Origin of the sequence: Alistipes communis, assembly GCF_006542665.1 — a bacterium.
Taxonomy (GTDB): Bacteria; Bacteroidota; Bacteroidia; order Bacteroidales; family Rikenellaceae; genus Alistipes; species Alistipes communis.
Window position 1 is genome coordinate 1,441,093 of the sequence record NZ_AP019735.1, and the last position, 115,343, is coordinate 1,556,435.

Genomic DNA, 115,343 nt, shown 5'->3' on the forward strand with positions numbered 1-115,343 from the left:
GATGGTCTTCATGCCGAAGTTCCACCCCACGATCGTGCCGCCGATGAGCAGCAGCACGCCGTTGACGATGAGCGTCAACATGCCGATGGGCAGTCCCGTGATATGGTAGAACAGCAGCGACAGACCGGCTGCACCGCCTCCCAGCGTGTTGGCGGGCATGATGCAGGCCAGCCACCCGAACGAGTAGATGAACATGCCGAAAATCATCCAGACATATTCGAGGACGGTTCCGACGACCGCCTGACGGTTTACCCTGGGTCTTTTCATGACAGCGAACGATTAACGCTGCGAAGATACGAAAAATTCGCCCTGATGCGCGTTTTTTTCGACGAGTCTTTTTTCGAGCATCCGCCACAGCGCATCGCCGCGCAGGTTGCCCCACGGCCGCCGGCAGCGGATGCGGGGCGGCGTCTGGCCCGCGATGCGTTCGACGGCGATGTCGGGCCGCAGGCGGCGCAGGATTTCGGCCGTCAGGTCGACGTATTCGGCGGCCGTCCAGCGGCGGAACCGCGCGGGCTCCGCGTCGTAGAGGTCGGTCATGCGCGTCCCCTCGACGAACTGCAACTGGTGGAACTTGACCGTGGCGAGCGGCAGCGCGTTGATGATGCGCGTGCGGTCGAGCAGCTCCGCGTCGCTCTCGTCGGGCAGGCCGAGGATGAAGTGCGCGCCCACGGCGACGCCGCGTGCGGCCGTCGCCTCGACGGCGCGTCGTGCCGCGGCGAAGTCGTGGCCCCGGTCGATCGTGCGCAGCGTGGCGTCGGAGGTCGATTCGATGCCGTACTCGACGCAGACGTAGGTGCGGCGGGCGAGGTCGGCCAGATAGTCCAGCTTGGCCGCATCCACGCAGTCGGGACGGGTGCCCACGACGATCCCCGCGACGCCGGGGCAGGCGAGCGCCTCCCCGAAGAGCCGTTGGAGCCGTTCGAGCGGCGCATAGGTATTGCTGTACGACTGGAAGTAGACCAGGAATCCCGTTCCGGCCGGAAACCCGCGCCGGTGGAAGGCGATCGCGTCGTCGACCTGCTGCCGGACGGTGCGGCGCGGGTCGCAGTAGGCGGGCGTGAAGGCCTCGTTCGAGCAGAACGAACAGCCGCCGTGTCCTACCGTGCCGTCGCGGTTGGGGCAGGTGAAACCTCCGTCGACCGGAAGTTTCTGTATCGGCCGGCCGAAGGTGCGGCGGCAGTAGGCCGCATAGCTGTGATAGGGTCGTGCGTCGCCCCAGGGGTACATGTCAGGGTCGAAAATCGGTTTTTTGTTTTATCGTTCGGTGCGGTTATACGAGGACCGCTCCCCGTTTCGACGGCCGTCGTGTTTCCCGACATTGCCTCTTCGACGGTCCGAACTCTGTGGCGGGTGTCGAGGGGCAATGCCGGGATACGATCAGAAGTTCCAGTCGCGTGTGTCGTAGGTGTCCTTCGGAGCGTTGGGAACGTTCATGAAGAATTTGTGTCCGGTCTTCGCTTCGAGATCGGAGACGCGCATGAAGATGCCTTTCGAGTCGAATTGAGCGGGTTTCGTCACGGCGTTCTTCGAGTAGGACTTGTGCTCGATAAACAGGGCGATGCATTGCAACTCGTCGCGCGTACAGTTCACCACCCATTTCTTTCCGGCGCTCTTCTTGGCTTTGAGCAGCACGGTGAAATAGTGGGTCGGGATCGTCGTACCGGAGACCTTCTTGTTGGTGTTGGCCCAATAGCAGCCCACCACCTGATAGCAGGTATCGGCCAATCCGCGCCACTGCTCGTCCACCCAGTCTTCGGCGGTGTTCCACTGACCGCCGCCGCCGTTGAAATAGTCGTTTTGGCCGAGTTGGGGGCCGATGTTCGAGAAGTACATCACCTGGCTGTTGGCCTCGCGGCTTACCAGCCGCTCGGCGGATCCGAGCATGTGCCCGCGCGTGTAACCGTCCCATTTCCCGACCTGTTCATAGGGCAGGTCGGGATCGTCCTTGTAGGAATTTTTGCGCTCGACGTTCTTCTTCGCATAGGCGTCGTGCAACGGCGCGGCGACCCACACGGGGCAGAGCTTCGATTTGCTGTAACAGGCGGTGAAGTTGCGGGCTCTGGCCCCCTTTTCCATCGCGCATTCATGGTCGACGTAGAGGTAGTCGCCGTTCGACACTTCGTTCGGCAGTTCCGCCCAGCCTTTGTGGCGGGTATTGTTGTCGGGCGGCGTGACGGCGCCTGCCTCGGTGGTGAACCCGACGGCCGTGCTGCGCCAGGTCTTCGACGGCGTGACGACGTAGGCCGCGACCTCGTAGGAGGTGTTTTCGCTCAGACCGGTGAAGGTGTAGCGCAGCGAGGTCGCTGCCGTACCGCACGACTGCCTGGTCTCGGCGCTCTGCCCCGCCTTTTTCAGCAGGAAACCCGCGTCGGTGACCGTCGCTTCGCCTTCGCAGGTGTAAGTGACGGCGGCCGTGGCCGAGGTGGCGGTGCGCTCCGAGACGGTCAGCGTGCCGAAGACGATCTTCCCGTCGGGTGTCGGTTCGGGCTCCTCGCCCTTTTCGAGCGTGGTGAACGAAATCGTTTCGCTGCGGAAGGTATGGCCTCCGGCAACTACATAGCAGTAGAGTTCGTAGTCGGTTTCGGGCGCGAGGTCTCGCAGCGTGCAGGCCGGTTCGGTCGACCGTTCGCAGACGACCGTCACGGGCGCACCCCCCCCCCGCAGGCGTACAGACGAAGCCGTTCTCCTTGACTAGGAATCCTCCCAGATAGAGATAGCTGGCCGAGAAGTCGGCCGAGGTGGCCGCCGGAGTGGCCTTTACGTTCGAAAACCGGCACTCTTCGCGCGGATCGGAGGGCGAAGGTTCGCCGCCCGGCGTGTCGCTGTCGCTGCAAGACACTGCCAGAAGCAGGATCGGGAGCGTGAAAGTCAGGTAAAAGCGTTTCATCGTATAAGTTGTTTCACTCTTTGTTTTTCGAATCGATCCAGATCGTCACCGGCCCGTCGTTGACCAGTTCGACGGCCATGTCGGCGCCGAACTCGCCCGTGCGGACGGGGCGGCCGCTCGCGGCTGCGAGCGCCGCGACGAACCGCTCGTACATCGGTCGTGCGAAGGCTTCGCCCGCGGCGCGGAAATAGGAGGGGCGGTTGCCCTTGCGCGTCGAGGCGTGAAGCGTGAACTGGCTCACGACGAGCAGCTCGCCCGCGGTCTGCCGCACGTCGAGGTTCATCACCCCCGCTTCGTCGTCGAAGACGCGCAGGCGCGAGGCTTTGCCCGCCAGATAGTCGATGTCCTCCTGCGTATCGGCCTCCTCGATGCCGACGAGCAGCAGCAGTCCCGCTCCGATCGACGAATGGAGTGTGCCGTCGATCGTGACCGAGGCGCGGCGGACGCGTTGGATCAGCAGGCGCATGGTTCGGAGGCGTTACGGGCGAAGAAGGCCCAGAGGTTGTCGCCGGCGGGGACGGGGGCCGTGATGCGCACCGGCTCCCGACGGACGGGATGCGTGAATTCGATCGCCCGCGAGTGGAGCGAGATGCCGCCGTCGGGGTTCGAGCGGCGGGCGCCGTATTTCAAGTCGCCCTTGATCGGGCAGCCGATCTTCGAGAGCTGGGCGCGGATCTGGTGGTGGCGGCCCGTAAGCAGTTCGACCTCGACGAGCGTGTAGTTGGTCGAGGCGCCGAGCGTGCGGTAGCGCAGCCGCGCCTCCTTCGCTTCGGGTTTCGGGGCGTCGCAGGCGCGCGAGCGGTTGGTGCGGCCGTCGCGCAGCACCCAGTGGCGCAGTTCCCCTTCGAGCGGGTCGGGCCGCTGTTCCGTGACGGCCCAGTAGGTTTTGCGGATTTCGCCCGAACGGATCATTTCATTGAGCCGCACCAGCGCCTTCGAGGTCTTGGCGAAGAGCACTGCGCCGCTCACGGGACGGTCGATGCGGTGCACGACGCCGAGAAACACCTCGCCGGGTTTCGCGTCGCGGCGTTTGATGTAGGCCTTGATCTGGTCTTCGAGGGCGCTTTGGCCCGAAGGATCGGGTTGTACGAGGTCGCCGCAGCGCTTGTTGACCACCAGCAGGTGGTTGTCTTCGTAGAGAATATCGTCGGAAGAGAACATCTCAGAGCTTGAAGGTGAAGGGGAGGAGTTTCTCGGCCGTATCGACCGCGCTGGCCGTACCGCCGCCCGACATGACGATGCGCATGGGCCGCCCCTGCCGGCGTTCGACGTCGACCATGACCTGCCGGCACTGGCCGCAGGGATAGCATTCGCGCGGCGACGGGTCGGAGGCGATGGCGAGCGTCTCGATCGGATCGTCGGGAAAGTTGGTCTGGACGTAGAAGAGCAGCGAGCGTTCGGCGCACAGCCCCGCGGGGAAGACTTCGCTCTCGAAATTTCCGGCGTGGAGCACCTTGCCGCTGGCAAGGCGTGCAGCCGCACCCACACGGAATTTCGAGTAGGGTGCATGGGAGCGGCGCGTGGCGCGCTCGGCCTCGGCCACAAGCGTCCGGTCGGCTTCCGGCAGCTCGGCCGTCGAGGCGTAATGCTCGTAATCGTAAGAGAGTTTCGTCTTCATAGGCACCTCCTCTTGAAATCAGGTGGAAAAGTTTGTAAAGATAATACTATTTTTTCGAACAATTCGACGTCTATTCCGATATTTTTCGGAAGAATGTCGCGTTTTTCATGCGGAATCGTGCGAATCCGTCAGTGCGGAGGCGTCGTTTCGGGTCGTTTCAGAAGAGCAGTCTCCCGTATGAAATGCGGCGGGATGCGTCTTTTTCATCGGTCGGAGATTTGAAAACGGCCCGACGAGTCGTCTCGCCGGGCCGGAACTGAAAAGTCGTTTTCGGGGGAAGTTGTGCCCGGAATTATTCGAGCACGAATTTGGCCTGTATGCTGTATTTGAGCTTGATCGTCTTGAAGTCCAGTCCGGCTGCTTCGCCCGCCGCCTCGGCTGCGTCGTTGGCTACCGCAGCCTTCATGCTGCGGGCCATGAAGACGTTGCCGTAGTAGGGCACGACGTCGTTGTTCGAATCGTAGATGTAGAAGCATTTGCCCGCCTTCTGCCCGATGGCGCCGGCCAGCGTTTGGGCGTTGGCCTGCGCGCTCTTCATGGCGGCGATGCGCACTTCGTTCTTATACTGATCCAGTTGCGAGTGGGTCACCTTCTCCATCGAAACGTTCGAAATGCCCAGATCGTTGAGCGATCCGAAAACCTGCGCCACCTGTTCCGGTGTGTTCAGTTTGAGCTGGAACTGTTTCCATGCCAAGGCGTTGCCCTTTTTGAAGTATTCGCTCGACATGTCTACTACGCGAAGCTGCTTCTGCGTGTCGACGCCCAGTTTTTTCAGCGCGTCGAGCATGGCGCGCTCCTGCGTCTGGATCGAGATCTTACCCTTCGAATCCTTCTCGTTGATCGTGACCGAGAGGTAGAATTCGTCGGGAGTGATCTCCTTTTCGGCCTGGCCCCAGACCTGAATATAACTGGCGTCGAATTTCGAAGCCTGTTCCTGCGCCGCCGCGGGGAGTACCGACAGCATGACCGCAGCCATTAAAATGAGTTTTTTCATAGCGTATTTCCGTTTTAAGGTAACTCCTTTGCAAATAAAACGCCGCCTTGTGCGGAATCTTGCATGAAGCGGCGAAAAATTTAATGTTGCTGGCGGACGGAGGCTGCCGCTCTTCGGCCGCAGCCGAAGAGCGAATCTTTCGAAATTGTATTTTGGCAGGCTTCCGGTCTGCGGGATCGCACTGCGAAAACAACCCAATTCTCACTTCGGAAAGCATTCCGCACCTCCGATTGGACGTTTCCTGCGGGGAGCAGGTTTACCACCTTTTGTCACTAAAAGGTGGTGCCAAAAGCGTCCGCCAGGCGAAAAGCTGCGGGAAACTCACAGCGCCTCGCTAAAACGGGCGCCTGTCGCGGGTTTGCAAGCAAACCGGCCCCGTTTTTTAACGCTCGTCGCTGCTCGTTTCTTTTTCCGCACTTTTCGCAATGCGGAGACTGTTGTGCGCTTCGCGCAACAATGATTTTGATTTCTTTTACTCAGTTTTAGCAGGTCTCCGGTCTGCGGGATCGCACTGCGAAAATAGCGGAAGCAGAGACGGCAGCAGCGCGAGTGCCCGGAGCGGGAGTGCAAAACAGCGGAGTCTTTTGTGCCCGCTCAGCGAGCGCGGGTGTCGTCACCCGCTACTTTTCGCTGTGCTTGATCTTTTGGTGCTTTTGGATCAAGCCAAAAGCACAAGAAAAGAATCTGTGAGAAGAAAACTTTTCGAGCGATCCTTTGCAATGCGGAAGTTATTGTGCGCTTCGCGCAACGATGATTATTTGCTGGTGTCCTGTTTTTAGCAGGCCTCCGGTCTGCCCGAATGCACGGCTTTCGCTACCGCCGCACGAGCTTCACCACGTTCTCCACGTGGTGCGTGTGGGGGAACATGTCGACGGGCTGTACCGCTTCGACGCGGTAGGCGCCGTCCATGAGCGCCAGGTCGCGCGCCTGCGTGGCGGGATTGCAGCTCACGTAGACGATCCGCTCGGGGGCGGCGCGCAGGATGACGTCGATCACGGGCTGGTCGACCCCCGCGCGCGGCGGATCGAGGATGATGACGTCGGGGCGGCCGTTGGCGGCCACGAACGCGTCGTCGAGCACCGCCTTCATGTCGCCGGCGTAGAAGCGCGTGTTGCCGATGCCGTTGAGCGCCGAATTGACCTTCGCGTCGTCGATCGCTTCGGGGACGTACTCCACGCCCACGACCTTGGCGCAGCGTGCGGCGCAGAAGTTGGCGATGGTGCCCGTACCGGTGTAGAGGTCGTAGAGCGTCTCGCCGCCGGTGAGCGCCGCGAAGTCGCGCGCCACCTTGTAGAGTTCGTAGGCCTGCGCCGAATTGGTCTGGTAGAACGATTTGGGACCCACCTTGAAACGCAGCCCCTCCATCTGTTCGAGGATATGGTCCTTGCCGCGGTAGAGTACGGGCGTGAGGTCTGCCAGCGAGTCGTTCCACTTGGTGTTGACCACGTAGAAGAGCGACGTGATCTGAGGAAAACGTTCCGCGACGTGGCTCATCAGCGCTTCGATGCGGGGAGTGTCCTCCTCGCCGAATACGACGATGGCCATGACCTCGCCCGTCGAGGCGGTGCGGACGATGAGGTTGCGCATCAGCCCCGCGTGCTCGCGGATGTTGTGGAACGAATAGCCGTGTTCGAGCGCGAAGCGCTTGATCTCGTTGCGCAGCGCGTTCGACGGCTCGGGCTGCAACCAGCACTTTTCGATGTCGAGCACCTTGTCGAAGAGGTTGGGGATATGGAATCCCAGCGCGGGGCCGGCGTCGATGTCGCCTCCGGCGGCAATCTCCTCGTAGGTCATCCAGCGGCGCGGTGCGAAGGTGAATTCCAGCTTGTTGCGGTAGAACTGCGTCTCGGCCGAGGCGAGGCAGGGACGGATCTCAGGCAACTCGATCTTGCCGATGCGGGCGAGCTGGTCGCGCACCTGCTCGGTCTTGAAGCGGAGCTGTTCGGCGTAGGGAAGGTTCTGCCATTTGCATCCTCCGCAGACGCCGAAATGGGCGCAGAAAGGCTCGACCCGCAGCGGCGAGCGGTGCACGTAGCGTACGACCGTCCCCTCCATGAAGCGGCGGCGACGGTTGCGGATCTGCACGTCGACCAAGTCGCCCGGCACGGTCATCGGGACGAAGACCACCTGATCCTGCCAGCGTCCCATCGCCTTGCCTTCGGCGGCGAGCGTCGTAATTTCCAACCCTTCGATGAGGGGATAATTCTGTTTCCTGCGAGCCATAGCTTTTCCCTTTACGCCCGCAAAAATACAATAAAATCCGTGATTATCCGCTTCGAAGTCCCGACGGTCGAAGATTCCCGTTGCTGCGCAGCGGCGCAAACGCTTCCGACTGCCGCCTCGGCGACCGTGAAACGGGGTTCGGAAGGGTGTCGGCTACTCCTGTTTCGTGCGATCGGCCTTGCGACGGCGTGCCCGTTCGCGCCAGCCGCCCGCCCAGAAGCCCAGCAGGAAGGGAACCCCGACGAGCGCCGCGACCAGCAGGACGATCCAGAACACCACCTTGCCTACGAGCGCCGGCAGTGCGGCCAGCGTTTTGGCGATCGCGTCGTCGGCGGCCTGCTGCGCCTGCGCGACGAGCGCTTCGCGTTCGGCCGAAACGTAGTGTTGCAGCGCCATGCGCTGGCGGTCGATGTCGGCGAAGGCGTTGTCGACGCCGGCGTTGAAAGTCGCCATGGCTTCGGCGAGCGCTGCGTTGAGTTCGGCGGCCACCTCGCGCGAGACGCCCGGCAGATCCTCGGCTACGGCCGTCAGACGGTTGAAGTCGCGTTCGAGCGAATCGAGCTGCATGGCCAGCCGGTCGCGCAGGCTGTCCTGGCGGATGCGGAGCGAAAGGAGGTCGCCCGTCCAGTCGATCGCGTTGGTCGTCTGCTGCGTCACGCCGCCGATGCGGTCGCCCATGTCGGCCATCACTTCGGCGATGGTTCCCACCGGATAGAGCGCTTCGATGCCGTGGGCACGCAGGAAATCGACCCACGGCAGCATCGTGCGGTCGGGTTGCACCTCGTCGCCGGGTGCCGGCAGGGGTTGTGCGGCGACGAACTGCCGCATCAGCTCGTAGCGCTCGGGTGTCAGCAGGTCGGAGGCCAGGTGTCGGGCCTTGCGGTGGAGGCGCGATGCGGTGCGCCGCGCCAGCGGCGAACCTGCACCGAAAAGCAGCGAGTCGGGCCGTGCGGCGAAGAGCGAATCCATGTTGCGGTAGAGCATCCACGTGTCGAGCAGGGCCAGTTCGGGCGCCTGCTGCATGGCGGCGTCGACGGCGGCGCGTGTCGTGCGCAGTTTCCACCGGATCGTGCGGCGTTGGAGCTCGGCGTCGTCGCTGCCGGCGGCGATCGAGTCGGCGGCGGCCGTCACCTCGTCGGAGGCTTCGTAATAGAAACCACGCGTGAGGAGCCGCATGCGTGTCTCCTCTTTCGAGAGCGGTTCGCCGCCCGTATCGACCGAGAATTTCAGCAGCGAGCATCCTGTCAGCAGCGTCAGCGCCGCGAGGATCGCGGCGGCTTCAAACGGGCGGATTCGTATTCCGTTCATCATGTCGTGTACAGTTTTATGCCGTGAAGGACGACCGCAGTCGGCGCCTCCTTTGACAAAGATACGAATAAGCGAGGGCAATGTCAAATTTATTTGCACATTGCCGAGCGGGAGTATCTTCGGCGCAGCCAAAGAACGAATAAGCGAGGGCAATGTCAAATTTATTTGCGCATTGCCGAGCGGGAGTATCTTCGGCGCAGCCAAAGAACGAATAAGCCGAGGGCAATGTCAAATTTATTTGCGCATTGCCGAGCGGGAGTATCTTCGGCGGAGCCGAAACGGCGTCTCTCCGTCGGTTCGCGCAACTTCCGCGCCGGAATCGCCGCGACCGGACGCATGAGCGGGACACCCGTTTTTCGCAGGTTTTTGCCCTTCCCGCTTGCGGGTCTTGATTAAGATTCCTACCTTTGAATTAAAATTTACGGGTTATGGCATATTTTCAGGTCGAAGGCGGGCACCGCCTTCACGGCGAGATCACCCCGCAGGGGGCCAAGAACGAAGCGTTGCAGATCCTCTGCGCCACGCTGCTGACGCCCCGGCGGGTCGTCGTGCACAACGTGCCCCGGATTCTGGACGTCATGCAGCTCATCGATCTGCTGCGGGCGATGGGGGTCGAGGTGGAGCAGCTGGCGGACGACACCTATGCGTTCTGCGCCCGCGAGATCGACCTCGACTACCTGCTGACCGAGGATTACCGCCGCCGCTGCGCACGGCTGCGCGGCTCGGTCATGCTCATCGGGCCGCTGCTGGCGCGCTTCGGCGTGGGGTACGTCCCCAAGCCGGGCGGCGACAAAATCGGGCGGCGGCGGCTGGACACCCATTTCATCGGTTTCCAGAAACTGGGAGCCAAGTTCGATTTCGACGCCGCCGAGGAGTTCTTCTCGGTCGACGGCAAAGAGTTGTGCGGTTGCTACATGCTGCTTGACGAGGCGTCGGTGACGGGTACGGCCAACATCGTCATGGCCGCCGTCATGGCCAGGGGGACGACGACGATCTACAACGCTGCCTGCGAGCCCTACGTGCAGCAGTTGTGCCGGATGCTCAACCGCATGGGCGCACGCATATCGGGTATCGCTTCGAACCTGCTTACGATCGAAGGGGTCGAGGCGCTCGACGGAACGGAACACACGCTGCTGCCCGATATGATCGAGGTGGGGTCGTTCATCGGCATGGCGGCCATGACGCAGTCGGAGTTGCGCATCAAGGACGTTTCGTACGCCGATCTGGGGATCATCCCTGCGCAGTTCGCCCGCATGGGCATCCGCTTCGAGCAGCAGGGCGACGATATCTATATCCCGCAGCAGGACCATTACGGCATCGAGTCGTTCATCGACGGTTCGATCATGACCATCGCCGACGCGCCGTGGCCTGGGTTGACGCCCGACCTGCTGTCGATCTTTCTGGTGGTGGCCACGCAGGCCAAGGGCTCGGTGCTCATCCACCAGAAGATGTTCGAGAGTCGCCTGTTCTTCGTCGACAAGCTCATCGACATGGGGGCGCAGGTGATCCTGTGCGACCCGCACCGTGCGACGGTCATCGGCCACGACCACCGCATCCGCCTGCGCGCCACGCGCATGACGTCGCCCGATATCCGCGCCGGCGTGGCGCTGTTGATCGCCGCGATGAGCGCCGAGGGACGCAGTACGATCCAGAACATCGACCAGATCGACCGCGGCTATTGCAATATCGACGGCCGGCTCAACGCGCTGGGCGCCCGCATCACCCGCTGCGAGGAGTGCGGGTAGTATCCCGATGGTTGGGATGTCTTCGGAAAGCCCTGCTTTTTGTCGGTGGGGCCAAACATAAATGAGTCTGCTGCGATCGTCGGGGAAGGAATATAGGCGTCCTCGCAGACGATCGGACGGACGAGAACCGAACTACCTTGCGGAAAAAAGCCCCTCCCTTTGACAAAGGGAGGGGACAGAGGGGAGGGAATGTAAATACTTAAACATAAGTCTGCTGCGACCGGGCGAAAAGCATAGAGATGTCTTCAAAGGCGGTACGGCGGACGAGAACCAATTTAACGACTTATGTTTCTGGAAAATGCCAGTCAGAAGGGGTGGATCGAGGTGATCTGCGGGTCGATGTTCTCGGGCAAGACCGAGGAGCTGATCCGCCGCCTGCGCCGCGCCCAGTTCGCCAACCTGCGGGTGGAGATTTTCAAACCCTGCGTCGATACGCGCTACTCCGACGAGGAGGTGGTGTCGCACGACGCCCACGCCATCCGGTCGACGCCGGTCGAATCGGCTCAGAATATCCTGCTGCTGACCTCCGACGTCGACGTGGTGGGGATCGACGAAGCGCAGTTCTTCGACGAGGGGATCGTCGACGTGTGCCGGGCGTTGGCCGACAGCGGCGTGCGGGTGATCGCCGCGGGGCTGGATATGGACTATACGGGCAAACCGTTCGGTCCGATGCCGGCGCTCATGGCCACGGCGGAGTACGTCACGAAGGTGCACGCGATCTGCGTGCGGTGCGGCAATCTGGCGCACCATTCGCACCGCCTGACGGCCGACGAGAAGCAGGTGATGCTGGGCGCGCAGGATTCCTACGAACCGATCTGCCGCCACTGCTTCGCCCGGCTTCGCGCAGGGAAGGAGTGACCGTTTCGGTGACGAGCGGGCGGCCGTCGCATTCCCTGCGACGACCGCCCGCTCTTTCGTGGGTGTATTACAGCGCTTTGAGCGCGGCGATGAAGCCGGGGAACGCCGTCCAGAGATTTTCGGTTTTGAGCCACAGCTCGCGCGCCTGCGCCTGGGGCGTGGGCCGCTCGCTTTCGATGTCGCGCAGGTAGGCGTCGTCGGCCGGATGGCTGTCGGCGGTGAACTCCTTATAATAAGGTGCGAAGTGGTTGCGCAGCCGGATCGCCTCGCCGGCGGGCAGCGACCCGTGGCGCCGATACTCCGACCAGAGCGTCAGCAGCGGCTTTTCGGGGTATTTGTCCGAGACGTCGTTGATGACCTCGTCGAAGGCGTCGTAGTCGGCCAGCGCCACGTAGTCGAAGGCCAGCAGCCATGTCGCCTCCTCGTGGTCTTCGGGGTCGAGGTCGAGCAGGAATTCCAGCATGGCGGCCGAGAGTTCGAAGTCGTCGATCAGGAAGTGGTCGACGGCCGAACGGTAGAGGAGGTGCAGCGCCGCCTGCGTATTGGGATGCTCCCATTCGAGGATCACCTCCTCGTTGTCGGGAATCAGATCGGCGAGGTGCTGGAAGGCGTGGAAACGGAGGTTGCAGGCTTCGTCCACCGCACCGCGCCGCTGCGCTTCGTCCGACAGGCGGAGGGTGCGGGAGAAATCGTAGTCGCCCCGTCCTTCGATCCGGAATGTCTGGTCGGGGGTGGGGTTAAGGATTGCTTCGGCCATTGCGGCGGAGTTTTAACAGAATGAAACAAAGGACGACTGCGGTCGCGGCTCCTGCCAGAGCGTAGGCTGCCGGACGGTTCTCCATGCCGAAGAACTGGCCCGAAACGAAGACGAACGACGCGCAGATGAAGGTCATGAACACGGCAGGCAGCAATGCGACGAAATAGTTGCGCTTCGCGGCGAAGAGCCATACGACGACGGCCCACAGCACGATCGTGGCGAGCGTCTGGTTGGTCCATGCGAAATAACGCCACACGACGGTGAAATCGACCCGCGTGATGAGGTAGCCGGCGACAAAGAGCGGCAGGGCGATGGCGAAACGCTTCCACTGCGTGCGCTGTTCGATGCGGAAGATGTCGGCGACGATCAGCCGTGCCGAACGGAAGGCCGTGTCGCCCGATGTGATCGGGGCCGCAACGACGCCCAACAGCGCCAGAATACCGCCCGCGATGCCCAGCGTGGTGTTCGAGATGATGTTGACGGCCCATGCCGCACTGTTGCCGTTTGCGGCCAGTGCCTCGGCCAGCGCATGCGCCCCGCCGAAAAAGGCCGTGGCGACGGCGGCCCATATGAGGGCGATGATGCTTTCGGAGATCATCGCGCCGAAGAAGACCGAGCGGCACTCGCGCTCGTTACGCACGCAGCGGGCCATCAGCGGCGACTGCGTGGCGTGAAAGCCCGAAATGGCTCCGCACGCGATGGTGATGAAGAGCGTCGGGACGATCGGCACGGAGTGCGGGTCGAGCTGTGCGTTGGCCAGCGTCGTCAGTTCGGGGATCCGGTAGGGGCCGAAGAGCAGCACGCCCAGCAGTGCGAGCGCCATGAGGATGAGGGCCACGCCGAAGATCGGATAAATCTTGCCGATGATCTTGTCGATGGGCAGCAGTGTGGCGACGAAGTAGTAGGCCAAAATCAGCCAGACCCACACCGTGTGCGGCACCGAAGGCACCATGCCGCTGAGGATGTCGGCGGGACTGAGCAGGAAGACCGCACCGACGAGTACGAGCAGCACGACCGAGAAGAGGCGCATGAATTGCCGCATTCCGGTGCCCAGGTAACGTCCTGCCACTTCGGGGATGCTCAGGCCGTCGTTGCGCACGAGCATGACGCCCGACAGGAAGTCGTGCATCGCACCCATGAAGATGCCGCCCAGCGTGATCCACAGAAAAGCCACGGGACCGAACGCCGCTCCCAGAATCGCGCCGAAGATCGGACCCGTACCGGCGATGTTGAGCAACTGGATCAGAAAGACCCGCCAGCGCGGCATGGGCACGTAGTCTACGCCGTCGAAGAGCGTTTCGCTCGGTACGCTGCGGGCCGGATCGATCGCTGCGACCCGTTCCAGATAGCGGCCGTAGGTGAAATAGGCGATGACGAGCGCCGTGAGGCAGACGAGGAAAGTTAGCATCGGCGATAAAATTTTCTTGCGAAAATAGCGAAAAAATAATAAAAAGTACTATCTTTGCACCCGAATTCAGAAATGAATCGCCGAAATAGCTCAGCGGTAGAGCACTTCACTCGTAATGAAGGGGTCCCGAGTTCAAATCTCGGTTTCGGCTCTGAAAACCAGCATTTTACAGAGATGTGATTGCTGGCTTTTTTGTTTCCGTACGGTGAAAAATAGGGCTGAAAGGGGCTTTTCAAGGCTGTAATTTCCCATAAACTTCCCATTGAACTTCCCATAGAAAAGTCTGGCCACCCTCTGCATCAATTTGATGCAACACAATGACATTCAAAGCGATACTACGCAAAGACGTAATTTATAAAAACAACACCTCCCCTCTCTGCATTCAATTTCTCCACGACGGTCGTAAGAAAACCATCGGTTTAGGTATATCCGTAGCCTGTGCATACTGGAATGCAGAGGCTCAAAAAGTAACGGATGACTGCCCCGACAGGGACAATATCCAGTTTCAGATAACAGCTAAAATCAAGGAGTACAGCAAGAAAATCCAGCGGTTGGAAGCGTTGGATATTCCCGTGAACTTCGAAACGTTGTTCGATGCAAAACCCGCTCGTTCAGTCAGAATTACAATCGAGGACGGTTTCAAAACAGAAATCGAACGGTTGGAATCGCTCGGCAAGATCAACTCGGCCACCAAGCACAAATACGCCCTGCAAGTGCTGGACGGCTACAAACCAACCACTATGGCGTTAGAGGCTATCGACCTCGACTATCTGAAAGGGCTGGAATTGTACCTGCGTCAGCGTGGGAACAAGGACAACAGCATCGCTACACGGTTCGCCATCTTCAAGGCCATCTATAACAAGGCGGTCAAGGAGGGCAAAGTGATGGTGAAGCAAAATCCGTTCACACTGTTTCAAGTGGGTAGCTTATGGGCCAAAACACGCAAACGGGCTATCGACAAGGACGACATCCAACGGTTAATCGACCTCGAAATTGCGGATGGCCATACGACGGAATATCGACGCCTTGCCAAAGATTTATTCCTCTTTTCCTATTTCACAGCGGGCATGAACTTTGGCGATATTGCACGATTGCGTTATAAAGACATCGTAAAAGGTCGTGTGAACTACTCCCGCCATAAGACGCAGAAACTACTGTCTTTTCAACTCGTTCCTATGGCGTTGCAGATTCTCGAAAAGTACGGTGCGGCAGGACACGGAGAAGATTATATCTTCCCTATCCTCAATCGCCATGAACACACCACCCCGCAACAGATTTTCAATCGCCTGCACAAGGTTCTACGGAAAGTCAATCGAGAACTGAAAGTGTTGGGAGAAATGATTGGATTGGAGATGCCCTTAACGACCTACGTTGCCCGTCATACCTACGCCACGGTCTTAAAGCGGTCAGGTGTGAGCGTAGCCTTGATTTCCGAATCGCTGGGACACTCTGATCTATCCACTACACAGATTTACTTGGATTCGTTCGAAAACAGCCAGATCGACGCAGCCATGGCTCATCTGTTATAGACAGGAAAGAGGACAGACATCGACAAGGGGTCTATATTAAACCCCTATGCCAATGTTTGTCCTCGTTGGTTGTGGATATGTGATTGTACAAGGACAGACTTTGTACGGTGGTATGATTTATAGACCGCTGTACGAAGTTTGTCCTCCCAATCTGTTTCTACGATTGGGTATTATTGGGTAGATAGCGGGGACAGACTTGGGAAAAGGGGTCTATAATTAACCCCTTTTCCCAAGTCTGTCCCTATTTGCATATCACCCATTTCCCCGAGCGGGTTGCACCGACGTGGCGGATAACACCTGCTTTCGTCAGTTTCTGCAAATGATACTTGACACCATCTGGCGTTATGCCTACGGCCTTGGCCAGCGCACGGCGTGAAATTTTGGGATTCTTTCGAATCTCATCCACGATCCTTTCTCGGGTGGTTTTTGGGGTAGCTTCTTGGGCAGTCAATGTCTCGGCAACTACCCCTAAAATAAATTCGATAAAGGGCGTGCATCCCTCCTTGCCGCCGCTTACAGCTATCGCCCTGTAATAGTCCTGCTGGTATTTATAGACGATATTCTCGATGGGCAGGTTTTTGAAGATGGGACGCCAGCGCGAGAGAATCAGTGTCTGCCACAGACGTCCCGTGCGGCCGTTGCCGTCAGCAAAGGGGTGGATGAATTCGAACTCGTAATGAAATACGCAGCTGGCAATCAAAGGGTGCTCCTCGGTGGTACGCAGCCACTCGAAAAGGTCATCGACAAGGTACGGGACACGCTCGGCATCGGGTGCATAATGAATTATCTGGTTGCCTGCGGCCACACCAGCACCACCCCTGCGGAACCGTCCTGCATCGTCGATCAAGCCTGCCTCCATCGTGGCATGCGTCTTTAACAGATCATCGACTTTATGGGGATCGAGTACATCGAGCAGTTCATAGGCTTTGAGTGCGTTGCGCACCTCCTGCACCTCGTTGATAGGAGCCACGACGGGTTTCCCCTCCAATACTGCCGTAACCTGCTCGGTCGTGAGCGTGTTGCCCTCGATGGCCAATGTCCCCCGAATGGTCTGAATACGGTTCACGCGGTGCAAACGCAGATTCTCCTGCGCATAATAGCCACCGATGGCCTCGCTGATCTGGGCGACCAGATGGGTAATCTTCGGCGTGATGGTATAAGGCGGCTGGTATGACATGGGCTGTTTCCTTTGTGACAAAGATAGCGATTATTTCATTATATGGGTAGATTTGGGTAATAAATCCCGTATATCCTCCCCGCGAACAGATACATGAATCAAAGCCCCCGCCCCTTGTCGAATGTAAAACTTAAAAATATGGACAGATAAACAAGGGCAAAACGCATCGCGGATTTGCATGTGTTTTACGGGCAGAACGAGGTGGTCGGGGAACTCATCCGTGCAGGCAAAATCGACGAGGAATACATGTATCCCTTTGTCGATACGGACGACGAGGTTTTCGAGTGGTGGCTGGTATCGCCTTACCTGGCACGGGAACTCAAAGAGCAGGGCGAGGTCATAATCGACGCACTCGGTTGCCATTGGTGGGGACGTACCACCAGCGGACAGGCTATCTACATGGACGGCGTGATACAGAAGATTGCAGGAGAGTAAAACTCGGCTTGCATATCGACATAGTAAATTCATAAATTACAGAGATCAGGGGCTTTGCAATTCCGAGAAGATTTTGCAACCTCTGATTTCTGTTTTCTCGGTAGCGTAATGCTGGAATATCATGCAATAACAGATTGCAAACAATGGATTTCACGCCACCGAGACAGCGTAAAACAAAGATTCAGCACAATGTAATATTGTATGTCGATGCAGAGACATCGGGAAGTGCGGATCGTCTTGGAGACGATTTTCCCAAACTGCAACAAAGAAAATTCAGAATCCAGTCATAAAAACCTTGCAGAATAACTTTGTTTTCGGGAACTTTGTAACTACAATACCCCAAGAGTGTTGCGTATTGAAAAACATTTCCTAACTTTGTGGCATCGTCCCCAAACGGACGAAGACATATTAGTTTAGTGAAAGTGTTTCGCTAATCCTTACCGAGGAATCTGGAAAATTCAATTGTGCAGGGATAACGCAACGCTCATCACCGCATATAGGCATATATCATTCTCGATATATTCTATTCGGTGTGGGGTATTGTTTATTTGCACATAGGTATTCCAGAACCTTTCGGTAGATAAACGAACAACTCCACACTTTCTTTTTACCCATAACCAACCGCAGCAGGAGTTGATACGGTAACAAATACAATCACCTATGGGCTACTATTTTGTGTTGGAAATTAGTAATAATGGTAAAGTCTTACTTCTTGAAAATTTGGCAGACAAAAAGCAAATAGAGGCTGAACTTATTGCTTTTGATACACTTGTTCAAAATTCAAAAGTAAAATCTCAAATTTTACAAATCCTGCCATCTTGTTTTATTTTATCACCTTTTACCAATGGTAAAGACCCATATGTATTTGATGGGAAACGAATACTATTCGATATTTCAGCAGTAATGCAATCTTTTACACAAGATTCCAATATTAGTCAAAATAGTATTATAGAACTTAGTAATTGGCAAGATATTAAGTGAAGATTAGAAATCAATAATCTAATATTGCAATGAAAAAACTACTATCTCTATTGGTGTGTGGCTTATTGCTATTCGGTTGTAGCGATAAGTACGACGACAGCGCATTGCGCAATGATTTGAATGACCTCGAAAATCGCGTAGAGAAATTAGAGGAACTCTGCAAGCAGATGAATACGAATATTTCATCGTTGCAGACCATCATAACAGCATTACAGAATAACGATTATATAACGAGTGTGTTACGCCAATAACTAATGATGGTGAAATTATTGGTTATACGATAACTTTTGCAAAAAGCAATTCTATTATTACGATTTATAATGGTACTGATGGCAAAGACGGCGTAGATGGCTCTAACGGTGAAGATGGGAAAGATGGCGTAACACCTACCATCGGTGTAAAACAAGACACGGATGGCGTTTATTATTGGACGCTTAATGGCAACTGGCTGACAGATGACAAAGGAAACAAAATTAAAGCAGAGGGCACGGACGGTAAAGATGGTGCAGACGGTTCGGGTGGAGAAGATGGAACGAATGGCAAAGACGGCGTTACTCCTAAACTTGAAATCCGAGAGAGCTATTGGTGGATTTCCTATGACAACGGAACGAATTGGACGCAATTAGGCAAAGCCACAGGAGAGGACGGCATTAACGGTAATTCAATATTCAAAAGTGTAACACAAGATGATAATAATGTCTATTTCACATTGGAGAACGATTCTGTCATCACGATTCCTAAAAGTGATAACTCAAAGTTTGCAATTGCATTCGATACAACGGATATAGCCATTCTCAATGGGGGGCGAGAGCAAAACAATTTCCTACACGATTGAAGGTGCAACTGAAAATACGGTTGTTAAGGCCATTGCGCAGGATGGCTGGAAAGTCAAGGTAGATGCTACCTCCACGGATAAGGGAACGATCACAATTACCGCTCCTGACCCGATTGTTGAGAGCGAAATTCTTGTTTTTGTCAACGACGGTTCCTATCGTACTGTCATGGCATCTTTGAATTGTTCACAAAAAATGGTTATTATTATTGCAGACAACTCTTTCAATGTTAGTCCTGATGGAGGTACACAAGAGGTAAAATTAACAACCAATTTAAATTATACAGTCGAAATACCTGAAAATGCAAAAAGTTGGTTGTCAATATCTCCATTTACTCGTGTTATGCGAGAGGATACGATTACTTTTTATATTACAGCCAACGAGGGAACTCAACGCTATGCAACGGTGGTATTGAAAGATGAGCAGGATAATACATTGCAAACAATTATTTTTCGGCAATTGGGAACGTGTACCGAAGTTCATGTCGAGACGAAAGGCGAACTGGAAAATGTGCTGGCAGACTATGATTATGCCAATATCAAATCGTTGAAAATTACAGGCGTGCTGAACGATATCGATTTTCTGTTTATGCATCGAATGATGCCACATCTAAGAAATTTAGATATTTCGGAGGTGAATATTTCAAATCTACCAGCACAGTCATTTTACAAATCGTCAAATATTCAGACCATCATTCTTCCTACTACATTGACTGCAATTGGGGCGAATACATTTAATCAAAGTCGCTTGCAGGCCATTATAATTCCCCCAAATGTAGAAACCATAGAAACCTCTGCGTTCCAAAATTGTCGATCATTAACTAATATTTCCTTTGAGGATAATTCAAATCTAAAATCAATAGGAGATTTCTCATTTAGTGGATGTACTTCATTAGTCTCTATCGAGATTCCTACATCTGTTGAAATAATTGGTAATAGCGCATTTAAAAATTGCATATCTCTCGTAGATAATACATTTACGCAAGAAAGTTGTTTACATCGCATTCAAGACCATGCTTATGAAGGATGTGTCGCTCTATCTACAATAACAATTCCTGCAAGTGTGCAAGCGATCGGATTAGCGGCATTTAAAAAGTGTGCTAATTTGAAGGAAACAGCCGTTGATTGAGTAGGAGAGAGAAATTAAGTGTAAAATTCTGGTTAATAATGTATTAAAAATTAGAGTTCGGGAAATAGCAGTACAAGAGAATGCATCAAAAAGCAGAATTTACAGCTATTTATGTTTCTAAATCGTTACCTGTTCAATTTTCAGAATATGTTTGTAATATACTGTAATACATGTATTTGCACTCTATTTCACTGCAATAAATAACTTTAATTTACGTTTTACAAGTCCCCCGAAACAAAGTTATTATGACACGCAGTACATTTAAGGTTCTGTTCTACCTCAAACGTCAGAGCGAGAAAGACGGTATGGTTCCCATCATGGGGCGTATTACCGTCAATGGAACGATTGCGCAGTTCAGCTGCAAATTGTCCATTGCTCCGCGACTTTGGGATGTTAAGGCCAACAAAGCCTCTGGGAAAAGTACGGTTGCCCAGCGTATCAACGAGAAACTGGACAAAATCCGTGCGCTCATCATCAAACAATACGACAAGATCACTGCGGCTGATAATTTCGTATCGGCCGAGAAGGTCAAAAATGCTTATCTGGGCTTCGGTGACGAATACCGCACATTGTTGAGTGTCGCAGAGGAGTTTCTCGACGAATACGGTAAGCGGGTCGGCAAAGACCGCACGCTGGGCTCTTACGAACAGCAATGTATCAACCACAAGCGGATCATCTGGTTCCTGCGCGACAAATATTCCCTGTCGGATATCCCGCTACGGGAGATCGAGCCATCGTTTATCGAGGATTTCCACTATTATCTGACCGTTACGCGCTCTTTGGCGTCGGGGACAGTCATCGGAGCTATTACCAAACTGAAACAACTGATCCTTTATTCCATCCGTAAACGCTATATCTCCTGCAATCCTTTCATGGGATTTCGTTGTACGGCACAATATCGGGATCGAGGGTTTCTGACCGAGGAGGAATTACAAACCTTCATGCACGCCGAACTGCGGCGTTACAAGCAACGGCAGGTGCGGGATATCTTCGTGTTCTGCTGTTTCACCGGGTTGTCTTATTCAGATGTGAAGAAACTGACCTTCGATCATATTAAAACCTCGTTCGACGGGGACAGCTGGATCGTCGCGCACCGTCAGAAAACCGGAACGCCGTTTCATATCAAACTGCTACCTATTGCCAAACAACTGATCGAAAACTACCGTCCCATATCGAAAAATAACCTCGTCTTTCCCGTGCCATCGGTCTGCGACAACATGAACCGCACGCTGCAACGTATCGCTCGGGATTGCGGGTTGAAAAAGCATATCACGATGCACATGAGCCGCCACACGTTCGCTACGACCGTCACGCTCTCGCAGGGCGTACCGTTAGAGACCGTATCGCAAATGTTGGGACACACCAATATTCTTACTACCCAAATCTACGCGAAGATCACCAATGAAAAGATAAGCCGCGACATGTCGGCGCTCACCGAACGCCTCGGCGACAAATACCGGCTGGCGGAGTAACAGCCCTTCTGCCCCTATACGCCCTTCGGGATTTACGGAGGATCCCGAAGGGCGTACAGAGGTAGTGGGCTTGTGGGCCGTCGGTTCTCTTTCATCGGCTCCCCTACTGACGGACATGACGGCGGTACCGTCGCCCACCCGTCGGCCGCTTCGCGCCCGCGCCTTTTTACAAAAGGCATAGCCTATTAGGGCATTTTCTTTCCGCATTGCTCCGCAACGCTGAAAATGCCCCAATAGGCCAAAGGGGCCGCGGCCCCTCTGGACCCCCCCCCTTGCGGCGGCAACTCCGCGCTCCGGACAGCGGATGCTCGTTCCCCAGCCCGATGGTCGGGACAACTCCGAATCCTCGTCCGCTTCGCTCCGATGCCGCCGAGAACAGATTATCCAAACCACCTAAAACTATACCGCTATGGGCTATGTCGTATTGCATATCGAAAAGGCGGCCGGAACGGACGCCGCCATGTCGGGACACGTCGAGCGGAGAATAACACCCGCCAACGTCATAACGACACTTACCTACCTCAATGAAGAATTGATAGAGTTCCCCAAAGGAGTTGCCAACCGCACGGAAGCGATCCAACACCGGCTGGACAATGCCGGGCTGGAGCGCAAGATCGGAAAGAACCAAGTGCGGGCGTTGCGCGTCGTAATGTCCGGAAGCCCCGAAGATATGAAGCGTATCCGGCAGGCCGGGCAGTTGGATGCTTGGGCCAAGGATTCCTGCGGCTGGCTGCAAAAGACCTTCGGAAAGGAAAACGTCGTGTCGGCAGTCCTGCATCTGGACGAGAAAACACCCCATATCCACGCGACTGTTGTACCCATTGTCCGGGGCGAACGACGGAAAGCCAAGCTGGAGCGGGAGAAGAACGCCCGAAGCGGAAAGAGGACCTACCGTACCAAGAAAGACCATCCCCGTCTATGTGCCGACGATGTGATGACACGGGACAAGCTTAAAGCCTACCAGACCACCTACGCCGAAGCAATGGCAAAATACGGACTGAAACGCGGTATCGAAGGTTCGGAGGCAAAACATATATCCACCCAGCAGTATTACCGCGAGGTGTTCGTCCGTAAAAATGAAATGGCCGAACAGATCGAGAATCTGAAAGAACAGCAAAAGACGCTCACAGTAGATATTGCTGCACTCCAAGCACAGCAACGAGCCGCGCAGACAGACTGCAACGCCATCGACGAACAGCGGAGGAAGAAGAAAGAAGAGTTGGCAAAGGCCGAAACGGAGTTGGCGCAAACGCGGCGGGAGATTAAGACCGACAAACTGAAAGGCGTGGCGGTAGATGCCACGACGAAAGCCGTCGAAAGGATCGGGGCGTTGTTCCACGACCCTAAGCCCGCAAGATATGAAAAGCAGATCGCAGATTTGCAAGGGGTAATTGCTGACAAGGACAAGTGCATCGGGCAACTGCAACAAGAGATTAAGACCATGCAGGCCGGACACGATAAAGAGAAAAACGAAATCAAACAACGGATGTACGAGGCGGTAAAAGCCTTGATGCGTGTCGATGACCTATTCCCGCATGTGAAAGGGCTGTGGAAATGGGAAAACTATTGTAAGAACCTCGGACTGAACAAGGAGGGAACAAGAGCATTATTTACGATGCAGCCTTACCGATACACGGGGGAACTGCATTCAATAAGGTATAATCATACATTCAAAGCCAACGATGTCGTCCTGCAACTCAAACCCGACGAGGACGGCCCCAGCGGGTTTCGATTCACCATAAACGGAGAAGACTGCGATGTGTGGTTCAAACAACAACGAAAGGAGTTCTACGAGAAAATAGGAATCGACATCGAGAGGACAGAACGAAGACGGGGAATGAAGATGTAGCCACAAAGCGGGACGAAGCCAAAATGCTGGCCGTCCCGCTTTGTTTTTAGATCAAATAGATGGCCCCAAATTGAAATAACACGATTCAATGTCAATATTGATTTTCAGAAACTTTTTTCCGAAATTTGCCCTGCAATACCCCATTTGGAGCCTTGTGTTTTTAAGAAACATTTTCTAATTTTGCAATGCCATTCAAAGGATGGCGACGTATTAATTTAGTGAAAGTGTTTCGCTAATCCTTATCGAGAAATCTGGAAGTTTCACCGAATACAAGGATAACGCAACGCTCATCACCGTGTATAAGCATATATCGTCGATATATTGCTCTTCGGTGTGGGGTATTGTTTATTTGTATTCGGGTTTTCCAGAACCTCTCGATAAATAAACGAACGACTCCACACTTTCTTTATCCATATGCAAACACATCATAGGGGTCGAGATGTAAAACAACCATTTTAGCGATGAAGAAATTTCATGCTATCTTATCATTGATGGGCGCAATCGCCTTTATTGCCTGTTCGAACGATAATGGTGGCGAGGAAGGTAAGGACATTCAACTGGCCCCCGGCACGTCGAAAGACTACACGATTTTCGCCGACGAGACCTCGGGCACGCCCTCCGAGGGCATCTCGTTCACGACGACGGGTCCGTGGCGCGCCACGGTCGCCGAGACCCGCGCCGACGTATCCGGAGGCTCGTCGTGGGTGACCGTCTCCCCGGACCACGGCGATGCGGCAGGCGACTACACGATTACGATCACGCTCGGAGTGAATACGACGGGTAAGGACCGCCGGGCTACGGTCATGATCGAGTGCGGCGGAACGAAAATCACGATTACCGTCGAGCAGAAGGGTACGACCGAGGAGGGAGAGATTCCCGACGACAGCGACGAACCTGCCGTACCTGCTCGACTGTTGATTTCGGAAATGAAGTCCTACTCGAAAAAGAACCCCGACCAATCGTACAGTAATATAAAACTGACTTACGACGATCAAAACCGAATAACGAAATGGGAAGAAGAAAGCAGCGACGAAGGATACCGCGATACCCGGACAATCACGTTCGAGTACGGTGGGGACGTTGTACATATTTCTTCCGCCGCTTCTTCCGACGATCCGGATGACCCTAATACTTACACGGCTTATCTGAACAAAAACGGCTTCGTCACCCGTACCGAAGGTCCCGGACTCGATGCGACAACCTACGAGTATGACTCTGAAAACCGCCTGGTCCGCATGGTGCAGGCCACAGAATGGCAGGAATACGTCTGGAAGGACGGCAATCTGACGGAAATCAAATACGGCAACGACGACGGGGAGACCGACGTTACCCGCTATACCTATTACGGAGAACTCGAGAACAGGGAAAATTTCGATATTTTCTACGACCGCATATCCTGGGATGAAGAGCTGGCAATCGCGGGATTGACCGGCATACCGTGTCGCAACCTGCTTCACGAAGAGCGCGGCGAGAGCCAATGGGCGTACAAGGATGATTTCGACATGACATACGAAGTGGATGGGAACGGATACATTACCAAAGCCGTACAGACCCAACCGCAAGAAGGAGAAGGAGATAATCCTTGGATTGGAGAAATCAAACATATTCAGGGAAAATAAGCACCGAAAATCGCAGAATTATCATGAAACGATTCCTTAGTATTTTATTAGCAGCAGTTGCTTTGGTCGGTTGCGACAAAGAGGACGGCGACGGAGGTATATTCACCCCGCCGACACAGGAACAACTCACACAAAACGCCTATGCCGACAACGAAAGCACGGGCGGCGGCTTTTCGTTCACGACCGATGCCCCTTGGACGGCGACCGTAAATGAAGTGCAGGCGCAGGCTCCGGCATCCGTACAGGCAAAATCCGTTACGCGGGCTGCCGGCAACAACGGCAATAACGTAGTCTGGCTGAAACTCTATAACGGAGACAGCGAGGCATACAGCGGCGGGGCCGGGACGATTACGCTCCGCATCGAGATCGACCAGAACTATACGGGCGAGCGGTGCGAAGCCACGATCACCATTCGTTCGGGCAATAACACCTTTACCGTGACGGTCATCCAGGAGGGAACCAAGCAAGACGGCAGCCAGAACGAGCCGCCGGTCAAAGTGACGAAGATCACCCTCGACAAAACCGAGCTTTCGTTGGACACAGGAGCCAAAACGACGCTGACCGCCACTGTAGAGCCTGCCGACGCCACGATCAAATCGGTGGTATGGTCGAGCAGCAACCCTGCCGTTGCGGATGTAAATCCCGTAACCGGTGAAATCACCGCGATAGCCGACGGAACGGCGACCGTTACGGCTACCTCTTCCTCCAATAAAGAAGTGTCAGCCTCTTGCGCGGTAACGGTGGGCGGCGATAAACCTGTCGTGCCCGATCCCTCGAACTATGCTTTTGTCAGCAGGATAGAGCGCACGGTAACTTATTGGAGCCAGCTCCCCGCTTCGGAGCGCGACGAAGAGGAAGCGACCTATACGTTCGAATACGACGACCACGATCGCGTTTCGTCGTACACGATCGACATCCGTCCCTCTAACGATCCGGAAAGCTCGAGCCAGCTCGTCAGCAGCATCGACTACTCGGCACCGGATCGTCTCCGCATCGAGGACCGGTGGTCGGACGTCGGAACGCAGACCTACGATGTCCTGCTGAACGACAAAGGATACATTCGACAGGGCAAATCGCATCCCTATTCCTATGACGACAAGATTGATGAGTTTTTCACCTATGAGATAGAATATAACGACGAAGATCGCATCTCGCGCGTCGCCTATTCCAATACGTGGAACACGTATACCTATAAAGCGGGTGTGTTGTCGGGCGGTTCCTATTCCGACGGAGCTCAGTCGGACGAAATATCCGGGTTCGAGCAATATTTCAACCAGACGCCGAACGACAAGCTGAATCTGGACATCAATATGCTCTTTTTGCCGGGTATGCTATTGGAAGAACCCTCAGAGGGAGAGGTGCCGGGCCGGCTCGGGCGCTTGGCTCTGCTGCGCCTGGCGGGTCGCGGTATGGACCGTTACACGACAATATTTAGCGGATTGAGTGACAATGAAAATGGCGCTATCGATGTCCCCGGCTATCCGGAACCCAATGTGACGATTCATAAGAGTTACGAATACTACACTTATGCCGAGGACACGGAGGAGCGTTTGGATTACGTCTTTAACGACGACGGCACGGTCGCTTCGGTCACAGCACGCGCAACCGTGGTCAAAATCAAGCATGAATACGACATCGTAGTGGGTAATGAACTCTTCGATCCCGGAGTGCCTGAAGCAGGATACAGATACGAAATCAAGAACATAAAGGATACCGAGCTGGATCGCGGCACCAATTCGGTTGTCTATACCTTTATCTATCGTTAAATTGCAATAATTATGGTTTATGTTTATTGATTATTGCGCTTAACTGGATTTTCGATCTACTTTATTGGGCGGTGCAGTTTGTACCGCCCGTTCTTTGGTTTCTTCACTGCCGCAATACGAATTTTACCCGTCCTATCCGCTGAATAGCTCGCATTGACCTGTGTTTATTATATTGCGGGACTTGTTATTTTCCTTTTTCAGCCTATGTGATTAGGTCCTACGTTCTTATATAGTCTTTAAAGTTATCAGATGAACTGATATATTTTGAAAATTAAAAATATTTTACCATCTTTGCAAATAGTTATTTAGAGCAATTAGGCTCGGTGCAAATAACAGAAAAACGAACCGTCGCCAAATCATTACCTCTAAAAATTTTTATTTTTGTATATTACTTGTAATCAACAAGTAATATACACCAAACGGCTATTTAAAAGAGGTAAAATTTGAATCTCATTCTGAATTAACAGAAATTATTGGACCAGATTATCATATAAATTATGGTCAAGATAATGATGGAGCATTTACTGGTTGTTCATCTTTAACGGCAATATCGATCCCTGCAAGTGTAAAAATAATTGGCCCATATGCTTTTCACGATTGTGTCGCTCTAAATACTGTTATATTTGAGCATGAATCCCAATTGAATCTCATTGATGACTATGCTTTTCTAGATTGCTCATCTTTAATATCAATAGAAATTCCTGCTAATGTAGAAAAAATTGGATATTCAGCATTTAAAGATTGTCATTCGTTGGCTTGTGTTCAGTTTGAAAAAGGGTCAAAATTAAAAAAGCTTGACGGAAGCTATGGAACTGGCGAGCTGGGAGTTTTTTGCGATGGAGTTTTTGAGAATTGTACCTCGTTATCATCTATCGAAATTCCTGCAAGCGTGGAAAAAATTGGTTGTGCAACTTTTAAAAATTGCACAACACTGGCATCCGTTGTTTTTGAGCCTCAATCAAAACTTAAAATTATAGGAGGAAGTTATCATGTAATTCCATATACCTCATCTCATTATTTTGGTGTATTTGCTGATTGTGCGGCATTATCCCAAATTAGAATTCCTGCAAGTGTAGAAAGAATTGAATGTTGTGCTTTTCAAAATTGCACAGCATTAACATCTGTAACTTTTGAGGATAATTCAAATCTAATAAAAATTGCAAGTGATTATGTGTATTTAGCGAAAGAGAACCTTTTTTATGGAGCCTTTTCAGGTTGCTCTCAGCTGCTTACGATTGATGCCTCGGCTTGTACCAAACTTGCATCAATAGGAAAATATGCATTCTATAATGCCTCTCAATTGTATCTTTTTAAGATTGGTGCGGCAACTCCTCCAAAGTGTTATAATGATTTTTCGGAAATTAATTCTTTTTCTGTGTTGAAAGTTCCATCAAATAGTATAGATGCTTATAAAGCGGCTGACAATTGGAAATATTTTGCAAGCATTACGGGATTAGATGAATAAAAATATTAACCACTCTCCTGCTGTGTCTCGGCATGGCGGGAGAGGCTAAGTATAAAATATGTAATATGCATTGGCCAGAAAGACTATATGTAAATCAAAATTTAATAACTCTAATTGTCTGTTATGTAGGAGTAGCATACTCAGAATTGAACGATTTATGTCATCTGTCTTGTGCTTGTTGGTTTCTCTTTATGTTTGCTGCGTTTTCTGTAATAGTTACATTGTCATTTTACACTTACAATTATTGTCGAAATAAATGTGAGGAAAAACATAAATGATGCAACTATAATCAAAGGGCAGACTTGGACAGAACGATTTATTTCATGCCGTATACCCAAGTCTGTCCTTTTTTGTATGTTTTATTGCATATCTCATGAATTTTTCGTATATTTACATCATAATCAAACATATAATAACAATTTAAATTTTAGCTGAAATGAAAAGAAAAACACCAAGCATCGATTGAAAAACAGGCACGGAGACGATCGACGATGTGCAAATATCGTATATCTCCAAAGGCGTATCTTATGATAATGACCACGGCATCTGTCTGTTTGTAGGGCGTAGAACAGACGATCCTACACCACGAGAGTTCACCTATATTTTTGAACTCGACATCGACCCTGCGAAAGATATGACCGTCTGTTTCCAGAAACGGGGTCGTTATATGGCAGGATTCTCCTATCTGCTGAATCCAAAGGCCGTAGAAGAGGGTCATCTCGCCATTGTATTGCCCAACATCGTAGATTTACCCAAGTCCAGCTGCAAGCTCAATCTTTTCGAAGCCCATATCGAGAGCGACACGGCCGTATTCGGCTATACATCGGTAGAGGGTAAACAGAAAGAGTTCCGTTTCCCGCTGACGGGTTTCAACGAGAAGTATTTGGAACAGTTCATATAAAAAGAAACAAGGACAGACTTTGACAAGAGGTCTTAATATAGACTGTTTGACAATGTTTGTCCTTGCTGTTTTCCACAGAAACAAAAGCAACTCAACATTCTTAAAAGGGGAGAGCAGGGAAAGGGGAAAACTTTCCTGCGCGTTTTTCTCGACAGACAATGAGGACAGACTTTGCAAAGGGGTCTTAAATATACCCCTTTTGCAAGGTTTGTCCTCTGTTTTTTAGAAATAAATGAAGGGGTCGGCCAGCCTCTTGCAATCAACTTAATTCATTTACCATTAAAAGATTATGCACTTATGGAAATGCACTCTACATTGGACTATGGGTAATCGAAAGGATAACATAGTGAAATTTAGAAACTTATAACACATTTTATTCACTTGCAGGTGGTGGCAAAATTTCCCATAGACTTCCCATAACGAGTAGGATAAGACAATACAATGCCAATAAAGCTCTGATTTACTATTGTTTACGAATATAGCTCAGCGGTAGAGCACTTCACTCGTAATGAAGGGGTCCCGAGTTCAAATCTCGGTTTCGGCTCGAAACTGCGAAAGCGTCGCAGGCGCAGGAACGAAAGGGAAAACCGCTTCAAGGTAGCTTGAAAGCGGTTTTTTCGTTTCGGTCCGTTTGTCGCGCAGCGACTTGCGCAGGTTCGATAGCGCCCCTGCGGCAAGCAGAAGAGATAAAACGAGCGTAGCGAAGTTAAATCTCGGTTTCGGCTCGAAAATCCGAAGATGCCGCAAGGCGTCGAACGAAACGAAAACCGTCGCAAATCTTTTGCAGACGGTTTTTTCATGCGGATTGTCGCGCACAAAGGACGACGACGTTTCCGGATGGGCTCCTGCGGCGCCTTCGCCGCGCGCGGCGATCGCCTCGTAGAGGTTGTCCGGCTTCTCGCGCATATCTTCCGAAAGATCGTTTACCGCGGGGCGTTGTCCTTGTCGGCGCGTTCCGGCAGGATCGGTTTGACGCGGATTTCTTTGCAAATCCCATAAACGGTTGTATTTGCTTATCGTTCTGCGAATAGTCCGCAAAAGTTTCCGACGGTGACGGTTGCCGCTTAAAAGATGTAGATTCTGAACGGAATATCGGCGACTCGGCAGGGCTGTTATGCAATATTATTTTGCATAGTGCAATATTGTGTTGCATTCTCGGTCGGGATCATTCATATTATACAATGTTAGTTTGTATCAGTACAATGTTTTGTTGTATTGTCGGTCGGGCTTGTTTCGTGTGGTGCAATATTATATTTACTATTATCAAATACTATATTGTATTCTCGGTCGGGGAAAACGATAATGCCGGCGATGGAGTTTCGTCTGGCCGGGTGCTGAGGAATGGTCGGGTGATAGTAGGGACGGGCAGATGTTTCCGGATACCTGCGGAATTCGTTTATTTCTCGATCCGGCTGTCGTAGTAGGCCAGCCGTTCGTTGCAGACCTGCTCCACCACGTCGCGCAGCAGCTCGATCTTCGGCAGCAGGGCGTCGATGTCGGCCTTCGTGATCTCGAAATCGGGGTTGTAGCGCGATTCGATGTAGGCGCGTTGCAGCAGGTCGAACAGCTGTTTTTCCTCCGGCGTGTCACGGGGGAACGCCTTGAAAATCTCCGGTGTATGTTTCTTGGCCGCATTCATCAGCTCCGACAGATCGTGGCTCTTATGGCCGTAGAGAATAAAGGTTATAGGGATCGTCCGCAGGAAATTTTCGGCCGATTGGTGAAGATGGAATGAAGCCATATTATAATCACCATCTTCACAATAAAAAGTAACGCCTTTCAAAAATTGTTTTGCCCTCCCGAATTTATCGTCGTAATATTTCTGCGCTCGTTCCTTGATCTCCTTAAAATTGAGCTTCTTGCGCCGTGCCAGCTTATATGCTCCCGAATCGAAGAGAATTATTCCGTCGCGCTTGATCTCCGTCTCGAAGTAGTGGGCTTTCGACAGGGCATGGTTGAAGTCGTCGATACCGTAGTTGACGAACTGCGGATGGGTGTGGAACGGTCGGTTCTTGTTCTCGAAGAAGCGATCCTTGATCTTTTCGTACAACGAATACTCCACCGCTCCGATCGGCTTGCGCGTCACGATCGCGATGTCGTAATCGCTCATGTAGTAGGTCGGTGTGCCGAACTCGATGCGCTGGTCGTAGTCGACGTAGCTGTTCTTCGCATAGCTGCCGAACAGGATCACCATCTCGACCTGTTTGATCTGCTCGCGGATCAGGGCGACGAGTTGCTGCAAATCCCGTCGCTTGTCGGGCGGTAAAAACCGGGTGCTTCGTTTCATCATCGCAAAATTATGAAAAATTCCGGCACGGCGTTTTGCAAATCCCATAAAAAAACAGCTATATTTGCTTATCGTCCTGCAAATAGTCTGCAAAAGTTTCCGACGGCGGCGGGTGCCGCTTAAAAGAGACGATGCAGATTATGAAACGGAATATCGACGACTCGGCATAGCCGACGGACATAACTTATAAAGGGTACACAACTCTTTATACCTAACGACAAACATAGGAACCTTTCGAAAGAGAGGGTTTGACACCGGTATAAAAGTTGCCAGTCCTTGTTATGTCCTGCTTGCGTATTGCGAGCAGGGCGGCAAGGGCGCAGGACAGCTTCCGGTTTCGGGTTTCCTATGACCTGTCGTTAGGGGCTGACACCGCGCCCCTTTTCTTTTTGCCTACATGCAATATTATTTTGCTATTATCAAATATTATATTGCATTATCGGCCGGAGGGAGGGCGATTCACGAATCTTTCAACCCCTTTTTCCCATGTCTACCTTTCAGGAACGTATCCTCGCTGCGTCCGGCAGCTCGTCGGGCACCGCGGACACCGACCCCGAACTCTACCGTTACCGCTCCGCCTCCTCGGAGGAGTACCTCGAATCCTGCAACTATCGTGTCTGGTCGACCGAACTGCCCGACCGGTTTCTCGTCTGGTGGATGCGCCCCGTCGGGCGCGACGAAGCCGAACAGCGCAGCCTCGAACGCGAGCTCCGCTCCGACGAGGAGTCGCCGCTCCATATCCCGTTGGAAATCTTCATGACGGCCTACTACGAGCGTTACGAGCGCGTCAAAGGGATGGCGTCGTTCCTCTCCGACGACCGTGCGGTCGGGTCGGAAGATGCCGCGGCCGCGGTGGAGGCGCAGTTGGCCGGCGATGCCGACTACCGTGCGCAGGCGTTCGCCTTCATCGAAGGGTTCGTTTGTTTTCAACAGTCGTTTTCTCGCCACGGCATAGCTCGCGCAAGCGCGGCTCTGCTCATTTGGCTTAACGAAAACGTTCTATAAATTTCAGGCGTTGTTGAGCTATGTCTTCACGCTGCGCATGATCGATGCGGCGGACGAACTGCGTCGGTTCGACCTTTTCGACGTCGAAGCCTACGACGAGGTGCTGGCGCAGGTGAACCGCGACCTCACGGACGGAACGATTCCGCCCTTCGAGGCGCGTATCGTCTGAGCCGGAAGTTTTGGGCGGCGGCATCGCCTTGTTTCTTTTTCAAGTAAAAGTTTTAGGTTCGGCGATGCCGCTGCCCTTCCCATACGGTTCTCGCGATCCGTAACTGACGAGTACTGGCACGTCGCCTCCGCCGCACGATCCGGTGCGGCGGAGCGGAGGGTGGGCGCTGCCGTCCAGCGCGGGATGCGGCGAGGTGCGGGAATCGATCCGCTTTTCTTCCGCACAGCCGGATCGAGTCGAGAAACGCCGTCGTTCGGGAAACCGTTGCGGCGCTTGTCCCCGCGCGGGCCGAAGTCTCCGCCCGCGGAGGCCTGCCGTAGGAGTGTGCTCCGAGGCTTCGTCCCGCAGCGCATCGGATAAGCAGCGGCGTTCTTCCACCCTTTCGGAATAAGGATCGGGGCGATCCTCGCGGCGGAAGCCTTTGTTTGCTGGCTTCCCGTTCGGGATGACACCCCCCCCCAAAAAAACAGTCATTCCCTTCGGAATGACGAAATCTGATTTTAATTGCAAGCCCTCGTTTGCTTCTGCGCTCGTTCGTATCTTTGACTTCGTCTTAGATACTCCCGCTCGGCAATGTTCATTTTCATGCACGTTTTCTCGCCTCGGCAATTCGAACAAGTTCGATTGTGCTCGGCTTATCGAAAACGTTCAAATAAATTTGACATTGCCCTCGCTTATTCGTATCTTTGACTGCGTCTTAGATACTCCGTCTCGGCATAATCAAGCTTGCGCTTGCTTCTGCGCTCGACTTTTCGTATCTTTGTCCTCCAAACCCGACTCGGGCCGCCCGCGAAGCGTCGACGACGCCTCGGCGACGGACGCGGCCTCAGGGTCTCAAAAACGCCGTTCATGGGATTCGACGAGATAACGAACATTCTCTACCTGCTGTTGCAGGGGGTGGGGGTCGGCATCGCAGCCTCCATTACCGTAGGCCCCGTAGCCGTGCTCTGCATTCAGCGGACGCTGAGCAAGAGCCGTCGTTCGGGGTTCGCATCGGGGCTCGGTGTGGCCTGCGCCGATACGCTCATGGCGATCTTCGCCATGCTCTTCTCGTCGATCCTGCAACGGTCGATCGAGGCGAACAGGTTGATCCTCAGCGTCGTGAGCGGCATCATCGTGGTGATCGTGGGCGTCTACATCTTCCTGCAAAACCCCGTGACGCAGATCCGCCGCAATCGTGTGGGCAAGACGACGCTGTGGAGGGATTTCGCCTCGATGTTCGGCATCACGCTGACGAATTTCATCTACGTGATCCCCTACATCATGATCTTCTTCACGATGTTCAAGGTCTCGACGCTCGGCGTGACCGACGTGGGGAGCCTTTTCGGGGGATTGCTCACCATCGCGGGGTTCCTGGGCGGAGCCGTGACGTGGTGGTTCGCGCTGACCTTCCTGCTGAATCTGTTCCGGCACCGGTTTCGTCCGCGCCACATGCTGACGATCAACCATGTGGCGGGAATCGTCATCGCCGTGCTGGGTATCTATACCATTTTGTCGAATTTCATCCATGTCCTGCCCAATGTGCACTGACCGAGATACGAACAAGAAGATCGTCATCGCCATCGACGGTTTTTCATCATGCGGCAAATCGACCTTCGCCAAGGCCATCGCCCGCCGTCTGGGATATATTTTCATCGATACGGGGGCGATGTACCGCGCCGTGACGCTCTATGCGCTCGAACACGGGGCCATCCGTTCGGGAATGGTCGACGAGGAGGCCGTCGTACGGCTGCTGCCGGACATCTGCATCGATTTCCGCTTCAATCCCGAACGCGGGGCCAGCGACATCTATGTCGACGGCGACCGCGTCGAGGGCAAGATCCGCACGATCGAGGTGAGCAACTGCGTGAGCGCCGTCAGTTCGATCTGCGAGGTGCGCGCCAAACTGGTGGCCATGCAGCAGCAGATGGGGCGCCGGCGGGGCGTGGTGATGGACGGCCGCGACATCGGTACGACGGTCTTTCCCGACGCCGAGCTGAAAATCTTCATGACGGCCCGGCCTTCGGTGCGGGCGCGCCGCCGCTACGACGAGCTGCGGGCCAAAGGCGACGAGGTCTCCTACGAGGAGATTCTGCAAAACGTCCTCTCGCGCGACAAGGCCGACATGACGCGGGCGATTTCGCCGCTGCGCAAGGCCGACGACGCCGTGGTGCTCGACAACAGTTGCATGACCGTCGCCGAGCAGATGGAGTGGTTCGAGAAGGAGTTCCGCCGCGCCATAGGCGACGGCCGGTAAGGTGGTTTTGGAGTAACCGGACATCGTTATGCGCGTGGAGATCGACGATAAATCGGGGTTCTGTTTCGGCGTCGTGCGGGCTATCGACAAGGCCGAACGGGCGCTGGCCGACTACGGTACGGTCTATTCGCTGGGCGACATCGTCCACAACCGGATCGAGGTGCAGCGGCTCGAAGGGTTGGGGCTGCACACGGTGACGCACGCCGATCTGGACGGTCTGGGAGGCCGGCGGCTCTTCATCCGCGCCCACGGCGAACCCCCTTCGACCTTCGCACGTGCCCGCGAGGCGGGCGTGGAGGTGATCGACGCGACATGTCCCGTGGTCGCGAAATTGCAGGAGCGGGTAGTGAAGGCGCATGCCGAAATGGCGGAGTCGGGCGGTCAGGTGGTGATTCTGGGCAAACGGGGGCACGCCGAGGTGGTGGGGCTCACGGGACAGGTGGCGGCGCCGACGCTGGTCGTCGAGCGGGAGGAGGATCTCGCGCAGGTCGATTTCACGCGGCCGGTTTACTTCCTGTCGCAGACGACGCAGAGCATCGCGCTTTTCGAGCGGCTGGCCGACGAGATGCGCCGCCGCGCGGCCGATGCGTCGCAGGTGGTGGTGCACGACACGATCTGCCGGCAGGTCGCCAACCGCGAGGGACATTTGGCGGCTTTCGCTCGGCGGTTCGACGCGGTGATTTTCGTTTCGGGCCGCAAATCCTCCAACGGGAAGGTGCTCTGCGAGGTCTGCCGTGCCGCCAATGCACGCACCTATCAGGTCGAGGAGGCCGCCGAACTGCGGGCCGAATGGTTCGAGGGGGCCGAGTCGGTGGGGATCTGCGGCGCCACGTCGACGCCCCGCTGGCTGATGCAGCGGGTGGCCGACGCGATCGTTGCGGGGAGGTTCGGCACAGGCCGTACCTGAGCGCCGGATTGCACCGCCGCATCGCGTGCGGCGGATTTAGAGAAGGATTTCAACCAAATAACCGATCGATATGCATAGCTTCGTTCGTTCCGTAAAATATTTCGTACACCTCTGCGTTCTGTGTGCAGCGGTGATTCTGGTGATGCACCTGGCCGGTATGCTGGCCGTGGCGCCGGCGGAGCTGCCCGCGCTGCTCTTCGCCTCGTGGCGGGGGTGGGTGCTCGCTGCGGCCGTCGTCCTCCTCTCGGCAGCCTATCCCTTTACGGGGTTCGTCACGCGGCGTGTGGAGGGATTTCTCGACGACGACCGCGAACGGGTCGTGAACGCCTTTCGGGCCGAAGGGTTCGTACCGGCGGACGACGACGGCGAGGGCATGACCTTTCGGGCGGCCAGTCCGCTGCGGAGGCTGTGGCTGCACTTCGACGACGAGGTGCGCGTCGCCCAGTTCGGCCAGTGGATCGAACTGAGCGGTCAGCGGCGCACGGTAGCGCGCGTGGCACCCCGTCTCGAAGGCTACATCGCCGCTCATGCGCGAACGAAAGAATAGGATGCAATGAAACGAATCGCAAATTATCTCCTGACGGCGACCGCCCTGCTCGGTGCGGCCGCCCTGCTGACCTTTGCCGCGAAGAACGACTTCGGGTTGGCGCGCAACATGGAGACGCTGGTCAACATGATGCGCGAACTGTCGGTCTACTACGTCGACGAGGTCGACGCCGACCGTCTGATGACCGACGCCGCCGAAGGAATGGTGCGGCGGCTCGACCCCTATACGGTCTACATGCCCGAAGAGGAGATGACCGATTTCCAGTTCCTCACCACCGGCAAGTACGGCGGCGTGGGGGCGTTGATCCGCAAGAAGGGCGACGGCGTGGTCGTCGCACAGCCCTACAAGGGCTTCCCGGCCGACCGCGCCGGATTGCAGATCGGCGACCGCTTCGTCGAGATCGCGGGCAAGGACGCCCGCGGCATGACCACCGAACAGGTGAGCGCGCTGCTCAAAGGTACGCCCAACACCAACGTCACGATCAAGGTCGAGAAGCTGCTCACGGGCCAGGTCGAGGAGGTGAAGCTGCGCCGCGAGCGGATCGCCATTTCGGGCGTGGGCTACGCCGGCTTCGTGGCCGACAGCATCGGGTATATCCAGCACCGCGACTTTACGGAGGGGTGCTATGAGGATATGCGCGCCGCATTGGAGGGGTTGCAGAAGCAGGGGCTCAAAGCGCTCGTGCTCGACTACCGCAACAACGGCGGCGGCATCTTGCAGGAGGCCGTGAAGATCGTCTCGATGTTCGTGCCCAAGGGCACCGAGGTGGTGACGACCAAGGGGCGCACCGAGCATACGGTCTACCGTACGCAGCTCGAACCCGTCGCGCCGACGCTGCCGATCGTGGCGCTCGTGAACGACGGGACGGCTTCGGCCGCCGAGATCGTCACCGGCTCGTTGCAGGATCTGGACCGTGCGGTGCTCGTCGGCCAGCGCACCTTCGGCAAGGGACTGGTGCAGACGACGCGCCCGTTGGGCTACAACAGCTTCCTGAAAGTCACCACGGCCAAATACTACATCCCCTCGGGCCGCTGCATCCAGGCGATCGACTACTCGTCGCGCGACGAGAAGGGGGCCGTGAAGAGCGTGCCCGATTCGCTCGTGCGCGAGTTCCGCACGCGCGGCGGCCGCAAGGTCTACGACGGCGGCGGCATCATGCCCGACGAACGCATCGATCCCGAATACATCAGCCGTTTCGCCATGACGCTCTATGCCATGGGTTACGTCGACGATTTCGCCGACCTCTACTTCCGCGAGCACGGGATGCAGCGGATCGATCCGCGCACCTTCACCCTCACCGACGCCGATTACGAGCGCTTCGAGCAGTTCATGGCCGACAAGGAGGTCAAATACGAGTCGGACACGCGGCGGGCGCTCAACCGGATCAAGGAGGCGGCCAGGGCCGACCTCTACGAGGAGTCGCTCGCGGCGGAGATCGAGGCGATCGAGGCCGGCATCCGCGACGACAAGGCGACCAACCTGCAAACCTACAAACGCGAGATCATGGAGACGCTCAACGGCGCCGTCATCCTGCGTTACAGCTATGCGGAGGGGGTTACGGAGCATACGCTCACGGAGGACCGCGAGGTGCATCGCGCCGTCGCACTGCTCGACGACGGGAAGGAGTACGCCCGCATCCTGCACGAACAGGATACCGTCCGAAAATAAACCCGATTCCGCATGGCACGCCGGTCGTTGAAATACCTGCTCAACCGCTATACGCTCTCGTTCCGCAACCGGATCGTGGTGATCGCCGTGGGCATGGTCATCTGCCTGCTGTCGCTGGTCTACACCAACCGCATGGCGCACGACCTGCGCGAGAAGGAGCAGCACGACGTCGAGGTGTGGGCGCACGCCATGGAGCAGGCGAGCCGCGACGCCTTCGGCGGCTCGGTCAACGATCCGCTCATCAAGGGCATCCTCTCGAACCGCAACAACATCCCCTTCATCATCACCGACGAGCGGCTCAACGTCATCCAGTCGCATCTGGTGCCGCGCGAGGTGTTGGACCATCCCGACCGGCTGCGCCGCCAGATCGACCGCTTCACGGAGGAGAACCAGCCCAAGACGGTCAACTACTGGTGGGGTCCCGAACACCGGCACATCATCTTCTACGGCAAGTCGAAGCTGCTCAAAGGGCTTTACCTTTTCCCTTATGTACAGCTGGGGGTCATCTTTTTCTTCATCTTCATCGGATACATCGCCTTCCGTTCGTCGAAGCAGGACGAACAGAACCGCGTGTGGATCGGTCTGGCGAAGGAGACGGCGCATCAGCTGGGAACGCCTACGTCGTCGCTGCTGGGGTGGATCGAGTATCTGCGCAGCCAGCCCGTCGATCAGGAGGCGGTCGAGGAGATGAACAAGGATCTGACGCATCTGCTGAAAATCGTCGACCGCTTCTCGAAGATCGGCTCCGAGACGGTACTCCAAAAGGCGACCGTCAACGAAGTGGTGGGCGAAGCGGTGATGTATTTCCGCAAGCGTATTCCGCGCAACGTCACGCTCGACTACAACGGTCTGGCCATCGCTCCGATCGAGGCCAACATCAATCCGGCTCTCTTCGAATGGGTGGTCGAGAACCTGATGAAAAATGCGCTCGACGCCCTGCAAGGACACGGGTCGATCGACGTGCGGCTCTCGATGGACGACCAAAACGTGATGATCGACGTGAAGGATACGGGCAAGGGCATTCCCAAAAGCAACTGGAAGCGGATTTTCGAGCCCGGCTTCACGACCAAGACGCGCGGCTGGGGGCTCGGACTGTCGCTCTCGCGCCGTATCATCGAGGAGTATCACAACGGTAAGATCGCCGTCGTGGAGTCGGAGCCGGGCAAGGGTACCATGATCCGCATTACGCTCAAACGCTTTTTCGACGCATGATCCGGCCGGACGATCTGTCGGTCGCCGCCGATTCGCTCGCGGCGAACGGAACGCCGGCCGGGCCGGCGGGGGTCGTCGTGCATGCGGCGGGCGTCTGCACCGATACGCTGGACGGGGGGCTCCGTGCGGCGGAAGCCCTCTCCGATTCGTTCGCGGCGGCCGATTCGCTGGTACATACCGCAGCCGCCCTTCCGGACGCTTTTCCGGCCGCGTTTCCGCAGGTGGAGCCGCTCTCGGCGGCCGAACGGGCGCTGACGCTCGGCGGATGGCTCAGCGATTGGACGGCGCGTACGGCGCAGGGCGTCGCGTCGCTGGCGGATGCTTCGGCGGCGGAGCTGTTCGGTGCGGCGTCGACGCTGGGCGACGTCGGTCATGCGGTCGCGGAAACGACAGCTCCCCTCTCCGGATCGGTCGTCTATCAGGCCGTCGTCCTGCTGCTGGCGGCTTCCTATCTGTTGCTGCTCTATACCAATTACAGCGAAGTGCGGATGCTGGCGGGGAGTTTCGGGTTCGACCGAAACGCCGGACAGCGGACGTTGCAGAAGCGCGGCGTGATCCACAGCCATTTCCTGCGCCGTTGCTGCATACTCGGCGTCGTGGGGATCGGCGTGCTGACCGTACGCCTATGCGACGACTGGCTGCCGGCGGGTACGTTCGACCTCCTTCCTCCGCTCTGGCGGGAGGGTCTCTGCGTGGCGGCCGTGCTGGCGGCCGAGGCCGTCGTCCTGATGCAGACGATCGCATTGTGGTGCATCGGACAAGTGACGCTCACGCAGTCGTTCGTCGAGACGCTTCTCTATGTCAAACAGTTCCATTTCGCGCTGGCGAGCCTCTCGGTCCTGCCGTTCATTTTGCTTTATGCACTCTGTCCAATCGGTTCAGGATCAGGCTGGTTATGCGGGATAGTCGGGTTGTCTGCGATGATTATATTGCTATTTCTCAGAGAGATTCATTCGTTGTTTGTCGCAAAAAATATTTCGAATTTGCATTGGATTTTGTACCTTTGCACCATCGAAATCGCACCGGTGGCATTTGCGGTGCTCATGTTGATAAAACACAGTTAAGAATGAGTGTAACGAAAGTCAGTCGAATTCTTGTCTCTCAGCCGCAGCCGGCTATCCCCGAAAAGTCTCCTTTCTTCGAATTGGCGCGCAGACAGCGCATAACCGTCGATTATCATCCGTTCATTCGGGTTGCGGGCGTTTCGCTCAAGGAGTTCCGGCAGCAGCGGGTCGAGATATTGGATCATACGGCCGTAATTTTCACGTCGCGCACGACCGTCGACAGCTTTTTCCGTATTTGCGAGGAGGCGCGTATCACCGTTCCCGAAACGATGAAGTACATCTGCCAGACGGAGGCCGTGGCGCTCTACCTGCAAAAATACATCGTCTACCGCAAGCGTAAAATTTCGTTTGCCGACGGTTCGTTCACCAATTTGATCGAACTGCTCATCAAGCACAAGGAGGAGAAGTTCCTGCTCACGCTCAGCGAGCCGCACAAGCCCGATCTGCCCGAGACGATGGCCAAGCTCAAATTCTCGTTCCATCCGGTGATTCTCGCCCGCACGGTGGCGGCCGATCCCGAAGGGATCGACATCCGTTCCTACGACGTGGTGGGCATCTATTCTCCCTCGGAGGTCAAGGTGCTCATCGAGCAGTTCGGCGACGAACTGCCGACGATCGCCGCCTTCGGCGAGGCGACGCTGCGCTGCGCCATCGAGGCGGGACTGACCGTCAAGATCAAGGCCCCGACGCCCGAAGCTCCTTCGATGGTCAAGGCGATCGACATCTACATCGACCAGGTGCACGCCGGCAAGGAGGTCGAGGCGGCGCAGTTCGTCGAGGACAAGCAGAAGGAGGAGTTCATCCGTTCGCAGCAGCACAAGCTGGCTAAGAAGAGCCGCGCACGCCGTTCGTCGGCCGACAAGAAATAACGACCGGAGGCGGTACGTCCGCCTCCATTGAGAGAATACGATGATCCCGTCCCGTACATTGCCCCGCGCCGAACGGTTGCGCACGCTGGGTGCGATCCGCCGCCTGTTCGAGAGCGGCGAGTCGGGTTTCGTCTATCCGTTCCGTTACGTCTGGTTCGCCGAGGCCGACGACCGCATGTCGGCCGAAGTGCTCTTTTCCGTTCCCAAGAAGTTCCACAAGCGCGCCAACCGGCGCAACCTTCTCCGCCGCCGGGCGAAGGAGGCTTACCGGCTCAACAAGAGGCTGCTGCTCGCGGAGGGCGGAAAGACGGCTGCCGTGGACGTGGCGCTGATCTACTCCTCGAAGGAGATCGTTCCCTATAAAACCGTCGAAAATGCCCTGCGCCGGATTCTTCAACAGATTGCGGAGCGTCTGTAAACGTGCGGCGGCGCTGCCGCTGATCGCTGTGGTGAAGTTCTACCAGCTCTGCATCTCGCCCTTCACGCCGCCTTCGTGCCGGTTTACGCCGACCTGTTCGCAGTATGCCGTCGAGGCGCTGCGCAAATACGGGCCCGTCAAGGGCGGCTGGCTCACCCTGAAACGGCTGGCGCGCTGCCATCCGTGGGGCGGCAGCGGCTACGATCCGGTGCCGTAGGGGCGGTTTTCTCTCCCCTCCCCGATTTTCCGGTAACGATAAGAACCGCCCCTTCGAAGGGGCGGTTCTTGAATTCTGCGTAATCGAAATTCATGCACCGGATGGCACAGATCGGATTTCGATTCTCCGGATTTTTACAGCTCCCGTATCGCCTTGTAGGTGGTTTGGAGCATCGCCTTTCCGTCGCGCAGCTGCGCGGCCGTGCTGTCGGGCGAGATCACGCGGGCGGAGGTGCAGTCGAAGATCGTCGTGCCGCCGGCGTCGGCCACGCCGAAGCCGTTGTTGAAACACCAGTAGCCGAATTTGGGGCGCGCCGGATCGAACAGGTCGCGGCTGAAAAGGAAATCGCCGTGAGCGATCCCCAGCTGCGCGAGCAGCGTGGCCGCCAGATCGCTCTGCGAGCCGTAGGTCTCGACCACCGCCGGACGGCGCACGGCGCCGCCCAGCCACAGCATCGGGATGCGGTGACGCAGCGCGTCGCTGTTGGCGATGCCGTAGGGGTAGGGATAGGCATGGTCGGCGATGAGGATGACGAGCAGGTCGTCCCATACGGGAGTCTGCCGCACGCGTTCCACGAAGCGGCCGAGGCAGGCGTCGGTGAAGGCCATGGCGTTGAGCATCGGGTCGTCGAACTTCGCGAACGGCACGTCGAACGGTTCGTGGCTCGACAGCGTGAGCATCGCGGCGAAGAAGGGACGCTGCGATGCGGCTTCGGCGAGCACATGGTCGGTGAAGGCGTCGATCACCACGTCGTCGGCATAGCCCCATTTCGAGGTCGGGGCGTCGAAGTGCAGGTCTTTCTGCCACGTGAGCCGGTCGAAGCCCGTGCCGTAGAGGTAGGAGGCCGTGTTGGTGAAGTTAAGGTCGCCGCCGTAGTAGAAGCTCGTGGCATAGCCCTCGCGGCGCAGCGAGCGGGCGATCGAGGGGAGCCGCTGGCTCTTGACGGGCAGCTTCATGACCGACATCTTGGTCTGGGCGGGAAATCCGCTCAGCACGGCTACCGTGCCGCGGTCGGTGCGGAACGAGTTGGCGAAGAGGTTGTCGAAATAGACTCCCTCGCCCTTCAACCGTTGGAATTCGGGAGCTACGGGTTCGCCTCCGACACGCTCGTCGACCGTCGAGCGGCCGAAGCTTTCGACCAGGAACAGCACGACGTTCGGCCGTCGGGTGCGCAGCAGCGTGTCGGTTCCGATTCCGGCAGGCAGGTCGCCGCGCAGCGGCTCGAAGATCGCCGCACGCTCCGGTTCGGGAAAGAATTCGTATTCGTAGAGGGCGTCGTCGCCGTCCGACAGGGTCGAGAGGAACGAGAAAAGCGGATTGACCGCCGCATGGTTCAGGAACATCCGGCCGCTGAAATAGACCTTCGAGACATTGGCCGTTGCCACCGACACCCCGCCGCGGATCGGCAGGAAGAGCACTCCTGCCGCCAGCAGCAGCACCAGCGTGCTGCCTGCGCGATGTGTCGACCGCCGGGCGGGGTCGTAAAGCCGCAGTACGCGCAGGTAGCACCACGCCATGCCTCCGAAGACCGCCGCGGCGACCAGCAGTTGCAGCAGGAGCTGGCCGGCCGTGACGCTCGCCAGCGCCTCTTTGGGCGAGGCGAGGTATTGCAGCACGGAGCTGTCGAGCGGGAAGGCCCAGTATTCGTAGAGGGCGAGGTTGGCGGCGAACGCCGTGGCGGCGACGGCGGCGATGACGAGCAGGTAACCTTTCAGCACGCTGCGGCTCCATCGCCCCGGAATCCAGAGGGCTGCGAGCACGACCAGGAGCGGCAGTGCGGTGATGTATCCCGCTACGGTCTGGTCGAGTTTCAATCCGTTCCAGACGACCAGCGCCAGCTCTGCGGCCGAAGCTTCGGCCGCCTGCGCGTGGTACCACAGCAGGAAGAGCGGTTTCTCGATCGCCATCACGAGCAGGCTCATGGCGAAGAGGGCGCCGAGAAAGAGCAGATTGCCGGCCAGCGGCGGAAGGGGCCGGCGGGCGGTGTCCGATGACGGACGGTTTTCGATGAATCGTTTCATGGCTTTTCAATCCTCCCCGACGAAGCCGGAAGCGGACGGCGGCGGTGCGCTCCGCCTGCCGTCCGTTCGGGGGCAGCGGCGGTTACAACTTCTCTCCGTAGGCCAGATCGCCCGCATCGCCGATACCGGGAACGATGTAGGAGCGCGAGGTCAGCTCTTCGTCCACGGCGGCGCACCAGAGCGAAGTGGTCGCATGCGGCATGTGGCGCTGCACGTAGTCTACGCCCTGCTCCGAACCGATGATCGACGCCACGTGGGTGTGGGCCGGCATACCTCCCTTCTCGACGAGCGCTTCGTAGACCAGCGCCGCCGACGATCCGGTGGCGAGCATCGGGTCGACCAGCAGCATCGTCTTCCCTTCGAGACTTCCGCACGAGATGTACTCGACCTTGACGGTGAACGTGCCGTCCTTCTTGCTCTTGCGGTAGGCCGATACGAAGGCGTTCTGCGCGTCGTCGAAATAGTTCAGGAAGCCCTGGTGAAACGGAAGGCCTGCGCGCAGGATCGTGGCGATGACGATTTCGTTATCGTAGAGCTCGACTTCGGCCTCGCCGAGCGGTGTCTCGACCGTGCGGGGCGTGTAGCGGAACCGTTTCGAGATTTCGTAGGCCATCAGTTCGCCGATGCGTTCCAGATTGCGGCGGAAACGCATCGAATCGCACTGGATCCTGCGGTCGCGGATCTCGGCGATGAACTTGTTGAGGACGGTGTTCTGTCGGTTCAGAATGTTGATCTCCATAATGCGGGGGTGTTGGATTTCCGGGTCAGTAGAGGAAGTTGTTGAAGGGATAGCGTCCGGCGTGGATCTCGCGCACCATGCCGTAGAGATCCTGCCGGAACTTGTCGATGTTGGTCCGCCGTTTGGCCGAGAGGAAGATGCAGGGGGTGTTGGCCTTGGCGATCCAGCTCTGTTTCAGGTCGTCGAGCGAACGGTTTTCGTCCGTGGCGGGCGTCAGGTCGTCGTCGGCCTTCTCCGTCCACGTATAGGCGTCGATCTTGTTGAAAACCAGGTAGACCGGTTTGTCGCCCGCGCCGATCTCCTGCAAGGTCTGCTTCACCACGGCGATCTGATCCTCGAACCGGGGGTGCGAAATATCCACCACGTGCAGCAGCAGATCGGCTTCGCGCACCTCGTCGAGTGTCGATTTGAACGATTCGATCAGCTCCGTCGGCAGTTTGCGAATGAATCCTACGGTATCCGACAGCAGGAAGGGCAGGTTGTCGAAGACCACCTTGCGCACCGTCGTGTCGAGCGTGGCGAAGAGTTTGTTCTCGGCGAAAACCTCGCTCTTGGCGATGAGGTTCATCAGCGTCGATTTGCCCACGTTGGTATATCCCACCAGCGCCACGCGCACCAGCTGTCCGCGGTTGGAGCGCTGCACGGCCATCTGGCGGTCGATCTTTTTGAGATCCTCCTTCAATTTCGAGATGCGGTTGCGTACGATACGGCGGTCGGTTTCGATCTCGCGTTCGCCGGCGCCGCCGCGCGTACCCGTGCCTCCGCGCTGCCGTTCGAGGTGCGTCCACAGGCCGGCGAGCCGGGGCAGCATGTATTCGTATTGGGCCAGCTGCACCTGCGTTTTGGCATAGGCCGTCTGCGCACGCGCGAGGAAGATGTCCAGAATCAGGCGCGTGCGGTCGAGGATGCGGCAGGGCATCGCCCGCTCGATGTTGCGGGTCTGCGCCGGCGTGAGTTCGTCGTCGAAGATCGCCACGTCGACGGCGTGTTCTTCGCAGTAGGCGGCGATCTCTTCGAGTTTGCCCGGTCCCACGTAGATGCGCGACGAGGGTTGCGGCAGCCGTTGGCTGAACCGTCTGACCGTCGTGATGTCGGCCGTTTCGGCCAGAAATTCCAGCTCGTCGAGGTACTCCTCGCTCTGGCGGAGTTCCTGGCTGTCGCGCACGACGGCCACCAGTACGGCTCGTTCGCGTTCCGGTACTCCTGCGGCGGTTTGTATGGTGGATTTGTTCTCTGTCATAATTCAAGTCGCATTGAAAAAAAGGGTATCCCCCGAAAAGAGATACCCTTATTATTGATTCGGACTTCCGAAGGTCGGACGGTTCGCGGCACGGTCTCCGGCGGTCGGTGAAGGTTTACTGCTGGATGCGGAATTCCACAGGCAGGGTGTACCTCACACGCACAGGCTGGTTGCGCTGCTTGCCCGGCGACCATTTCGGAGACTGCTGCAATACGCGGATCGCCTCATCCGAGAGCGAGCGGTCCGGCGTTTGGAGCACCTGAATGTTGGTCAGACGGCCGTCCTTCTCGATGACGAAGGTCAGCACCACCTTGCCCGAAATACCGTTCTCCTGAGCGATGGCCGGATAACGGACCTTGCTCTGAACCCAGTTGCGGAAATCGTTGAGCGAACCGCCCTGGAACGAAGGCATCGTCTCGGCGACCAGGAACGGCTGCTCCTCGACGATCTCCTCCTCCTCGACAGCTACCTGCTGTACGATCTCCACGTCGTCCTCGAACTCGGCGAAATCGACGTTTGTCGTAATTTTGGTATCGTTGGTTACGACTTTCAGAATATCGGTAATCACGGTGATCTCCGTCTTCTTGGGCGACTCGGGCGGCTTCTGCTCCTGACGCGTGATCTCCATGATCTCCTCCTCGACGGGGGCGATATTCAGATCGAGCTTTTCTATTTTCTGCTCCTTGGGCGTCCATGCGAACGCAGCGATAACGCCGCCGAGTGCAATTATCAAACCAATCTCGAGCAGAAGACCCCGCTTGTTCTGGAGGTCGGCTTTCGGTGATTTTTTGATTTCCATTATTCTGTTTTTTGATTGTTATCCAGTCTGTTGGCTCGTTTTCCGCCATCCGGCCCGAGCCGTTCCCACGGCTTCGTCGAACCCGTTGCGGCGCATTTACGGCTCACTCCACACCACAAATATAGAAAGAAAAAATCAAAAACGAATCGGTCGGCGGAAAAAATCGATGTTTTTTATCTACTTTTGTCGTCGGCGAGGGGGCGTGCAGACCCCTGCCGGCACTATCCGCCGGGGCGGAGAACTCCGGCCGCCGCGCACGTTTGTTTTATGGAATACCTCTACGGAAAAGACATGACCGAATTGCGGCGGCTCTGCGAAGAGCTGTCGCTGCCGCGGTTCGCCGCCGGCCAGATCGCCCGCTGGCTCTACCGCAGGCACACGACCGACGCGGCGGCGATGACCGACCTGCCGGCGGCGGCGCGCGTGCGGCTCGCCGAACGTTGCGACACGGGGCTTTCGGCACCCGTCGGGGTCAGCACGTCGTCCGACGGAACGAAGAAGTATCTGTTCCGTACCGTGCAGGGGCATTTCATCGAATCGGCCTATATCCCCGACGGCGACCGCGCCACGCTCTGCGTCTCGTCGCAGGCGGGCTGCCGCATGGGCTGCCGTTTCTGCGCCACCGGCCGGCAGGGATTGCAGCATTCGCTCACGGCGGCCGAGATTCTCAATCAGATCGAGTCGCTGCCCGAACGCGACCGCCTGACCAACATCGTTTTTATGGGTATGGGCGAGCCGCTCGACAACCCCGACGCCGTACTGCGGGCCATCGAAGTGCTTACGGCCGAGTGGGGCTTCGGCTGGTCGCCCACGCGCATCACGCTCTCGACGGCGGGCGTCACCCCGCAGCTGCGGCGGCTGTTGGACACGACGCGGGTACATCTGGCCGTGTCGCTGCACAACCCCTTTGCCGAGGAGCGTGCGGCGATCATGCCGATCGAACGGGCCTATCCGATCCGCGAGCTGGTCGACGTGCTGCGCGACTACGACTTCACGGGGCAGCGCCGCGTGTCGTTCGAATATATCCTGATGCAGGGGCTCAACGATTCGCCGCGGCATCTGCGCGAACTGTGCCGCCTGCTCAACGGATTGCGCTGCCGCATCAACCTGATCCGTTTTCACCGCATCCCCGATTCGCCCTATTTCTCGCCCGACCGTGCGGCCATGGAGCGTTTCCGCGATACGCTTACGGCCAGAGGGATCACCACCACGATCCGAGCCTCGCGCGGCGAGGACATCCAGGCGGCATGCGGCCTGCTGAGCACCCGCGGATTGGAGGGGGGAGAAGCGGTGACGGAGCCGTCGCTGTTTGCGGTCGGCGGACTGCTCGCCGCAACTTTTTGTGCTATTTTTTTTGCAATTCGGAATAAAATACCTATTTTTACGAAAACCAAAACAATATGCGCTATGAAACTCGATCTCTGCACGACTGCGATCGGGGTAGCATTGGTTCTCTCGCTGAATGCGTTCGGAGACTCCCGAACTACCCCCCCCCTGTAAGGATTTTAACGGATTTTCCGCTCAGATAGAGCGTTATCCGCAAGAGAAATTGCATCTCCATACGGACAAGGATTCGTATATCGCGGGAGATACGATCTGGCTTCGCGCTCACTGCGCGGACGCGGCGACGCACCGTCCCGTTGCCGCGAGCCGCTACGTCTACGTGGAGCTTCGCGACGACCGCGGGTCGCTGGTGCGGCGGATCAAACTCCTGTCGCGCGACAGCGTGTACAGCGGCTACCTTCCCACGCAGTCATTGGAACGCTTCGGGGACTACTCGCTTACGGCCTATACGCTCTACATGCGCAATCCGGGGCCGGAGTACTTCTTCAAGAAGCCGCTCACGATCCGGCCCTATCGGGAGAGCCGCAGGACGCAGCGCAACACCTCGGTGCGCAAAGTCTCGGACTTCGACGTCTCGTTCTTCCCCGAAGGGGGCTACCTGATCGACGGCTACGACTGCTGCGTGGCCTTCAAGGCACTGGGAGACGACGGCGGGTCGGTCGAGGTCGCGGGCGTGGTGAAGAATGACCGCGAGGAGGTGGTCGACACGCTTCGCACGCTTCACGGCGGCATGGGCTCTCTGCGCTTCACAGCCCACACGGGTGAACGCTACTACGCCGAATGCACGATGGAGGGCGGAAAGACCGAACGCTTCGACCTGCCCGCATCGAACAATCTCGCCTGCGTGCTTCGCGTATTGCAGACCGAACGGGACTTTACGGTGATGGTGCAGTCGGGTCGTCCTCTGCCGAAGGGGTTGCGGCTGCTCGTCCATTGCCGCGGCAATCTGTGCTACTTCCGAGAGTGGAACGACGATCTTCCGTCGCTGATCTTCAAGCGCGACAAGCTGCCGGGCGGGGTGCTGCAAATTCTGCTGCTGGACAAGGCGGGCAACGCGCTCTCCGAGCGTCTGGTCTTCAATCGGGGCGAAGAACTTGCGACGACCGACATGCAGGTGCGGGGTTCGTTGAAACAGCGGACGAAGGTCACGCTCGCCGTCTCGGCGACCGATCCCGACGGAGGTCCTGCCGCGGGCGACTTCTCGATCGCGGTGACGGATCGTGCGGCGGTGCCCTCGGCGATGTCGGGCAGCATCTATTCGACGCTGCTGCTCACTTCCGAACTGCGGGGTACGATCGAGACGCCCGACTGGTACTTCGAGGGGCGGGACGCCGCACGGGTCGCGGCGCTCGACGCACTGCTGCTCACGCAGGGATGGCGGCGCTACGACGTGCCGGCCGCGGTACGGGGCGAGTATGCGACGCCGGCCTACCCGCTCGAAGTCGGGCAGGAGATCGCGGGGCGGATCAACAAGGGCGGACTGTGGAACAGGAAGAAGAAGCTCGACCGCTACGAGATGCGGATGATCGCGCCGCGGTGGCACTACTCGTTGCAGGCGCCGATCGACAAGGAGGGACGGTTCGCGCTCAACGGCTTCGACTTCCCCGACAGCACGCTCTACGTGCTGCGTCCCGCAGCAGCGAAAGGGCTGCTGCCGGAGGCAACGGTGAAGGTCGCGCGCGATTCGTTCCCCGAGGTGGGGACGCTGCCCCGCGTGCCGGAAACGGATGCGGCGAATCCCTACCTCGCCCAGGCCCGGCACTACATCGAGCAGCGAGGGCAGACCGATATGCGAAACGTGTTGATCGACACGGTCGTAGTGACGCATCGTATCCGGCAGGAGATGAAATCGCCCGAACAGCGGCTCGCTTCGAATTCGTGGACGGCCGAGCAGATCAAGGAGTCGGGTGCAGGGACGATCTTGGAGTGTCTGGCCCGTATGCCGGGAATCAAAGTATCCGATTATTCAATATCGTATCGCGGGACGGGGGCTCTGTTCGTGGTCGACGGACAGTTGGAGGAACCGGTCGATATGCAGGCGTCGGCATCGGGATTTCCCTTGACGGGAATGGTGCGTTCTTCCCGCAACGTCAGTCGCGGCGCGGCCTCCGGCCTCGGAGGAATCGCTCGGCCCGACGGGTTGGGCGGCTTCACGCAGTTTACGCTCGCGCAGCAGGTGATGTGCCTCTCCTATCCGCTGGAAATGGTCTCGCGGATCGATCTGATCGATTCCCACGATTCGGCGCTCTACATTCCGTGGGCGAAAGGAGCGGTCGTTTCCATTACATTAAAGAAAGGAAAGGAGTGGGAGGATGCAGTCGCGCTGATGCCGTCGGTCGATGTGGCGATCGCCTCCCCGCTGGGTTACCAGACCCCTGCGGAATTCTACGCTCCGGCATACGCGACGGAGAAGGCCCGCCGTTCGATGGTTCCCGACTACCGCACGACGCTCTACTGGAACCCTTCGGTTGAATTCGACGAGACGGGTCGTGCCACCGTCGAGTTCTACACCTCCGACGCACCGGCCGACTACGATATTACGATCGAGGGCATCACGCAGACGGGGAAAATCGTCTGCCGGCGGTCGACGGTCACGGCCGATTGAGCGGAAAGGCGGCTGTTGGGAGGCGGGCGGTATGCCCCTTCGGCCGGCGGAATTTGCTCGGATTCTCCGGCGGGCGGCGGGCGGGAACGCCGCCCGCCGGAGAATCGGTCGAGAGGAGGGCGCTCGGGGAAATCCCCGCAGATCGGGAAACCGGATCAGCGGGAGGTGTAGACTACCTTTTTGGTTTCGAAAAACTCTTCGTCGAAAAATGCCGAGATCGGGTACTCCCGCCACGTTTGGCGGGTGCGGGCCAGTTCGTCGGTCAGATCGCCGCCTTTGAGGTAGAGGATGCCGTTGGGCAGCGTGCCGCGCCGTCCGCGTTCGACGAGCGGCCAAACCCAGCCCGTGAAGGTTGCCATGTCGGTCACGGCGCGCGAGACGACGTAGTCGAACCGCTCCGCGAGCTGCTCGGCACGGCAGTTGCGCGCTTCGAGGTTGGCGATGCCCGCCCCTTCGGCCACGGCGCGCACCACGGTGATCTTCTTGCCGATCGAGTCGACGGCCATAAAACGCGCCTCGGGGAAGAGGATCGCCAGCGGCACCGAAGGGAAGCCCCCTCCGCAGCCGACGTCGAGCACCCGCGCGCCGGCCGCGAAGGCGCAGACGCGGGCGATGGCCAGCGAGTGGAGCACGTGGCGCAGGTAGAGCTGATCGAAATCCTTGCGCGAGACGACGTTGATGCGGGCGTTCCACTCGGCGTAGAGCGGCCCGAGCGCGGCGAACTGTTCGCGCTGGCGCGGCGTGAGATCGGGGAAATAGCGGAAAACGGAGTCCATGTTGCGGTCGGGGTTATCGGTTATCGTTTTCGACGATCAGGCGGCACATGCGTTCGCGGGCGCGGTGGATCTGCGTCTTGACCGTGCCGAGCGGCAGCGACAGCTTGACGGCGATCTCCTCGTAGGAGTATTCGTCGAAGAAGCGCATGCGGATCAGCCTGCGGTAGTTCTCGGGCAGCCGGGCGATGCAAAGTTCGATCTGGTGGCGCTGCTGCGAGTTGATGACGCTCTCTTCGGGCGTGGGGGTGTTCGAGGCGGGCGACGAAAATTTCTCGTCGATCGGCAGGTCGTCCTGCCGCTTGCGCACGTAGTCGATGAAGGTGTTGCGGGCGATGGTGTAGAGCCATTGCCCGAAGGTGTATTCGGGGCTGTAACGGTGGAGATTCATGTAGACCTTGATGAAGGTCTCCTGCAACAGGTCGTCGGCATCTTCGGTATTTCCCGTGCGTTGCAGGAAGAGGCGGTGGATGGCGTCGCGGTAGCGGTCGAAGAGGTATTCGAACGCCGCCGTGTCGCCGCCGAGCACCAGTCGGGCCAGCTGCCGGTCGTCGGCAACGATATAGTCGGCTATCTCCATACGCGGTCGTCGCGGCGCAGGCAGAGCAGCGCCACCAGCATTTCGTAAAAAGGACTCAGCAGGTCGTAGACGAAGTAGGCGCCGCGCAGCCCCCGTTCGCCGAGCCGGCGGGTGATGCGCCAGATCTCGGCGAAGACCACGCCGTAGCGCAGCAGGACGAGCGCCGCGGTCGCCAGCTTGTATTCGAGCGGCATGACGGCGATCGCCGTGGCCGCCGCGAGGAAGAAGAGCAGGCGGCTGCCCGGTTCCCAGCGGATGAAGTTCCGCACCGCGAGCGGGTAGTAACGCCGCGCCGCACCGTAGAGGCGCCGCTGCCGCGTCCACCAGCCCAGTCCGCCCCAGACGCGCTGCACCACCGAGGCGCGCGGCGAGAGCACGACGCTCAGGTTGTCGTCGCGCAGGATGCGTTGCAGGAAGAGGTCGTCTTCGCCGATATTCATGTTGAGGTGGCTGAATCCCCGCGCATCGAAGTAGAGACGCTTCGTGAAGCCGAAGTTGTAGCGGATGCCGCGGTAGGGGCGGTGCGCCACGGCGCGGGCGAGCCACTGCACCGACTCCATCATGCGGTCGGTGCGCATCCAGCGGTCGGCCAGACCGCGCCTGCGTTCCAGGCCGCAGTAGCCCACGACGACGTCGCCGCGCAGGAATCCTTTGGCCATCAGCGCCAGCCAGCGGTCGGAGAGCGGGCGCACGTCGGTCGAGGTGACGATCAGATGTTCGTAGTGCGCCGATTTGATGCCCACGTTGAGCGCCATTTTGGTCGAGATCGGGAAGCGGGCGTCCTGTTCGATCTTGGTGGCCGTGACGCGCGGGAAGGACTGGCGGATGCGCAGCAGGTCTTCGAAGAAGTCGTTGTCGCGCCCCACGTAGACGATCACCACCTCGAAATCGGAGTACTCCTGCGCCAGCATCAGCGGAAGCCGCTCCTCGACGAAGAGCGCGTCCTCCGAAAACATGGGGACGATGACCGACAGCGGCGGTTCGGCGTCGAGCACCTGCCGCCGCCGGCTGTTCTTGTAGCCGGGGATGCGGCCGTAGGCGAAAAGATAGTACCATAGCTGTACGCACAGCAGTACGACGAGTACCGCCGCCAGCGCGGCGCCCTGCCAGCCGTAGTGGGCGAGGACATTTTCCCAAAGCGTCATTTCAGTGACCTCCATAACCGATTTTGCAAAGACGGCGCAAGACGGGCGCGGCAGAGAGAATCCGTCCGGTTGGCCGAGATGCCGTCCGTCCGACGGCAGGATTTTATTTATTCGGGCAAAGATACGAATAAGCCGAGAGAAAAAAGCAAGCTCGCTTGCATTTTTTCCGAGGCGAAGTATCTAAGGCGAAGCCAAAGATACGAATAAGTGTGTGCAATGTCAAATTTATTTGAACATTGCCGAGCGGGAGTATCTAAGGCACAGCCAAAGAATACGGATAAGCGAGGGCGAATGCAATGCTTTGCGAATTAAAAATCAGCCGTGCGGTCCGGCGGGGCGGATTCCGACGCGGTGGGAGGCACTCGGAACGGCCGATCGGTTTCGATTCCCGCGCGTCGTTTTTCAATTTCTTGCGGCGGCATACGAAAACCGCCAAAAATTCGTACCTTTGTACGACGCAACGACACCGTCCGACCCGCCGGAACCGTCCGGTACGCCGGCGTACCGGACGGCCGGATCGTACACGCTTCCTGAGGTGTGCGGACGATTCGTGGCGGCGTCCGCGTCCCGCGGCCGCACGGCTGCGACCGCCGGTGCCGGCGTATTGACAGACATGATGCAATTTACACTCCGACATACCGACACCCGTACCGAAGCACGTGCGGGAGAGCTCGCGACCGACCACGGCGTGATCCGCACGCCGATTTTCATGCCCGTGGGAACCGCCGCCGCCGTCAAGGGCATCTTCCACCGCGACGTGCGCGACGAGGCCGGGGCCGAGATCATCCTGGCCAACACCTACCACCTCTACCTGCGTCCGGGGACGAAGATTCTCGAAGAGGCGGGCGGCGTGCACCGCTTCTCGACGTGGGAGGGGCCGATGCTGACCGATTCGGGCGGCTTCCAGGTCTTTTCGCTGGCCGACTGCCGCAAACTGCGCGAGGAGGGGTGCCATTTCCGTTCGCACATCGACGGCTCGAAGCACCTCTTCACGCCCGAAAGCGTGATCGACACCGAGCGGGCGATCGGCGCCGACATCATGATGGCTTTCGACGAGTGCCCGCCCGGCGACGCACCGCGCGAATACGCCGCCAAGTCGCTGGCGCTCACCGAGCGGTGGCTCGACCGCTGTTTCGAACGATACGCGCAGACGCAGCCCCGGTACGGCCATTACCAGGCGTTGTTCCCCATCGTGCAGGGATGCGGTTACCCCGACCTGCGCGCCCGTGCGGCGGAGAACGTCCGGCAGTACGATGCCGACGGCTACGCCATCGGCGGACTGGCCGTGGGCGAACCGACGGAGGTGATGTACCGGATGATCGAAGTGGTCAACGCCATCCTGCCCGCCGACCGTCCCCGCTACCTCATGGGGGTCGGGACGCCGACGAACATCCTGGAAGCGATCGAACGGGGCGTGGACATGTTCGACTGCGTGATGCCTACGCGCAACGGCCGCAACGGGCAGCTCTTCACGTGGGAGGGGACGATCAACATCCGCAACAAGAAGTGGGAGGACGACTTCTCACCGATCGATCCGGAGGGGACGACCTTCGACCGCCGCTACTCGAAGGCTTACCTGCATCATCTGGTGACGTGCGGCGAGATGATGGCCGCCCAGATCGCCTCGCTGCACAATATCGCCTTCTACCTGCGGCTGGTGCGCGCCGCACGCGAGCACATCCTCGCCGGCGATTTCAAGGAGTGGAAGGAGGCCGCCGTGGCGAAACTGGGAAGAAGACTGTGAACCGATTGAAAATGGAAAATCGGGAACGGACGGGCCGGACGCTCGCTTGGCGATGCGGCCGGCGCCCCTGCGATTCCTGATTTTTAACGCTTGATTTTGAATGAAGATTTGGCCCGGCATTAAAATCCTCGACCGGTACATCATCCGGAAGTTCATCGGGACGTACCTCTTCGCCATCGCCATGATTATCGTGGTGGTGGTGCTCTTCGACTATGTCGAGAAACTCGACGACTTCACCGAGATGAAGGCGCCCGTGCAGGCCATCATCTTCGACTACTACCTCAATTTCGTCCCCTTCTTCATCAACCAGTTCAGCGGACTGTTCACCTTCATCGCCTGTATCTTCTTCACCTCGAAAATGGCCTACCAGACCGAGATCGTGGCGATGCTGTCGGGCGGCATGTCGTTCCGGCGGCTGATGTGGCCCTATTTCGTCAGCGCGCTGCTGATCGCATCGCTGTCGCTCACGCTCAACCTGTGGGTGATCCCCGTGTCGCAGCGTGCGCAGGTCGCCTTCGAGATGAAATACATCAAGAAGCGGGTGCGCGAGCACGCGACGGTCAACCGGCATATCTACCGGCAGATCGAGCCGGGCGTCTTCGCCTATATCCGGGGCTATTCGGCCGCATCCAGCCAGGCTTCGTATCTCGCGCTCGAACACTTCCGCAACAACGAGATGACCGCTTCGCTCGAAGCGGCCGATCTGAAAATCGACCCCGCCACCAAACGGTGGACAGCGTCGCGCTACATCACCCGCGAGTTCGACTCGCTGGGCATGGAGCGTTTCGAACAGCGCCGCGATCTGGATACGCTCATCAATCTGGACGTGACCGAGCTGGGGCGTATCAACGAGCTGATCCAGACGATGAAGATCGGCGAGTTGAACCGCTTTCTCGAACAGCAGCGGCAGAAGGGATCGGACTCGATCCGCATCATCGAGGTGGAGCGACACGCGCGGTTCGTCTACCCGATTTCGACCTTCATCCTGACGCTCATCGGCGTTTCGCTCTCGTCGCGCAAGGTGCGCGGCGGCACGGGACTGCACATCGGATTGGGCGTGGGGCTCTGTTTTTCCTACATCCTGCTGATGCGCTTCTTCGAGGAGTTCGCCAAGAGCGGCACGCTCCCGACGGGGCTGTCGATGTGGATTCCCAATATCCTCTACTGTTTTATCGCCATCTACCTCTATAAGAAAGCACCGAAATAATGGATTCCGAACTGCAACATATCGCCGACAAGGTGCGATCGGGCCGCCGCATCGCCGCCGCCGAGGCGCTCGCGCTGTGGCGCGGGGCGCCGCTGTGGCTGCTGGGCGAACTGGCCGACGGCCGCAAGCGGGCCGTGAGCGGCGACAAGGTCTACTACAACCGCAATTTCCATATCGAACCGACGAACCGCTGCGTCTTCAACTGCCGGTTCTGCTCCTACCGCCGTCCGAAGGGGGATCCCGAGGCGTGGGACTACTCGATGGAGGAGATCGAGGCCATCGCCCGCGCCCATGCGGGGCAGGGGATGACCGAGGTGCATATCGTGGGGGGCGTGCATCCCGACCACGACCTCGACTACTATGTCGAGATGATCCGCCGCGTGAAGGCGATTCTGCCCGAAGCGACCGTCAAAGCCTTTACGGCCATCGAACTGTCGTACATGATCCGCCGGGCGGGGCTGTCGCTCGAAGAGGGGCTGCGACGGTTGCGCGAAGCGGGCATGGAGGCGATTCCGGGCGGCGGCGCCGAGATCTTCGACGAGGAGATCCGCGCCCGCATCTGTCCCGACAAGGGGTCGACGGCCGAATGGCTCGCCGTGCACGAAGCGGCCCACCGGCTGGGCATCAAGACCAATGCCACGATCCTCTACGGTCATATCGAGGGGGTGGAGCACCGTATCGACCACCTCGACCGCCTGCGTGCGTTGCAGGATCGCACGGGGGGCTTCAACGCCTTCATCCCGCTCAAATACCGCAACTACGGCAATGCGATGTCGGAGGTGGGCGAGGTGTCGGTGATCGAGGATCTGCGGATGCTGGCCATGAGCCGCATCTATCTGGACAACATCCCCCACGTCAAGGCCTATTGGGTGATGTACGGCAAGGCGACCACCGAACTGGCGCTCGCCTTCGGGGCCGACGACATCGACGGTACGATCGACGATACGACGAAAATCTACTCCATGGCGGGGGCCGACGACCGGCGTCCCCGCATGACGGCCGACGAGATGCGGACGATCGTCCGCCACGCGGGGCTGCGGGCGGTCGAACGCGACACGCTGTACAACGAACTCTGATACTGCCATGACGAACTATTGGAAACGGCTCAAAAGCTATCCCTATCTCTATCATCTGGTGCTGATCGCCGGAGTCGTCGCCGGACTGCTGCTGGCGGCGCACTTCGCCATGCAGCTCGGCACGCGCCACGGGCAGCACCGCACAGTGCCCGACTTCACGGGTCTCGCACTCGACGACGCGGGGCGGCTGGCGCAGCGCAACAGCCTCGAACTGCGCGTCAACGACTCGCTGTTCGTTCCGGCCTACGACGGAGGGGTGGTGCTCGACCAGCTGCCGCACGAAGGGACGCAGGTCAAGGGCGGCCGCACGGTCTATGTGACGATCAACTCGTTCTCGCAGAAGAAGGTCGAGGTTCCCTACGTGGCGGGGCGTTCGCTCCGGCAGGCCAAGAATATGCTCGAAATCGCCGGATTGGAGATCGACAGGCTCGTTTATCAGCCCGATATGGCGACCAACTACGTGCTCGAACAGCGCGTCGACGGCCGTCCGATCGAGGCCGGGACGAAGCGGCAGATCGAGATGGGTTCGGGGGTGACGCTCTATGTGGGCGTGGCCGAGGGCGATTCGGTCGTCGTCGTGCCGAAGGTGATCGGCGTGTCGCTGCGCGAGGCCAAAAGCCGCCTGTGGGAGCAGGGGTTCAACGTAGGAGCGGTCGTCTTCGACGAGGGGATCGACCTGCTGAACCAGAAGGATGCACGTGTCTACGGCCAGCAGCCCGTGCAGGGATATGCGACGGTAGTGGGTTCCGAAGTGGGGCTGCGCCTGACGCTCGACGCGGAGAAGGTGGCACGCGAAAGCGCCGCTTCGGACAAGCAGGCGCAGGCGTTGAGCGAGGAGCGGGAGCGCCGGCGGGCCGAACTCGCCGATTCGCTGGCCGAGGCCGAGGTGCGCCGCCATGCCGAGGAGTTGCAGCGCGGCGCCGGGACGGCGAACGCCGAGGAGGATAATTTCTTTTAGACGATGGACCGATCGCAGGAAGGATACGACGATGCGGAGCTGCGGCCCGCGGAGTGCGGCGGAGAGCCGCACGGCTGCGCTGCGCCCGACGACGAGGAGTCGCTGCGGCGCGAGGCCGAGGCCGACGGCGGCGAGGTGGAGGAGGGCGACGAGCTCTACGAACACTTCGCGGTCGACGTCGACCGGGGGCAGGAGCCGATGCGGCTCGACAAATTCCTCACGCTGAGGATGCAGCACTGCTCGCGCAACCGCATCCAGACGGCGGTCGACAGCGGCAGCGTGCTCGTGGGCGGACGTCCGGCCAAGTCGAGCTACAAGGTCAAGCCGCTGGACCGCATCACCGTGGTGATGCCCTATCCCAAGCGCGAGGTCGAGATCGTGCCGCAGAACATCCCGCTCGACATCCCCTACGAAGACGACGATCTGCTGATCGTCGACAAGCCCGCCGGCATGGTCGTGCACCCGGGCCACGGCAACTGGGACGGGACGCTGGTCAATGCCCTGACCTATCATCTGCGCACGCTGCCGATGTTCCGGGAGGGCGATCTGCGCGCCGGTCTGGTGCACCGCATCGACAAGGATACGTCGGGGCTGCTGGTCGTGGCCAAGAACGAACGCGCGCACGCCCGTCTGGCCAAGCAGTTTTTCGACCATACGATCGTGCGCCGCTACTATGCCCTCGTGTGGGGCAATCCCGACGCCGACGAGGGGACGATCGAGGGCAATATCGGCCGTTCGCCGAAGGACAAGTTGCAGATGTGCGTCTTCGCGGACGGCGAGCAGGGCAAGCACGCCGTGACTCACTGGCGCGTGGTGCGGCGTTACGGTTACGTGACGCTCGTGGAGTGCCGTCTGGAAACGGGACGCACGCATCAGATCCGCGTCCACATGGCGTGGAAGGGTTTCCCGCTCTTCAACGACTCCCGCTACGGCGGCGCCCGCATCCTCAAAGGGACGACCTTCTCGAAATACCGCCAGTTCGTCGAGAACTGCTTCGCGCTGCTGCCCCGGCAGGCGCTGCACGCCCGTTGTCTGGGATTCGTACACCCCTCGACGGGGCGCGAGGTCTACTTCGAGAGCGAACTGCCGGCCGATTTCCGCGCCGTGCTCGACCGGTGGGAGAACTACGCCGCACACGTACGCACCGACGCCGAATAGGCAATATTCGCCGCGGCGCTGCCGTTATAGAGGATAAAATTCCGATTCGAAATGAATATACGCACGATCCTGTTTCTACTCGTTGCCGCCGCTGTCGCGCTGCCGCTGTCCGCGCAGGAGCGGCGGCCCGTCTACATCGTCAACGGGGAGCGCTACGAAGGGGATGCCTTTCGGGAGATCCCGCCTGCGGAGATCGAGCGCATGGAACAGCTTCCGGCCGACGAACAGACTATCGAGCGCTACGGTTCGGATGCGTCGAACGGAGTGATTCTCATTACGTTGAAATACGACAGCAAGGCTGTTTTCACGGCCGACAGCCTTTCGTTCGACCGCTACGTCGCCCGCCGCATCAAGTGGGATGCGACCGATCCCGTGGCGCGGGTGGTCTATCGCTTCAAGGTGCAGTGCGACGGAAGCGTCGTGCTGACCGATCTGCTCGAATCGACCGACGGACGGCTGCGCCGCAAGGTGGTCAAGGCCGTCGAAGAGGCTCCGCGGTGGTCGCCCGCGACCAAGGACGGCCGGCCGGTCGAGACGGAACACGTGCTGCGCGTGCAGCTCCCCGAAGGGCGCGCCATGCCGCCCGAACGGGCCGTGATCCTGCTTTGAATGCGGGTGGGCGGTCGGAGACCGGACGTGTCGTTTCGGGAAATTTTCGAGAAAAAACGGGCCGGCTCCGGTGCGTTCCAATTCGGTGTTTCATCGGGAGTTGGATCGGGAAATGCTTGTCGACGCACCCGCATCGGCGGGGACGGCGGGAGCTTTTGCCGTCCGGAGGCCGGACCGGAGTTTGCGGATCGGCGGAAAATAGTTACTTTTGCCGACAGTTCAGGCGAATTATCGAACAACCAATTTTAAACTTTCATATGAAAAAAATCAAATTTTTTGCGCTTTGGGCGCTTCTGCTGACCCCCCCCCTGCTGCTTTCGGGGTGCGGCGACGACGCGACCGATGACCCGACGCCGGGCAAGACTCCCGTGCTGACGATCAAGGACAATGCATTGGGTGTGATCAACGTGGAGGCTGCGGGCCAGACCGTCACGCTGAATTACGAGGTGGCCGATGCCGTAGAGGGCAAACTCGCCGTGGCGAAAAGCGATAAGGAGTGGATACATGATTTCGATTGCGAAACGTTCGGGCAGATCACCTTCGTGGCCGATGAAAATGTCGGAGAAGAGTTGACGCGTTCGGCTACGGTGACGATCAGTTATCCGGGTGCCGAATCGGTGGCCGTCGAAGTGGCGCAGAACGAACGTGCGATCTCGATCGAGGTGACCGAGGTGACCGTCGCCTCGATCAAGGCCAAACTCGAAACGGACGATCCGGCGCAGACGTTCCTGTTCAATCTGGTCAAGAAGAGCGATTACGATGCCATCGGCTCGCCTGAGAAATTCCTCGAAGAGGAGCTGAAAGCGCTCGAGGAGGAGGCTCTGGATTCCGACGGCTGGTTCACTTCGCTGGAAGAGTATCTGGATTTCCTGCTCAGCGACTGGAATCCCGAAGGCCAGAACCTGAACCGCGACGAATTGGAAATCAATACGGAGTACTACATTTATGCTTACGGTATCGATGTGAAGGGCGAGATTACGACTCCTCTGGTGCGACGCCTCGTCAAGACCAACGATTTGAAGGAGATCAACTTCAACCTTACGGTCGAGGACGAAGGACAGACGACTGCGACGCTCAAAGGCAATCCCGACGAGAAGTTCACCTATTATTATCTGGGCTATACGAGCAAGACCGAGTACGAAGATTCGTTCAAGGGCGACGACCAGCAGGTGATCGACAATGCGCTGGGAAGCATCCGCATGGGTATCGGCAACGACGGGTCGAAACTGCCCGACGTCGCTTCGGTGCGCATGGGCGAAGGTTCGTTGGAGGTCGAGGGGCTGCTGCCCGATACGGAGTACTACGCACTGGCGTTCGGCATCGACAACAGCGTGTCGGCATGTACGAAACTCACCAAGACGCCCTTCAAGACCGATGCGGTGGCCATTACCGACGACTGCAAGTTCGAAGTGTCGGTGCTCGACGTCAATTCGATCCTGATGAATATCGCAGTCAAGCCCTCGAAGGCGACGACCCGCTATTTCGCGACGGTCAAGGCGACCGACGAAGTGAAGAACATGACCCCGGCGCAGGTGGCCGACGCCGAAATAGCTTTCCAGAACGGTTTCACGCCGCCCGTCGACTGGTCGACCGATCCGCGTGTCTTCACGGGCGATCAGACGCTCCATTCGCGCCGCAATCTGGGCGTTACGATCATCAAGCCCGAAACCGACTATACGGTCTATGTCTTCGGCGTAAGCGCGGAGGGAGTCCGTACGACCGAGGTGGCGACCGCCACGACGCGGACGACGGCCGTCGTTCCCTCGTCGATGACGCTCGAGGTCAAGGACGTGAAGCCCGGATCGGAGACCGATCCCAACGATTTCTTCGGCGGAAAGCTCTATTATTTCCAGTACGGAGTGAAACCTTCGATCGATACGGAGTACTACTATACGGGTATCGTCAAGAAGAGCACCTACGAAACCTTTGCCGACGACGAGGCCTTCATGAAGGATGTGGTCGGGCAGGCCGGCGAACTAATCATGATGAACTGCTTCATGGGCGAGAACAACGCCGGACTGGTCTCGACACCCACGCCGTTCAAGGGTTCGGCCGAGTATTCGGGTACGGCCATCGCCGCCGGTGAGCAGTACTACATCTTCGCGTTCGGCTATATGGGCGCCCCGACCACCGCATTGTTCAAGGTCGATGCTACGGCCGCCGTCGCCGGCGGCAGCGGCGGCTGGGAGCCTGAGTGGCCCTCCGAGTGGTAGCGGTTGGAAGTACGACGATTCGCGCGCGACACACGGCAACGTGTCGCGCGTTTTTTTTGCGGCGTTTTCAGACGGATGCGCCGGAAAGGGTATCGTGCTGCCGTTCGCGGGTTTGCGGCTGAAAAAGAGGGGTGAAAATTTGGAGTAACGGGGTGGAATGGTTAATTTTGAACGATCCGTTTTCGAGCAGCGGGATACGGCGCGTGGTGTCGCCGGCCGCGGAAAACGATTGTTTCCGATAAACGGGCGGAAGTCGTCCGGGGATCGTGCCGATCGGAGCATACAACCGTGAACGAGCGATTATGAACTGTTACTATCATCCCGACCACGATGCGGTCGCCCAATGCGCGGATTGCGGCAAGGGGTTGTGCCGGAGTTGCGCCACGCGTTTTACGATTCCGATCTGTCCCGAATGCAACGGGGTGCGGCGCCGCAGCGAACTGCGCGGGTGTATCGTGCCGTTGCTGCTGTGCGGCCTGCTCTTCGCGATCGGGTACAATTCGGAGTTCATGGGGCCGGATCGCCTCTTCGGGGCTTATATGCTGATGAGCGTCTACGGCGGCTGGAAGTTCATCAACCGATTTTGCCCGTTCGTCTTCGTCTGGTTCTCCGTCGAGGCGATTTTCTGGTATTTCCTCATCAAGGTCGCCCTCTCGATGCTGATAGGCTTCTTCGTGACACCCGTCTATCTGGGGTATTGCGTCTGGCGGATCTGGCGGTTGGCGTTCTGAGGAGCGATCCCGGCCGTCGAAGGTCGACCGTCGAAGAAGCGTCGGGTCGGTTTCGGGGAGGATTGTGCGGATAAAGGTGCTTCCGCACGAATGTAAGCCCGATGTATATCAACGAATTGCGACGGTTTTTCGGCTTCTGTCCCCGCATCGCCTACCGTCATTTTGCACGGTCTTGCGCCCGCCTGCCCGTTTCGCCTGCGCGGCCGCCGTATCTCCTTGCATGACAATACAAAGATAGCGATTTCGGGCGAGAAATCCAAATGCCGGAAAATTTTGAGATGCAAATAGATTATACGGTCAGATCGTGTTGTTTGAATTATATATTTTTATATTTATGTGTGTTAAATTGATTGGTTGAACCGAAATAAATATATCAGCTATGAAGAAATTCGAATATAAATCTTTTACTTTCGCTTATATGGAGAACGATTCTATTGCGGGATCCGACATTAAAGTGTTGAATAAATTGGGGGCTCAAGGTTGGGAGGTGATAGCGATAGCTCCTGTGAAACAGTGGAAACAAGTTGGGCATCCTGAAAACTTAGTGGCTATTTTAAAACGAGAAATAGAAAAATAAACATTATGTATCTGCATGAAGCGATGGAAAAACTATTTCGCCAAGTCGGACGATCAATGACGACAAAAGAAATAGCGGAAAAATTGAATGAAAATAAATGGTATCGAAAAGCAGATGGTTCGCTAATAACTCCGTATCAAATTTATGGGAGAGCTAAGGGGCACCCAGAGCTTTTTTATTGTGAAGGTTCGACAATTTCTCTCAAGGGGAGTACAACAAGAAAAATTGCTTTTGAGAGAACTTCCAAGCAACATGTTCGCATATCTCAAAATACAGTAAAAGATTCTGTTTTGGTTGAGAAAATGTTGATGAACAAACAGAACTTTAAATCTGCCAAAGATGTTGACGGGTTTGTTCCCCAAGCGTCTGGTTTATACTGTATACGCATTAAAAATGTACATTTGCTTCCGGAGCCGTTTGGTACTATTCTTTTGGAGAGGGGGCATGACATTCTTTATATTGGTATTGCCTCTGAGAATCTGTACAAGCGGTTCCTGAATCAAGAACTTCGGGCAAAGGGCCACGGAACGTTTTTTAGAAGTATGGGGGCTGTTCTTGGGTACAAGCCCCCGAAAGGATCGTTGATTGAGAAGCGCAATAAGAAAAATTATAAATTCTCGAAAACCGATGAATTGAAAATAATCGGATGGATCAACGAGAATTTGATGGTAAATTGGGTAGAATCCGCCGGAGATCTCGATAGCTTGGAAACCGGCCTAATCGTCAAATATCTACCATTGCTTAATCTTTCGAAAAATCCAGCTGCGCTTCAAATTTTGTCGTATTTGCGAAAAGAATGTGTCGAAATCGCGAATAGAAATTAGGAATTGGAGGTATAATTTAATTGCATTGGGAAATATCCCGATGCTTCGGGTTTATTCGTATCTTTGTTTCTATGGACAGAGGGGAGATCATCATTTACCGGACGGCCGACGGCGAGACTCGTCTGGAAGTCCGCATGGAGAGCGACAGCGTATGGCTGACGCAGGCGCAGATGGCGGAGTTGTTTCAGACGACCCCGCAGAATATTACAATGCACACGAACCACGTGTTTCGAGAGGGCGAATTGGAAAAGGAGGCAACTTGTAAGAGATCCTTACAAGTTCGCCAAGAGGGTACGCGCACGATTCGCCGTATACAGAATATCTACAACCTTGACGTGATTATCTCTGTCGGCTACCGTGTCAAGTCGCCGCGCGGCACGCAGTTCCGCATCTGGGCGAACAAGGTGCTGAAAGAGTACCTTATAAAGGGGTATGCCGTCAATAACCAAGCGAAAGCCGAGCAGTTGGAGGAGCTGAAAAAGACCGTCCGCCTGCTCTCCCATGTCTTGGCTGCGAAGGAGGTTACGAAATCCGAGGCGGTCGGGCTGCTGCGTGTAATTACGGACTACACCTACGGTCTCGATACGCTCGACCGCTACGATTATCAGCAGTTGGAGGTGTCGGCCATTACGTCTGAGGAGCCGTTCCGCGCGACCTATGAGAATGCGATGGAGGCATTGCAGGTGTTGCGCGACAAGTTCGGCGGCAGTGCACTGTTCGCCCGCGAGAAGGACGAGTCGTTCAAGAGCACGATGGGTGCGATTTACCAGACTTTCGGCGGCCGCGACCTCTACCCGAGCGTCGAGGAGAAGGCGGCCAACCTGCTCTACCTGACGGTCAAGAACCACTCGTTCAGCGACGGCAACAAACGCATCGCGGCGTTCCTGTTCCTCTGGTTCTTGGAGAACAACCGCATCCTCTACCGCCCCGACGGCTCGCGCCTCTTGGACAACAACACGTTGGTGGCCCTGACGCTGATGATCGCCGAGAGCCGCACCGAGGAGAAGGACGTGATGACGAAGGTGGTGGTGAATCTGATAAATAAGAATAATTAGAAGGATTTTGTATCTTTACATAAAATTATTGCATAATGGCAACCATGAACACGGCCGATATCGGCTTTGAGAGGGAAATATGGAAGGCAGCGGACAAGATGCGCGGCAATATCGACGCATCGGAGTACAAGTCCGTTGTGTTGGGGCTTATTTTCCTGAAATATATTTCCGATATGTTCGAAACGAAATACCGGCAGCTTGTCGCCGAGGGCGAGGGATTCGAGGAGGACAAGGACGAATATACGGCCGAAAATATCTTCTATGTCCCGACCGAAGCCCGCTGGGAGCGGATTGCGGCCGAGGCGCACACGCCCGAAATCGGCTTGGTGATAGACAATGCGATGCGGGCGATCGAGAAGGAGAATAAGCGATTGAAAGATATTCTCCCGAAGAATTTCTCTCGGCCCGAGCTCGACAAGCGCCGGTTGGGCGAGGTAGTAGATTTATTCACGAATATCCGGATGCACGAACATGGCGACTCGAAAGATATTCTGGGACGCGCCTATGAGTACTGTCTTTCGAAATTTGCCGAGGCGGAAGGAAAACTCGCCGGCGAATTCTATACGCCTGCCTGCATTGTCAAAACGCTGGTAAACGTGCTGCAACCCTACGAAGGTCGCGTGTACGATCCTTGCTGCGGTTCGGGCGGTATGTTCGTGCAGTCGGCAGAGTTTATCAAGAATCATTCCGGAAATATTAAAAATATCTCCGTTTATGGGCAGGACTCCAACCCGACGACCTGGAAGATGGCGCAGATGAATCTTGCGATCCGGGGCATCGAGGCCGACCTCGGGCAATACAATGCCGACACTTTTTTCAACGACTGCCATCCGACCCTCAAGGCCGATTTCGTGATGGCCAATCCTCCGTTCAACCTCAGCGACTGGGGCGCGGACAAATTGGCGGGCGATGTGCGCTGGAAATACGGCACGCCTCCTAATGGCAATGCCAACTTCGCATGGATTCAGCACATCATCCACCACCTCGCCCCGACGGGACGGGCGGGTGTCGTACTGGCCAACGGTTCGCTGTCGAGCCAGAGCGGCGGCGAGGGCGAAATTCGCCGGAAGCTGGTGGAGGCCGATTTGGTCGATTGCATCGTGGCCATGCCGCCACAGTTGTTCTATACGACGCAGATTCCCGTATCGATCTGGTTCTTCAACAAGGACAAGAAACAGAAGGGTAAAACGCTGTTTATCGACGCCCGCAATCTCGGTACGATGGTCACACGCAAATGGCGCGAGCTGACCGATCGAGATTCGTCCGATCCGGCGCAGCGCGGCGATATTCAGCGCATTGCTGACACCTACAATGCCTATGTTGGCGGTACGCTCATTAAAGAGAAGGGGTTTTGTGCCGTAGTTTCAACCGAAGAGATCGCCAAACAGGATTTTATCCTTACACCTGGGCGCTATGTCGGTATCGCCGAGCAGGAGCAGGATACCGAACCGTTCGATGAAAAAATGAACCGTTTAACAAGTGAATTGTCTGGATTGTTTGAGCAATCACATGTGTTGGAATCCGAAATTAGAGAGCAGTTAAAAAATATAGGATATAAGATGTAGTTATATGAAACGTATAGCTGTATTTTTTGACACGAATGTAATAGAATCGCGTTTTTCGCATGAAAAACATGAATTCCTATTTCATGAAGAAATTAAGCCGAATAGTCTTTTTTATCAAATAAAAAATTGCATCCGCGATAATGGTATTGTGGATATAGTAGATTTGTGTATTCCCGATCTCTCATGGCGAGAATTCAAATTACATCTATTAGAAAATTACCGTGAAAGACGGAGATATATTTCATTGCAGAAAGAACTATATCGCAAAGCTTTCGGTTCTACGTTTGGTATCAACTATGAATTTAAACATGAAACAGAAGAGCAATACAAGGAACATTTTGAAACATTAGCGAGTGAATTTCTCTCTCAGAATAAGTGTAAGTTGGTAAGCTATCCCAAAGAGGTGGAATTCTTTGAATGTTTGGTTGAAAAATGTTTAAATAAACAGCCTCCGTTCCAGCTTGCAAGAAATAATAGAAAAGAATATTCCGATGCCGGATTAAAAGATGCCATTATAGTCGATACAATCATAAGATACGCTTCCGAGCATGATTGTTTTTGTATACTTATCTCTAATGATTATGATTTTAGGGATATAAAGGATGTTAGAACATGTAAAACCGTTGACGAATTCTCGGCTTTTCTTGAAGAACAATCGTATGTCGTCAATACCTCGACCGTTCAGAACAAGCTGGAGAACGATGAATATTTAAAAGATACCATAATTACATCTACCGGCAATATTTATGATGAATCCGTTACAGAGTTCTACGTTGTCGATATAACAGATGAGGGCAGTTGGTATGTAGTACGAATTCGTTGTGTAATCAATGAAGTTATCTATTTGATCGAATGTAAATACGAACCACATTCTAACGAGTTGTTAGATATAACTTACAAAAAAGAGAATGAATGACGTATGTGGGCTAAGTACAAATTATCCGAATTAGGTGCTATTGTCGGAGGAGCAACCCCGTCAACCTCGGTTGAGAAATACTACGGAGGAGAAATCGCATGGGTTACTCCCAAAGATTTGTCGTCATTCTCTGGCCGTTACATAGAGTGCGGAGAGCGCAATATCACGGAAGAAGGTTTAAATAGTTGCTCTGCTCAATTATTGCCAGCCGGAAGTGTCCTGTTTTCTTCACGAGCGCCTATTGGCTATGTCGCAATTGCCAAGAATCCCATTGCAACCAATCAGGGATTTAAAAGCCTTGTGCCCGACACGAAAAAGGTTGACAGCCTATTTATGTATTATCTATTGAAATACAATAAGAATCGAATTGAGGCGATGGGTAGTGGTACGACATTTAAGGAGGTGTCGGGGGCTACTATGAAAAATATCGAAGTAAATCTTCCTCCGCTTGCCGAGCAGAAACGGATTGCGGCGATTTTGGGGGCATTGGACGATAAAATCGAATTGAATCGGCGGATCAATGCGAATTTGGAAGAGCAGGCGCAGGCCCTCTTCAAATCATGGTTTGTGGATTTCGAAGCACAAAATAGTAATCCCGGATTTTTCAACGATATTATTCAAACTACATTAAGTGGCGATTGGGGACAAGAAACCCCCAAAGGGAACTATACATCTGAGGTATATTGTATCAGAGGAGCAGATATTCCGGATATTAAATGCGGAGATAAAGGAAAGCTTCCCACTCGTTTTATTCTGGAAAAGAATCTGGAAAATAAAAAATTATCAGAAAATGACCTCGTTGTAGAAATATCCGGAGGGAGTCCAACCCAATCTACAGGACGCATATGTTTGATTACACGCGCACTGCTTGATAAGTTGGGTAAAGATGTAATATGTACGAATTTTTGCCGTGCATTGAAACCAATACCTGATTATTCATTTTTTATTTACTTGTATTGGCAATATCTTTATAACAACAATATAATGTTTAGTTATGAAAATGGGACAACGGGCATAAAAAATCTGAATATCACAGATCTCATAAATAAAGAACCTATTATTATTCCAAAGAAAAAGAAGATTCTGGAATTTAATAACGTGCTACAATCCATTTTTGATATGATATACAAAAACGGAAGAGAAAACGAACATCTTTCCGCCCTACGCGACACCCTGCTGCCCAAACTGATGGCCGGAAATTTCAGTCGCAAATGTTGTAATTGATTAATTTTTTGTAAAACCTAAATGCAACTGAAATATGAAAAATATTTTAACTCCGTATATTTTACAAACTATTATTATTTGTTCGACAATTATTTCTTTGGCGTTTATCGCTGTAGCTGCATATAGAGTATATAAGAAGCAGAAACGTGATGCTGGCATGTATATGTTCATGTCCGGTGTTGTCGTGTTTGTTATGGTTATGATATTTTCTCATGCGTTTTATGACAATAGAAATGTATTGGATTTTATCTCTCTTGCGTCGGCTTTAATATCTATCATCTTGGCGGTAATAACCATTGTATATTCGTTTTATACAAATAGTCGGTCTACTGGGCAAATCGAAACATTGAATAATGCGGCTCGAAGCGTTGAGAAGGCAACAGATTCTTATTCCCACACGGCGGACAGTTTACATGAAAACATTCAAAAAATCATAAGTGCGGTTAATCGAGTTGAACAAAAAACAGATTTGATTTTAGGTGCAAGCAAGGCAACGAATGCCGGAAATAATCAAAATTTTGTTAACTTTGATCTAAATGCCTATATATTAGGCTTCATAAATGTTGCTTCTCCTCTTGGAAATATGTTATTGTATGCATGTATCAAATCAAAAGATGCAAATAAAGCGCTTCAACTCAATATTATAGGATCAAGTGAAACTATGGCTTATTGTGGCGGCTTTTTAATAGCCGCTACAAGTGCTGGTCTTGTAACTGCATTTATAGATTTTGAAAATTGGACGGTTTCAACAACGAATTATATCGAGTCAGTTAAACATCATATAGACGAATGGATTACAAGAAATACAGGGAATCAATTCATAGTGGATTTAAAAGATAAGATTGATAAATATTTTGACTCGGTATCAAATTAATACAATCAATTTTATGCACTTCACCGAAGCCAATTTTGAAAATGCGATAATCGAGCTGTTCCGCGAGCAGCTGGGCTACGACTATGTCTATGGGCCGGAGGTCGCGCGCGATTATACGGAGCCGATCTACATGGAGCAACTGCGGGCGGCGGTGCAGGAGCTGAATCCGTCCTTGTCTGCCGCGGCGATCGAAGAGGCGATCACGAAGATCCGGACCTACGAGGGCGGTTCGTTGGTACAAAAGAACGAGCAGTTTACCGATTATCTTCAAAACGGTGTCGCGGTCAACTATTTCGACGGCCGCGAGCAGCGTTCGGAACTCGTGCGGCTCGTCGACTACGATACGCCGTTGCGAAATTATTTTACGGTAGCGAACCAGTGGACGGTCGAGGAGCGATCGGTAAAGCGGGCGGATATCGTCGTCTTCGTCAACGGTCTGCCGCTGGTCGTGGTGGAGTTGAAATCGCCCTCGCGCGAGAATACCGACGTTTCGGAGGCCTATGCGCAGTTGCGCAATTACATGCAGGAGATTCCGTCGCTCTTCATCTACAATGCGTTCTGTGTGATGAGCGACCACGCGATTACCAAGGCCGGCACGATTACGGCGGGAGAAGACCGCTTTATGGCGTGGAAAACGGTCGACGGTTCGATGGAGGATCGGAGCTGTGCCGGGTTCGACGTACTGTTTCGGGGGATGTTCGACAAGGTGCGGCTGGTGGAGTTGATACGCAATTTCCTGTGTTTCTCGAAGGACGGGAAGCAAAGTGCGAAGATATTGGGAGCCTATCACCAGTTCTACGCCGTGCGCAAGGCGGTACTGTCGACGGTGGAAGCTGCACGGACGGATGGCAAAGGCGGCGTTTTCTGGCATACGCAAGGCAGCGGCAAGTCCTTTTCGATGGTCTTCTTCTCGAAGCTGTTGCAGCAGGCGATGTCGTCGCCGACCATTGTCGTGCTGACCGACCGCAACGATCTGGACGGGCAGCTCTATCGACAGTTCGCCCGATGCGAAGACTTTCTGCGTCAGAAACCTGTCCAAGCCAAGAGCCGCGCTCATTTGAAAGAGCTGCTGGCCGGACGCGAGGCGAACGGCATCTTCTTTACGACGATGCAGAAATTCGAGGAGAGCGACGAGCCGCTCTCCGAGCGCCGCAATATCGTGGTCATGGCCGACGAGGCACACCGCAGCCAATACGGATTGGAGGAGAAGGTGAAAATGGTGACCATGCCCGACGGTACGACACGCGCGAAGATCATCGTTGGTGCGGCTCGTCTGGTGCGCAACGCGCTGCCCAATGCGACCTATATCGGCTTCACCGGAACGCCCATCGCGTTGAAGGATCGATCGACCCGCGAGGTGTTCGGCGATTATATCGACGTATACGACATGACGCAGTCGGTGGAGGACGGTGCGACGCGACCGGTCTATTACGAAAGCCGTGTGATCAACCTGAAACTCGACGAGGCGACCCTGCGCCGTATCGACGACGAATACGATGCGATGGCGGCCGAGGCGGAAGCGTATGTCATCGAGAAGAGCAAGCGCGAGCTGGGGCGCATCGACTCGATTCTCGGGGCCGACGAAACCATCGGTTCGCTGTGCGAAGACATCGTAAAACACTACGAGGAGAACCGCCAGTACGAACAGACGGGGAAAGCGATGATCGTGGCCTACTCGCGGCCGATTGCGATCAAGATCTATCGCCGGCTGCTCGAAATGCGTCCGGCATGGAGCGGGAAACTGGCCGTCGTAATGACTTCGGGCAATGGCGATCCCGAGGATTGGCGTCCGATCATCGGGAACGATGCCCGTAAAAAGGAGTTGGAAAAAGCGTTCAAGGACGACGGCGGTGCGCTGAAAATCGTGATTGTGGTCGATATGTGGCTTACCGGATTCGATGTGCCGTCGCTGGCGACGATGTACGTCTATAAGCCGATGGCCGGCCACAATCTGATGCAGGCCATTGCGCGCGTCAACCGAGTCTTCGGCGACAAACAGGGCGGACTGGTGGTGGATTATGTCGGCATCGCGTCGGCGTTGAGGAAGGCGATGAGCGACTATACGCTCCGCGACCGCAAGAATTACGGCGATCCCGACGTGTCGAAAACGGCCTATCCCGAGTTTCAGAAGAGATTGGAAGTGTGTCGTGATTTGCTTCACGGGTTCGACTATACGGCCTTTTTCGGCAAATCCGATCTGGAACGGGCCAAAGCGATCAGCGGAGGAGTCGATTTTCTGCAAGCTCCCGAACGCGAGGAACCGAAGAAGCTGTTTGTCAAGGAGGCGCTGCTGTTGCGGCAGGCGTTGTCGCTCTGTCAGAGTTTGCTGAACTACGAGCAGCGTCTCGAAGCGGCCTATTTCGAAGCCGTGCGCACGCTGTTGACGCGCATCGAAGGCAAGGGCAAGATGTCGCTGCGCGAGATCAACGCACGGATCAACGAGTTGCTCAAACAGAGCATCAAGAGCGACGGTGTAATCAACCTCTTCTCCGACGTCGAGGAGGAGTTTTCGCTGTTCGATCCGAAATTCCTCGAAGAGATCTCCCGGATGAGGGAGAGAAACTTTGCCGTCGAACTGTTGCGCAAGCTGATTGCCGAACAGGTGCGAATCTATCAACGGACCAATACGGTGCGGGCCGAGAAATTCTCCGAGATTCTGTCCCGTGCCATGAGCAATTACCTCAAAGGGTTGCTGACCAACGAGGAGGTAATTCAGGAGTTGCTGAAAATCGCCCACGAGATCGCCCACGGCAAAGAATCCGACAAAGCGCTCGATCTGAACGACGAAGAGCTGGCATTTTACGATGCGCTGACCAAACCCGAGGCCGTACGCGATTTCTATACGAACGAACAGTTGGTTGCCATTACACGGGAACTGACCGATGCGCTGCGCCGCAACAAGACGATCGACTGGAACCTCAAGGAGAGCGCCCGTGCCGGCATGCGTCGGATCGTGAAACGACTGCTCAGGAAGTATGATTATCCGCCCGAGGGACAGGAAGATGCGCTGAGTACGATCATGAAGCAGTGCGACATGTGGAGTGAAAACAGCTGACGGATTGGCCGTCGGACAAGCGTGATAACTCCGGTCTGCCGAGGGATTGTTATATATTGTCGTCCTTCGGCCTTACGGCTTCGTTCCGTGAGTTTTCTGCTCATCGCTGTTTGCGAACCGTACCCTGTCGGTCTCTGACCGCCTTGCGGGTTTGTCGCTGCTCGGCACTCACCCCTGCTGCATGGCCTGTTCGAGCGCGCCTACGATCCGTTCCTTTTCGCTGCTGCCGTCCGTAGAGAGACGCAGAAGCGGCAGGCCGATCTTGGCGAGAATACCGTTTTTGCGCCGGTCGCGGGCGACCTGCACCTCGTCGAAGCGGTGGTGGAGCACGCCGTCCACCTCGATCCCCAGAATCGGCGTGTTGTCCATCCGGTTGTAGAGCAGAAAGTCGAGATGCGAGCGGCGGCGGACGAAGAGGCGCTCCTCGTCGGACAGCTCGACGGTCCGTCCGACCAGATCGTACAGCCGGTAGTGTCGGTGGACGCCGATGGCGGAAAACCGATCCTCCTCGGCGAGAATTCCTCCGATGAGCCGTTCGGCGATCCGTTCGGCCGGCGATTCGCGTTTCGCATCGGAGGCGAACCGCATGGCGGCGTACTCCGTATGCAGCACGTCGAAAACTGAACGAATCGGACTGGTGATAAAGACCGAATCGACGTCCTCGCACGTGAAACGGATGTAGCGCAGCAGATCGCCGATATCCGACCCGTGGGCGATCCGCATCCCTTCGGTCTTGACGACGACCAGATGCTCGACGGCCCGTGAGACGGCCACGTTGATCAGGTTCGGATCGTCCAGAAATGCCGTGATTTCGGAACGTACCGTGTGGAACACGATGGTATTCTTCTCCCGTCCCTGAAACTTGTGGATCGTGTCGGCCTCGACACCCGGCGGCAGGCACCGCCGCAACTCCTGCGCATGATACCGGTAGGGAGAGATGACGCCGATCTGCTCCGGCTCCGCATGCTGCCGCTTGATCCAGTCGCACGTAGCGTCGATCTGGCGCTGGTTGTAGATCCGGCCGTTATGGGAGTAGGTTTTCGAGGCGGTCGTCGTCAGGACTGTAAAGGGATAGCCGCCCTTCGGTTCGGTCATGATGAGCAACTCGTTCCGGTAATATTTCCGGTTGCAGAAGTCGATGATGAGCGGATGGCAGCGGTAATGTTCGCGCAGCAGCGTGACGGGCAGCCGTTCCGCGAAGACCCGTTTGAAGGAGGAGAGGATGTTCTGCCGCACATAATCGTAAGCGTCGGGCACCCGATGTTTGTCGCGCAGCTCCCCGGCCTTCGCCCTGAGCTGCTCCTCCACGATATGCGGCAGCTGCCGGCTGTCGCCGATGATGACGATATTCCGGCAACAGGCGCAGCAGACGGCCGCCGTGAGGATATCGACCTGCGACGACTCGTCGATGATGACATAGTCGAGCAGATGCCCCGCGCCGATCGAAGCGCACAGCGAATGGGTCGTACTCAGCACGACCGGATAGCGTTCGACGAAGGCGCGGAAAAGCATCCGGTAGTTCTGCATCGTGAACGGGGGCCGCTCCTCCTGCCGCGCTTCGTTCAGCCGTTCGTATTTGCGGTAGAGCATATCGCGGAACAGCGCTTCCGACACCTTCCCGTACGCTTCGATCAGGCTCTTCGCACGCTGCTTGTCGGACGGTGCCCCGAGCCGGGCGATGCGGGCCGAGAGTTCGGCGATGTAGGTTTCGTAGAACTTGCGATCGGCATAGGCGGGCAGCAGCTCCGCATCCGCGAACAGCCGCTTCCCGGGCCACGCGCCGCACCGGAACAGCAGTCCGGCCCGCAAAGCGAGCGACGGCCTTCCGCCCTGCCACCTCTCGGTAACGAGATGCCGGAACGACAGCGCCCGCCGGCTGTCGATCGGACGGAAGAAACAGCGGTCGACGCGCCGCATCCGCGCTTCGTCCAGCGGTTGTTCCCGCAGCAGATGACGGTATTCGCATTGGGCATAGGAGCGTTTCGTCCGCAGGTCGGCCAGCTCCGCGTCGACGCGGAAAAGCTCGTCTATGGCCGCCGACAGCTCGCCCAGCCGCGTTCGCAGGGCCGCGCGCTCCTCCGCCGGCAACCGCCACGCGGCGTCGGGCATGGAATCCTGCTGTTTGTCTGTGAAAAAGGCCTGCCGCCTGGTCCGGTTTCCCAGTTCGGCCATCAACGCCCCGTACTCGTATTTCGACAGTTTGTCGCGCACGTTGTCCACCGCCGCATTGTTGTTGGACACGACACCGACGGTTTTTCCCTGCATCAGCAGATTGGCGACGATGTTCAGAATCGTCTGCGTCTTTCCCGTACCGGGAGGCCCCTCGACCACGCTCACCCGATTGCCCAGCGCCCGCTGCACGGCGAGTTTCTGGCTGGCGTTACAGCCGAAGGGATAGACGAGGGCCGCATTGTCGACATCGCACGCCGCCGTCCGCCCGCTCAGATAGGCATACAGCGCCGTACGGGGATCCTGCGGATCGATGCGCTGCATCGTCTCGGCGAGCAGGGCGGCGATCGAACTTTTCTTCTCCCCTTCGGGAACCTCCTCTGCGGCCTCCGTATCGGTCTCCGACTCCAGAGAGGCTTTGGCAGCGAGAACCTCCGCGAAATAGGAAAGCAGCCGCTCTTTGTCTGCGGCGAGCGGCTGCGCATCGACCGCTTCGATCCGCGACTTCTCGATCGCCGGCGAACGCAAGCCCTCTCCGGCGCCCAGCCGGACGTATTTCCCGTAGTCGAACAGCGTATCGTACGGCTCCTGCAACGTCCCGTCCTTGTAGATGCGTACCTGCCGGCGTGTGGCGAGCAGGGGATAGCAGACTACATGCTCCTTGCGATAGCGGAATACCCGCGCCGCGCCGTAATCGACATACACATACGCTCCGGCCGGTCGCAGCCCGACGATCTCCGACGTCTTGTCGACGTAGGCGTCGCGCCGCTTGTCGTGTACGAAAATCAGTCGGTCGGTCATCGTTCGGGGCGTTTGTCGGGAATTAAAAACCGCTTTACCCTCACAAAGATAGTCATTTTGCCGCGAAGGGCAAGCCCCCTTGCCCGATCACTCTTTCAACCACTCCTCCCGTAATCGTTTAGTCAACTCCAATACCTGCTCCGAGAGGGCTTTCAACTCGCGCGTGCAGGCCACCAGCGTGTCGATCTGGCGGGGCAGCATGTTGCGCGAAAGGCAGGTGTTGATCGCCTTGACGACCTGATTGTAGTTGTTGCCCACGCGCGAAATCTGGGCGATATACTCGTTCAGCCGGACAAGGTAACGCTGTTTCGTGGGGTCGGCCCTGACCACGCGGAACGTCTCGTCGAAGATTCGCCCGACGATGAAGCGGCTGCGGTTGTGCTCCAAGCCCGCCCTTCACAGCATCCGCTCGAAGCGGATATGCTGCTCCTCGGTCAGGCGGAAGGAGTATTTGCGGCTCTTGTTGTCCGATGCGCGGTTCTTTCTCATCGTTCTCTCGTTTTAAAGGGTTTTACATTACCGGATGCCGCGGCCCCGCAGGGCGAGCACCTTTGTCGGACAAACGCCGGTTTGTCGGACAAAGGTACAGCTCGCTGTTCCCGCTGCGGGAACAAGACGCCGCACTGCGGATCGCTCGTTTCCCGCATCGAAAGTCCTACGCGGATCACATCGGCGACACTCGGTTTTCAAGGTGCAATATTACGACGCCGCGGCGAGAGCGGCAAACCCTTCGGACGGCCTCCGGCGGTCAGGAGCGGCCAACCGCTTCGGGGGCCACGATGACGTATTATCTTGCGGACGGAAGCGTGAATGCTCTCCCGATCGAACGCACGTGCTCGTGTTCGCGTGGACGGATGTACGCACGTGTTCGCACATGAGCGGATGCACGAATACGAACATCCTCGCACGGCCTCTTACTGGCAAGAGCGAAAGCGAGCATCCGCACACGCACGATTGCCGGCATCCCTTCACGGATTCGTGCAGACGATCATGTCTTCATCTGTTCACGCACCGCTTCTCTCCCGATTGAATACGGCTGAAAATACAATAAAATATTGTTTGCAGCGACGATATTCCACGAACTGCTCTGACCCCGCCCGCAGCTCCGGCCGGCCCGAACGGACATCCTCGAAAATGTCGGTGAGGGAGGCCGGAGACGAACGGAGCCTAAACGCGCATGATAAGAATCGTGCGACGTTTCAAACAGAATGTACGTGAGCTATTATGCGTCGAATCCGATCGGACGACAAACAAGTAAGCCGGCGATACCTTCACCGAGAGTGCGGCGATCGCCGTGTAAATGGCATCCGGCACACGGCGCACCCCTCCGAGGGCGGTTCTCAGGTCTGCGACCTCCGCTCGCCCATCGCGCCGGGGAATCATTACCCAAGAGCCGCGGTCACTCCTTCTCCTCCTCGTTCGGTTCGATTTCTTTCGCCGCCAACGCCTGTTCGGCATTGAGCCGTGAGACAATCTTTTTTCCGGTCTGTGCCTCGATTTCGCGGCGGGTGTTGCCCGCGATGCGTCCGCCCTGTGCCGCCACGATCCGGTTGGCTGCAAACGTGCGCGGACGGCGCTCTTTGGAAATTTCGGTCGTCGTCGCCTCGGCGAGCATGTTCAGCACCAATTCCAAATTCGTCATGTTGTCGCGCAGACTTTCCGTTTTCAATCCTTTGTATCGCTTGTACTGCCCGTCATACCCGACCAGCCCTGCGTGATAATGTCGGTCAGCGTGGCGAACTCCTGTCCTCGCTTGATGCCGCGCCGCTCCCACTCATCGGTCAGCTCCTTACGCACTTCGATGGATTTCAGGCGTTGGTTAATCCAGTTCTCGGAGTATCCTTTGCGGTGGTAGTATTCCAGCATCCGGTCGATACCGAGTTCGGGGTCGTCCAGCTCTTCCAGCCGCTCGCGTCCCAACGACGCCAGCCACAGCTTGAACGGTTCGGCTTTCGGCGAAGGAATCGACTGAATCAAACGAAAAAGCTGTTCCGTATCGGCCACGTCCGTCATACGTATCTTTCCGTCGGCAGCAGGCATTTTCAAACCGTGACAACTTGTCACCGTTTCATTCCCTTCCTCTTTGAGTCGCTGCTTGAGCTTGTTCCAATATTTACGACCATCCACACTGTCGGTCAACACCGAAACGACATCGACAACGGAGAAATACCACTTCTCCTCCGCATCATCCCATAAGGTCCGTACCCGCCGCGCCTCAAATAATTTTATTGCCGTCTGCTGTATCATCATTAACTCAAGAAGCCAATAATTTTTTTAAAAGATTGCGTAATGCGTAACGTCGAAATCCCGCATATGCATATTGGTCCCCGGTTTCTAATTTAAAATCTTCAACGATATTTTTGATTGCAGTTTTTAACTCCTTTTTATTATTTTTGTAGACAAATTTGCGTTGATTAACTTTATGCTTAATTTCATTTAAGATCTTACGCCGTTCATCTTTCAGATAAGTCCTATTTAAATTACAAGCATCTATTGTCCATATAAAACAAGGCTCGGTAGAATACATTGCGCCGGTTTCGTCATATGTTAAATATAATTCTGGATCTATTGCCTCGGGATTAACCAACAATGGGTGCTCAATTCGATCATATATACGACCTAATTTATTTATTTTTTTATCGACAGTCAAAGAATAAACTGCTTTTTTTGTTTTTACGTCAAATTTCTGTCCCTTGCATTCATTACACGTAGGGCAAGCTAATAATAAATTATCCCAACTATAAGCCAACCAATAATAATATGTTTTAGGTCGATAATGCTCAACATGCAATTGTTCTACACGAGTTTCACAGAAAGCACATTTATGATGATATAAATCTGTCAACTTTTCTTTAATATCGTTTCGTTTATACCTACTATTATACTTATTATTATCGATATATTTCCCTGCACTAATTAATTCGCGTCTTCTACAATTAGTTGTGATCGCAGGTCTTGCATGACATTTATCATCTAATGATCGTGGAATATCTATATAATCTTTATTGATCTTTATCATTTGTCTAATCGGCATTTAATACGTCGTCAATAATATCTGATATCTCTTTCTCAGACAAAAAAGTATGCCCTGCACCTTTTAATTCTGCCAGTTTATTTGATACTTTTTTGTTGATTAAATATTCAACCATTGAATCTTCTGTTATGGCATTATTATTTAGAGGATCTAATCGTGAATCATCTAATCCAAATAATGATGACGTCACAAGTGTATTAATCATTAAATGATCCAAATCTTTCCTATAATAAGGATCACTCACCTTAGTTTTTCCTTGCTCTCTATATATTCTAAAAATGACAGCATCTTCAGATGCTCCTTGAATGATCATCGGGCTATGCGTTGAAAAAAAGAATTGAATATTAGGAAATAATGATCGTAGCTTACGTACTATTTTTCTTTGCCACTTAGGATGTAGGTGCTGATCAATCTCATCTACCAATACGACCCCTTTAGCCTTAAAAACATCATCTGCGGTCGTTGCAGAAAGACGGCTTAACAAATCACATATAAAAATAATAATACTCCTGTATCCTTCGGATAAATTATCTAATGTCAATGAATAGCCTTTTTCTTTAAAAAGAACATCATTCCCTATAAATTCTATTTCAACATTCCGTTCAAGAATATCACAAATTACACGGCTTAATTCGTTAATGGAAATTGAGATCTTTTTAGTATCATCTTCTGCCAATTTAAGATCTTTTAACCATATTATAGGACTTTTCAGCGTTTCTTCACTGCTAAATAAAGACATGAATCCATAACGTTCATAATTCTCTGCTGAATATCTACCTCTATGAGTCCCATATGCAAAAATATTTGACAACGCAATAGCATTATTTGTTGGATTATATTCGTTTCCAACCTCATCTTCACCATTAAGCGTAATCGATGATGATAGGATGTCATATGCTCTTCCTGTTTCACTTTTCTCCGTTTGGTTGATAATAGAACTACCTTTAAAGGCTAAAAGAAGGGCCATAAGAAATAAAGATTTACCATCTCCATTCTCTCCAAGAAAATATATTTCCTTAGAGTCGCCAAATGATAATTCAATATCAGATTCAATACAAAAGAAATTAGTAATTCGAATACTGCTAATATAGCTAGCTTTAAATGGATGCCCCTCTAACCAGCTACGAAATTGAAACTGTGTTAATCCTAAAGCTTTATGAAATTTATTTTCATAGCAATTTTTATAAAATATAGGGTCTGAAAGGTCCTTGATATGACGAGATAAACGTTCATACAAAATATCTTTGAATAATTTACCTATTTCAGTGTTATATAACAGACTTGAGCAATCATATGGGACTCTTGATTGTTTTCGATACATTGGCTCAGACGCCCCCGACTCAACCAATACACTTCTTATATTTGTCAACTGTTTATCAGAGGTTTCTACAATAAAAACCCCTTTCATGTTTTTTTTAGAATATTTTTCTGCAAAATCATCTACAATTCCACCATGAGTAAACATCAATGCTAGAAATGCAAACAATTTCTTTTCCTTAGGATACTTTTGAATTTTTATCCAACAATCAGGAATAGGATCATTTAAAGAGCTAACACCAAGAAATGATCGTAAGATTGGCTCATTAATACTAACACTTTTTGATTTATACTGTTCAATACTTTCTATACTATATATTACATCTAAGGCATGAACAATATCATACTTCGTCCAAGATGTTTTTTGAACCTTTTTATAGTCTATAATCTCACTCATATTCGTTTAAATGAAATTAACAATTCATGGACATTATGTTGATATTCATCAGATCGCCCCATTTTACTATGGATGTATTCTTTTGTTTTTATGTCATCTTTATAAGCTCTTCCTAAAATACTATGACCAATCTCCAGAATACGATTTTGCGATAATAGACCTGTATCACTATAACTGAGAATTAAATGGGATTTTCGGTCTTTTATACCCTTAAATAATTTCACAAAAGCACTTTCTACTTCACTTTTCTTATCAAATGGAGATTGATGACGATTTTCTCGATAACGTCCCTTATATTGTAATACAGGATGATCATATTGCACTAGCGTTTCTATCGCATGATAAAAACGAGAATAATGAACTGCGCTGTAAGGAGGATCTGCATAAATAATCGAATTTGGCTCTATTGTTCGCAGACAATCAACGTAATCTAAAGAAGAAATCCGAATTTGATGATCTATATTTAAATTGGGGATATTACATATTTCTTCAAATTTGCGGCAAAATAAATTCCAGATATTTTTACCTCGATATATTAGAATATCATTCATATTGGATTTCGTGACATCTCGATATTGCGCAAAATGTCCAGTACTTTGCGATGCATACGACATTGCAAATATTAGGGCTGACATTATTACATAATATTTTATAGAACCTTTATAGCACTCGGCTACAGCTCGTATAGAATCAATCCATTTACATTGTTCATAAGACCAATAAGTCCCAGAATAATTCTTTACAAAAAAGCTAAATCCAAGATCAAAGTCTTTTGTTATAAGATTCTGTTGAGCTGTTTCGATTGCAATTAATTGATTATAATCCCGAATAGAAGAGTAGTCAAATTTTAGATTAGGGTTGATATAATCAAACTCTGCAACAGTCGCATTAACCCGTTCCTGAAGTTCATCAATGAAATTTAAAGATATATTCTTTTGTAAAATAGAGGCATATAGGTGGGCAAATATTGCAGAATAACTTTGAATATCATTAACACAAATATTATATGTATCTAAAAATGCACAGCCAACTATTGAAGTTCCGGCAAATAAATCACAAAACCATTCACTTTCAATATTCAGATCTTTGATTGCTAGATTTATATCTTCTAGTATTTCCCTCTTTGACCCCATATATTTCATGAAATGGGGCAATATATTTATATTAACCATTAGGCAAATTATTTCAATATACAAATCTAATACAAAAAATGCGATTAAGAACAAAGTTCAGCCAAGATATTATCCCGAGAAGAATTGTAATCTTGTTTTATTCATATAAAATGACTATATTTATTTTCATGCCTGAAAAGCATTCGAAACAGTTTGCGCAGAGGTTTGTTTTTTCAATTATAGGTTTGATATTCAGATAACTGAAAAGTACTACAGAGTCCCTTTTATCCGCACAAAGGAGCCTTCTCGAAGGGTTCCTTTTTCGTTGCCCGTTCGGTGCAAAAAAAAGTGCAAATTGTTTGTATATCATCGTTTTGCAAAGGTTGTTCGGAGCTTGTTCGGGAAGAGCCGGAACGCATTTCGAAGAAGATCGTCAGGTGGCAAAAAGGTGGGCAGAGCCTATTTTCAGCTTCCGAAAAGGGAACAGCCACCTTTTTTAGCATACAATTCACTGTTTTACTGTGCGTTGCGTTGTAATAAAGTTTCCTTGCCGACGTTTTGTTAACCCTTAAAACCGTCACGAGTTATGAGACAGGAAACTTTTACCATCCTTTTCCTCATGCGGAAAGGAAGAACGAAAAAGAACGGTCTGGCGTCGATTTACGCCCGCATCACTATGGGCAGTCTGCGGCAGGGATTCTATTTTCATTGCGAGGGCAAGGAGCCTCCCTCGCCAAGCAACCTGAAGATGAATGCTAACATGGAGGGAATCGTGACCGTGTGCGATATCGACAAGGAGGTGACCACCGACTACTTACGTCACATTCGCCACGACCAACACACTGTCGCAAGGCATCCGTCTCGGGTCACCAGCCGCATGCTGGGACACACCAATGTCAAGACTCTCCAAATCTATGCCAAGGTCACGGACAACATGCCGGCAAAGGGATTCGAAGAGATGGCCGGTATCTATTCCGAAGAATACAGTCTCATCCAATGAAAACGTACTCTTAGTAACCTTACGGGTTTTTGAGTGATCCCTCCAAACCACAGGGGGGGGCTTCCGTACCATTATTGTTCGTTTCTCCCTTCATTCCACGGTTAAATGCAGACGAGCCCATCGTGCTGGCAGAGTTTTCAGACGAACACCACGGTAGTCGGTTCGGCTGCTCTACACCCCGCGTTTTTGTGAAAAATCCGACGGATATCATCCGACTACTATTCGAAGAGAGAACTGGTTCAGTATGGGATTCCGAGATGAAGTAATACGGTCGATCCAGAAAGAGTAAAACTCCGTTCGGAACTTCTATTCCGAACAGGTGACAGATAAGTATTCCAATATATTTTTTCTACCAAGTACAGATCCGTTCGATGCGGCGCGAAGGTACCAACGGGCGGCCCGTTCCCGATCCTGCTCCACGCAAATCCCTGTTTCATACATATAACCGATATTATTTTGAGCTGTCGGATGTCCCTGCATGGCTGCGAGTAGCGTCCAAAGATATGCTCTGGCATGATCTTGCGGAACACCTTTGCCATCGAGATAGCAACAGCCCAAATCGAATTGAGCCAGCGCATCGCCCTGTTCGGCACCTTTTAGCAATAATCCGATCAATTCATCGTCGTAACGATTCATCGCTTCGAGGCTGCCGATCAAAAGGCTCTCGGCACTGATGTCTCCGGCCTGAACAAGCTCGCGAGCAAGTTCTGCGACCTTCTCCGGGGCCTTTCCGATAAAATAGGTTGCGAAATATTCCAATGCGTCTCGATTTCCGAATCTGGCGGCAGTCATCAAATGATAAGCCATTTGATCTTCTTCACCGACCATTTCATAAAGAGTGCCGAGCCGTTCCTGACGGATACTATCGTCGATTCGTACGGCACAGGAATACAAGAGCAAGGCAGTATTATACTCACCCTTTTCGAAACTGCAATCGCCCAGAAAGCGGCGAATCCGATCGTTTAGCAGGAGCCCCGGCCAGCGTGATGCGGCAATGATGATTCTTCGAAACAGTTTCATGATTATAAGCGTGTTATATGTTTATTGAACTCTATGGAAGAGAGAGCGAACCCGGCTGCGGTACGGTGTCCTCCGCCTCCGAACCTTACGGCTATCTGCGCAACGTCGAGCGCGGAGCCGGGTGCGGTATAGAGCGACAGCTTCCACCGCATGGGAGGTACGAACTGCCCGACCAGATAACCGTCCGCTTCGATCTCCGGATGGCGCCGATGCCATGCGGCAAGAGTCTGCGAATCGCGCAACGAAGAGTTGATAAAGAGCAGTTTATATATATTGTCGGTGGCCCGTAATCCTACTCTCTGCACGTAAGGGGCTTCTCGCCGACGAAGCTGTCGTTCATAAGCGAGCATAGGTTCTCCGTAATGCCGAATGTAGCCATGCAACAATGCATTGTCATCCAGAACACGCAGATCGTAATGTCTCGGATCGCCGAATCGATTCGAAACGACCAGTTGCCAAGGGTAGGTCTGTGTCTCCCACGTATCATCCCGTTGCCAGAGGTCGTATTTATCGGCCAATTCAATGGCAAGCGGTGCCTGTCGTTCGAAAAAATAGTACCACGTCAGCCAAGCAGCGGAATGAGAGACGTCACGAATCCCTGCGGGTTCTTCGTGTCCGGTCGCCGCCCATCGCTCAATCGCCGACACATGATGATCGATCCATACGAACCGTTCGCCGAAGAGCCGTTGCAGGCGCAGGATCGTTGCGGGACAAAACGAGATGTCGACAGCGAATATTCTCGTATCGTCGTCGGGTATCAAGGTTTGCAGGCGTTTGTCCTCGGTCAAGTAACCGTGCCGGACGTATTCGAATCGGGCGCCGGGCCAAAGGTCGCGAGCGGCGTACCGCACAGTCGCTGCCGCCGTGATTCCATCCGTGTCGGGATGGTAGAAAATATAAATCGTCATATCGTATCGTTCGTTTACGGTGCAAAGAAAAACTCCGCCTGTGCAAATAACATGTGCAGGCGGAGCGAATAATGAAAAAATATCTCAGACGGGGTTCTTCGCCCAAGCCGCGAGGGCGTCGGCAAATGCCCGGGCAATCGGGTCGTCGGCATATTTCGGAAGACGCAGCATCCCGACAAGCGTGTCGAAACATATCTGTTTGTGTTCGTATCGATCGCTCTTGATCGGTTGCGGGACAGGCAATACATAGACGACCTCGACCGATTCGACTTTGGCAATCTCGCCGTATCGCAGGGTACAGCGCTCTTCTACGAATCTCGTCTCGCGGTATTCGATCCAGCGGTCGAGTTTCTCGATCAGTTTCCGGTATTTCGTCCGGGCCATCGTCGCCCGGTAAATCGTGATAATGTCATCGAGCACGTCCTTCAACGCCCGCTGTTGTATGCCGTACAGATATTCGGCCTGTTCGGAGCGAATCGAATGATTGTCGGTCTTCAGCTCGACATAGACGACCTTCCGTTCCGAACAGACCATGTAGTCGATTCGGTCCGACTGATGCGAGCCGGCATGTTTGGCCGGGAATTCGGGAATGATCGTTAGGACCTCGTCTGCCGCGAAATAATTGCAGTATTTCAGCAGGTCTTCCAGATAGAGCGCGAAGAAGATGTCTGCGCGACGTTCGAGTTGGTAGGCGGGAAGCGTGCGCCAATCGGTCAGCAAGCCGAACAATTTCGTCAGTGTTTTCATGACCATCCTTATTTGTAGTAGGTTACTATTTTTTCGAGCGTCTCTTTGAGGTGTCGGCGAACCCATTCGGGCGACAGAACCTTCACATATTTTCCACAGGCGAGAATATCGCCGAAAAAGCGGGTAGTCGGTCGCAATATATAAGTAAATTCTGCTTTGTCCTCCGCTGTTTTCGTCTCGTGCTGGCTGGTGTGCAACGGCAATGTCCGAAGCAGATCGACTTGCCGGCCATAGGCTCGAAGGACGACTTCGGTTTCGGGAATATTTTCGTAGCGACCGATGCCGTGCTCCTTCAAATACTCGGTTGCAGAAAATTCTTCGGGCAGGGCGAATGTCTCTTCCATCATACTGCACGCCTCCATGCGGTCGAGTGCATAGGCCTTCAATGCGGTTTCGGTGCCGCGCAATCCGAACAGATACCAGCGGCGATCGCTCATCTGCACGAAATAGGGAGATACTACCGTCTCGGATGCCTCTCGTCCGAACGGATGGTACCCGATGCGCAATCGTCGGTTTTCACGTATAGCCGTCAGAATTGGCTGAAGCCAGCGATCGGACGAAGGAACCTCCTCCACGACGATACGGTCATTCAACGTCTTGCTTTCAGTGAGCATCCGACGGAGCGATATTGTCTGCCACAGCCATGCCCCGATTGGATTGTGGTTGTCCGTACATACCGAATACAGATTGTGGGAGCATACGATTTCCACGCCGAGCTCCAATTCATTGATCGCTTCTTTGTGCTGTTGAAAGGTGCGGCGCGACAGCGGCTCTCCATCCGGATTGAGCGTAGTTTCTTCAACCCAACGCCGATCGATTTCCCGCAAAGAGCAGGGACCATGTCGACGCAACGTATCGATCAACCATGCATATCGGGCGTATTTGTCTTTGCGACGTATTGCAAAACCGCTCATAACCACTTCCTTTTCCCGCAAAGATAGAAACTATGTGCGCAAAAAACATGTGCAGTAAAAAGAATCGCGATTTTTTGTATCCTTTTTTCTCTTTTGTTCGTATTATTTGTATATGAACAAATTCATTTTTCTCGATTTTGACGGGGTGCTCACTACAGCCCGTTACCACAACAAGCTATGCCGATGCGGTATGGCGACGATCGACCGATTCGGTGAATTGTTCGACCCGCGGGCCGTTGCGAACTTACATACGATTCTCGAACAGACCGAGGCTAAGCTTGTAATCACATCGTCGTGGCGTACGGAAGGATTGGATATGATGCGGGATTTATGGCACACCCGTATGCTTCCCGGACAGGTTACGGATATTACCCCGTTCTACCTCTACGGCGCTTTCCGCCGCTCTTCCGCCGAAGAGCCGTTTGCGGGATTTACGCCCGGCAGCCGGGGCATGGAGATCGCCGAGTGGCTCATACGCAACGCTGAACCGCATACGCCGTATGTAATTCTGGACGATGAAGAGGACATTTTGTTGCGGCAAACCGATCGGTTCGTCAAAATCGATGCGGAGACGGGCATCACATCGGAGAATGCCCGTCATGCGATCGAATTATTAGCGTGTTGATGCAAACTCAATTCTGGCATTCGCTTTCGAAATAATGTTGATTTTTTGAATTCGCAAATCGCATAAATTACCCTTATCCGACCATTGCAGAGCGCTTAGGTTAACAAAGGCCGCCATTTTGTCGCGATGGGCAAGTCCTCCCACGTTCGATCACCCTCCCCTCTCGTAAGAGCGGCAAGCCCTTCGGACGGCCTCCGGCGGTCAAGAGCGGCCAGCCGATTCGGGGGCCACGATGACGTATTATCTTGCGGACGGAAGCGTGAACGCACTCCCGATCGAACGCATGTGCTCGTGTTCACGTGGACGGATGTACGCACGTGTTCGCACATGAGCGGATGTACGAATACGAACATCCTCGCACGGCCTCTTGCAGGCAAGAGCGAAAGCGAACATCCGCACACGCACGATTGCCGGCATCCGTTCACGGATTCATGCAGACGATCATGTCTTCATCTGTTCACGCACCGTTTCTCTCCCGATTGAATACGGCTGGAAATACAATAAAATATTGTTTGCAGCGACGATATTCCGCGAACTGCTCTGACCCCGCCCCGCAGCTCCGGCCGGCCCGAACGGACATCCTCGAAAATGTCGGTGAGGGGAGGCCGGGGACGAACGGAAATCAAGCAACGCCGGTTTGATTCATACAAAAAGAGACGGAACATAATGTTCCGTCTCTTTATATCATATGGTTATTCTTTTTTAGGCGGGTATTCCATTGGAGCGAAAAATTCATCCAAAGAAATATTGTAATATCTGCAAAATAGAGAGAGGGTTTCCAAAGAAGGAAATTTCTGTTGATTTTCATAATGAGAAATATGCAGGTGCGTATTCTCTATAAGAAACTCCTGTGTATGACCGTGTTGCTCTCGAATTTCTCGCATCCGAAGAGCCACCAACTCTCTCAATATGTTATCTTTTCGTTGCAGTGCAATTATTTTTGTTACAAAAAAATGTATGAAACGAAATTTTTAATCTGCACGATCGTGCTTGATTAAATAATATTTACTATATTTGAGGTGCAAACCTTGAAATTAAGTACATAAATTATGCTACCTTTGCAACTGAACAACTCGGCATAGCCGACGGACATAACTCATAAAGGGTAAACAACTCTTTATACCTTACAGCGAACTTGGGACCCTCCTTTAGGAGGTTGTTTAGCACGGTATAATAGTTGTCAGTCCTGGTTATGTCCTACCCTAACGGGTAGGGCACGGCTAGGGCGCAGGACAGCTTCCGTGCGATGGTTCCCAAGACCTGCTGTAAGGGGCTGACACCGCGCCCCTTTTTCTTTTCCCTGCGGGCGCATGATCCATCGCTCCGAACGTTATGCGTCGTCCCGCCCCGAATACAATAAAATATACGAACTGTACCTGCCGAACCGTCGGCCGACGGAATCGGCATGCGGGCATGATGCTTGCGCCCGCGACGCCTTTGTCTGCAACGTCTTTGTTCGTAACACCCTCGTTCGTAGCACTTTCGTCCGAAACAGTTTGGGGGCTCTCCACGCTTGTTTTCACAGCGAACGCACACATCGTTATCCCGAACGTTATGCTCCGTCCCGCCCCGAATACAATAAAATATACGAACTACACCTGCCGAACCGTCGGCCGGCGGAATCGGCATGCGGGCACGACGCCTTCGTCCGCAACGGTTCGGGTGCCCTTCACGCTCCGCCGATCTTACAGGCGGCGGCATCGCCTTGTTTCTTTTTCAAGTAAAAGTTTTAGGTTCGGCGATGTCGCTGCCCTTCCCATACGGTCCCCGCGATCCGTAACTGACGAGTACTGGTACGTCGCCTCCGCCGCACAGCTCCGTGCGGCGGAGTGGCGGGCGGGTGCTGACGTCCCGCGCGGGATACGGCGAGGTGCGGGAATCGATAATTGCAATCCGGCGACTTTTCGCCGGAAGGTCTGGTAATCTTACAATTCGTCGCCTCCGCCACACAGCTCCGTGCGGCGGAGTGGCGGGCGGGGCAGCTCCGATATACTCCGCAAATTGCACTTAATACGACCCCTGAACAACTAATTCGATACTTAAATTACAATGAAAAAGGAAACGACACTCCCCGACGAGCTGGCCCGACTCCTCCTGCTCGAAACCGATGAAGACGTGAAAACCGAGGACGATTCCCCGAGCCTCGACTACCGGCGGGACATCCGTTCGATCCTGACGACCCTGTACGAGCGGGCGCCCTACATCTATGCCCTCTTCAAGGCCGCGCCGAAAACGGAGTTCCGCATCGCGCTGACCGAGGACTTCTCGCGTGGCGACCTCCCCGATGAAACCTATACCATCCCCGAGTTCTGCGCCCGTTACGCCTCCTTCAAGCCCAAAGGGCAGATCTTCCTTATCAGCTTCTCGGTCTACTGCACGGAGAAGGAGCGGGAGGAGATGTACCGTAAACACGGCGAAGTGTTCTGCTCGCCCGAGGGCACGGCGCTCTGCGAGATCGGCAGCGAAGACCTCGATACGGCGGTCGAAGAAATCGTCAGCGAGTTCCCGAACTACATGATGTGTCGCTGCCGCGCGGCGATTCTCGCGAACGAGCCGCTGACGATCGACGAGGAGACGATCGCGCGCTATGCGCTGACGGCCGAAGAGGCCGCACGGCTCCGGCGGATCGTCAAGCGTTGCAACACCAAGATCGTCGCCGAACTGCGCGGGCAGTACGAACGTCTCGCGGCCATCGACTGCGTGCGGGAGGCGCACGGCGCATGAAGACCGGAAAAGGCCCGATCGCGCTGAGCGACGAAGCGCGCGACCGCGTGCCGGAACAGCTCCATGCCCGCTATGTAGCGACGATCGTCGAACGGTTGCGCGAAGTCGGCACGTTGGATCTCGCGGCGGCTGACCTGCCGATCCGCGTGGTCGACCGGCCGATCGACGATTTCCGCACGGACCCTTCGTTAGACCTCGCACGGTACGTCCGCGACGTGCTGGTCGATCGGGCGACCTATCTCGACGAGCGGTCGTTCCGCCTCGATTTCACCGAGTCGGATTTCAATCTCGACGATTATATCCTGCACGGCGATGCGGCGGAGGACGACCGGCCGATCGTCCGGCTGGCAGGACGCGAAGGGTCGATGACCGTACGCAGCGACGGCTTCCGCGCGGCACCGTATCTCGCGCTGCGCGACTGCTGCGCCCTGTCGCAGCTCGTCGAATACGCGATGCGCATCCGTTCGGGCGCAGTCGATCCCCGATCCCTGCCGCTATTTCAATTGGAATGCTGCCTGAGCGACCGATTCGAGCAGGATTGGAATCGAGTTGCCGAGGCGGTACGGCATCGCCGCTGAGCGGCACCCGCGCAGCGCCCCCGCATCCCCGCGCGGCCGCAGCCGAAGAGCGATTCGCCGCCGTCTCCATAACGACCAGAGCGAGCGGCCCTTATCGGGCCGCTCGCTCCGTTACCGTGCCGTCGGGGCCGGCACGCAGCCGGCTGCGTGCTCAACGGCGGGGTAATCTTCTTTTCTTCGTGTCGATCCGTCCGAGACCTCGACGACCTGTTACTCGGCCGAAGCCGCCGACGCCAGCCGCTCGCCGAAAGCCTCCATCGCGCGGCCGATGACCGTCTCGGAGAATTTGGCGTAGTGGCGCGTCATGTTGGTGTTCGAGTGGCCGAGAATCTTGGCCAGCACGTCGATCGGCATCCCGTATTCGACGGCCATGCAGGCGAAGGTGTGGCGGGCGCAGTGGGTGGTCAGCACCTTGTCGATACCGCACACGGCCGCGATCTCCTTCATGTAGGCATTCATCTTCTGGTTGCTCGGCGTGGGAAGCACGCGCCCGCGAGCGAGGCACGCCTCGTCCCGCTCGTAGCGACGCAGGATTTCGAGCGAGGCCGGAAGCAGCGGGATACGGCTCATGACGGAGGTCTTTTCGCGCGGCTTGTGGATCCACCACCGCCCCTCGTCATCCTGCGAGAGGTGCTCGCGCCGCAGGTGGTCGGCGTCGGCGAAGGCCAGCCCCGTCAGGCAGCAGAAGACGAAGACGTCGCGGATGCGGGCCAGCCGGTGGTCGAGCTCCTTACGGGTCAGCAGTTCCAGTTCATGCGCCGTAAGGTGCTCTTTGGCCTGCACCTCGTCTTCTTTGAGTTTATAGTAGCGGAACGGATTTTTCGTGATCCACTCGTTGCGCAGGCAGTAGAGGACGAAGTTGCGCAGACAGTCCATGACGGCGACCGCCCCGTTGTGGCGGCAGCGGTGGGCGGTTTGCAGGAAGAGGTTGAAGCCGTCCAGAAACTCGTAGTTCATCCGCTCGACGGGAATGTCCTCGGCCTTGCCGCGCTGGGCGAGGTACTGTTTCAGATAGCGCAGCAGCCGTTCGTACTTGTCGGCCGTGCGCTGCGTGATGCGCACGCCCACCTCGCCCTGCCGCCGCTTCGCGTAATCGGTAAGACCCGCGATGAGCATCATCGTGTTGCAGGTCGGGTTGAGGTAGCGCTGCTTGATCTGCGCCGCATTGGCCGCATAGCCCTCGGCCAGCAGCTTGGTGCGGATGTCAAGTATCTGTACGCGGAACTCGTCGAGCATTTCATTGACTTTCAGCGCGAGGCGGCTCGTGCCCATCATCCGCTCCTTCTTCTGGTTCCACAGTTCGGGCCTGCCCTCGCAATGGAAGTAGAATTCCTGCCGCAGACTGCCCGTAGTGATGCGGGCGTAAATCGACGCCAGACCGTTCTTTTTCGTTCTTCCTTTCCGCATGAGGAAAAGGATGGTAAAAGTTTCCTGTCTCATAACTCGTGACGGTTTTAAGGGTTAACAAAACGTCGGCAAGGAAACTTTATTACGACGCAACACACAGTAAAACAGCGCATTCTATGCTAAAAAGGTGGCAGTTCCCTTTTCGGAAGCTGAAAATAGGCTCTGCCCACCTTTTTGCCACCTGACGATCTTCTTCGAAATGCGTTCCGGTTCTTCCCGAACAAGCTCCGAACGACCTTTGCAAAACGATGATATACAACCAATTTTCACTTGTTTGCACCGAACGGGCAACGAAAAAGGAGCCCTTCGAAAAGGCTCCTTTGTGCGGATAAAGGGACTCGAACCCCCACGCCGTGAAGCATCAGATCCTAAGTCTGACGTGTCTACCAATTCCACCATACCCGCATGGATGGGACAAAGATACGAATAAGCCGAGAGAAAAAAGCAAGCTCGCTTGCATTTTTTCCGAGGCGAAGTATCTAAGGCGAAGCCAAAGATACGAAAAGTCGAGCGCAGAAGCAAGCGTTAGCTCGATTATGCCGAGACGAAGTATCTAAGGCGCCAGCCAAAGTACGAATAAGCGAGGGCAAAAGCAAACTCGTTTGCATTTTGCCGAGACGAACTATCTGAGGTCGAGTCAAAGGGAACCGAAATTTTTCGATCCGCAACCGTGCGGAGCCGAGGGTATACGGAAGAGGTTCGGAAATAGGCGGCGATCGTCGTGGCGGAAAGGCGCCGTGGCGTATATTGAGTACATTAAGGCTTCGGCGTGTGACCGAAGACACTGCGGTCGTGACACGGATCGGTAGGGACTGTATGGGAGGGCGGCGCCGGAATCGGGGGACGGTCGTTTCGGAAATTCCCGCTGCGGCGGCGGGCGGTGCGCGAAAATGCGCAAAAAACGTTATCTTTGTTGCACGTTATCCCTGTCCGTTATGCCGCAGACCGTTGTCCTTACGCTCAAACCCGAGGAGGCCGCCGACGTGCACCGCTATGCGCCGCTGGCCGCCCGTGCCGCAGGCGTCGCCGAGCGGGACGTGGCGCTGCTGCGGGTTGTCAAACGCTCGATCGACGCGCGGCAGCGGCAGCCGAAGGTGCATCTCACGCTCGAACTCTATGCCGACGGCGAACCGCAGCCGGCTCCCGTGCATTTCGACTACCCGCAGGTGGGCCACCGCACCGAGGTGGTGGTCGTGGGTTCCGGCCCGGCGGGACTGTTCGCAGCGCTGCGGTTGATCGAGCGGGGCTACCGTCCGATCGTGCTCGAACGCGGCAAACGGGTTGCGGAACGCAAGCGCGACATCGCGCAGATCAACCGCAACGGCGCGGTCGATCCCGACTCGAACTACGCTTTCGGCGAAGGCGGCGCGGGGACGTTTTCCGACGGCAAGCTCTTCACGCGCAGCAAGAAGCGCGGCGATTACCACAAGGCGTTGCAGACGCTCGTCTTCCACGGCGCTTCGGAGGAGATTCTCTACGAGGCGCATCCCCATATCGGGACGGACAAGCTGCCCCGCATCATCTCCAACATCCGCCGAACGATCGAGGCGGCGGGCGGCGCGATCCGTTTCGGCAGCCGCGTGACGGGCTTCGATCTGCGCGATGGGCGGATCACGGGTGTGCGCTGCGGCGACGAACGCATCGAGGGTGCGGCCGTTGTGCTGGCCACGGGCCACTCGGCGCGCGACGTTTACGAAGCGCTGTACGCAGGCGGCGTGCGCGTCGAGGCCAAGCCCTTCGCCATGGGGGTGCGCATCGAGCATCCGCAGGCGCTCGTCGATTCGATCCAGTACCATTGCCGCGAACGCGGCGAATACCTCCCCGCAGCCTCCTATTCGCTCGTGAGCCAGGAGGGCGGACGGGGCGTCTACTCGTTCTGCATGTGTCCGGGCGGGTTTATCGTGCCGGCGATGACCGATGCCGCGCAGTCGGTGGTCAACGGCATGTCCCCTTCGCTGCGCAACTCGCCCTATGCCAATTCGGGGCTGGTGACCGAGGTGCGGCTCGACGATTTCGCCCACCTGCGCGACGAGTGGGGCGAGCTGGCGGGACTGCGCTTCCAGCAGATGTTCGAGGAGACCGCCCGACTGCACGGCGGTGCGGCGCAGGTCGCGCCGGCGCAGCGTGTGGCCGATTTCGTGGCGGGACGGCCGAGCCGGACGCTGCCCGCGACCTCCTATATCCCGGGGATCACCCCGTCGCGGCTCGACGGGTGGATGCCGCGCTTCATCGCCGAAAGCCTGCGGGCGGGACTGCGGACCTTCGGGAGGCGGATGCGGGGCTTCGTGACCGGCGAGGCGGTGGTCGTCGGGGTGGAGTCGCGCACGTCGACGCCCGTGCGCGTGCCGCGCGATCCGGCCACGGGGATGCACCCCGAAGTGCGGGGACTGTTCCCCACGGGCGAAGGGGCAGGTTATGCGGGCGGAATCGTTTCGGCGGCGCTGGACGGCGAACGGATGGCCGACGCCGCGGCCGATTATGTGGAACATGCAACGATGCGATGACGGAATGGATGCACCTCGTTTCACGCTGATATGCTGCTCGGTCGATCCGGCCGCTGCCGAAGCGCTGCGGCGCAACGTCGCCGCGACGATCGGCGAACCGTTCGAATTCGACGTGTGGGACAACCGCGGCCGGAATGTCGGGTTGTGCGACGTCTACGACCGCTGCGCCGAACGCAGCGGTGGCGAGTATCTCTGCTTCGTGCACGAGGACGTCCGCTTCCTGACCGAAGGGTGGGGTGCGCGGCTCGCCGCGAAGCTGTGCGAACCCGACTGCGGGGTGATCGGCTTTGCGGGAAGCGTGCTCAAACTGCGGCGGACGACGGCGTGGCTGCACGGTGTGGGCGACATGCGCGCCAACTATGTGCAGTACCACGGCGGCGGCCGTCACCTCCACGCGAAGAATCCCGGCGGGACCGATTTCTCGCCCGTCGTCACGCTCGACGGCATGTGCCTCGTCGTGCGGCGCGACGTATGGGCCGCCACGCCGTTCGACGGGCGGACGTTCCCCGGCTTCCACTGTTACGACCTCGATTTCACGACGGCCGTTTTCGCGGCGGGGCGTCGCAACTACGTCTGCAATACGGTACTCGTCGAGCACTTCTCGGCCGGAGCCTACTCCTACGGCTGGCTCGAAGCGCTCGAAACCTACCACCGCAAATGGGCCGGTCGGCTGCCGCTCGGCGTCGAACCGCTCGACGGGGCCCGGCTGGCCGATCTCGACCGCCGCGCCGAGGCCTATTTCCTGAAACTGCTCTGCCAGAAACGGCTCTTCGGCGCCTGCCCCTTCCGGCGGATCGTGCGCTACATCCGCGCCTATCCCGGCCGTGCCGCCTCATGGGCGCTGCCGTTCAAGTATCTGAAATATCATGTCAAATCGCTCGTTCGTCATGGCTGATTCCCCCCGTTCGCTCGTGCGCGTCGTCGTTCCCGTCTATCGGGAGCTGACGCCCGACGAGGAGTCTTCGTTGCGGAACAACGTCCGCGTGCTGGCCGCATGGCCTTTCACGGTGCTTCATCCCCGGGGGGTGACGCCGCCCGCCTGCTGCCGGGAACTGGGGTTGGAGACGCGCGCCGTCGGCGACGAGTGGCTCGGCCGGCGCAACGGCATTGCGGGTTACAACCGCATGATGCTCAGCGAGGAGTTCTATGCGTCGTTTCCCGATACGGAATATATCCTGATCTGCCATACCGACGCCTGGATTTTCCGCGACGAGCTGGGCGACTGGTGCCGGCGGGGCTACGACTGCGTGGCGGCGCCGTGGCTTCGGCGGCCGCTTTACGATCTGCCGCTGGTCAAACAGTATATGCAGTGGAGGGAGCGGATGAAACGTCGCCGGGGAGAGGCTTCGCGGCAGGTGCTTTACGGCCGCGTCGGCAATGGCGGGTTGTCGCTGCGCCGTGTGGAGGCGTTCCGGCGGGCTTGTGCGACCTACCGCACGGAGGCCGAGAACTACCTCGCCGATCCTTGCCATCTCCATAACGAAGATGTGTTCTGGGCGGTCGTGCCTCGTGAATTCCGTTATCCGGCGCCCGACGAGGCGCTGCGTTTCTCGATCGACACCCATCCGGCCTACGCCCTGCGGCGGCTGGGCGGCGACCTGCCGTTCGGTTGTCACAGCTGGACGAAACGCCGCATGCGGCGGGCGTGGCGGGGGATCATCCCCGCCGCGAAGTGATCCGCGCGCGGGGCTACTCCTGCACCTCTCTGACCAGTGTCGTCGTTTCGGGATCGGGATAGAGATATTGCGAAATGCCCTGTTTGCAGCGCAGCAGACGCCGACTGCGCGTGAGGTTGGCCAATACCTGATTGGCGACAGCCTGGTCGCGGGCTCGGACGTTGTGGTAGATATGATAGACGATGCCCGAAAGTTTGAGCGAGAAGTGCTGCACGCCGATGTGCCACAGCCGGCTGCCGAATTCGTAATCCTCGCTGCCCCAGCCCTGGATCAGTTCGTTGTAGCCGTTGACGCAAATGGCGTCGTCGCGCCAGAAGGCCATGTTGCAGCCGCGCGTCACTTCGGGCTTGTAGCGGCCGAAGACCGGCGATGCCCAGGGGATGCGGATGGCGTTCAGCCTGTTGGAGACATCCTTTTTCCATGCGTTGATGTCGATCGAGCGGTTCGCCAGCAGTCCTGCCGAATATCTGGGACCCAGCAGCACGCGGCTGCCGCTGACGAAGCGTCCCGGACGTGCGACGGAGACATGGTCGCGCACGAAATCCGGATGGAGGATGACATCGCCGTCGACCTGGATGATGTAGGCGCCCGTGGCGCGCGCGATCGCCTTGTTGCGGATGCTGCCGACGCGGAATCCGGTGTCCTCCTGCCATACGTGGACGATCGGGATGGACGTCTGCACGCGGTAACGTGCGATCAGCTGTGCGGTGCGCTCGTCCGAACCGTCGTCGGCGACCAGTATCTCGGCGGGCGCGACCGTCTGCCGTAAACTGCTTTTCAGGCAAAGTTCCAATGCCTCCGGCCAATTGTAGGTCGAGATGACCAGGGATGTCTTGAATTGTTCCATCTTCACATTAAAAAAACATGCTGTCGGGCAGCGCCCCGTAAATTCGGTACCATGCTCTGCGCAACGGGTCGCATCGGTAGGTTTCGCACCAGCGGCTCCACAGCCGTTCGTAGGCTTCGTTCCGTCCGAACCGCCGGCGGGCTCTGTGCAGCCGGCAAAGCTGCTTGCCTTCGAGCGCCCAGCGTACCGGTGCCGCTGTCCGCATCCGCGAAAAGATGGCAGGCAGGATCTGCAACACCTCTTCGTAGAGTCCGCCCGTCCGTTCGCCCTGCGTCGTCGTGGCCGCGTCGTGGCGGCGGAAGGCGTTGAGCGGTTCGAAGACGGTGGACACGCGGCCCTGCAATGCGACGAGCATCCAGAAATACCAGTCGCCGGCGTAGCGGAATCCTTCGTATTCCCCTGCCGCAGGCAGTGCCGAACGGCGGAAGACGGCCATGCTGGCGTTGTAGAGTTCGTTGCGGCGCAGCAGGTGCCTCAGCACGAAGCGTCGCCCGTCCATGCGGCGTACGGGACGTCCCGCATGGCGGACTTTCCCGAACGGCCGTCCCTCCGAGTCGACCGTGCGGCTCAGCGTGTGGGCCAGTACGCACGCGGGATCGGCATCGAGCTCCGCCACGCAGCGTTCGAGGAACGCCGGATCGGCGTAGTCGTCGCTCTCGGCGATCCAGATGTACTCTCCTTGCGTGAGCGCGAACCCCTTGCGCCATTGGGCGAAGGCCGAACCGCCGTTGCGGTCGTTGTAGACGATTTGCTTGATGCGCGGGTGGTTCCGGTAACGTTCGATCACCTCGCGGCTCCCGTCCGTCGAGCAGTCGTCGAGCAGCACTACCTCGAAATCGGGGTAGGACTGCGCGAGCACCGAGTCGATGCGCTGCCTGAGATAGGGCGCGTGACAATAGTTGGGAATAATGACCGAAACCATAGACTTTTAATAGGGCGTGCAAAGTTACGACTATTTCATCGGAAAACAATAAAATTCGGCGTAGCTTTCAATTGATTGTAAATTAGGAGTTTATATATTGATATTAAAAAATATTCAAAAAATTGTAAATTTTTTTACTAAAATATTTGCACGATTCCGAAAAACGCCTTACCTTTGTACTCGAAGCTTTAAGGTTCATTTAGGTTAGTAGTTTTAGGTTGGTGAGGAAACAGCGAGCCGCGGCGTTCTGCCCGGTATCGGGTTTCCTTCTTTTTTTGTCCTTGCCGAACAACGTCCGTGCCGTGCCTCCGATCTCGAAGAGAACCCTGCGATGCTCTTCCGCACAAGGTTTCCTGCCGTAGCCGCCGCACGATTCCCCGGGAGCGAAAAACCACATAACCACATAGTTACTAAAAAATCTGAATAAAATATTAAAAATATTTACTAAAATACTTGCACAATCTCGAAAAACGCCTTATCTTTGTACCCGAAGTTTTAAGGTTCATTTAGGTTAGTAGTTTTAGGTTGGTAGAGGAACTCGAGAGGTTGTAACGGACTCGTTCGTTACTAAGATTTCAGGACGGTGCTCGTCCGAAATCGAATACCTTCTCGGATTACCTCGATTTTTTTTGTACAGCCAACCCTGCATTCTCGTGCGTCCGACCTGTAAATCGCCTCTTTTCAATCGGGTACTCCCGCTTTCGGTCATATAATAAATGACTTCGACTGCGAAATCCTGCATGTTGCCGGTGAAAAATTTGCAATCCGCCGCATTTTCCGTATCTTTGGCTACGCCTTAGATACATCGTCTCGGCATAATCAAACATAAATGTTTGTTTCTGCGCTCGATTTTTCGTATCTTTGACTTCGTCTCGGCGAATTTCGAGCGAATTCATTCGTCGTTCGGTGTGTCGTATTTTGATTCTCGTGAAGTTCCGTGTCATGAAAATATCCTGCCTCGCGCTTTTCCTGGCTTGTTTTTCGTTCGCGCCGCTCGGCGCTTCGCCTCGCTTCGAAGTCGTGCGCGATTCCGCCGGTTTCGTCCCTCGGTGGTCGTGCGGCCAGTTCGTCGTGACGCCGCCTGCGGAGGGGCTGTGGTCGATCGCTACGGCATGGCGCGACGGGGCTCCGGCCGAGTGGCGGCATGTACGTGCCGTGACATGCGAACGGACGGGCGAGTGGACGATCCTTTCGGGCGAACTGGCCTGCCGCGGCGGCCGGTGGCTGCTGCGCGACGCTTACCGCGTCGAGGACGATCTGCTGCATTGCATCCGTCGTTACGAGTGGACGGAAGGTCCGGTGCTCGATTCGGTGACGCTCGGTATCCGGTGGCAGCTGCCCCCATGTCCGGTGCGGCCTTTTCTGCCGGGGATCCTCTACTACGGCAATCCGTCGGGCGCGCGCAATACGCCCGACAATGTCGTGCGTTATGAAGGCCGGGCCGGCGAGTTCGCCCTTTTCGAAGAACACCGCTATCCGATGCCGTTCGCTGCGTTCGAGATCGAATGCGGCGAACGTTGCGCGGCAGCATCGCTCTTTACGTTGCCCAGCCCGCTCGCCGATCCGCGTTATGCGGATCACTGGTGGTCGCTCGGCGTGCGGCAGGCGGACGGGCGTCCCGAATTGCTGCTGCTGTCGGGACCGATCGGCTACAATGGTCGTGCGGGGGCCTGCAAAGCGCTCCAAAAGGGGAGTTTGCAACTGCCCGGTCAATACCTGGCCGTTCGACCGGGGACGGTGATCGAGAAGGAGTTCCGGCTGGCGATCGATCCCGCGCCACTGCGCGGTGCAGCTTTCCGGCGGCCTGTCCATCGGGCGTTGGAGCTGTATGCGCCTTTTTCGTGCGAGGGGCTGCCGGGCTTCGAGGAGATCGTGGCGGCGAAATGCCTCATGACGCGTTCGCGCTGGATCGACGAGGGTCCGGTCGCTGGATTCAACATGTATCCCGCGCCGCGGCGGGCGATCGTGATGGGGTGGTGCGGACAAGCCGCCGCGCCGGGTTATTTCCTCCAACATCTCGGTGCGCTCGGGGTCGATACGGTCGGTATGCATGCGATGGTGCAGCGGTCGCTCGATTTCCTGACGCGGGCGCCTTTCGACGGGGAGGGGTTTCGCGTGCGGTACGATGTCGCTTCGCAATGCTGGTCGTCGCCCGATCCGGTTTCGATGGGGCAGGCGATGTACAATTTCGCACTGGCGATCCGCTCGGCCCGCCGGACGGGCGGCTACGATACGGCCCGATGGGAGGCCTTCCTGCGCCGTGCCTGCGACTTCGCCGCACGGCGGGTCGCCGATCCGGCCTGGCATCCGCGGTCGACGGCCGAAGCCTTTTTCATCGCGCCGCTGCTCGCCGCCGCCGAGCTTTTCGGCTGCGAGCGTTATGCCGCTGCCGCGGCGCGTGCCGCCGACCATTATGCCGCACGGCATCTGTCGATGGACGAGCCCTACTGGGGCGGCACGCTCGACGCGTCGGGCGAGGACAAGGAGGGGGCGTGGGCCGCTTTTCAGGGGTTTCTGGCGCTCTACGAGCATACGCGCGATGCCGAGTGGCTGCGGCGTGCGCAACATGCCGCCGATGTCTGTCTGAGCTATACCGTGGTGTGGGACATCCCGTTGCCGGCGGGTCGTCTGGCCGACCGTGGACTACGCACGCGCGGCTGGACATCGGTCTCTCCCCAGAATCAGCATCTCGACGTCTACGGCGTGCTTTATGCCCCCGAACTCTACCGGCTGGGAACGTATACGAACGACGAGAACTTGCAGTCGTTGGCGCGCGTGATGTACCGCAGTTGCGGCCAGTTGATCGATCCGTGGGGTCGTCAGGGCGAACAGATCCAGCAGACGAATTTCGCACAGCGCGGCGATCTGAGCGACGTGACGCAGTTCCGTGGCGGATATGCCGAGGGATGGACGGTCTTCTGGATCACGGCCCATTTCCTCCATGCGGCGGCCAAGTTCGACGAAATGGGCGTGCGCCCCTGACGGCGCGCGGCCTCTGTTTGCAACCGGAACGTACTAAACTTCGAATAGATGAAAGATTCGTTTTCTCGCAGAGAGCACATCGGCTGGGTAGACCTGCTGCGTGTGCTGGCCTGTTTTCTGGTCGTTTTCGCCCACTGCTGCGACCCCTTCGTGGGGCAGCTCGACGCCGATCGCGGCGCGTTTCTGACCGGCGCTTTCGCCGGCAGTCTGGTCCGGTGCAGCGTGCCGCTCTTCGTGATGATGACCGGCGTGCTGCTGCTGCCCGTAGGCGAGGGGATGGGGGCCTTCTACCGCCGGCGCATCGGTCGCATCGTGCCGCCGCTCCTGTTCTGGTCGCTGGCGCTGCCGCTGCTCTTCTTCGCCTATCTCCACACCTTCGGCGCCGCTACGCAGAGCCCGACGGTCGATCCGGCGTCGTATACCGTGCGCCAGCTCGTCGTGCGCCTCTATACGTTCGTCTTCAACTTCAACTACGACACCACGCCGCTGTGGTATCTCTATATGCTCGTGGGGCTTTACCTCGTGATGCCGGTGCTGGGCGCATGGCTGCGGCAGGCTTCGCAGCGCGATCTGCAACTCTTCCTGGCCGTGTGGGGCGCGGCGCTGCTGCTGCCCTACGTCGAGGTGGCGGCACCGCTGCTGGGCTATGCGGGCAACGGCGGCAACATGGGGCTGTGGGGCGTCTGCGACTGGAACGCCTACGGGACGTTCTACTATTTTTCGGGCTTCGTCGGCTATCTGGTGCTGGCCTACTATCTGGTGCGCTATCCCTTGCGGTGGAGCTGGCGGCGGACGCTCGGCGTGATGGCGCCGCTCTTCGCGGTCGGCTACCTCATAACGGCGCTGGGCTTCGTCGCCACGCAGAACCGGTTTCCGGGTAATTTCGCCTATTTGGAGATCGTGTGGTACTTCTGCGGCATCAACGTCTTCATGATGACGCTGCCCGTCTTCGTCGTCGTGCAGAAGCTCGCCGTCGCCGCCCGTCCGTGGCTTTCGCGTCTGGCGTCGCTCACCTTCGGCATCTATCTGTGCCACTTCGCCGTGATCCCCGTGTGCTACGACCTGCTCGACTGCGCCGCGCTGCCCGACTGGGTGCGGCTCGCGGGGATGAGCGTCGCGGCCTTCGCCGCGAGCGCGCTCGTCGTCTGGGCGATGAGCCGCTGGAGCGTCACGCGGCGCGTGGTGATGTGACCGGCGCCTTCCTGCAATCGCAACGGGCCGGCCCTCGAAGGGGCCGGCCCGTTTTGCCGATCGGCAGACGGTTCAGTCCACCTTGATGTCGGTATTGACGTTCCTGTGTCCGGCGAGTGCGTAGTAGAGGATGTAGAGCACACCGGCGAAGACCACCCAGAAGGACATCATGTAACCTGCGTGGTCGGCCACCAGACCCTGGATCAGGGGCAGGATGCCGCCGCCGCAGACCATCACCATGAAGATGCCCGAAGCGGCCGAGGTGTATTTGCCGAGTCCCTCGACGGCCAGATTGAAGATGCCGCCCCACATCACCGAGGTGCACAGGCCGCAGAGGACGAGCAGCATGATGCTGACCGGAACCTGCGCCATGCCGAACGAAATGTCGCTCTGGAAGACGGGCATGCTCACCACTGCGCTTACGGGGCAGAGCATGGCGCAGACGACCAGCAGGCAGGCTGCCGACGCAACGGTCGAAAGCATCGCCTTGGGCGAGACCTTGGCGCCGAGCAGACCGCCCGCGAAGCGGCCGATGAGCATCAGGAACCAGTAAGTGCCGACGACCGAACCGGCCACGGTGGTGTCGATCCCGAGGTCGGTAGTCATGAAGAGGTTGGCGAAGTTGGGAATACCCACCTCGACGCCGACATAGACGAAGATCGCTACCGTGCCCAGGACGAAGTGGCGGAACGACAGCGCGCTGTGCTCGTTCTTCTCGGCGGACTTTTCGTTCGTCAGGGCGAACGGTTCGGGAATCTCCATCACGAGCATCACGACGAAGGCCAGCGCGAAGATGCCCATGGCGATGAACAGGGCGGGTGCGGCGTTGCTGATCGTGGCCTGTGCGGCGTTCCCCATGAGATAACCTACCAGCACCGGAACGATCGTGGCGGCCAGCGAGTTGAGCGAACCGCCGAACTGCACGAGCTGGTTGCCGCGGTTGCCGCCGCCGCCCAGCGTATTGAGCATGGGGTTGACCACCGTATTGAGCATACACATCGAGAAACCCGAAACGAAGGCGCCGATCAGATAGACGCTGAAACTGGACATCAGACCCGAAAGATAAGAGATGCCGACGCCGATGAAGCCTACGGCCACGGCAGCGAGCGCCGTCTTCTTGTAGCCGATGCGCTGGAGCATCAGGCCCGCCGGCAGACCCATGAAGGCGTAGGCGATGAAATTGGCCGCGTTGCCGAGCTGCGACATGAAGTTCGACGCGCCGAACTGGTTCTTGACGATGATTCCCATCGGGTTTTGGAGCCCCGTCACGAAGGAGATCATCGCAAAGAGCGCGAACATCATCGCAATGGGCAGAACGTAGTTTTTTTTCTGTGTTTCCATAAAGTATTTCAGATTGGTTTTCTCCGTTATCGGTTGCGTTCGGCCACGTAGGCGCACAAGTTGACCAGGGCCGAGCGGATCGGACCGTCGGGCCATTCGGCCAGCAGCGCGGTCGCCCGTTGCAGGTAGCTCTGCATCACTTTCGACGCCTCCTGTAAGCCTCCCTGCTCCTCGACGGCCTGTTGCAGGGCGTCGACCGCCGCTTCGTCCTCGCGGCAGCGTGCCAGCAGGGCGAGCAGCTCGTCGCGCCGCGCCGCGTCGGCACGGTCGAGCAGCAGCAGCAGCGGCAGCGTGATCTTGTGTTCGCGCAGGTCGTTGTTCGACGGCTTGCCCGTCTCGGCGCCGCGCGTGAAGTCGAGGATGTCGTCCTGGATCTGGAACGCCATGCCCAGCGCGTCGCCGAAGCGGCGCATCCGGGCGACCTGTTCGCGGTTCGCGCCGGCCGAGAGCGCCCCCACGCCGGCGCTGATGCCCAGCAGGCTGGCCGTTTTCTTGTAGATGATCTCCAGGTAGGCGTCGCGCGTGATCTCCATGCGCTCGGCGCGGTCGCTTTGCAGCAGCTCGCCTTCGCAGAGCGTGGCGATCGAGGCGATGACGTAGGAGACCAGGTCGTACTGCCCGCTGCGCATCCCGAGCTCCATGTTGCGCGCCAGCAGATAGTCGCCCAGCACCACGGCGTTGCGCGACTGCCATTTGGCGTTGGCCGATGCGCGGCCGCGGCGGGTGTCCGCTTCGTCGATCACGTCGTCGTGAATGAGCGAGGCGGTGTGGATGATCTCGACGAGCATCGCCGCCAGATAGGTGCGCTGCCCGATGCCGCGCCCGCCGGCGGGCGCGTTCAACGCCGCCGAAAGCAGTACCAGCAGCGGCCGTACGCCTTTGCCGCGCGAGGAGAGGATGTAGTCGACCATGCCCGAAAGCAATTCGTTCTCCACCTTGAAATTCCGGCGGACGAACGCATCGAACTCTTCCAGTTCCTGCGCGACGGGGCCGCGTATCGCATCGAGTGTAACCATAGCTCGGGTGACGTTTTGTAGGACAAAGATAGGAATAAGCGCGAGCAAATGCAAATTTATTTGCATGGCCTTCGGCTTATTCGTATCTTTGGCTTCGCCTTAGGTACTCCGTCTCGGCATAATCAAGTTGCCGCTTGCTTCTGCGCTCGACTTTTCGTACCTTTGAACCGACGAACAATCGCTGCTATGACCACTCTATTCAGAAAATTCTTGCCGGCGGCCGTGGCCGTACTCCTTTTCTTCACGTTGGCGGCCCTCTATTTCGCGCCCCAGTTCGGCGGCGACGTGCTGCCGCAACACGATGTGCGTCAGTACGAAGGGGCGAGCCGCGAGATCCATCGGACGCGCGAGGCCTACGGCGAAGACCCGCAGTGGATCGGTTCGATGTTCGGCGGTATGCCCGCCTATCTGGTCGACGTGCGCTATCCCGCACAACTGGTCAAGGATGCGGCCGTACCGCTGACGCGGGCCGTGCCGATCCCCGCCGGACTCATCTTTTTTGCCATGTGCGCCTTCTGGGTGATGCTCCGCATGATGAAGATCGATCCGTGGGTGGGAATCGTGCCGTCGCTGGCCTACGGCCTTTCGACCTATTTCCTGCTCATCATCGGGGCGGGGCACCTGACCAAGATGTGGGCGCTGGTCTATGCGCCGCCGATGATGGGCGGCATCTGGATGACGCTGCGCGGAGGGCGTCCGGGGTGGGGCGGAGCGCTCACGGCGCTCTTCGCTTCGCTCGAAATCGGCGCCAACCATCCGCAGATCACCTACTATTTCCTGCTGGCGGCCGCCTTGTTCTGGCTCAGCGAAGGCATCGTCGCCTTGCGGGAGAAACTCTTGAAACCCTTCGCCAAACGTACGGCGGTGCTGGCGGCCGCAGGGCTGCTGGCGCTCGGTTCGAACTTCGCACCGCTGTGGTACACCGCCCAGCACGCGAAGGATACCACGCGCAGCGGTTCGGAATTGGCGGCCGGGGATGCCGGGAGCGGCGGGCTGGATCTGGCCTATGCGACGGCGTGGAGCTACGGCCGTGCCGAGAGCTGGAACCTGCTGATCCCCGATTTCATGGGCAGCGACTCGGCCCGCGCCTTCTCGGAGGACGGCCCCGTCGCCGCGGCGCTGACGCCCTACGGCATGGCGCAGGCGGCGCAGCAGCTCCCCGCCTACTGGGGCGAACAGCCCTACACCGGCGGGCCCACCTATCTGGGCGCCGCGGCGCTCTTCCTGGCGTTGCTGGGGGTGCTGCTCGTCGGCGGCCGCGACCGCTGGTGGATCGTGGCGGCGAGCCTCGTCATGCTGCTGCTGGCGTGGGGGCATCACTTCATGGGATTGACCGAACTGGCCTATAAATACCTTCCCGGCTACAACAAGTTCCGCACGGTCTCGATGGCCCTCGTGGTCGTGCAGTGGACGGTGCCGCTGCTGGCGGCGCTGGCGCTCCAGCGGCTCTGGTGCGCGGAGCTTCCGGCTGCGCGGCTGCGCCGTGCGCTGGCGTGGGCCGCGGGCGTCACGGGCGGGCTGTGCCTGCTCTTCGCCGTAGTGGGCGGCCAGCTCTTCGATTTCGGCCGCGAGGCCGCCGTGGAGCAGATGACCGCGCAGTTCAACCGTATTTTGCAGGCCAACGGCGCCGACGATCTGCTGCGACAGGGACTCGACGCGACGATCGGCGAGGAGGTCGGTGCGGCGATGGCCGACGAGCGGGCCGCGATGATGACGGCCGACGCCTGGCGGTCGCTGCTCTTCGTGCTCCTCACGGCGGCCGCCGTGGGGCTGATGATCGTGCGTCCGGCGTGGCGCGGTGCGGCCGTCGCGCTTGCGGGCGTGCTAGTCGCGGCCGATCTGTGGGGTGTCGACGTGCGCTACCTGTCGTCGGACGACTTCGTGTCGCCGCGCCGGCAGCAGTGGACGCCGAGCGGGGCCGACAAGCTGATTCTCGGCGACACGACGCCCGGCTTCCGTGTGCTGAACCTCACGGTCAGCCCCTTCAACGACGCCACGACGAGCTACTACCACCGTTCGGTGGGCGGCTACCACGGCGCGAAGATGTCGCGTTATCAGGACGTGATCGACCGCTACCTCTCGTCGAACGACGAAGCGGTGCTCGACATGCTCAATACCCGTTACCTCATCCTGCCGGGCGCCGACGGGCGGCCCGAAGCGCATCTGCGCGCGACGGCGCAGGGTGCGGCGTGGCTGGTGCGCGACGTCGTGACGGCCTCGACGCCGCAGCAGGAGCTGGCGGCGCTGGCGACGGCCGACCTGCGCCGTCAGGCGGTGGTCAACCCCGCCGACTATGCCCGCATGACGGGTGCCCGCGAAGGGGCGCTTCCGGCGGTCGATACGCTCGGCGGTACGATCCGGCTCACGGAATACCGCCCCAACTATCTGAAATACGAATACGCCTCCGCGGCGCCCGCCACGGCGGTCTTCTCCGAGATCTTCTACGACAAGGGCTGGACGGCCTGGGTGGACGGCGTCGAGACACCCTATTTCCGTGCCGATTACCTGCTGCGCGCCCTGGAACTTCCGGCCGGCGATCATACGGTCGAGTGGCGGTTCCGTGCGCCGCACTGGGGAGCGGTCGAGGGGGTGACGGGGCTTTGCTCGGCGGCGATCCTGCTCCTGATCGCCGGACTGGCCGCTGCGGAGTGGTATAAACGAAAAAAGCGATGAAAGACAACAAGCGACTCAAACGGCGCGTGCGCAACTCCTACATCGTCTCGACGGTGAGCATGGCGCTGGTGCTGTTCCTGCTCGGTTCGGTGGGGTATCTGATGACGGCCGCGCTGCGTGTGGCGCGGACGCTTCAAGAGAGCGTGACGGTGACCGTCGAACTGGCGGACGGGGTGGATTCGCTGCGGCGCGGCGAGATCGAACGCCGCCTGCGCGGCGACGAGATGGTGCGCGACATCGAATTCGTCTCGAAGCAGACGAAGATCGGCGACGCGGAGTTCCGCCACATGTTCGAAAACGAGATCGAGGAGGTGCTCGGCGAAAACCCGCTCAACGACAGTTTCGAGGTGCACCTCTCGGCCGAGTCGGCCGACTCGGTGCGGCTCGACGCCTTCATGGCCAAGGCCGGCGGGATGCGGGGCGTGGAGCGTGCGACCTGCCCGCTGCCGATGATCCGGCGGATGCACGCCACGGTGAACAAGATCCAGCTGGTGCTGGCGGTCTTCGCTGCGGCGTTGCTGGCCATTTCGCTGATTCTGCTGAGCAATACGATCCGGCTTTCGATCTACTCGAAGCGTTACCTCATCAATACGATGAAGCTGGTCGGCGCGACCAAGTGGTTCATCATGCGGCCCTTTCTGGCCAGCAGCGTCTGGCAGGGGCTGGCGGCAGGGGCCGGCGCTTCGGCGCTGTTCGGCGTAGCGCTCTACGGGTTGAGCGCGGCCCTGCCCGAACTGACGACGCTCGCGGCGATGACCAAGGCGATGATCATCGTGGGGAGTATGATGGCCGGCGGCGTGGCGCTCGCGCTGCTTTTTACGGCCGTATCGGTCAACCGGTTCGTCGACATGAGATCGGACAAGATACACTTGTATTGAGGGGTCGGACGTTTGAGCAGAAATGGGTTCGGTATCCGGTTTCGTACGGGCGTAGTCACGGCCCGCGACCGTGTTTCCGGATTTTACCCTCTCCTGAATTTCCTCCTCGGAGGGGACTTCGGGGAGTTCGTTCCGCAGGTCTGCCCCTTCGGCTGCGGTCGGCCGGCGGGAACAAGGACCGTTTTGTCGGGCTGCCGCCCGTGTAGAGGAAATTGATAAACAGACGATACGCAATGAAAAAATTCAATGAAATCGGCGATCCCAACGACGCCAAGATGCCGCTCTCGGCGAAAAATTACGTGCTGCTGCTCGTCGGGGCGGCGGTCATTCTGCTGGGGATGATCCTCATGTCGGGCGGCGGCAGCGACTCGCCCGACGAGTTCAACTACGCCATGTTTTCGTGGCGGCGCATCACGCTGGCGCCGATTCTGGTCATCGGCGGTTTCGCATTCGAAATTTACGCCATCCTCAAACGCTGGTAGAAGATGGATACGATAGAGGCCATTATCCTGGGCATCGTGCAGGGGCTTACCGAGTTCCTGCCCGTGTCGAGCAGCGGGCACCTGCAAATCGCCAAGGCGCTCATGGGGGTAGAGATCGAACAGAACCTGCTCTTCGACGTGACATTGCACGCCGCTACGGTACTCAGCACGATCGTCGTGCTGTGGAGCGAGGTGGCGCGCCTGTTGCGGGGGCTCTTCTCGCGGCGGTTCAACGAGGAGCAGGCCTACGTGCTGAAACTCCTGCTGTCGATGATTCCGATCGGGATCGTCGGCTTCACGCTCAAAGACCGGCTCGACGCCCTTTTGGAGTCGCCGGCGATCCTGCTCGTGGTGGGGTGTATGCTGCTGGTGACGGCGGCGCTGCTCGCTTTCGCCTACTACGCCAAGCCCCGGCAGAAGGCGCAGCTCTCCTACCGCGACGCCTTCCTGATCGGTGTGGCGCAGGCCGTGGCGGCGCTGCCCGGCCTGTCGCGTTCGGGATCGACGATCGCTACGGGGCTGCTGCTGGGCAACCGCAAGCAGACGGTGGCGCAGTTCTCCTTCCTGATGGTGCTGGCTCCGATCCTGGGCGAAACCTTCCTGGAATTGATGAAGGGCAACCTCGGCGCGCAGGCGATCGGCTCGGCGCCGCTGGCGGCCGGTTTCGTCGCGGCCTTCGTCGTGGGGTGTCTGGCCTGCAAGTTCATGATCGAGATCGTCAAACGCGGCAAACTCGTCTGGTTCGCGCTTTACTGCGCGGCGGCGGGTACGGTGTCGATCCTCTCCTATGTGCTGTAAGGCGATGGAAAGTACCGATTTGCAGCGGGTGAACTTCGAGGAGGGCTATGTCGCCGTGATCGACAAGCCCTACCGTTGGAGTTCGACCGACGTGGTGCGCAAGGTGAAGTTCGAGTTGCGCAAGGCGGGTTACCGCAGGATCAAGGTCGGCCATGCCGGTACGCTCGACCCGCTGGCCACGGGAGTTCTGCTGGTCTGCATCGGACGGGCGACCAAGCGGGTCGACGCCTTGCAGGCCGAGCGGAAGGAGTACATAGCCGGCGTGCGGCTGGGTGCCACGACCCCCAGCTTCGACCGCGAACACACGGTCGACCGGACCTTCCCGACGGACCACATCACGCGACCGGAGGTCGAACGGGCGCTCGCCTCGCTCGTGGGCGAGCGGTTGCAGACGCCGCCGCTCTATTCGGCCAAGAAGATCGAGGGAACGCGCGCCTACGAGTTCGCCCGTGCCGGCGAGCAGGTCAAGATGCGGCAGTCGCTCGTCACGATCTACGACATCGAGCTGCTAGAATGCCGTCTGCCGGAGCTGACGATCCGCGTGCGCTGTTCGAAGGGAACCTATATCCGCTCGCTTGCGCGCGAGATCGGCGAAGCGCTGTCGAGCGGCGCCTATCTCACCTCGCTGCGTCGCACGCGCAGCGGTACGCACGACGTCGAAGCGGCATGGCAATTGGATGATTTTCTGAAAAAGTTGAGGGGAGAGTGAAACAAAATAGTTTTTCCGACGTATATACCTTGATTGTTTTGTGTTTTCTGCGATAGAGAAACAGATCCGGCCGGTGCGGGCGCAAGACCGCTTTCGAACTGTGCCGGGCGTGGAAAACGAAGGGTCAAATTCAACTTTCCGACAATGAAATTATCACAGTACGGGTACGAGTTCAAGCCGGAGATGCTGGCCAAGTACCCTGCCGAGAACCGCGACGAGGCGCGTCTGATGGTGGTGAACCGTGCCAAGGGCACGATCGAGCATCGTATTTTCAAGGATATCATCGACTATTTCGACGAGGGCGACCTGTTCGTCTTCAACGACACGAAGGTCTTTCCGGCCCGTTTGTACGGCAACAAGGAGAAGACCGGCGCCGAGATCGAAATCTTCCTGCTGCGCGAGTTGAACCGCGAACTGCGTCTGTGGGACGTGCTGGTCGATCCGGCGCGCAAGATCCGTATCGGCAACAAGCTCTATTTCGGCGATGACGACCTGATGGTGGCCGAGGTGATCGACAACACCACTTCGCGCGGCCGCACGCTGCGCTTCCTGTTCGACGGCGATTACGACGAATTCAAGACGGCGCTCTTCAAACTGGGCGAGACGCCCCTTCCGCGCTGGGTGCGCGAGAAGGTCGAACCGGAGGACAGCGAACGCTACCAGACGATCTTCGCCGCGAAGGAGGGGGCCGTGGTGGCTCCCACGGCGGGGATGCACTTCTCGAAACACCTGATGAAGCGCATGGAGATCCGCGGTGTCGAACGCGCTTTCCTGACGCTTCACGCCGGTCTGGGGAATTTCCGCACGGTGGACGTCGAGGATCTGTCGAAGCACAAGATGGACTCCGAACAGTACATCGTCGACGATGCGACGGCCGCCTCCGTCAACCGCGCCAAACGGAACGGCCGCAAGGTCGTTTCGATCGGGACGACGGTCATGCGGACGCTCGAAACGGTCGTTTCGACCAACGGTACGATCAATGCGGGGGAGGGCTGGACCAACAAGTTCATCTTCTCGCCCTACGAGTTCACGGTGGCCGACGCGATGGTCTCCAACTTTCACCTGCCCTATTCGACGCAGCTGATGATGGTGGCCGCTTTCGGCGGATACGACTGCGTGATGAACGCCTACAAGATCGCGCGCGAGGAGGGTTACCGCTTCGGCACCTACGGCGACGCGATGCTGCTCCTTTGAGGCTGCGGGAGTGCGGATTTCCGGCCCTGCGCGGTTTTTCGGAAAATTTTCACTACCTTTGTAAAATAAACTCACATTGGCGATGGCAGGAAAGATATTATACGTTTGTCAGGAGATTTTCCCCTACCTTCCGGAGTCCGAGCAGTCCGCGCTGTGCCGGCAGCTGGTGCAGGCGATGCAGGAGCGGGGAAACGAGATCCGGACGTTCATGCCGCGTTACGGTTGCATCAACGAACGGAGGAACCAGCTTCACGAGGTGATCCGGCTTTCGGGCATGAACCTGATCATCGACGATAACGACCATCAGCTCATCATCAAGGTGGCGTCGATCCCGACCGCCCGCGTGCAGATCTACTTCATCGACAACGACGACTATTTCGCGCGCAAGGCGGTGCTTTCCGACGATGCGGGGTGGTTCGCCGACAACGACGAGCGCGCCATCTTCTTCGCGCGCGGCGTGCTCGAAACGGTCAAGAAACTGCGCTGGAACCCGTCCGTCGTGCATTGCCACGGTTGGTTCTCGGCCGTCGTTCCGATCTACCTCAAACACATGTTCGCCGACGATCCCGTCTTCCGCGACGTGAAGATCGCCGTGTCGCTCTACGACGACGCCTTCCCCGGCGAACTCGACGCCGGTTTCCGCGCCAAGGTGGAACACGAAGGCGTGCAGGACGAAAATCTGAAAATTCTCGACAATTCGTCATACCAAAACCTCATGCGTTTCGTTATGGACTATGCCGACGGCATCGTGCTCGCTTCGGAAGGGGTCGATGCCGCCCTGGCGGAGTATGCCCGCCGCAGCGGCAAGCCGGTATTGGAGTATCAGGCGCCGGAGGCGGAGGGATTCGATAATTATAATAAGTTCTATGAAGAATTATAGAGGCGTTCGCAAGTGGCTCAACGCCGTTTTGGTGCTGGGCGTGGCGGGAATGCTGACTTTTGCCGGCTGTACGGAGGTCGACGATACGCTGGGGTACGAACTCGTGCCCGGCAACCAGCAGATGGAGATGCGCCTGCACAGCATCCGCAAAGGCTTCGAAGCCCGGATGTTCATGAGCGACTCCGTCAAGTCGTCCAATCTCTCCTACGGCTATTTCGGTACGACCAAGAGCGACACCTTCGGCATACGCAAGGTCGGGTTCATGACCCAGTATTTGTGGGCGTCGATCTCCGACCGCAAGAACTGGTACGGCTACCGGCCGATCTTCGATTCGCTGCAACTGCTCCTGAGCGTCTCCTCGTATGCGGGCGACACGCTCCAGCCGCAGCGCTTCGGCGTCTACCGGATTCTCAACAACGACTATTTGAAGGACAACGACGGCAACGGCGACGGCACGACCGATACGACCTTCTTCACGAGTTTCAATCCCGTGGCGGCGGGCTGCGTCGACGAGAACGACCCGCTGTTCACCTTCACCTTCCCCGACGGGACGACGACGGGGCCCGCCACGACGGCCGTCACGCTGGAGCCGACGCCGGCGGGGCTGGACTACGTCAAGGAGCTGATGATGCAGGAGGGCAAATACAAGAACGACTCGACGGTCTATACCAACGATTCGCTGTGGGTGAACTACTTCTGCGGCCTGGCCATTCTGCCGCTCGATTTCAACGGCACCACGGGCGCGACCTTCGCCACCACGCTTGCCGAGTCGGGCATGATGCTCTACGGGCGTAACCGCGATTCGGTCGATGCGACGCTGATCCGCGATACGTTGCAGACGCTCTTCTATTTCTACGACGAATACGCGACCACCTACGGCAACGTGTCGGTCAACACCGTCGAGCGCACCAACACGCGCTATATCGATTACGACGCGATTGTCGAGAAGCCCGGCGGCGGAACCGTCGAGCCGCAGCAGCCCTTCGAATTGGGCTATGTCGAGGGAATGGGCGGCGCGCTCGTCGAGCTGACGCTTACCGACGAGTTCCTCTCCGTGCTGGGCGAGTTGCAGGCCGAGCAGGAGGACGAAGGGTACCGGACGGTAGCGATCAACCAGGCGTTGCTCTCGATCTACGTGGACGGCGTGACCGACGGCGGCTGGGAGCAGGGATTCTCGCAGAAGGTGATCGAACGTTTCGATGCGTCGATCAGCCGGCTGGGCCTCTACACCGATTTCAAGACGCTGACGCCCGTGTCCGACTACGCCTACGATTACGAACAGCAGTACGAGGTGACGCTTCCCTACGGCGGTTATCTGAACCGCAGCCTGGGATGCTACACGCTCAATATTTCGAGCCATATACAACGCCTGTGGCGGGCGTATCAGGAGGCGCCGATCGATCCCGAAACGGGCGAGCGGCAGTACACCGAGGCCCAGAAGCGGATGATGACGCTCTATCTGGCGCCGGGGGCCACCGATCTGTTCACCTTCAACCGCATCGCGTTGCAGGGCGGGATCAAGGCCGGCGAGAACGCCCCGATCCACATGGAGTTGACCTATACGCTGATAAAATAGAGACGGCAGTTACACATTGCTTTTTGCGAACCTAAGTTGCGATACTTAGGTTTTCGCATGTATAAACGATTTACGATGCAGGAAAATTTAGTTATCGTCGAGTCGCCGGCCAAGGCCAAGACGATCGAGAAGTTCTTGGGTAAGGATTTCATGGTCAAGTCGAGCTTCGGCCATATTCGCGACCTCTCGAAAAAGGATCTGGGAATCAATCTCGCCGACGGGTTCGCGCCGGTTTACGAGATCCCGAAGGATAAACGCAAGGTCGTGGACGAACTCACGCGCGCCGCGAAGGACCGGACCGTGTGGCTCGCCTCCGATGAAGACCGCGAAGGAGAGGCCATCGCATGGCACCTGACCGAAGTGTTGGGTCTCCCGGTCGAGGGGACGAAGCGGATCGTCTTCCACGAAATTACGAAGCGGGCCATTTTGGAGGCTATCGAGAACCCGCGGACGGTCGATATGAATCTGGTCAACGCCCAGCAGGCGCGCCGCGTGCTGGATCGTCTGGTCGGTTTCGAGCTGTCGCCCGTGCTGTGGAAGAAGGTGCGGCCGTCGCTGTCGGCGGGTCGCGTGCAGAGTGTCGCCGTGCGGCTGCTCGTCGAGCGCGAACGCGAGATCATCGCCTTCCGGTCGACCCCCTATTTCCGCGTCGTGGCGCAGTTCCATGCCGCCGGGGACAAGGATCGGACGCTCTTCAAGGCCGAGCTGCCGACGCGCTTCGAGTCGCGCGAGGAGGCCGAGGCGTTCCTCCGCAGCTGCGTCGGCGCGACCTTCACGGTGGCCAAGGTCGAAGAGAAGCCCGTGCAGCGCTATCCCGCGCCGCCCTTCACGACCTCCACGTTGCAGCAGGAGGCGGGGCGCAAGCTGGGGATGTCGGTTTCGCAGACCATGTCCGTCGCGCAGCACCTCTACGAGCAGGGTCTCATCACCTACATGCGTACCGACTCGGTGAACCTCTCGACGCTGGCGCTGGCGCAGTGCAAGGAGCAGATCACGAATCTCTACGGCGAGAAGTATTCGTCGTACCATAACTACAAGACCAAGACCAAAGGGGCTCAGGAGGCGCACGAGGCGATCCGCCCGTCGTATATCGAGCGGCAGGCGATCGAGGGTACGCCGGCCGAAAAGCGGCTCTACGACCTGATCTGGAAGCGCACGGTCGCTTCGCAGATGGTTTCGGCCGAGCTGGACCGCACGACGATCACGATCGCGATCGACGGCCGCCGCGAACAGTTCGTCGCCACGGGCGAAGTGGTGCGTTTCGACGGTTTCCTGCGGCTCTATTCGGAGTCGACCGACGAGGAGCCGGCCGAGGACAGCGAAGGGCTGCTGCCCAAACTCTCTGCGGGCGACGAGGTGCTCTATCAGACCATTACGGCCACGCAGCGTTTCACGATGCCGCCGGCGCGCTACAACGAGGCGTCGCTGGTCAAGCGGCTCGAAGAGCTGGGCATCGGCCGCCCTTCGACCTATGCGCCGACCATCACGACGATCATCAACCGCGGTTATGTGGTCAAGCAGAGCAAGGAGGGGCAGAAGCGCACCTACGAACAACTGACGCTCGCGGGCGGCAGCGTGTCGGCCAAGACGCTCAGCGAGAGCTTCGGCAAGGAGAAGAACCGGCTGCAACCCACCGATATCGGTATGCTGGTGAACGACTACCTCGAACAGCAGTTCGCACCGATCATCGACTATAATTTCACGGCCAACGTCGAGAAGGAGTTCGACCGCGTGGCCGAGGGCGACATCACGTGGGACAAGATGATCGCCGCTTTCTACGGGCCGTTCCACCGCATGGTCGATACGGCGATCGAGACGCAGTCCGACAAACACGGGCAGGCGCGCGTGCTGGGTGCCGATCCCAAGACGGGACGCACGGTCAAGGCCCGCATCGGCCGCTACGGGCCGATGGTCGAGATCGAGGGCGAAGGCGAGGAGAAACCCCGTTTCGCCTCGCTTAAAAAAGGGCAGCTCATCGAGTCGATCACGCTCGACGAGGCGCTGGCGCTCTTCGCCCTGCCCCGCACGCTGGGCGAATGGGAGGGCGAGCCGATGGTCGTCGGGCTGGGGCGCTTCGGCGCTTACGTGCGCTGGGGCAAGTCGACCTTCGCCTCGCTGGCCAAGGGCGACGATCCCTACACGCTGACGCTCGAACGCGGCGTGGAACTTATCAAGGCGCATCAGGCGCAGCGGACGGCGGCCAACACGCCGATTCGGAGCTTCGCCGAAGATCCCGACATGCTGGTCAAGAACGGCCGCTACGGTGCCTACATCGCCTACAAGGGAAAGAACTACCGCATCCCGAAGGGGACGAAGCCCGAAGAACTGACGCTC

97 protein-coding genes, 3 tRNA genes and 2 pseudogenes (2 of these 102 only partly in view) are annotated in these 115,343 nt (G+C 56.7%); 64 read left to right on the top strand and 38 right to left on the bottom strand.

What is annotated here, in order from left to right; translation table 11 throughout:
- The 9 genes from FMF02_RS05930 to FMF02_RS05970 form a co-directional block, all read right to left on the bottom strand.
- A protein-coding gene (locus FMF02_RS05930; RefSeq protein ID WP_019130696.1) for a YitT family protein crosses the window boundary here: on the bottom strand, nucleotides 1-267 show its 5' end (the start). 648 nt of this gene lie to the left of the window's left edge; the window shows 267 of its 915 coding nt (coding positions 1-267); its start codon is at nucleotides 265-267; the stop codon falls past the left edge of the window.
- Nucleotides 268-279: 12 nt separating this feature from the next.
- Nucleotides 280-1,230, bottom strand: a complete 951-nt coding sequence (mnmL, locus tag FMF02_RS05935) for a tRNA modification radical SAM protein MnmL/YtqA (protein WP_141412485.1) — start codon at nucleotides 1,228-1,230, stop codon at nucleotides 280-282.
- A gap of 150 nt (nucleotides 1,231-1,380) precedes the next feature.
- On the bottom strand, nucleotides 1,381-2,646 hold the full coding sequence (locus tag FMF02_RS05940; protein ID WP_141412486.1) for a DNA/RNA non-specific endonuclease: 1,266 nt from the start codon (nucleotides 2,644-2,646) through the stop codon (nucleotides 1,381-1,383).
- 257 nt (nucleotides 2,647-2,903) lie between these two features.
- Nucleotides 2,904-3,356, bottom strand: a complete 453-nt coding sequence (dtd, locus tag FMF02_RS05945) for a D-aminoacyl-tRNA deacylase (protein WP_141412487.1) — start codon at nucleotides 3,354-3,356, stop codon at nucleotides 2,904-2,906.
- The gene (locus FMF02_RS05950) at nucleotides 3,344-4,051 is read right to left on the bottom strand and encodes an RluA family pseudouridine synthase (protein ID WP_141412488.1); all 708 of its coding nucleotides are present in this window, start codon (nucleotides 4,049-4,051) and stop codon (nucleotides 3,344-3,346) included. Before FMF02_RS05950 ends, dtd begins: the two co-directional genes overlap by 13 nt.
- Nucleotide 4,052: 1 nt before the next feature.
- Entirely contained in the window at nucleotides 4,053-4,508 is a 456-nt protein-coding gene (locus tag FMF02_RS05955) for a cytidine deaminase (protein WP_019130691.1), read from the bottom strand.
- A 292-nt stretch (nucleotides 4,509-4,800) separates the two neighbouring features.
- Entirely contained in the window at nucleotides 4,801-5,502 is a 702-nt protein-coding gene (locus tag FMF02_RS05960; protein WP_141412489.1) for an SIMPL domain-containing protein, read from the bottom strand.
- Between the two features lie 813 nt (nucleotides 5,503-6,315).
- Nucleotides 6,316-7,725 (bottom strand): 23S rRNA (uracil(1939)-C(5))-methyltransferase RlmD, encoded by a 1,410-nt coding sequence (gene rlmD, locus FMF02_RS05965; protein WP_141412490.1) that lies wholly within the window; start codon nucleotides 7,723-7,725, stop codon nucleotides 6,316-6,318.
- A 153-nt stretch (nucleotides 7,726-7,878) separates the two neighbouring features.
- Entirely contained in the window at nucleotides 7,879-9,036 is a 1,158-nt protein-coding gene (locus FMF02_RS05970; protein WP_141412491.1) for a hypothetical protein, read from the bottom strand.
- Nucleotides 9,037-9,461: 425 nt separating this feature from the next.
- Between FMF02_RS05970 and murA the strand changes: the two genes are divergently transcribed.
- Together murA and FMF02_RS05980 are read left to right on the top strand one after the other, a co-directional pair.
- Nucleotides 9,462-10,778, top strand: a complete 1,317-nt coding sequence (gene murA, locus FMF02_RS05975) for a UDP-N-acetylglucosamine 1-carboxyvinyltransferase (protein ID WP_141412492.1) — start codon at nucleotides 9,462-9,464, stop codon at nucleotides 10,776-10,778.
- 285 nt (nucleotides 10,779-11,063) lie between these two features.
- On the top strand, nucleotides 11,064-11,636 hold the full coding sequence (locus FMF02_RS05980) for a thymidine kinase (RefSeq protein WP_019130686.1): 573 nt from the start codon (nucleotides 11,064-11,066) through the stop codon (nucleotides 11,634-11,636).
- Nucleotides 11,637-11,703: 67 nt separating this feature from the next.
- Here the strand turns inward: FMF02_RS05980 and FMF02_RS05985 are convergent, their stop codons facing one another.
- Both FMF02_RS05985 and FMF02_RS05990 read right to left on the bottom strand, forming a co-directional pair.
- Nucleotides 11,704-12,393: a hypothetical protein gene (locus tag FMF02_RS05985; protein ID WP_019130685.1), complete on the bottom strand. Its 690-nt coding sequence runs from the start codon at nucleotides 12,391-12,393 to the stop codon at nucleotides 11,704-11,706.
- On the bottom strand, nucleotides 12,374-13,801 hold the full coding sequence (locus FMF02_RS05990) for a carbon starvation CstA family protein (protein WP_141412493.1): 1,428 nt from the start codon (nucleotides 13,799-13,801) through the stop codon (nucleotides 12,374-12,376). Before FMF02_RS05990 ends, FMF02_RS05985 begins: the two co-directional genes overlap by 20 nt.
- A 79-nt stretch (nucleotides 13,802-13,880) precedes the next feature.
- On the opposite strand from FMF02_RS05990, the gene FMF02_RS05995 reads away from it, so the two are divergent.
- A tRNA-Thr gene (locus FMF02_RS05995) sits at nucleotides 13,881-13,952 on the top strand.
- A 166-nt stretch (nucleotides 13,953-14,118) separates the two neighbouring features.
- A complete protein-coding gene (locus FMF02_RS06000) occupies nucleotides 14,119-15,330 on the top strand; it encodes a site-specific integrase (protein WP_141412494.1) in 1,212 nt (403 codons plus the stop codon).
- A 241-nt stretch (nucleotides 15,331-15,571) separates the two neighbouring features.
- Here the strand turns inward: FMF02_RS06000 and FMF02_RS06005 are convergent, their stop codons facing one another.
- Nucleotides 15,572-16,507 carry a Fic family protein gene (locus tag FMF02_RS06005; RefSeq protein ID WP_141412495.1) on the bottom strand — a complete coding sequence of 312 codons (936 nt, stop codon included), beginning with the start codon at nucleotides 16,505-16,507 and terminating at the stop codon, nucleotides 15,572-15,574.
- Between the two features lie 174 nt (nucleotides 16,508-16,681).
- Between FMF02_RS06005 and FMF02_RS06010 the strand changes: the two genes are divergently transcribed.
- From FMF02_RS06010 to FMF02_RS06060, 12 genes are all read left to right on the top strand, one after another.
- Nucleotides 16,682-16,942 (top strand): hypothetical protein, encoded by a 261-nt coding sequence (locus tag FMF02_RS06010; RefSeq protein ID WP_244611637.1) that lies wholly within the window; start codon nucleotides 16,682-16,684, stop codon nucleotides 16,940-16,942.
- 660 nt (nucleotides 16,943-17,602) lie between these two features.
- The gene (locus tag FMF02_RS06015) at nucleotides 17,603-17,923 is read left to right on the top strand and encodes a hypothetical protein (RefSeq protein ID WP_141412496.1); all 321 of its coding nucleotides are present in this window, start codon (nucleotides 17,603-17,605) and stop codon (nucleotides 17,921-17,923) included.
- A gap of 29 nt (nucleotides 17,924-17,952) precedes the next feature.
- On the top strand, nucleotides 17,953-18,174 hold the full coding sequence (locus FMF02_RS13875) for a DUF4988 domain-containing protein (RefSeq protein ID WP_244611638.1): 222 nt from the start codon (nucleotides 17,953-17,955) through the stop codon (nucleotides 18,172-18,174).
- Nucleotides 18,175-18,512: 338 nt separating this feature from the next.
- Nucleotides 18,513-18,758 (top strand): hypothetical protein, encoded by a 246-nt coding sequence (locus FMF02_RS14090; RefSeq protein WP_481167153.1) that lies wholly within the window; start codon nucleotides 18,513-18,515, stop codon nucleotides 18,756-18,758.
- Nucleotides 18,721-19,884: a leucine-rich repeat protein gene (locus tag FMF02_RS06025; RefSeq protein WP_141412497.1), complete on the top strand. Its 1,164-nt coding sequence runs from the start codon at nucleotides 18,721-18,723 to the stop codon at nucleotides 19,882-19,884. The genes FMF02_RS14090 and FMF02_RS06025 overlap by 38 nt, the downstream gene beginning before the upstream one ends.
- Nucleotides 19,885-20,129: 245 nt before the next feature.
- The gene (locus FMF02_RS06030) at nucleotides 20,130-21,356 is read left to right on the top strand and encodes a site-specific integrase (RefSeq protein WP_141412498.1); all 1,227 of its coding nucleotides are present in this window, start codon (nucleotides 20,130-20,132) and stop codon (nucleotides 21,354-21,356) included.
- Between the two features lie 409 nt (nucleotides 21,357-21,765).
- Nucleotides 21,766-23,205: a MobV family relaxase gene (gene mobV / locus FMF02_RS06035; protein WP_141412499.1), complete on the top strand. Its 1,440-nt coding sequence runs from the start codon at nucleotides 21,766-21,768 to the stop codon at nucleotides 23,203-23,205.
- Nucleotides 23,206-23,666: 461 nt separating this feature from the next.
- A complete protein-coding gene (locus FMF02_RS06040; RefSeq protein ID WP_141412500.1) occupies nucleotides 23,667-24,824 on the top strand; it encodes a BACON domain-containing protein in 1,158 nt (385 codons plus the stop codon).
- Nucleotides 24,825-24,847: 23 nt separating this feature from the next.
- Nucleotides 24,848-26,590: an Ig-like domain-containing protein gene (locus FMF02_RS06045; protein WP_141412501.1), complete on the top strand. Its 1,743-nt coding sequence runs from the start codon at nucleotides 24,848-24,850 to the stop codon at nucleotides 26,588-26,590.
- 553 nt (nucleotides 26,591-27,143) lie between these two features.
- Nucleotides 27,144-28,055 (top strand): leucine-rich repeat domain-containing protein, encoded by a 912-nt coding sequence (locus tag FMF02_RS06050; RefSeq protein WP_394344406.1) that lies wholly within the window; start codon nucleotides 27,144-27,146, stop codon nucleotides 28,053-28,055.
- Nucleotides 28,056-28,722: 667 nt separating this feature from the next.
- The gene (locus FMF02_RS06055; RefSeq protein WP_141412133.1) at nucleotides 28,723-28,956 is read left to right on the top strand and encodes a hypothetical protein; all 234 of its coding nucleotides are present in this window, start codon (nucleotides 28,723-28,725) and stop codon (nucleotides 28,954-28,956) included.
- Nucleotides 28,957-29,429: 473 nt separating this feature from the next.
- Nucleotides 29,430-29,500: transfer RNA gene (locus FMF02_RS06060), tRNA-Thr, on the top strand.
- Here the strand turns inward: FMF02_RS06060 and FMF02_RS06065 are convergent.
- Both FMF02_RS06065 and FMF02_RS06070 read right to left on the bottom strand, forming a co-directional pair.
- Nucleotides 29,482-29,862, bottom strand: a complete 381-nt coding sequence (locus FMF02_RS06065) for a hypothetical protein (RefSeq protein ID WP_141412503.1) — start codon at nucleotides 29,860-29,862, stop codon at nucleotides 29,482-29,484. The genes FMF02_RS06060 and FMF02_RS06065 overlap by 19 nt on opposite strands.
- 490 nt (nucleotides 29,863-30,352) lie before the next feature.
- Nucleotides 30,353-31,243 carry a HEPN domain-containing protein gene (locus FMF02_RS06070; protein WP_162852312.1) on the bottom strand — a complete coding sequence of 297 codons (891 nt, stop codon included), beginning with the start codon at nucleotides 31,241-31,243 and terminating at the stop codon, nucleotides 30,353-30,355.
- A 486-nt stretch (nucleotides 31,244-31,729) separates the two neighbouring features.
- Here FMF02_RS06070 and FMF02_RS06075 point away from each other — a divergent pair, with 486 nt between their 5' ends.
- The 12 genes from FMF02_RS06075 to yidD all read left to right on the top strand — a co-directional run bounded on the left by FMF02_RS06075 (nucleotide 31,730) and on the right by yidD (nucleotide 41,555).
- On the top strand, nucleotides 31,730-32,248 hold the full coding sequence (locus FMF02_RS06075; RefSeq protein WP_141412505.1) for a hypothetical protein: 519 nt from the start codon (nucleotides 31,730-31,732) through the stop codon (nucleotides 32,246-32,248).
- Between the two features lie 10 nt (nucleotides 32,249-32,258).
- A complete protein-coding gene (locus FMF02_RS13650; protein ID WP_162502276.1) occupies nucleotides 32,259-32,417 on the top strand; it encodes a hypothetical protein in 159 nt (52 codons plus the stop codon).
- Between the two features lie 849 nt (nucleotides 32,418-33,266).
- On the top strand, nucleotides 33,267-33,947 hold the full coding sequence (locus FMF02_RS06080) for a LysE family translocator (protein WP_141412506.1): 681 nt from the start codon (nucleotides 33,267-33,269) through the stop codon (nucleotides 33,945-33,947).
- A complete protein-coding gene (gene cmk, locus FMF02_RS06085) occupies nucleotides 33,937-34,653 on the top strand; it encodes a (d)CMP kinase (RefSeq protein ID WP_019130662.1) in 717 nt (238 codons plus the stop codon). The genes FMF02_RS06080 and cmk overlap by 11 nt, the downstream gene beginning before the upstream one ends.
- Nucleotides 34,654-34,681: 28 nt before the next feature.
- The gene (locus FMF02_RS06090) at nucleotides 34,682-35,560 is read left to right on the top strand and encodes a 4-hydroxy-3-methylbut-2-enyl diphosphate reductase (RefSeq protein ID WP_019130661.1); all 879 of its coding nucleotides are present in this window, start codon (nucleotides 34,682-34,684) and stop codon (nucleotides 35,558-35,560) included.
- A gap of 70 nt (nucleotides 35,561-35,630) precedes the next feature.
- On the top strand, nucleotides 35,631-36,107 hold the full coding sequence (locus tag FMF02_RS06095; RefSeq protein ID WP_141412507.1) for a hypothetical protein: 477 nt from the start codon (nucleotides 35,631-35,633) through the stop codon (nucleotides 36,105-36,107).
- A gap of 6 nt (nucleotides 36,108-36,113) precedes the next feature.
- On the top strand, nucleotides 36,114-37,775 hold the full coding sequence (locus FMF02_RS06100; protein WP_141412508.1) for a S41 family peptidase: 1,662 nt from the start codon (nucleotides 36,114-36,116) through the stop codon (nucleotides 37,773-37,775).
- Nucleotides 37,776-37,787: 12 nt separating this feature from the next.
- The gene (locus FMF02_RS06105) at nucleotides 37,788-38,987 is read left to right on the top strand and encodes a sensor histidine kinase (protein WP_141412509.1); all 1,200 of its coding nucleotides are present in this window, start codon (nucleotides 37,788-37,790) and stop codon (nucleotides 38,985-38,987) included.
- Nucleotides 38,984-40,051 (top strand): DUF4271 domain-containing protein, encoded by a 1,068-nt coding sequence (locus FMF02_RS06110; RefSeq protein ID WP_141412510.1) that lies wholly within the window; start codon nucleotides 38,984-38,986, stop codon nucleotides 40,049-40,051. Before FMF02_RS06105 ends, FMF02_RS06110 begins: the two co-directional genes overlap by 4 nt.
- 80 nt (nucleotides 40,052-40,131) lie before the next feature.
- Nucleotides 40,132-40,920, top strand: coding sequence for a uroporphyrinogen-III synthase (locus tag FMF02_RS06115; RefSeq protein ID WP_019130656.1), 789 nt, complete (start codon nucleotides 40,132-40,134; stop codon nucleotides 40,918-40,920).
- Between the two features lie 43 nt (nucleotides 40,921-40,963).
- The gene (locus FMF02_RS06120; RefSeq protein WP_141413582.1) at nucleotides 40,964-41,338 is read left to right on the top strand and encodes a ribonuclease P protein component; all 375 of its coding nucleotides are present in this window, start codon (nucleotides 40,964-40,966) and stop codon (nucleotides 41,336-41,338) included.
- Complete coding sequence (yidD, locus tag FMF02_RS06125) at nucleotides 41,295-41,555, top strand: membrane protein insertion efficiency factor YidD (protein WP_034779731.1); 261 nt, start codon at nucleotides 41,295-41,297, stop codon at nucleotides 41,553-41,555. Before FMF02_RS06120 ends, yidD begins: the two co-directional genes overlap by 44 nt.
- 134 nt (nucleotides 41,556-41,689) lie before the next feature.
- Here yidD and FMF02_RS06130 read toward each other — a convergent pair whose 3' ends face one another.
- From FMF02_RS06130 to FMF02_RS06145, 4 genes are all read right to left on the bottom strand, one after another.
- Nucleotides 41,690-43,576 (bottom strand): LTA synthase family protein, encoded by a 1,887-nt coding sequence (locus tag FMF02_RS06130; RefSeq protein WP_141412511.1) that lies wholly within the window; start codon nucleotides 43,574-43,576, stop codon nucleotides 41,690-41,692.
- 82 nt (nucleotides 43,577-43,658) lie between these two features.
- Nucleotides 43,659-44,315: a uracil phosphoribosyltransferase gene (gene upp / locus FMF02_RS06135; RefSeq protein WP_141412512.1), complete on the bottom strand. Its 657-nt coding sequence runs from the start codon at nucleotides 44,313-44,315 to the stop codon at nucleotides 43,659-43,661.
- 25 nt (nucleotides 44,316-44,340) lie between these two features.
- Nucleotides 44,341-45,555, bottom strand: a complete 1,215-nt coding sequence (hflX, locus tag FMF02_RS06140; protein ID WP_019130651.1) for a GTPase HflX — start codon at nucleotides 45,553-45,555, stop codon at nucleotides 44,341-44,343.
- Between the two features lie 115 nt (nucleotides 45,556-45,670).
- Nucleotides 45,671-46,354: an energy transducer TonB gene (locus tag FMF02_RS06145; RefSeq protein ID WP_141412513.1), complete on the bottom strand. Its 684-nt coding sequence runs from the start codon at nucleotides 46,352-46,354 to the stop codon at nucleotides 45,671-45,673.
- 267 nt (nucleotides 46,355-46,621) lie between these two features.
- Between FMF02_RS06145 and rlmN the strand changes: the two are divergent.
- Nucleotides 46,622-47,632: pseudogene (gene rlmN, locus FMF02_RS06150) on the top strand (dual-specificity RNA methyltransferase RlmN); the annotation flags it as partial.
- Nucleotides 47,633-47,903: 271 nt separating this feature from the next.
- Nucleotides 47,904-50,303, top strand: coding sequence for a TonB-dependent receptor (locus FMF02_RS06155; protein ID WP_141412515.1), 2,400 nt, complete (start codon nucleotides 47,904-47,906; stop codon nucleotides 50,301-50,303).
- 155 nt (nucleotides 50,304-50,458) lie between these two features.
- On the opposite strand, the gene rsmG is transcribed toward FMF02_RS06155, so the two are convergent.
- The 3 genes from rsmG to FMF02_RS06170 are packed head-to-tail and all read right to left on the bottom strand — an operon-like array spanning nucleotide 50,459 to nucleotide 52,801.
- A complete protein-coding gene (rsmG, locus tag FMF02_RS06160; protein ID WP_141412516.1) occupies nucleotides 50,459-51,079 on the bottom strand; it encodes a 16S rRNA (guanine(527)-N(7))-methyltransferase RsmG in 621 nt (206 codons plus the stop codon).
- A 13-nt stretch (nucleotides 51,080-51,092) separates the two neighbouring features.
- Nucleotides 51,093-51,656: an RNA polymerase sigma factor gene (locus tag FMF02_RS06165; protein WP_141412517.1), complete on the bottom strand. Its 564-nt coding sequence runs from the start codon at nucleotides 51,654-51,656 to the stop codon at nucleotides 51,093-51,095.
- Entirely contained in the window at nucleotides 51,647-52,801 is a 1,155-nt protein-coding gene (locus FMF02_RS06170; RefSeq protein ID WP_141413583.1) for a glycosyltransferase family 2 protein, read from the bottom strand. The genes FMF02_RS06165 and FMF02_RS06170 overlap by 10 nt, the downstream gene beginning before the upstream one ends.
- Before the next feature lie 616 nt (nucleotides 52,802-53,417).
- On the opposite strand from FMF02_RS06170, the gene tgt reads away from it, so the two are divergent.
- The 16 genes from tgt to FMF02_RS06250 all read left to right on the top strand — a co-directional run bounded on the left by tgt (nucleotide 53,418) and on the right by FMF02_RS06250 (nucleotide 72,587).
- Entirely contained in the window at nucleotides 53,418-54,545 is a 1,128-nt protein-coding gene (tgt, locus tag FMF02_RS06175) for a tRNA guanosine(34) transglycosylase Tgt (protein ID WP_141413584.1), read from the top strand.
- A 100-nt stretch (nucleotides 54,546-54,645) separates the two neighbouring features.
- Complete coding sequence (locus tag FMF02_RS06180) at nucleotides 54,646-55,752, top strand: LptF/LptG family permease (RefSeq protein WP_019130642.1); 1,107 nt, start codon at nucleotides 54,646-54,648, stop codon at nucleotides 55,750-55,752.
- Nucleotides 55,752-56,828, top strand: a complete 1,077-nt coding sequence (gene mqnE / locus FMF02_RS06185; protein ID WP_141412518.1) for an aminofutalosine synthase MqnE — start codon at nucleotides 55,752-55,754, stop codon at nucleotides 56,826-56,828. Before FMF02_RS06180 ends, mqnE begins: the two co-directional genes overlap by 1 nt.
- Nucleotides 56,829-56,835: 7 nt before the next feature.
- Nucleotides 56,836-57,786 carry a PASTA domain-containing protein gene (locus FMF02_RS06190; protein WP_019130640.1) on the top strand — a complete coding sequence of 317 codons (951 nt, stop codon included), beginning with the start codon at nucleotides 56,836-56,838 and terminating at the stop codon, nucleotides 57,784-57,786.
- Between the two features lie 3 nt (nucleotides 57,787-57,789).
- Nucleotides 57,790-58,944, top strand: a complete 1,155-nt coding sequence (locus tag FMF02_RS06195; protein WP_141412519.1) for an RluA family pseudouridine synthase — start codon at nucleotides 57,790-57,792, stop codon at nucleotides 58,942-58,944.
- Between the two features lie 51 nt (nucleotides 58,945-58,995).
- Nucleotides 58,996-59,553 carry an energy transducer TonB gene (locus tag FMF02_RS06200; protein ID WP_141412520.1) on the top strand — a complete coding sequence of 186 codons (558 nt, stop codon included), beginning with the start codon at nucleotides 58,996-58,998 and terminating at the stop codon, nucleotides 59,551-59,553.
- A 257-nt stretch (nucleotides 59,554-59,810) separates the two neighbouring features.
- Complete coding sequence (locus FMF02_RS06205) at nucleotides 59,811-61,766, top strand: BACON domain-containing carbohydrate-binding protein (RefSeq protein ID WP_141412521.1); 1,956 nt, start codon at nucleotides 59,811-59,813, stop codon at nucleotides 61,764-61,766.
- Between the two features lie 302 nt (nucleotides 61,767-62,068).
- Complete coding sequence (locus FMF02_RS06210; RefSeq protein ID WP_141412522.1) at nucleotides 62,069-62,497, top strand: hypothetical protein; 429 nt, start codon at nucleotides 62,069-62,071, stop codon at nucleotides 62,495-62,497.
- 379 nt (nucleotides 62,498-62,876) lie between these two features.
- Nucleotides 62,877-63,074, top strand: coding sequence for a DUF4177 domain-containing protein (locus tag FMF02_RS06215; RefSeq protein WP_022459590.1), 198 nt, complete (start codon nucleotides 62,877-62,879; stop codon nucleotides 63,072-63,074).
- 5 nt (nucleotides 63,075-63,079) lie between these two features.
- Nucleotides 63,080-63,898 carry a GIY-YIG nuclease family protein gene (locus FMF02_RS06220; protein WP_141412523.1) on the top strand — a complete coding sequence of 273 codons (819 nt, stop codon included), beginning with the start codon at nucleotides 63,080-63,082 and terminating at the stop codon, nucleotides 63,896-63,898.
- A 71-nt stretch (nucleotides 63,899-63,969) separates the two neighbouring features.
- The gene (locus tag FMF02_RS06225) at nucleotides 63,970-64,953 is read left to right on the top strand and encodes a virulence RhuM family protein/type II toxin-antitoxin system death-on-curing family toxin (protein ID WP_141412524.1); all 984 of its coding nucleotides are present in this window, start codon (nucleotides 63,970-63,972) and stop codon (nucleotides 64,951-64,953) included.
- Between the two features lie 35 nt (nucleotides 64,954-64,988).
- Nucleotides 64,989-66,518: a class I SAM-dependent DNA methyltransferase gene (locus FMF02_RS06230; protein WP_141412525.1), complete on the top strand. Its 1,530-nt coding sequence runs from the start codon at nucleotides 64,989-64,991 to the stop codon at nucleotides 66,516-66,518.
- A 4-nt stretch (nucleotides 66,519-66,522) separates the two neighbouring features.
- On the top strand, nucleotides 66,523-67,434 hold the full coding sequence (locus FMF02_RS06235) for a PIN domain-containing protein (protein ID WP_141412526.1): 912 nt from the start codon (nucleotides 66,523-66,525) through the stop codon (nucleotides 67,432-67,434).
- A gap of 3 nt (nucleotides 67,435-67,437) precedes the next feature.
- Nucleotides 67,438-68,658: a restriction endonuclease subunit S gene (locus tag FMF02_RS06240; RefSeq protein ID WP_141412527.1), complete on the top strand. Its 1,221-nt coding sequence runs from the start codon at nucleotides 67,438-67,440 to the stop codon at nucleotides 68,656-68,658.
- Between the two features lie 34 nt (nucleotides 68,659-68,692).
- Nucleotides 68,693-69,532, top strand: a complete 840-nt coding sequence (locus tag FMF02_RS06245) for a hypothetical protein (protein ID WP_179952788.1) — start codon at nucleotides 68,693-68,695, stop codon at nucleotides 69,530-69,532.
- A 13-nt stretch (nucleotides 69,533-69,545) separates the two neighbouring features.
- Nucleotides 69,546-72,587: a type I restriction endonuclease subunit R gene (locus FMF02_RS06250; RefSeq protein WP_141412528.1), complete on the top strand. Its 3,042-nt coding sequence runs from the start codon at nucleotides 69,546-69,548 to the stop codon at nucleotides 72,585-72,587.
- A 168-nt stretch (nucleotides 72,588-72,755) separates the two neighbouring features.
- Here FMF02_RS06250 and FMF02_RS06255 read toward each other — a convergent pair whose 3' ends face one another.
- The 6 genes and pseudogenes from FMF02_RS06255 to FMF02_RS06280 form a co-directional block, all read right to left on the bottom strand.
- Nucleotides 72,756-75,557, bottom strand: coding sequence for an AAA domain-containing protein (locus FMF02_RS06255; protein ID WP_141412529.1), 2,802 nt, complete (start codon nucleotides 75,555-75,557; stop codon nucleotides 72,756-72,758).
- Between the two features lie 87 nt (nucleotides 75,558-75,644).
- Nucleotides 75,645-75,944 (bottom strand): plasmid mobilization protein, encoded by a 300-nt coding sequence (locus tag FMF02_RS06260; protein ID WP_244611639.1) that lies wholly within the window; start codon nucleotides 75,942-75,944, stop codon nucleotides 75,645-75,647.
- A 1,012-nt stretch (nucleotides 75,945-76,956) separates the two neighbouring features.
- Nucleotides 76,957-77,804 (bottom strand): annotated as a pseudogene (locus FMF02_RS06265) (BRO-N domain-containing protein).
- A 7-nt stretch (nucleotides 77,805-77,811) separates the two neighbouring features.
- A complete protein-coding gene (locus tag FMF02_RS06270; protein ID WP_162502277.1) occupies nucleotides 77,812-78,576 on the bottom strand; it encodes a retron system putative HNH endonuclease in 765 nt (254 codons plus the stop codon).
- A gap of 4 nt (nucleotides 78,577-78,580) precedes the next feature.
- Nucleotides 78,581-80,305, bottom strand: coding sequence for an AAA family ATPase (locus tag FMF02_RS06275; RefSeq protein ID WP_141412531.1), 1,725 nt, complete (start codon nucleotides 80,303-80,305; stop codon nucleotides 78,581-78,583).
- Nucleotides 80,302-81,447, bottom strand: coding sequence for a DNA adenine methylase (locus tag FMF02_RS06280; protein WP_162502278.1), 1,146 nt, complete (start codon nucleotides 81,445-81,447; stop codon nucleotides 80,302-80,304). Before FMF02_RS06280 ends, FMF02_RS06275 begins: the two co-directional genes overlap by 4 nt.
- Before the next feature lie 556 nt (nucleotides 81,448-82,003).
- Here FMF02_RS06280 and FMF02_RS13880 point away from each other — a divergent pair.
- The gene (locus tag FMF02_RS13880) at nucleotides 82,004-82,417 is read left to right on the top strand and encodes a site-specific integrase (protein ID WP_244611640.1); all 414 of its coding nucleotides are present in this window, start codon (nucleotides 82,004-82,006) and stop codon (nucleotides 82,415-82,417) included.
- 306 nt (nucleotides 82,418-82,723) lie between these two features.
- Here FMF02_RS13880 and FMF02_RS06290 read toward each other — a convergent pair whose 3' ends face one another.
- The 4 genes from FMF02_RS06290 to FMF02_RS06305 form a co-directional block, all read right to left on the bottom strand.
- Nucleotides 82,724-83,437 carry a tetratricopeptide repeat protein gene (locus tag FMF02_RS06290; RefSeq protein ID WP_141412533.1) on the bottom strand — a complete coding sequence of 238 codons (714 nt, stop codon included), beginning with the start codon at nucleotides 83,435-83,437 and terminating at the stop codon, nucleotides 82,724-82,726.
- 2 nt (nucleotides 83,438-83,439) lie between these two features.
- The gene (locus FMF02_RS06295; RefSeq protein WP_141412534.1) at nucleotides 83,440-84,345 is read right to left on the bottom strand and encodes a DHH family phosphoesterase; all 906 of its coding nucleotides are present in this window, start codon (nucleotides 84,343-84,345) and stop codon (nucleotides 83,440-83,442) included.
- 84 nt (nucleotides 84,346-84,429) lie between these two features.
- Nucleotides 84,430-85,092 (bottom strand): hypothetical protein, encoded by a 663-nt coding sequence (locus FMF02_RS06300; protein WP_141412535.1) that lies wholly within the window; start codon nucleotides 85,090-85,092, stop codon nucleotides 84,430-84,432.
- 8 nt (nucleotides 85,093-85,100) lie between these two features.
- Nucleotides 85,101-86,006 carry a helix-turn-helix transcriptional regulator gene (locus tag FMF02_RS06305; RefSeq protein WP_141412536.1) on the bottom strand — a complete coding sequence of 302 codons (906 nt, stop codon included), beginning with the start codon at nucleotides 86,004-86,006 and terminating at the stop codon, nucleotides 85,101-85,103.
- Nucleotides 86,007-86,118: 112 nt separating this feature from the next.
- Here FMF02_RS06305 and FMF02_RS06310 point away from each other — a divergent pair, with 112 nt between their 5' ends.
- Nucleotides 86,119-86,631 (top strand): HAD domain-containing protein, encoded by a 513-nt coding sequence (locus FMF02_RS06310; protein ID WP_141412537.1) that lies wholly within the window; start codon nucleotides 86,119-86,121, stop codon nucleotides 86,629-86,631.
- A 692-nt stretch (nucleotides 86,632-87,323) separates the two neighbouring features.
- On the opposite strand, the gene FMF02_RS06315 is transcribed toward FMF02_RS06310, so the two are convergent.
- Nucleotides 87,324-87,515, bottom strand: a complete 192-nt coding sequence (locus FMF02_RS06315; protein WP_179952796.1) for a helix-turn-helix domain-containing protein — start codon at nucleotides 87,513-87,515, stop codon at nucleotides 87,324-87,326.
- 1,165 nt (nucleotides 87,516-88,680) lie between these two features.
- Between FMF02_RS06315 and FMF02_RS06320 the strand changes: the two genes are divergently transcribed.
- The gene (locus tag FMF02_RS06320; protein WP_141412538.1) at nucleotides 88,681-89,355 is read left to right on the top strand and encodes a hypothetical protein; all 675 of its coding nucleotides are present in this window, start codon (nucleotides 88,681-88,683) and stop codon (nucleotides 89,353-89,355) included.
- Nucleotides 89,352-89,933: a hypothetical protein gene (locus FMF02_RS06325; RefSeq protein WP_141412539.1), complete on the top strand. Its 582-nt coding sequence runs from the start codon at nucleotides 89,352-89,354 to the stop codon at nucleotides 89,931-89,933. Before FMF02_RS06320 ends, FMF02_RS06325 begins: the two co-directional genes overlap by 4 nt.
- Nucleotides 89,934-90,143: 210 nt before the next feature.
- On the opposite strand, the gene FMF02_RS06330 is transcribed toward FMF02_RS06325, so the two are convergent.
- Nucleotides 90,144-91,373, bottom strand: a complete 1,230-nt coding sequence (locus tag FMF02_RS06330; RefSeq protein WP_141412540.1) for a site-specific integrase — start codon at nucleotides 91,371-91,373, stop codon at nucleotides 90,144-90,146.
- 290 nt (nucleotides 91,374-91,663) lie between these two features.
- Nucleotides 91,664-91,745 (bottom strand) — tRNA-Leu (locus tag FMF02_RS06335).
- A gap of 530 nt (nucleotides 91,746-92,275) precedes the next feature.
- Between FMF02_RS06335 and FMF02_RS06340 the strand changes: the two genes are divergently transcribed.
- The 3 genes from FMF02_RS06340 to FMF02_RS06350 are packed head-to-tail and all read left to right on the top strand — an operon-like array spanning nucleotide 92,276 to nucleotide 95,520.
- Entirely contained in the window at nucleotides 92,276-93,844 is a 1,569-nt protein-coding gene (locus tag FMF02_RS06340) for an NAD(P)/FAD-dependent oxidoreductase (RefSeq protein WP_141412541.1), read from the top strand.
- 4 nt (nucleotides 93,845-93,848) lie between these two features.
- Nucleotides 93,849-94,739 carry a glycosyltransferase gene (locus FMF02_RS06345; RefSeq protein ID WP_162502280.1) on the top strand — a complete coding sequence of 297 codons (891 nt, stop codon included), beginning with the start codon at nucleotides 93,849-93,851 and terminating at the stop codon, nucleotides 94,737-94,739.
- On the top strand, nucleotides 94,732-95,520 hold the full coding sequence (locus tag FMF02_RS06350) for a DUF5672 family protein (RefSeq protein WP_141412543.1): 789 nt from the start codon (nucleotides 94,732-94,734) through the stop codon (nucleotides 95,518-95,520). The genes FMF02_RS06345 and FMF02_RS06350 overlap by 8 nt, the downstream gene beginning before the upstream one ends.
- Before the next feature lie 13 nt (nucleotides 95,521-95,533).
- On the opposite strand, the gene FMF02_RS06355 is transcribed toward FMF02_RS06350, so the two are convergent.
- A complete protein-coding gene (locus tag FMF02_RS06355) occupies nucleotides 95,534-96,367 on the bottom strand; it encodes a glycosyltransferase family 2 protein (RefSeq protein WP_227045198.1) in 834 nt (277 codons plus the stop codon).
- Nucleotides 96,368-96,374: 7 nt separating this feature from the next.
- Entirely contained in the window at nucleotides 96,375-97,289 is a 915-nt protein-coding gene (locus FMF02_RS06360) for a glycosyltransferase (RefSeq protein WP_141412545.1), read from the bottom strand.
- A 942-nt stretch (nucleotides 97,290-98,231) separates the two neighbouring features.
- Here FMF02_RS06360 and FMF02_RS06365 point away from each other — a divergent pair.
- A complete protein-coding gene (locus FMF02_RS06365; protein ID WP_141412546.1) occupies nucleotides 98,232-100,271 on the top strand; it encodes a hypothetical protein in 2,040 nt (679 codons plus the stop codon).
- A 48-nt stretch (nucleotides 100,272-100,319) separates the two neighbouring features.
- Nucleotides 100,320-101,462, top strand: coding sequence for an acyltransferase (locus FMF02_RS06370; RefSeq protein WP_141412547.1), 1,143 nt, complete (start codon nucleotides 100,320-100,322; stop codon nucleotides 101,460-101,462).
- A 72-nt stretch (nucleotides 101,463-101,534) separates the two neighbouring features.
- Here the strand turns inward: FMF02_RS06370 and FMF02_RS06375 are convergent, their stop codons facing one another.
- Nucleotides 101,535-102,803, bottom strand: coding sequence for an MFS transporter (locus tag FMF02_RS06375; protein ID WP_141412548.1), 1,269 nt, complete (start codon nucleotides 102,801-102,803; stop codon nucleotides 101,535-101,537).
- Between the two features lie 26 nt (nucleotides 102,804-102,829).
- Nucleotides 102,830-103,819 carry a polyprenyl synthetase family protein gene (locus FMF02_RS06380; protein WP_141412549.1) on the bottom strand — a complete coding sequence of 330 codons (990 nt, stop codon included), beginning with the start codon at nucleotides 103,817-103,819 and terminating at the stop codon, nucleotides 102,830-102,832.
- 186 nt (nucleotides 103,820-104,005) lie between these two features.
- On the opposite strand from FMF02_RS06380, the gene FMF02_RS06385 reads away from it, so the two are divergent.
- From FMF02_RS06385 to topA, 9 genes are all read left to right on the top strand, one after another.
- The gene (locus FMF02_RS06385; protein ID WP_179952789.1) at nucleotides 104,006-106,492 is read left to right on the top strand and encodes a putative glycosyltransferase family protein; all 2,487 of its coding nucleotides are present in this window, start codon (nucleotides 104,006-104,008) and stop codon (nucleotides 106,490-106,492) included.
- On the top strand, nucleotides 106,489-107,370 hold the full coding sequence (locus tag FMF02_RS06390) for a cell division protein FtsX (protein WP_019130614.1): 882 nt from the start codon (nucleotides 106,489-106,491) through the stop codon (nucleotides 107,368-107,370). The genes FMF02_RS06385 and FMF02_RS06390 overlap by 4 nt, the downstream gene beginning before the upstream one ends.
- Before the next feature lie 233 nt (nucleotides 107,371-107,603).
- Nucleotides 107,604-107,852 (top strand): DUF3098 domain-containing protein, encoded by a 249-nt coding sequence (locus FMF02_RS06395; RefSeq protein ID WP_019130613.1) that lies wholly within the window; start codon nucleotides 107,604-107,606, stop codon nucleotides 107,850-107,852.
- A 3-nt stretch (nucleotides 107,853-107,855) separates the two neighbouring features.
- Entirely contained in the window at nucleotides 107,856-108,650 is a 795-nt protein-coding gene (locus FMF02_RS06400; protein WP_019130612.1) for an undecaprenyl-diphosphate phosphatase, read from the top strand.
- Nucleotides 108,651-108,654: 4 nt separating this feature from the next.
- A complete protein-coding gene (gene truB, locus FMF02_RS06405; protein ID WP_141412550.1) occupies nucleotides 108,655-109,359 on the top strand; it encodes a tRNA pseudouridine(55) synthase TruB in 705 nt (234 codons plus the stop codon).
- 144 nt (nucleotides 109,360-109,503) lie between these two features.
- The gene (gene queA / locus FMF02_RS06410) at nucleotides 109,504-110,553 is read left to right on the top strand and encodes a tRNA preQ1(34) S-adenosylmethionine ribosyltransferase-isomerase QueA (protein WP_019130610.1); all 1,050 of its coding nucleotides are present in this window, start codon (nucleotides 109,504-109,506) and stop codon (nucleotides 110,551-110,553) included.
- Nucleotides 110,554-110,635: 82 nt separating this feature from the next.
- Complete coding sequence (locus tag FMF02_RS06415) at nucleotides 110,636-111,433, top strand: glycogen/starch synthase (protein ID WP_141412551.1); 798 nt, start codon at nucleotides 110,636-110,638, stop codon at nucleotides 111,431-111,433.
- Nucleotides 111,420-113,009 carry a DUF4270 family protein gene (locus FMF02_RS06420; protein ID WP_162502281.1) on the top strand — a complete coding sequence of 530 codons (1,590 nt, stop codon included), beginning with the start codon at nucleotides 111,420-111,422 and terminating at the stop codon, nucleotides 113,007-113,009. Before FMF02_RS06415 ends, FMF02_RS06420 begins: the two co-directional genes overlap by 14 nt.
- 75 nt (nucleotides 113,010-113,084) lie before the next feature.
- Nucleotides 113,085-115,343, top strand: partial view of a type I DNA topoisomerase gene (gene topA, locus FMF02_RS06425; RefSeq protein ID WP_019130607.1) — the 5' portion only. The gene runs 39 nt beyond the window's last position; the window shows 2,259 of its 2,298 coding nt (coding positions 1-2,259); it begins with the start codon at nucleotides 113,085-113,087; the stop codon falls past the right edge of the window.

Excerpts from the sequence above, each read along its gene's own strand:
- mnmL (WP_141412485.1), bottom strand. The coding sequence starts at position 1,230 with ATGTACCCCTGGGGCGACGCACGACCCTATCACAGCTATGCGGCCTAC.
- dtd (WP_141412487.1), bottom strand. The coding sequence starts at position 3,356 with ATGCGCCTGCTGATCCAACGCGTCCGCCGCGCCTCGGTCACGATCGAC.
- FMF02_RS05950 (WP_141412488.1), bottom strand. The coding sequence starts at position 4,051 with ATGTTCTCTTCCGACGATATTCTCTACGAAGACAACCACCTGCTGGTG.
- FMF02_RS05955 (WP_019130691.1), bottom strand. The coding sequence starts at position 4,508 with ATGAAGACGAAACTCTCTTACGATTACGAGCATTACGCCTCGACGGCC.
- FMF02_RS05960 (WP_141412489.1), bottom strand. The coding sequence starts at position 5,502 with ATGAAAAAACTCATTTTAATGGCTGCGGTCATGCTGTCGGTACTCCCC.
- rlmD (WP_141412490.1), bottom strand. The coding sequence starts at position 7,725 with ATGGCTCGCAGGAAACAGAATTATCCCCTCATCGAAGGGTTGGAAATT.
- FMF02_RS05970 (WP_141412491.1), bottom strand. The coding sequence starts at position 9,036 with ATGATGAACGGAATACGAATCCGCCCGTTTGAAGCCGCCGCGATCCTC.
- murA (WP_141412492.1), top strand. The coding sequence starts at position 9,462 with ATGGCATATTTTCAGGTCGAAGGCGGGCACCGCCTTCACGGCGAGATC.
- FMF02_RS05980 (WP_019130686.1), top strand. The coding sequence starts at position 11,064 with ATGTTTCTGGAAAATGCCAGTCAGAAGGGGTGGATCGAGGTGATCTGC.
- FMF02_RS05985 (WP_019130685.1), bottom strand. The coding sequence starts at position 12,393 with ATGGCCGAAGCAATCCTTAACCCCACCCCCGACCAGACATTCCGGATC.
- FMF02_RS05990 (WP_141412493.1), bottom strand. The coding sequence starts at position 13,801 with ATGCTAACTTTCCTCGTCTGCCTCACGGCGCTCGTCATCGCCTATTTC.
- FMF02_RS06000 (WP_141412494.1), top strand. The coding sequence starts at position 14,119 with ATGACATTCAAAGCGATACTACGCAAAGACGTAATTTATAAAAACAAC.
- FMF02_RS06005 (WP_141412495.1), bottom strand. The coding sequence starts at position 16,507 with ATGTCATACCAGCCGCCTTATACCATCACGCCGAAGATTACCCATCTG.
- FMF02_RS06015 (WP_141412496.1), top strand. The coding sequence starts at position 17,603 with ATGGGCTACTATTTTGTGTTGGAAATTAGTAATAATGGTAAAGTCTTA.
- FMF02_RS13875 (WP_244611638.1), top strand. The coding sequence starts at position 17,953 with ATGAAAAAACTACTATCTCTATTGGTGTGTGGCTTATTGCTATTCGGT.
- FMF02_RS06025 (WP_141412497.1), top strand. The coding sequence starts at position 18,721 with ATGGGGGGCGAGAGCAAAACAATTTCCTACACGATTGAAGGTGCAACT.
- FMF02_RS06030 (WP_141412498.1), top strand. The coding sequence starts at position 20,130 with ATGACACGCAGTACATTTAAGGTTCTGTTCTACCTCAAACGTCAGAGC.
- mobV (WP_141412499.1), top strand. The coding sequence starts at position 21,766 with ATGGGCTATGTCGTATTGCATATCGAAAAGGCGGCCGGAACGGACGCC.
- FMF02_RS06040 (WP_141412500.1), top strand. The coding sequence starts at position 23,667 with ATGAAGAAATTTCATGCTATCTTATCATTGATGGGCGCAATCGCCTTT.
- FMF02_RS06045 (WP_141412501.1), top strand. The coding sequence starts at position 24,848 with ATGAAACGATTCCTTAGTATTTTATTAGCAGCAGTTGCTTTGGTCGGT.
- FMF02_RS06055 (WP_141412133.1), top strand. The coding sequence starts at position 28,723 with ATGGCAGGATTCTCCTATCTGCTGAATCCAAAGGCCGTAGAAGAGGGT.
- FMF02_RS06065 (WP_141412503.1), bottom strand. The coding sequence starts at position 29,862 with ATGCGCGAGAAGCCGGACAACCTCTACGAGGCGATCGCCGCGCGCGGC.
- FMF02_RS06070 (WP_162852312.1), bottom strand. The coding sequence starts at position 31,243 with ATGAAACGAAGCACCCGGTTTTTACCGCCCGACAAGCGACGGGATTTG.
- FMF02_RS06075 (WP_141412505.1), top strand. The coding sequence starts at position 31,730 with ATGTCTACCTTTCAGGAACGTATCCTCGCTGCGTCCGGCAGCTCGTCG.
- FMF02_RS06080 (WP_141412506.1), top strand. The coding sequence starts at position 33,267 with ATGGGATTCGACGAGATAACGAACATTCTCTACCTGCTGTTGCAGGGG.
- cmk (WP_019130662.1), top strand. The coding sequence starts at position 33,937 with ATGTGCACTGACCGAGATACGAACAAGAAGATCGTCATCGCCATCGAC.
- FMF02_RS06090 (WP_019130661.1), top strand. The coding sequence starts at position 34,682 with ATGCGCGTGGAGATCGACGATAAATCGGGGTTCTGTTTCGGCGTCGTG.
- FMF02_RS06095 (WP_141412507.1), top strand. The coding sequence starts at position 35,631 with ATGCATAGCTTCGTTCGTTCCGTAAAATATTTCGTACACCTCTGCGTT.
- FMF02_RS06100 (WP_141412508.1), top strand. The coding sequence starts at position 36,114 with ATGAAACGAATCGCAAATTATCTCCTGACGGCGACCGCCCTGCTCGGT.
- FMF02_RS06105 (WP_141412509.1), top strand. The coding sequence starts at position 37,788 with ATGGCACGCCGGTCGTTGAAATACCTGCTCAACCGCTATACGCTCTCG.
- FMF02_RS06110 (WP_141412510.1), top strand. The coding sequence starts at position 38,984 with ATGATCCGGCCGGACGATCTGTCGGTCGCCGCCGATTCGCTCGCGGCG.
- yidD (WP_034779731.1), top strand. The coding sequence starts at position 41,295 with ATGCCCTGCGCCGGATTCTTCAACAGATTGCGGAGCGTCTGTAAACGT.
- FMF02_RS06130 (WP_141412511.1), bottom strand. The coding sequence starts at position 43,576 with ATGAAACGATTCATCGAAAACCGTCCGTCATCGGACACCGCCCGCCGG.
- upp (WP_141412512.1), bottom strand. The coding sequence starts at position 44,315 with ATGGAGATCAACATTCTGAACCGACAGAACACCGTCCTCAACAAGTTC.
- hflX (WP_019130651.1), bottom strand. The coding sequence starts at position 45,555 with ATGACAGAGAACAAATCCACCATACAAACCGCCGCAGGAGTACCGGAA.
- FMF02_RS06145 (WP_141412513.1), bottom strand. The coding sequence starts at position 46,354 with ATGGAAATCAAAAAATCACCGAAAGCCGACCTCCAGAACAAGCGGGGT.
- rsmG (WP_141412516.1), bottom strand. The coding sequence starts at position 51,079 with ATGGACTCCGTTTTCCGCTATTTCCCCGATCTCACGCCGCGCCAGCGC.
- FMF02_RS06165 (WP_141412517.1), bottom strand. The coding sequence starts at position 51,656 with ATGGAGATAGCCGACTATATCGTTGCCGACGACCGGCAGCTGGCCCGA.
- FMF02_RS06170 (WP_141413583.1), bottom strand. The coding sequence starts at position 52,801 with ATGACGCTTTGGGAAAATGTCCTCGCCCACTACGGCTGGCAGGGCGCC.
- tgt (WP_141413584.1), top strand. The coding sequence starts at position 53,418 with ATGCAATTTACACTCCGACATACCGACACCCGTACCGAAGCACGTGCG.
- FMF02_RS06180 (WP_019130642.1), top strand. The coding sequence starts at position 54,646 with ATGAAGATTTGGCCCGGCATTAAAATCCTCGACCGGTACATCATCCGG.
- mqnE (WP_141412518.1), top strand. The coding sequence starts at position 55,752 with ATGGATTCCGAACTGCAACATATCGCCGACAAGGTGCGATCGGGCCGC.
- FMF02_RS06190 (WP_019130640.1), top strand. The coding sequence starts at position 56,836 with ATGACGAACTATTGGAAACGGCTCAAAAGCTATCCCTATCTCTATCAT.
- FMF02_RS06195 (WP_141412519.1), top strand. The coding sequence starts at position 57,790 with ATGGACCGATCGCAGGAAGGATACGACGATGCGGAGCTGCGGCCCGCG.
- FMF02_RS06200 (WP_141412520.1), top strand. The coding sequence starts at position 58,996 with ATGAATATACGCACGATCCTGTTTCTACTCGTTGCCGCCGCTGTCGCG.
- FMF02_RS06205 (WP_141412521.1), top strand. The coding sequence starts at position 59,811 with ATGAAAAAAATCAAATTTTTTGCGCTTTGGGCGCTTCTGCTGACCCCC.
- FMF02_RS06210 (WP_141412522.1), top strand. The coding sequence starts at position 62,069 with ATGAACTGTTACTATCATCCCGACCACGATGCGGTCGCCCAATGCGCG.
- FMF02_RS06215 (WP_022459590.1), top strand. The coding sequence starts at position 62,877 with ATGAAGAAATTCGAATATAAATCTTTTACTTTCGCTTATATGGAGAAC.
- FMF02_RS06220 (WP_141412523.1), top strand. The coding sequence starts at position 63,080 with ATGTATCTGCATGAAGCGATGGAAAAACTATTTCGCCAAGTCGGACGA.
- FMF02_RS06225 (WP_141412524.1), top strand. The coding sequence starts at position 63,970 with ATGGACAGAGGGGAGATCATCATTTACCGGACGGCCGACGGCGAGACT.
- FMF02_RS06230 (WP_141412525.1), top strand. The coding sequence starts at position 64,989 with ATGGCAACCATGAACACGGCCGATATCGGCTTTGAGAGGGAAATATGG.
- FMF02_RS06235 (WP_141412526.1), top strand. The coding sequence starts at position 66,523 with ATGAAACGTATAGCTGTATTTTTTGACACGAATGTAATAGAATCGCGT.
- FMF02_RS06240 (WP_141412527.1), top strand. The coding sequence starts at position 67,438 with ATGTGGGCTAAGTACAAATTATCCGAATTAGGTGCTATTGTCGGAGGA.
- FMF02_RS06245 (WP_179952788.1), top strand. The coding sequence starts at position 68,693 with ATGAAAAATATTTTAACTCCGTATATTTTACAAACTATTATTATTTGT.
- FMF02_RS06250 (WP_141412528.1), top strand. The coding sequence starts at position 69,546 with ATGCACTTCACCGAAGCCAATTTTGAAAATGCGATAATCGAGCTGTTC.
- FMF02_RS06255 (WP_141412529.1), bottom strand. The coding sequence starts at position 75,557 with ATGACCGACCGACTGATTTTCGTACACGACAAGCGGCGCGACGCCTAC.
- FMF02_RS06270 (WP_162502277.1), bottom strand. The coding sequence starts at position 78,576 with ATGATAAAGATCAATAAAGATTATATAGATATTCCACGATCATTAGAT.
- FMF02_RS06275 (WP_141412531.1), bottom strand. The coding sequence starts at position 80,305 with ATGAGTGAGATTATAGACTATAAAAAGGTTCAAAAAACATCTTGGACG.
- FMF02_RS06280 (WP_162502278.1), bottom strand. The coding sequence starts at position 81,447 with ATGAAATATATGGGGTCAAAGAGGGAAATACTAGAAGATATAAATCTA.
- FMF02_RS13880 (WP_244611640.1), top strand. The coding sequence starts at position 82,004 with ATGAGACAGGAAACTTTTACCATCCTTTTCCTCATGCGGAAAGGAAGA.
- FMF02_RS06290 (WP_141412533.1), bottom strand. The coding sequence starts at position 83,437 with ATGAAACTGTTTCGAAGAATCATCATTGCCGCATCACGCTGGCCGGGG.
- FMF02_RS06295 (WP_141412534.1), bottom strand. The coding sequence starts at position 84,345 with ATGACGATTTATATTTTCTACCATCCCGACACGGATGGAATCACGGCG.
- FMF02_RS06300 (WP_141412535.1), bottom strand. The coding sequence starts at position 85,092 with ATGAAAACACTGACGAAATTGTTCGGCTTGCTGACCGATTGGCGCACG.
- FMF02_RS06305 (WP_141412536.1), bottom strand. The coding sequence starts at position 86,006 with ATGAGCGGTTTTGCAATACGTCGCAAAGACAAATACGCCCGATATGCA.
- FMF02_RS06310 (WP_141412537.1), top strand. The coding sequence starts at position 86,119 with ATGAACAAATTCATTTTTCTCGATTTTGACGGGGTGCTCACTACAGCC.
- FMF02_RS06315 (WP_179952796.1), bottom strand. The coding sequence starts at position 87,515 with ATGCGAGAAATTCGAGAGCAACACGGTCATACACAGGAGTTTCTTATA.
- FMF02_RS06320 (WP_141412538.1), top strand. The coding sequence starts at position 88,681 with ATGAAAAAGGAAACGACACTCCCCGACGAGCTGGCCCGACTCCTCCTG.
- FMF02_RS06325 (WP_141412539.1), top strand. The coding sequence starts at position 89,352 with ATGAAGACCGGAAAAGGCCCGATCGCGCTGAGCGACGAAGCGCGCGAC.
- FMF02_RS06330 (WP_141412540.1), bottom strand. The coding sequence starts at position 91,373 with ATGAGACAGGAAACTTTTACCATCCTTTTCCTCATGCGGAAAGGAAGA.
- FMF02_RS06340 (WP_141412541.1), top strand. The coding sequence starts at position 92,276 with ATGCCGCAGACCGTTGTCCTTACGCTCAAACCCGAGGAGGCCGCCGAC.
- FMF02_RS06345 (WP_162502280.1), top strand. The coding sequence starts at position 93,849 with ATGGATGCACCTCGTTTCACGCTGATATGCTGCTCGGTCGATCCGGCC.
- FMF02_RS06350 (WP_141412543.1), top strand. The coding sequence starts at position 94,732 with ATGGCTGATTCCCCCCGTTCGCTCGTGCGCGTCGTCGTTCCCGTCTAT.
- FMF02_RS06355 (WP_227045198.1), bottom strand. The coding sequence starts at position 96,367 with ATGGAACAATTCAAGACATCCCTGGTCATCTCGACCTACAATTGGCCG.
- FMF02_RS06360 (WP_141412545.1), bottom strand. The coding sequence starts at position 97,289 with ATGGTTTCGGTCATTATTCCCAACTATTGTCACGCGCCCTATCTCAGG.
- FMF02_RS06365 (WP_141412546.1), top strand. The coding sequence starts at position 98,232 with ATGAAAATATCCTGCCTCGCGCTTTTCCTGGCTTGTTTTTCGTTCGCG.
- FMF02_RS06370 (WP_141412547.1), top strand. The coding sequence starts at position 100,320 with ATGAAAGATTCGTTTTCTCGCAGAGAGCACATCGGCTGGGTAGACCTG.
- FMF02_RS06375 (WP_141412548.1), bottom strand. The coding sequence starts at position 102,803 with ATGGAAACACAGAAAAAAAACTACGTTCTGCCCATTGCGATGATGTTC.
- FMF02_RS06380 (WP_141412549.1), bottom strand. The coding sequence starts at position 103,819 with ATGGTTACACTCGATGCGATACGCGGCCCCGTCGCGCAGGAACTGGAA.
- FMF02_RS06385 (WP_179952789.1), top strand. The coding sequence starts at position 104,006 with ATGACCACTCTATTCAGAAAATTCTTGCCGGCGGCCGTGGCCGTACTC.
- FMF02_RS06390 (WP_019130614.1), top strand. The coding sequence starts at position 106,489 with ATGAAAGACAACAAGCGACTCAAACGGCGCGTGCGCAACTCCTACATC.
- FMF02_RS06395 (WP_019130613.1), top strand. The coding sequence starts at position 107,604 with ATGAAAAAATTCAATGAAATCGGCGATCCCAACGACGCCAAGATGCCG.
- FMF02_RS06400 (WP_019130612.1), top strand. The coding sequence starts at position 107,856 with ATGGATACGATAGAGGCCATTATCCTGGGCATCGTGCAGGGGCTTACC.
- truB (WP_141412550.1), top strand. The coding sequence starts at position 108,655 with ATGGAAAGTACCGATTTGCAGCGGGTGAACTTCGAGGAGGGCTATGTC.
- queA (WP_019130610.1), top strand. The coding sequence starts at position 109,504 with ATGAAATTATCACAGTACGGGTACGAGTTCAAGCCGGAGATGCTGGCC.
- FMF02_RS06415 (WP_141412551.1), top strand. The coding sequence starts at position 110,636 with ATGGCAGGAAAGATATTATACGTTTGTCAGGAGATTTTCCCCTACCTT.
- FMF02_RS06420 (WP_162502281.1), top strand. The coding sequence starts at position 111,420 with ATGAAGAATTATAGAGGCGTTCGCAAGTGGCTCAACGCCGTTTTGGTG.